General features: G+C 28.3%; 88 protein-coding genes, 6 tRNA genes, 2 rRNA genes, 1 other RNA gene and 1 riboswitch (2 of these 98 only partly in view). Of the genes, 25 read left to right on the top strand and 72 right to left on the bottom strand.

Annotated elements, in window-relative coordinates:
* The 6 genes from Q8852_RS01595 to secG form a co-directional block, all read right to left on the bottom strand.
* A protein-coding gene (locus tag Q8852_RS01595) for a P68 family surface lipoprotein (RefSeq protein ID WP_305938244.1) crosses the window boundary here: on the bottom strand, positions 1 to 471 show its beginning. It extends 2,178 nt beyond the left edge of the window; only the first 471 of its 2,649 coding nucleotides appear in the window; it begins with the start codon at positions 469 to 471; the stop codon falls past the left edge of the window.
* Between the two features lie 200 nt (positions 472 to 671).
* Complete coding sequence (locus tag Q8852_RS01590) at positions 672 to 956, bottom strand: antibiotic biosynthesis monooxygenase (RefSeq protein WP_305938243.1); 285 nt, start codon at positions 954 to 956, stop codon at positions 672 to 674.
* A 39-nt stretch (positions 957 to 995) separates the two neighbouring features.
* Complete coding sequence (metG, locus tag Q8852_RS01585) at positions 996 to 2,537, bottom strand: methionine--tRNA ligase (RefSeq protein WP_305938242.1); 1,542 nt, start codon at positions 2,535 to 2,537, stop codon at positions 996 to 998.
* Positions 2,538 to 2,546: 9 nt separating this feature from the next.
* Positions 2,547 to 3,332 (bottom strand): tRNA1(Val) (adenine(37)-N6)-methyltransferase, encoded by a 786-nt coding sequence (locus Q8852_RS01580; RefSeq protein WP_305938241.1) that lies wholly within the window; start codon positions 3,330 to 3,332, stop codon positions 2,547 to 2,549.
* Positions 3,304 to 5,508, bottom strand: coding sequence for a ribonuclease R (gene rnr / locus Q8852_RS01575; RefSeq protein WP_305938240.1), 2,205 nt, complete (start codon positions 5,506 to 5,508; stop codon positions 3,304 to 3,306). The genes Q8852_RS01580 and rnr overlap by 29 nt, the downstream gene beginning before the upstream one ends.
* A 1-nt stretch (position 5,509) precedes the next feature.
* On the bottom strand, positions 5,510 to 5,740 hold the full coding sequence (gene secG, locus Q8852_RS01570; protein ID WP_305938239.1) for a preprotein translocase subunit SecG: 231 nt from the start codon (positions 5,738 to 5,740) through the stop codon (positions 5,510 to 5,512).
* 102 nt (positions 5,741 to 5,842) lie between these two features.
* Between secG and Q8852_RS01565 the strand changes: the two genes are divergently transcribed.
* Both Q8852_RS01565 and Q8852_RS01560 read left to right on the top strand, forming a co-directional pair.
* The gene (locus Q8852_RS01565) at positions 5,843 to 8,224 is read left to right on the top strand and encodes a hypothetical protein (RefSeq protein WP_305938238.1); all 2,382 of its coding nucleotides are present in this window, start codon (positions 5,843 to 5,845) and stop codon (positions 8,222 to 8,224) included.
* An 8-nt stretch (positions 8,225 to 8,232) separates the two neighbouring features.
* Positions 8,233 to 9,891, top strand: a complete 1,659-nt coding sequence (locus Q8852_RS01560) for a hypothetical protein (RefSeq protein ID WP_305938237.1) — start codon at positions 8,233 to 8,235, stop codon at positions 9,889 to 9,891.
* A gap of 42 nt (positions 9,892 to 9,933) precedes the next feature.
* On the opposite strand, the gene Q8852_RS01555 is transcribed toward Q8852_RS01560, so the two are convergent.
* The 4 genes from Q8852_RS01555 to Q8852_RS01540 all read right to left on the bottom strand — a co-directional run bounded on the left by Q8852_RS01555 (position 9,934) and on the right by Q8852_RS01540 (position 14,647).
* Positions 9,934 to 11,022: a M20/M25/M40 family metallo-hydrolase gene (locus tag Q8852_RS01555; RefSeq protein WP_305938236.1), complete on the bottom strand. Its 1,089-nt coding sequence runs from the start codon at positions 11,020 to 11,022 to the stop codon at positions 9,934 to 9,936.
* 8 nt (positions 11,023 to 11,030) lie between these two features.
* Positions 11,031 to 11,528, bottom strand: coding sequence for a redoxin domain-containing protein (locus Q8852_RS01550; protein ID WP_305938235.1), 498 nt, complete (start codon positions 11,526 to 11,528; stop codon positions 11,031 to 11,033).
* A gap of 96 nt (positions 11,529 to 11,624) precedes the next feature.
* Positions 11,625 to 12,608 (bottom strand): hypothetical protein, encoded by a 984-nt coding sequence (locus Q8852_RS01545; protein ID WP_305938234.1) that lies wholly within the window; start codon positions 12,606 to 12,608, stop codon positions 11,625 to 11,627.
* Positions 12,608 to 14,647, bottom strand: coding sequence for a S8 family serine peptidase (locus Q8852_RS01540; RefSeq protein ID WP_305938233.1), 2,040 nt, complete (start codon positions 14,645 to 14,647; stop codon positions 12,608 to 12,610). The genes Q8852_RS01545 and Q8852_RS01540 overlap by 1 nt, the downstream gene beginning before the upstream one ends.
* Positions 14,648 to 14,845: 198 nt before the next feature.
* Between Q8852_RS01540 and Q8852_RS01535 the strand changes: the two genes are divergently transcribed.
* The 3 genes from Q8852_RS01535 to Q8852_RS01525 all read left to right on the top strand — a co-directional run bounded on the left by Q8852_RS01535 (position 14,846) and on the right by Q8852_RS01525 (position 16,492).
* Complete coding sequence (locus tag Q8852_RS01535) at positions 14,846 to 15,403, top strand: hypothetical protein (protein WP_305938232.1); 558 nt, start codon at positions 14,846 to 14,848, stop codon at positions 15,401 to 15,403.
* Positions 15,404 to 15,423: 20 nt separating this feature from the next.
* Complete coding sequence (locus tag Q8852_RS01530; RefSeq protein ID WP_305938231.1) at positions 15,424 to 15,687, top strand: transposase; 264 nt, start codon at positions 15,424 to 15,426, stop codon at positions 15,685 to 15,687.
* A gap of 250 nt (positions 15,688 to 15,937) precedes the next feature.
* Positions 15,938 to 16,492: an IS1634 family transposase gene (locus Q8852_RS01525; protein WP_305937945.1), complete on the top strand. Its 555-nt coding sequence runs from the start codon at positions 15,938 to 15,940 to the stop codon at positions 16,490 to 16,492.
* 34 nt (positions 16,493 to 16,526) lie between these two features.
* Here Q8852_RS01525 and Q8852_RS01520 read toward each other — a convergent pair whose 3' ends face one another.
* The 3 genes from Q8852_RS01520 to Q8852_RS01510 form a co-directional block, all read right to left on the bottom strand.
* Positions 16,527 to 17,171, bottom strand: coding sequence for a S8/S53 family peptidase (locus Q8852_RS01520; RefSeq protein WP_305938230.1), 645 nt, complete (start codon positions 17,169 to 17,171; stop codon positions 16,527 to 16,529).
* 144 nt (positions 17,172 to 17,315) lie between these two features.
* Positions 17,316 to 17,400, bottom strand: a tRNA-Leu gene (locus tag Q8852_RS01515).
* Between the two features lie 28 nt (positions 17,401 to 17,428).
* Positions 17,429 to 17,926, bottom strand: a complete 498-nt coding sequence (locus Q8852_RS01510) for a dUTP diphosphatase (protein ID WP_305938229.1) — start codon at positions 17,924 to 17,926, stop codon at positions 17,429 to 17,431.
* Between the two features lie 157 nt (positions 17,927 to 18,083).
* On the opposite strand from Q8852_RS01510, the gene Q8852_RS01505 reads away from it, so the two are divergent.
* A complete protein-coding gene (locus Q8852_RS01505; RefSeq protein WP_305938228.1) occupies positions 18,084 to 19,625 on the top strand; it encodes a hypothetical protein in 1,542 nt (513 codons plus the stop codon).
* 107 nt (positions 19,626 to 19,732) lie between these two features.
* On the opposite strand, the gene Q8852_RS01500 is transcribed toward Q8852_RS01505, so the two are convergent.
* From Q8852_RS01500 to Q8852_RS01455, 10 genes are all read right to left on the bottom strand, one after another.
* Positions 19,733 to 24,253 (bottom strand): DNA-directed RNA polymerase subunit beta', encoded by a 4,521-nt coding sequence (locus Q8852_RS01500; RefSeq protein WP_305938227.1) that lies wholly within the window; start codon positions 24,251 to 24,253, stop codon positions 19,733 to 19,735.
* Complete coding sequence (gene rpoB / locus Q8852_RS01495) at positions 24,246 to 27,881, bottom strand: DNA-directed RNA polymerase subunit beta (protein WP_305938226.1); 3,636 nt, start codon at positions 27,879 to 27,881, stop codon at positions 24,246 to 24,248. Before rpoB ends, Q8852_RS01500 begins: the two co-directional genes overlap by 8 nt.
* 264 nt (positions 27,882 to 28,145) lie before the next feature.
* Entirely contained in the window at positions 28,146 to 28,655 is a 510-nt protein-coding gene (locus Q8852_RS01490) for an IS30 family transposase (protein ID WP_305938393.1), read from the bottom strand.
* Positions 28,640 to 29,476 (bottom strand): hypothetical protein, encoded by an 837-nt coding sequence (locus tag Q8852_RS01485; RefSeq protein ID WP_305938225.1) that lies wholly within the window; start codon positions 29,474 to 29,476, stop codon positions 28,640 to 28,642. Before Q8852_RS01485 ends, Q8852_RS01490 begins: the two co-directional genes overlap by 16 nt.
* A gap of 199 nt (positions 29,477 to 29,675) precedes the next feature.
* A complete protein-coding gene (locus Q8852_RS01480; protein ID WP_305938224.1) occupies positions 29,676 to 31,370 on the bottom strand; it encodes an ABC transporter permease subunit in 1,695 nt (564 codons plus the stop codon).
* Positions 31,363 to 32,088: an ATP-binding cassette domain-containing protein gene (locus Q8852_RS01475; RefSeq protein ID WP_305938223.1), complete on the bottom strand. Its 726-nt coding sequence runs from the start codon at positions 32,086 to 32,088 to the stop codon at positions 31,363 to 31,365. Before Q8852_RS01475 ends, Q8852_RS01480 begins: the two co-directional genes overlap by 8 nt.
* The gene (cypl, locus tag Q8852_RS01470) at positions 32,088 to 33,254 is read right to left on the bottom strand and encodes an ABC transporter thiamine pyrophosphate-binding lipoprotein p37/Cypl (RefSeq protein ID WP_305938222.1); all 1,167 of its coding nucleotides are present in this window, start codon (positions 33,252 to 33,254) and stop codon (positions 32,088 to 32,090) included. Before cypl ends, Q8852_RS01475 begins: the two co-directional genes overlap by 1 nt.
* A gap of 26 nt (positions 33,255 to 33,280) precedes the next feature.
* Positions 33,281 to 33,375: riboswitch (TPP riboswitch) on the bottom strand.
* A gap of 13 nt (positions 33,376 to 33,388) precedes the next feature.
* Positions 33,389 to 35,848, bottom strand: coding sequence for an MAG1360 family OppF-related protein (locus tag Q8852_RS01465; RefSeq protein ID WP_305938221.1), 2,460 nt, complete (start codon positions 35,846 to 35,848; stop codon positions 33,389 to 33,391).
* Positions 35,849 to 35,856: 8 nt separating this feature from the next.
* Entirely contained in the window at positions 35,857 to 36,867 is a 1,011-nt protein-coding gene (locus Q8852_RS01460; RefSeq protein ID WP_305938220.1) for an ECF transporter S component, read from the bottom strand.
* A gap of 76 nt (positions 36,868 to 36,943) precedes the next feature.
* The gene (locus tag Q8852_RS01455) at positions 36,944 to 37,798 is read right to left on the bottom strand and encodes an HAD family hydrolase (protein ID WP_305938219.1); all 855 of its coding nucleotides are present in this window, start codon (positions 37,796 to 37,798) and stop codon (positions 36,944 to 36,946) included.
* A gap of 90 nt (positions 37,799 to 37,888) precedes the next feature.
* Between Q8852_RS01455 and Q8852_RS01450 the strand changes: the two genes are divergently transcribed.
* Genes Q8852_RS01450 through Q8852_RS01440 form a run of 3 tightly spaced genes read left to right on the top strand, consistent with a single transcriptional unit; the run spans position 37,889 to position 39,322 of the window.
* The gene (locus tag Q8852_RS01450; protein WP_305938218.1) at positions 37,889 to 38,362 is read left to right on the top strand and encodes a hypothetical protein; all 474 of its coding nucleotides are present in this window, start codon (positions 37,889 to 37,891) and stop codon (positions 38,360 to 38,362) included.
* On the top strand, positions 38,362 to 38,868 hold the full coding sequence (locus Q8852_RS01445) for a DUF4231 domain-containing protein (protein ID WP_305938217.1): 507 nt from the start codon (positions 38,362 to 38,364) through the stop codon (positions 38,866 to 38,868). The genes Q8852_RS01450 and Q8852_RS01445 overlap by 1 nt, the downstream gene beginning before the upstream one ends.
* Positions 38,861 to 39,322: a hypothetical protein gene (locus Q8852_RS01440; RefSeq protein ID WP_305938216.1), complete on the top strand. Its 462-nt coding sequence runs from the start codon at positions 38,861 to 38,863 to the stop codon at positions 39,320 to 39,322. Before Q8852_RS01445 ends, Q8852_RS01440 begins: the two co-directional genes overlap by 8 nt.
* Positions 39,323 to 39,384: 62 nt before the next feature.
* Here Q8852_RS01440 and rplA read toward each other — a convergent pair whose 3' ends face one another.
* From rplA to Q8852_RS01410, 6 genes are all read right to left on the bottom strand, one after another.
* Entirely contained in the window at positions 39,385 to 40,080 is a 696-nt protein-coding gene (gene rplA / locus Q8852_RS01435; protein ID WP_305938215.1) for a 50S ribosomal protein L1, read from the bottom strand.
* A gap of 2 nt (positions 40,081 to 40,082) precedes the next feature.
* Positions 40,083 to 40,673, bottom strand: a complete 591-nt coding sequence (gene rplK / locus Q8852_RS01430) for a 50S ribosomal protein L11 (RefSeq protein WP_305938214.1) — start codon at positions 40,671 to 40,673, stop codon at positions 40,083 to 40,085.
* Positions 40,674 to 40,864: 191 nt separating this feature from the next.
* Positions 40,865 to 41,617 (bottom strand): hypothetical protein, encoded by a 753-nt coding sequence (locus tag Q8852_RS01425; protein ID WP_305938213.1) that lies wholly within the window; start codon positions 41,615 to 41,617, stop codon positions 40,865 to 40,867.
* Positions 41,618 to 41,737: 120 nt separating this feature from the next.
* A 23S ribosomal RNA gene (locus Q8852_RS01420) occupies positions 41,738 to 44,621 on the bottom strand.
* Positions 44,622 to 44,883: 262 nt separating this feature from the next.
* Positions 44,884 to 46,391, bottom strand: a 16S ribosomal RNA gene (locus tag Q8852_RS01415).
* The 16S and 23S rRNA genes sit together here, the layout of an rRNA operon.
* A 466-nt stretch (positions 46,392 to 46,857) precedes the next feature.
* Entirely contained in the window at positions 46,858 to 47,268 is a 411-nt protein-coding gene (locus tag Q8852_RS01410) for a hypothetical protein (RefSeq protein ID WP_305938212.1), read from the bottom strand.
* A 228-nt stretch (positions 47,269 to 47,496) separates the two neighbouring features.
* Here Q8852_RS01410 and Q8852_RS01405 point away from each other — a divergent pair, with 228 nt between their 5' ends.
* The 4 genes from Q8852_RS01405 (at position 47,497) to Q8852_RS01390 (ending at position 51,773) form a co-directional block, all read left to right on the top strand.
* Positions 47,497 to 48,141, top strand: coding sequence for a hypothetical protein (locus Q8852_RS01405; protein ID WP_305938211.1), 645 nt, complete (start codon positions 47,497 to 47,499; stop codon positions 48,139 to 48,141).
* Positions 48,142 to 48,277: 136 nt separating this feature from the next.
* Entirely contained in the window at positions 48,278 to 49,603 is a 1,326-nt protein-coding gene (locus Q8852_RS01400; RefSeq protein WP_305938210.1) for an IS30 family transposase, read from the top strand.
* 175 nt (positions 49,604 to 49,778) lie between these two features.
* Positions 49,779 to 50,606 (top strand): MAGa7180 family putative nuclease, encoded by an 828-nt coding sequence (locus Q8852_RS01395; protein WP_305938209.1) that lies wholly within the window; start codon positions 49,779 to 49,781, stop codon positions 50,604 to 50,606.
* Between the two features lie 177 nt (positions 50,607 to 50,783).
* On the top strand, positions 50,784 to 51,773 hold the full coding sequence (locus Q8852_RS01390; RefSeq protein WP_305938208.1) for an IS30 family transposase: 990 nt from the start codon (positions 50,784 to 50,786) through the stop codon (positions 51,771 to 51,773).
* Positions 51,774 to 51,926: 153 nt separating this feature from the next.
* Here the strand turns inward: Q8852_RS01390 and Q8852_RS01385 are convergent, their stop codons facing one another.
* Genes Q8852_RS01385 through Q8852_RS01355 form a run of 7 tightly spaced genes read right to left on the bottom strand, consistent with a single transcriptional unit; the run spans position 51,927 to position 67,075 of the window.
* Positions 51,927 to 53,687 carry a hypothetical protein gene (locus tag Q8852_RS01385; RefSeq protein WP_305938207.1) on the bottom strand — a complete coding sequence of 587 codons (1,761 nt, stop codon included), beginning with the start codon at positions 53,685 to 53,687 and terminating at the stop codon, positions 51,927 to 51,929.
* Between the two features lie 43 nt (positions 53,688 to 53,730).
* A complete protein-coding gene (locus tag Q8852_RS01380; protein WP_305938206.1) occupies positions 53,731 to 55,059 on the bottom strand; it encodes an ABC transporter ATP-binding protein in 1,329 nt (442 codons plus the stop codon).
* Between the two features lies 1 nt (position 55,060).
* A complete protein-coding gene (locus Q8852_RS01375; RefSeq protein WP_369810266.1) occupies positions 55,061 to 56,326 on the bottom strand; it encodes an ABC transporter ATP-binding protein in 1,266 nt (421 codons plus the stop codon).
* Positions 56,327 to 56,333: 7 nt separating this feature from the next.
* On the bottom strand, positions 56,334 to 57,392 hold the full coding sequence (locus Q8852_RS01370) for an ABC transporter permease (RefSeq protein ID WP_369810265.1): 1,059 nt from the start codon (positions 57,390 to 57,392) through the stop codon (positions 56,334 to 56,336).
* A 1-nt stretch (position 57,393) separates the two neighbouring features.
* Positions 57,394 to 58,443, bottom strand: a complete 1,050-nt coding sequence (locus Q8852_RS01365; protein ID WP_369810264.1) for an ABC transporter permease — start codon at positions 58,441 to 58,443, stop codon at positions 57,394 to 57,396.
* On the bottom strand, positions 58,444 to 61,542 hold the full coding sequence (locus tag Q8852_RS01360) for an ABC transporter substrate-binding protein (protein WP_305938205.1): 3,099 nt from the start codon (positions 61,540 to 61,542) through the stop codon (positions 58,444 to 58,446).
* A gap of 13 nt (positions 61,543 to 61,555) precedes the next feature.
* Complete coding sequence (locus Q8852_RS01355) at positions 61,556 to 67,075, bottom strand: PDxFFG protein (RefSeq protein WP_305938204.1); 5,520 nt, start codon at positions 67,073 to 67,075, stop codon at positions 61,556 to 61,558.
* Positions 67,076 to 67,216: 141 nt separating this feature from the next.
* Here Q8852_RS01355 and Q8852_RS01350 point away from each other — a divergent pair, with 141 nt between their 5' ends.
* From Q8852_RS01350 to Q8852_RS01340, 3 genes are read left to right on the top strand one after another with little or no spacing between them, the layout of a single operon-like run.
* On the top strand, positions 67,217 to 68,566 hold the full coding sequence (locus Q8852_RS01350; protein ID WP_305938203.1) for a hypothetical protein: 1,350 nt from the start codon (positions 67,217 to 67,219) through the stop codon (positions 68,564 to 68,566).
* A 17-nt stretch (positions 68,567 to 68,583) separates the two neighbouring features.
* The gene (locus Q8852_RS01345; RefSeq protein WP_305938202.1) at positions 68,584 to 69,819 is read left to right on the top strand and encodes an IS256 family transposase; all 1,236 of its coding nucleotides are present in this window, start codon (positions 68,584 to 68,586) and stop codon (positions 69,817 to 69,819) included.
* A gap of 45 nt (positions 69,820 to 69,864) precedes the next feature.
* Positions 69,865 to 70,950 carry a hypothetical protein gene (locus Q8852_RS01340; RefSeq protein ID WP_305938201.1) on the top strand — a complete coding sequence of 362 codons (1,086 nt, stop codon included), beginning with the start codon at positions 69,865 to 69,867 and terminating at the stop codon, positions 70,948 to 70,950.
* 30 nt (positions 70,951 to 70,980) lie between these two features.
* On the opposite strand, the gene Q8852_RS01335 is transcribed toward Q8852_RS01340, so the two are convergent.
* The 4 genes from Q8852_RS01335 to Q8852_RS01320 form a co-directional block, all read right to left on the bottom strand.
* Complete coding sequence (locus tag Q8852_RS01335) at positions 70,981 to 74,061, bottom strand: hypothetical protein (protein ID WP_305938200.1); 3,081 nt, start codon at positions 74,059 to 74,061, stop codon at positions 70,981 to 70,983.
* Between the two features lie 116 nt (positions 74,062 to 74,177).
* Entirely contained in the window at positions 74,178 to 75,059 is an 882-nt protein-coding gene (tsf, locus tag Q8852_RS01330) for a translation elongation factor Ts (protein ID WP_305938199.1), read from the bottom strand.
* 23 nt (positions 75,060 to 75,082) lie between these two features.
* A complete protein-coding gene (gene rpsB / locus Q8852_RS01325; RefSeq protein ID WP_305938198.1) occupies positions 75,083 to 75,913 on the bottom strand; it encodes a 30S ribosomal protein S2 in 831 nt (276 codons plus the stop codon).
* A gap of 239 nt (positions 75,914 to 76,152) precedes the next feature.
* Complete coding sequence (locus Q8852_RS01320; RefSeq protein ID WP_305938197.1) at positions 76,153 to 77,220, bottom strand: hypothetical protein; 1,068 nt, start codon at positions 77,218 to 77,220, stop codon at positions 76,153 to 76,155.
* Positions 77,221 to 77,373: 153 nt separating this feature from the next.
* On the opposite strand from Q8852_RS01320, the gene Q8852_RS01315 reads away from it, so the two are divergent.
* Genes Q8852_RS01315 through Q8852_RS01295 form a run of 5 tightly spaced genes read left to right on the top strand, consistent with a single transcriptional unit; the run spans position 77,374 to position 88,394 of the window.
* The gene (locus Q8852_RS01315; RefSeq protein WP_305938196.1) at positions 77,374 to 79,743 is read left to right on the top strand and encodes a hypothetical protein; all 2,370 of its coding nucleotides are present in this window, start codon (positions 77,374 to 77,376) and stop codon (positions 79,741 to 79,743) included.
* Positions 79,736 to 82,417: a YobI family P-loop NTPase gene (locus tag Q8852_RS01310; RefSeq protein ID WP_305938195.1), complete on the top strand. Its 2,682-nt coding sequence runs from the start codon at positions 79,736 to 79,738 to the stop codon at positions 82,415 to 82,417. Before Q8852_RS01315 ends, Q8852_RS01310 begins: the two co-directional genes overlap by 8 nt.
* An 8-nt stretch (positions 82,418 to 82,425) precedes the next feature.
* Positions 82,426 to 84,630, top strand: a complete 2,205-nt coding sequence (locus tag Q8852_RS01305) for a hypothetical protein (protein ID WP_305938194.1) — start codon at positions 82,426 to 82,428, stop codon at positions 84,628 to 84,630.
* A complete protein-coding gene (locus Q8852_RS01300; RefSeq protein ID WP_305938193.1) occupies positions 84,623 to 86,329 on the top strand; it encodes an AAA family ATPase in 1,707 nt (568 codons plus the stop codon). Before Q8852_RS01305 ends, Q8852_RS01300 begins: the two co-directional genes overlap by 8 nt.
* Positions 86,316 to 88,394 (top strand): S16 family serine protease, encoded by a 2,079-nt coding sequence (locus tag Q8852_RS01295; RefSeq protein ID WP_305938192.1) that lies wholly within the window; start codon positions 86,316 to 86,318, stop codon positions 88,392 to 88,394. Before Q8852_RS01300 ends, Q8852_RS01295 begins: the two co-directional genes overlap by 14 nt.
* Before the next feature lie 73 nt (positions 88,395 to 88,467).
* Here the strand turns inward: Q8852_RS01295 and rplT are convergent, their stop codons facing one another.
* Genes rplT through infC form a run of 3 tightly spaced genes read right to left on the bottom strand, consistent with a single transcriptional unit; the run spans position 88,468 to position 89,628 of the window.
* Positions 88,468 to 88,821: a 50S ribosomal protein L20 gene (gene rplT / locus Q8852_RS01290; RefSeq protein ID WP_305938191.1), complete on the bottom strand. Its 354-nt coding sequence runs from the start codon at positions 88,819 to 88,821 to the stop codon at positions 88,468 to 88,470.
* Between the two features lie 59 nt (positions 88,822 to 88,880).
* Positions 88,881 to 89,060, bottom strand: coding sequence for a 50S ribosomal protein L35 (gene rpmI / locus Q8852_RS01285; protein WP_369810263.1), 180 nt, complete (start codon positions 89,058 to 89,060; stop codon positions 88,881 to 88,883).
* On the bottom strand, positions 89,050 to 89,628 hold the full coding sequence (gene infC, locus Q8852_RS01280) for a translation initiation factor IF-3 (protein WP_369810273.1): 579 nt from the start codon (positions 89,626 to 89,628) through the stop codon (positions 89,050 to 89,052). The genes rpmI and infC overlap by 11 nt, the downstream gene beginning before the upstream one ends.
* 355 nt (positions 89,629 to 89,983) lie before the next feature.
* On the opposite strand from infC, the gene whiA reads away from it, so the two are divergent.
* The gene (gene whiA / locus Q8852_RS01275) at positions 89,984 to 90,850 is read left to right on the top strand and encodes a DNA-binding protein WhiA (protein WP_305938190.1); all 867 of its coding nucleotides are present in this window, start codon (positions 89,984 to 89,986) and stop codon (positions 90,848 to 90,850) included.
* Positions 90,851 to 90,961: 111 nt separating this feature from the next.
* Here the strand turns inward: whiA and Q8852_RS01270 are convergent.
* The 8 genes from Q8852_RS01270 to rpmF all read right to left on the bottom strand — a co-directional run bounded on the left by Q8852_RS01270 (position 90,962) and on the right by rpmF (position 93,460).
* Positions 90,962 to 91,045 (bottom strand) — tRNA-Leu (locus Q8852_RS01270).
* A 38-nt stretch (positions 91,046 to 91,083) separates the two neighbouring features.
* Positions 91,084 to 91,159 (bottom strand) — tRNA-Thr (locus tag Q8852_RS01265).
* Between the two features lie 3 nt (positions 91,160 to 91,162).
* Positions 91,163 to 91,238 (bottom strand) — tRNA-Val (locus Q8852_RS01260).
* A gap of 4 nt (positions 91,239 to 91,242) precedes the next feature.
* Positions 91,243 to 91,318: transfer RNA gene (locus Q8852_RS01255), tRNA-Glu, on the bottom strand.
* Between the two features lie 4 nt (positions 91,319 to 91,322).
* Positions 91,323 to 91,397 (bottom strand) — tRNA-Asn (locus Q8852_RS01250).
* A 183-nt stretch (positions 91,398 to 91,580) separates the two neighbouring features.
* A complete protein-coding gene (gene ruvB, locus Q8852_RS01245) occupies positions 91,581 to 92,525 on the bottom strand; it encodes a Holliday junction branch migration DNA helicase RuvB (protein ID WP_305938189.1) in 945 nt (314 codons plus the stop codon).
* On the bottom strand, positions 92,509 to 93,117 hold the full coding sequence (gene ruvA, locus Q8852_RS01240; protein WP_305938188.1) for a Holliday junction branch migration protein RuvA: 609 nt from the start codon (positions 93,115 to 93,117) through the stop codon (positions 92,509 to 92,511). Before ruvA ends, ruvB begins: the two co-directional genes overlap by 17 nt.
* 142 nt (positions 93,118 to 93,259) lie before the next feature.
* Positions 93,260 to 93,460 (bottom strand): 50S ribosomal protein L32, encoded by a 201-nt coding sequence (gene rpmF, locus Q8852_RS01235; RefSeq protein WP_305938187.1) that lies wholly within the window; start codon positions 93,458 to 93,460, stop codon positions 93,260 to 93,262.
* Positions 93,461 to 93,598: 138 nt separating this feature from the next.
* Here rpmF and Q8852_RS01230 point away from each other — a divergent pair, with 138 nt between their 5' ends.
* The gene (locus tag Q8852_RS01230; RefSeq protein WP_305938186.1) at positions 93,599 to 94,522 is read left to right on the top strand and encodes a nucleotidyltransferase; all 924 of its coding nucleotides are present in this window, start codon (positions 93,599 to 93,601) and stop codon (positions 94,520 to 94,522) included.
* A 32-nt stretch (positions 94,523 to 94,554) separates the two neighbouring features.
* On the opposite strand, the gene Q8852_RS01225 is transcribed toward Q8852_RS01230, so the two are convergent.
* The 13 genes from Q8852_RS01225 to Q8852_RS01165 form a co-directional block, all read right to left on the bottom strand.
* Positions 94,555 to 95,811: a hypothetical protein gene (locus Q8852_RS01225; RefSeq protein WP_305938185.1), complete on the bottom strand. Its 1,257-nt coding sequence runs from the start codon at positions 95,809 to 95,811 to the stop codon at positions 94,555 to 94,557.
* Complete coding sequence (gene holA, locus Q8852_RS01220; RefSeq protein ID WP_305938184.1) at positions 95,771 to 96,679, bottom strand: DNA polymerase III subunit delta; 909 nt, start codon at positions 96,677 to 96,679, stop codon at positions 95,771 to 95,773. Before holA ends, Q8852_RS01225 begins: the two co-directional genes overlap by 41 nt.
* Complete coding sequence (locus tag Q8852_RS01215) at positions 96,670 to 97,842, bottom strand: ComEC/Rec2 family competence protein (RefSeq protein WP_305938183.1); 1,173 nt, start codon at positions 97,840 to 97,842, stop codon at positions 96,670 to 96,672. The genes holA and Q8852_RS01215 overlap by 10 nt, the downstream gene beginning before the upstream one ends.
* A gap of 131 nt (positions 97,843 to 97,973) precedes the next feature.
* Positions 97,974 to 98,480, bottom strand: a complete 507-nt coding sequence (locus Q8852_RS01210; RefSeq protein ID WP_305938182.1) for an MAG0490 family ComEA-like DNA-binding protein — start codon at positions 98,478 to 98,480, stop codon at positions 97,974 to 97,976.
* A gap of 334 nt (positions 98,481 to 98,814) precedes the next feature.
* Positions 98,815 to 99,900 (bottom strand): YhjD/YihY/BrkB family envelope integrity protein, encoded by a 1,086-nt coding sequence (locus Q8852_RS01205; protein WP_305938181.1) that lies wholly within the window; start codon positions 99,898 to 99,900, stop codon positions 98,815 to 98,817.
* The gene (gene gatB / locus Q8852_RS01200) at positions 99,884 to 101,305 is read right to left on the bottom strand and encodes an Asp-tRNA(Asn)/Glu-tRNA(Gln) amidotransferase subunit GatB (protein WP_305938180.1); all 1,422 of its coding nucleotides are present in this window, start codon (positions 101,303 to 101,305) and stop codon (positions 99,884 to 99,886) included. Before gatB ends, Q8852_RS01205 begins: the two co-directional genes overlap by 17 nt.
* Positions 101,305 to 102,627: an amidase family protein gene (locus Q8852_RS01195; protein WP_305938179.1), complete on the bottom strand. Its 1,323-nt coding sequence runs from the start codon at positions 102,625 to 102,627 to the stop codon at positions 101,305 to 101,307. The genes gatB and Q8852_RS01195 overlap by 1 nt, the downstream gene beginning before the upstream one ends.
* A complete protein-coding gene (locus Q8852_RS01190; RefSeq protein WP_305938178.1) occupies positions 102,627 to 102,929 on the bottom strand; it encodes an Asp-tRNA(Asn)/Glu-tRNA(Gln) amidotransferase subunit GatC in 303 nt (100 codons plus the stop codon). The genes Q8852_RS01195 and Q8852_RS01190 overlap by 1 nt, the downstream gene beginning before the upstream one ends.
* Before the next feature lie 7 nt (positions 102,930 to 102,936).
* Entirely contained in the window at positions 102,937 to 103,812 is an 876-nt protein-coding gene (locus Q8852_RS01185) for a pseudouridine synthase (protein ID WP_305938177.1), read from the bottom strand.
* Positions 103,813 to 103,821: 9 nt separating this feature from the next.
* On the bottom strand, positions 103,822 to 104,394 hold the full coding sequence (scpB, locus tag Q8852_RS01180; RefSeq protein WP_305938176.1) for an SMC-Scp complex subunit ScpB: 573 nt from the start codon (positions 104,392 to 104,394) through the stop codon (positions 103,822 to 103,824).
* Complete coding sequence (locus tag Q8852_RS01175; RefSeq protein ID WP_305938175.1) at positions 104,384 to 105,142, bottom strand: segregation/condensation protein A; 759 nt, start codon at positions 105,140 to 105,142, stop codon at positions 104,384 to 104,386. The genes scpB and Q8852_RS01175 overlap by 11 nt, the downstream gene beginning before the upstream one ends.
* Positions 105,132 to 105,899, bottom strand: a complete 768-nt coding sequence (locus Q8852_RS01170) for a lysophospholipid acyltransferase family protein (protein WP_305938174.1) — start codon at positions 105,897 to 105,899, stop codon at positions 105,132 to 105,134. Before Q8852_RS01170 ends, Q8852_RS01175 begins: the two co-directional genes overlap by 11 nt.
* A complete protein-coding gene (locus tag Q8852_RS01165) occupies positions 105,900 to 106,223 on the bottom strand; it encodes a 4'-phosphopantetheinyl transferase superfamily protein (RefSeq protein WP_305938173.1) in 324 nt (107 codons plus the stop codon).
* Between the two features lie 438 nt (positions 106,224 to 106,661).
* On the opposite strand from Q8852_RS01165, the gene rplJ reads away from it, so the two are divergent.
* Both rplJ and rplL read left to right on the top strand, forming a co-directional pair.
* On the top strand, positions 106,662 to 107,159 hold the full coding sequence (rplJ, locus tag Q8852_RS01160; RefSeq protein WP_305938172.1) for a 50S ribosomal protein L10: 498 nt from the start codon (positions 106,662 to 106,664) through the stop codon (positions 107,157 to 107,159).
* Between the two features lie 30 nt (positions 107,160 to 107,189).
* Positions 107,190 to 107,561 (top strand): 50S ribosomal protein L7/L12, encoded by a 372-nt coding sequence (gene rplL / locus Q8852_RS01155; RefSeq protein ID WP_305938171.1) that lies wholly within the window; start codon positions 107,190 to 107,192, stop codon positions 107,559 to 107,561.
* Positions 107,562 to 107,629: 68 nt separating this feature from the next.
* Here rplL and ffs read toward each other — a convergent pair.
* The 8 genes from ffs to Q8852_RS01115 all read right to left on the bottom strand — a co-directional run.
* An RNA gene (ffs, locus tag Q8852_RS01150) (signal recognition particle sRNA small type) lies at positions 107,630 to 107,714 on the bottom strand.
* Between the two features lie 594 nt (positions 107,715 to 108,308).
* Positions 108,309 to 108,968: an IS256 family transposase gene (locus Q8852_RS01145; RefSeq protein ID WP_305938170.1), complete on the bottom strand. Its 660-nt coding sequence runs from the start codon at positions 108,966 to 108,968 to the stop codon at positions 108,309 to 108,311.
* Positions 108,928 to 109,536 carry a transposase gene (locus Q8852_RS01140; RefSeq protein WP_305938169.1) on the bottom strand — a complete coding sequence of 203 codons (609 nt, stop codon included), beginning with the start codon at positions 109,534 to 109,536 and terminating at the stop codon, positions 108,928 to 108,930. Before Q8852_RS01140 ends, Q8852_RS01145 begins: the two co-directional genes overlap by 41 nt.
* A gap of 48 nt (positions 109,537 to 109,584) precedes the next feature.
* The gene (locus tag Q8852_RS01135) at positions 109,585 to 110,286 is read right to left on the bottom strand and encodes a pseudouridine synthase (RefSeq protein WP_305938168.1); all 702 of its coding nucleotides are present in this window, start codon (positions 110,284 to 110,286) and stop codon (positions 109,585 to 109,587) included.
* Positions 110,286 to 111,575 carry a glucose-6-phosphate isomerase gene (locus tag Q8852_RS01130; protein ID WP_305938167.1) on the bottom strand — a complete coding sequence of 430 codons (1,290 nt, stop codon included), beginning with the start codon at positions 111,573 to 111,575 and terminating at the stop codon, positions 110,286 to 110,288. Before Q8852_RS01130 ends, Q8852_RS01135 begins: the two co-directional genes overlap by 1 nt.
* Positions 111,576 to 111,652: 77 nt before the next feature.
* On the bottom strand, positions 111,653 to 113,455 hold the full coding sequence (gene dnaK / locus Q8852_RS01125) for a molecular chaperone DnaK (RefSeq protein ID WP_305938166.1): 1,803 nt from the start codon (positions 113,453 to 113,455) through the stop codon (positions 111,653 to 111,655).
* 123 nt (positions 113,456 to 113,578) lie between these two features.
* A complete protein-coding gene (gene grpE, locus Q8852_RS01120; RefSeq protein WP_305938165.1) occupies positions 113,579 to 114,406 on the bottom strand; it encodes a nucleotide exchange factor GrpE in 828 nt (275 codons plus the stop codon).
* A protein-coding gene (locus tag Q8852_RS01115) for a heat-inducible transcriptional repressor HrcA (protein ID WP_305938164.1) crosses the window boundary here: on the bottom strand, positions 114,399 to 115,343 show its 3' portion. Its footprint extends 93 nt past the window's final position; the window shows 945 of its 1,038 coding nt (coding positions 94-1,038); its start codon lies off the right edge, out of view; its stop codon occupies positions 114,399 to 114,401. Before Q8852_RS01115 ends, grpE begins: the two co-directional genes overlap by 8 nt.

Below are 115,343 nucleotides of genomic sequence, written 5' to 3'. Positions count from 1 at the left end.
GTTTTTTAATGTAACAGGTTTAGCATAAATAGAAATTTGATTTGATGGTGTAAATTTAATAGCATCTTTATCATCTGGATGCGCTTCCACATATTTCTTAAGCTCTTCTTTCATTATTTTAATTTGAGCATTATAAGTTTCAGCTAATGTAGCTAAAGCTTTACCTTGAGAACCGTTTTCTCCAAATGTATGAGCGATAACAATACTATCTCTAACTTTTTGTTTGAAACCATTTTGTGCAGGGTTTTTAGCAGAATTACCTGTTGAATTCATTGCACGTTGGTATTCTGTAGAAGTTCTTCCTAATAAAGTAACTTTACCCATGGTTTTATTAGTCATATATGGTGGTACTTCATCAACGATATCAATATCACCTTTTCCAGTCTTTTGACAGCTTGCTGTAAGAGCTATTGTTGAAATCCCGATTAAAGAACCAGCTCCTAATAAAATATTTTTAATTTTTAAATTCATATAAATAAAACTCCTTTGCAAAACTTTGTTTTGCGAATTTTCATATTAAAAAGAAACGCTAGAAAGCTTTTTCTTTGTTTTGTAGTTGTTCTACGTTTCTATAAATAATTATAATGTATTTTGCTTAACACAATACTATTCCATATCATTTCCACATTTTGTTCCACATTTGTGAAAAAATGAAAAAAACTTGCTTTTTGTTATTTAGCAAGTTCAATTTCATATACATTTTGTACTATTTTAGACATTTTTTTAATAGTATTGAATTCTCTTTGAAATTCTTCAAGCTTATGGAATGATTCATATGATTCTTTTGTAGATCATCTTTCTACAATTAGAACCTTATCTTCAGCTTCTAATCCATATTCAAATGAAAGATTTTCTTCTTTCATTCTTGTCTTTTTAGTTAAGATATATAAATAATCAATAAACCCTTTCATTTTTTCTGGGTTAATAATATATCTTGTTGCTTTTGCAAATATCATTTGTACTCCTAACGAGTATTTTAAGTAATAAAACACTAATTATTTTTTGATTCTTGAAAAAAGAATAAATTCTTTCCCTTGATTAATGTTATCAAATTTAGAGTAGTTTTCTAATAAATCAAATGAAAAACTTTCAAACCCTAATTGTTGTGCTACTTCATTAGTTTTATTTTTAAGCACAGGAGATAGGTAAGTTGAGACTGCATAAATTCCGTTTAAAAGTCTTACAAGTACTTGTTGCAATCTATCTAAATCTTCTTTTAAGGTTCAAGGTCTAGTTTCATCAATATATTTATTAAGTTCACTTGATAAATCAAGTGCTACTTTTAAAGCTTTATCAACTTCTAAATTATCAAAATATTTTTTATACTCTGGTAATGAGTGTTTAATTTTTGCTTCAATTGCTAAATCCTCAGGTAATTCACTAGATTGATATTTAAGTGGACCTTCGAATGAATTTGATTTCATTTTTAAAGTACGGGCAATTAAATTTCCATAGTTATTAACTAAATCTGAATTAATAACATCAATAAATCTTCCCTCATCTCAAATACCATCTTCACCAAGAATTATTTGTGAAGCTAAGTAATATTTAATCATTTCAGGATGATACTTTTCTAATAATTCATAAGGATCTACTACATTATTTTTAGATTTAGACATTTTTCCTGTTGGAGTAACTAATCATCCATGTGCTTGGATTCTACTTGGCTGTTTTAGATTTAATCCTTTAAGGAAAATTGGCCAATAAATCATATGGAAACGAGCTATTTCTTTTCCGATTAAATGAACTACTTCAGCATTATTTCAGTATTTTTCAAATAATTCACTTTGATTTTGTGTTGTAACATCATATCCAAGTGCGGTTATATAGTTACATAAAGCATCTAACCATACATATAAGGTATGTTTAGGATTTTCATAAATTTTAATCCCTCAATTAATATTGGTACGAGTAACCGATAAATCTTCTAGTCCTTTTAAAATAAAGTTATTTTTCATTTCATTAATAATTTTATTTGGAGCTAAAAATTCATTATTAGTATCAATATAATTTAATAATCAAGGTGAAAACTCATTCATCTTAAAGAAGTAAGACTCTTCTGCTACATTAATAAGTTTATGTCCACTAAGTGGGTGGAAGTATTCACCATCTTTTAATACCGCTTGAGTTGGGGTTAAAAATTCTTCATCTGAAACTGAATATAAACCTTCATATTTACCTAAATAAATGTATCCTTTATCTAAAAAATAAGAAAAAATCTTTTTAACACTTTGGATATGCTTTGGATTTGATGTACGTGAGAAGAAATCATAATCAATATCAAAATCTTTTCACATTTGTTGATATTTAGCTACCAATGCATCCACAAACTCTTGTGGTTGCATATTGTTTTCGGCAGCTTTTTGTTCAATTTTTAAACCATGTTCATCACTACCAGTTAGCATTTTAACATCATATCCATTTAGTCTTTTGTAATTAGCAATTACTCAAGCTAATGTTGTAGTGTATAAGTGACCAATATGTAAGTTTCCGCTTGCATAATAAATTGGTGTTGTGATATAAAAAGTCTTTTTCATGTTGTCTCCTTATATTTTTTTAGGTTTATATAATTCTTTAATTTCAGGTAAATAAGAATGATCTGTAGTATTTTCACTATTATGTAAATATAAATTAGGTAGAAAATGTACCCCTCAACCCGCTTGATATCTAGCTTCAATTAAGGCAAATTTAGGTTTATCGTTAATTCTAGGCAAAATAAATTGAATTCTTTTAGGTTCAAATTTATATTTACGTAAATATTCAAAAGTATCAACTAATCTTTCAACTGGTAAAACAAGGGTTAAAAATCCTTTTTGTTCTATTATTTTACTGCAGCCAAGAATTAATTGTTCTAAGTTTAAACGAACTTCATGTGTTGCAATTAATTTTTCTTGTGAAATATTTTTCTTAATTTTACTTTTATCATAGGGATAAAAAGGTGGGTTACAAAAAATTATTTGGTATTTTTGAGTTGTTTGTTTAATATGGTTTTTTCAAAAATCATTAAAATCCATATTAATAATTTTTATTTGCTCTTGCATGTTGTTTAATTCAATATTTTTTTGAGCAAGTAAGCAAGCTTTATTTTGTAATTCTACTGCATCAATTTTTAGTTTTTTGCTTCTTGAAGCAACAAAAATTGATAAAGCTCCATTATTAGCTCCAATTTCTAAAGCTCTGGTGGTTTTATGATTTAAATAAATAAAGTTACCAAGCAAAATAGTATCGACTGAATAATTAAACATGCTTTTATCTTGGTAAACATATAAATCAGAATCAAATCCTAGTGAATTTTTCACTAGATTACTTTTTTTGTTTTCTTTGCTTTGCATTAGCTCTTTCTGCTTCTTCTTTTTGTTTCTTATTAATGTAATCTTGGTAAAGTTCTGATAAAACGCAATCTACTTTTCCTTCAACTAAATCAACTCCAGTAACCACTACATCGATGTAATCACCTAAAGTAAAGGTTCTATTAGCCGAAACAAGTTTAGTTAAAGTATCATTAGCTTCATATTCACCATCAATTAAAGTTGATTTATGTACTAAACCACTAGCTTTAAATTCAAATTCAACGAAAAATCCAAAGTTTAGGATACTTAAAATTTGAACTTTGAAAGTTTTTCCAATTTGATTCTTTAAAAATTCAGCAAATTTTAAATCATTAACATTACGTTCAATTTGCACCGCTTTTTGTTCGCTCTTTGTGTTTAAATCACCATAAATAGGTAACATTTGAGTAAATGAATCTAATTCAGACATTTTTTTATTAAGTAAAAAGTTTCTAATAGTTCTATGAATTACTAAATCCGGATATCTACGAATTGGACTAGTAAAGTGACAATAGAATTTTGATGCTAGCCCAAAGTGTCCAATGTTTTCTGGTGAATAAATTGCTTTTTGCATAGTACGAAGGAACATTAACTTAACAAAGTCATCATCACGTTCTGCTTTTACTTTTGCAACAAAGTCAGCAAATATTTTTGGAGTAATACTGCTTGCTTTTAGACTACTTGCATTAATATTAATTGCTGCAAGTGAGTTCTTTAATGAAGCAAGTTTATCATCATCTGGTGCTTCGTGAATACGATATAGCACAGGAAGTTTGTGATCAAAAAGATATTTAGCAACTGTTTCATTTGCTCTAACCATGAAGTCTTCAATTAACACTTCACTAAATCCACGTTGATTTATTTCAATTGCTTTAACTCTACCTTCTGAGTCTAATTTAATTTTTGGTTCTTGAATTTCAAAATCAACATAACCTTCTTTGATTTTGTAATTATGTAAAATTAAACTTAATCCCTTTGCAGTTGTAAGCATATTTTTAAGTTGTTTAACCGCAAAAGGATCATCATCTTCATTTAATAAACCTGTTTTATAAAATTTATCAACATTTTTATAAGTTAATCTAAATTTAGATTCAATAATTCCTTGAAAGATTTCAACACTTACGTTGTTTCCATACTTATCAATAATCATTTCACAGCCCATAACAAATCTATCTTCATTTGGATTAAGTGAGCAAATTCCATTTGATAATTTTTCAGGTAGCATTGGGATAACACGATCAACAAGGTAAATACTTGTTCCACGTTTTAATGCTTCTTCATTAATTTGTGTTCCTTCTGTAACATAATAAGAAACATCAGCGATATAAACTCCTAAAAAGTAATTTCCATTTGGTAGTTTTTTAACTGTAATTGCATCGTCAAAATCTTTAGTATCGTCACCATCAATAGTAACAATCATTTCATTTCTTAAATCTTTACGATTACTTCAATCTTCTGCAACAATGCTATCAGGAATATTTTTAATTTCATCAAACATAATTTCAGGGAATCCACTTGGAGCTTTGATTTGTTCTAAGTATGATTTAACAAAAACCATTGGATCAGCTTCATTAGTAATAACTTTTGCTACTTGAATATCAATACAATTTCCTTCATAAGCTAAAATATCACAAGAAACTAAATCATTTAATTTAGTAGCAACTTTAGAAGAAATTAATTTTCACTTATTAGTTTTAAATCTATTATCAACTGGAACAAAGTATTTAACATCATTTTTTTCTTTAATAAAACCAATAACACTCTCGTTGTTTCTTGCAACTACTTGCGTTACTACACCATGAGTTAAATCGTTTGCATCAGCTTGTGCTGATTTATAAACATTTACTTTAACAGTATCTCCGTTAATAGCACCATTAAAATTAAATGATTTAACATAAACACTTTCTTTAGTATTGTTTACTTCATCAATATCATAATCAACAAATCCGAAGTTTCCTTTTTGTGAAACATTTAAAACACCTTCAATGGTTTTTTCTAAAATAGGTGCGTAATATTCATCTTTATTATTTTTAAAAATTAAATATTCGCCTTGTAATTGTGAAAGCACCTTTGTTAAGGATTTATTATCTTTAGGTAAAATTTTAAAATGTTTTGCAATTTCTAGGAAAGATTTTGGCTTTCCATTTTTAATAAAGTCATATATAAAGTTTTTCTGCATATTACATTAAGATTCTAATAATAATTGAAATAATTATCATCAATGCACCAAAAGTAATCATTGATCATTTAAGAACCTTTTTAACCCCTCTTTCTTTTGAATGTTTGAATAAATCTAAATCTCCTGATCCTACAAGTGCTCCTGAAAAACCGTTAGAATCAGGTGACATAAGAAATGAAATTATAATAGTAATAAATCCAATTACCATTAAAACCACTACCAATGATGTCATGTATCCTCCATTATTTAAATATTATTTAAATAATATCACATTTAGTTAAATTCTGCTGTGGAAATAAGATTTTTATCAAAATTAAAAAGGTATAATTTATTCATGAAAAAATTATATAAAAATATGTTTATAGCACTAGGTTCAATTAGTGCTTTAGCCCTACCACTTACAGCTATAAGTTGTAGTGAAAAATCAAAACAAACAAAAGAAAATCAAAATAACTTATACAAAAGTGTTGCAGCTTTACAAGATCTCGGTCTTAAATATGTTAAAAATATCGCAGATTACTATGAAAAAATAATCTTAAGTACAAAAAATGGAGTATTAAAAGAAACTGCTGATTTAACATATGCAGAATTAAGTGCCGGAAGTACTCAAAAATATGAAGATGACTTTTTCCGTTTTTATAACAATATTAAAGATATTAAAAGTTTAACACCTTATATTACTAATAAATACTATGCCGTAATGTCTAAAATTACTAAAGGAGATATAAGTAATCCTATTAATTATGTTCAAGCAATCAACAATAGCCCAAAAGATATTGTTGATTTATTTCAAAATTTAGGAAGTACTTATTTCAAAATATTAGAAACATATAAGAAAAGCAATTCTGATGAAGGAGAAAAATTACTTAATGAATTTGCAAAAATAAATAAAGTTTGGGAAAACGAGTTGAAAGTTTATTTATTCGCTGTTTTTTACTTGCAGAAAGAGATAAAAGTATTTGGAATGAATGATATGACTATTAATTTATTGCATTCTAAATATGTTAATGATAAAAACGAAGCAATTGCAAGAGATATTGTAAATAGCACTAATGAGTGAAATGATAAATATATTAATTTAATAAATTCATTCACATTTGAACAATTTAAGGACACTGAAAAGATATTTGACACCATTAAAGCCTATCTCAAAGCTATGTATGATGAATTTTATTCAAAAATATCTGATAAATTCTATTCAATTCAAGCATCCGTTTTACAAGCTAGACAAAGTTCAGATGAATTTATTAACGCAAAAAAACAATATCCAATTAAATATGTATTTTCAGATCCATCAAATCCTGAAAATAATAACAAAACAAATGTATTTACCACTATCCAAGAGTTAAAAGAAAAATACAAAGATAATAAAAAGGCTATTGATAGTATAAATGCTTTAAAAAAAGCTTATTTTGAAAATGGTGTTTCCTTAGAATCTCCAACATTAAAAAATGATTTTGCTGATACTGGAGAAAGCAAAATTATAAATTTAGCTTATAATACACCAAATGGTATTTCTGATACTTTTAGCACTTGAGGCAAGGTATATACAAGAAATTCTAAAACAAATCAATTTGATAAAAATAATGATGTTTCATCTACGTTAGTTGATACATTTAATAATTCAGATGCACAATATGTAATTCAAGTTGACCCATCAGATGATTTCTTAAATAAAATTCAAGTTATTTATCAAGTCAAAACTGATTTTCTCAAAGATTTCTATAACAATACAAAACATTTAGTTTTCAATTTAAATCCAACTCAAACTGTTAATTCAAGATTTATTGGTGAAAATATCTTATTCTTAAATTCATATCATAATGGTCTTATAGACAACTATATGGAAATTGGTCAATGAGATAAATTTATTTTCTTCCCACAACAAGCTGCTATTATTAACAGCCAACAAGCTATAAAAGGTTCAATCTTTATCGGACTTAATCAAGAAACTTATTCGAAATTATTCCCTACTCAAAATACAAGTAATTCAGCTGAATTGCTTAAACAAAAACAAAAACTAGAATCAGAATTAGTTCCATTAGCGGATTCATATTTTAATGTTGTGAAAAAATTCTTAATTCCGTTATATGATGCTAAGAATAATTCAAACCAAAGCAAAGAACAATATTATGAAGAACAATTAAGCAAGATTGTAACGGTAAAAGATAATAAAAACTACATTACTAGAAGTAAATTAGCGGATGCTTTAAATAACTACAAAATATTTATTGAGTCTTGTCCAACTTTAACTAATGAACAAAAACAACAAGAAATTACTAAAACTCAAGAGCAAATTGAAAAAACAAATAAAACTTTAAATGATCAAATAACTGCTGCTAACAGTGAAATTAGTAAACTGCAAGAGAAATTAAAAGTAGAAAAAGATCAAGCAAAAATTAAAGAATTACAAGATAAAATTAAAGCACAAGAAGATAATGTTACTAAAACTCAACAACAATTAAAAGATTTTGATACTTTAGCAAAAGAAGAAATCCAAAAAATCAATACTAAAGAAACAAAAGAAGAATGACTACAAAAATTAAATGATTTTAATATTGTTTTTAATTTAGATTCAAAAGATAAAATTTTAAAAACTATAAATGAAACTATCGATGCTTTAACTAAGCCAATAAATGAAATAAATAAACAGCTCGAGGATCTAAACAATAGTAGTAATACAGACAAGAAAAAAATAGTTATAATTTTAATGTAGGAGAAATTATGACAAAAATAAGAAAAACTATGTATATTTTAGCAACACCACTTAGTGTGCTACCAATTGCTGCTACAGTTCAATGTATGCCTGAGAATTCTTCAGGTGTTTCAAATTTGGATAAAATAAATCAAATGAAGGAAATTAGCGTATATGTAAAATCATTTGCAAATGAAGCTAAAACTTTTATTGATAATTATGCAAGTATGCAACATAACTTAATTCAAGAAATCTTAGAACAAAGCAAGGTACAACTTTCAATACAACAAGCAATTGCTGATTTTGAGAATCAACAACCAAATAAATTCAAAAAATACTTTGTTGCTTTTAGTAATGATGATTATTTAGAAAAGAATGTTTTTATTGATATTTATAATGAATTTTTACAAATACCAGTTAATGCACCTAAAGATTCTTATATCCAAGCACAAAGCATGGGAAAATTGCTCACCTGACTTGAAAGCGGAATGAATGCTATGCTTGTATGCTTAAACCAATATTTTGGTATTGAAAGTAATTATAGTTTTAACATTGAAAATGAATTCAAAACTACTAGGGCATTATATCAATCATATTATTTAATGTCTTTATATAATCATATGATACAAAACCTTAATTTAATTAAAAATGATAATTCAAATAAGAAAATTAGTGATTTTATTTCTGAATTGCAAGATAGAATTATTTCTTTACAAAGTAGTGTAAAAGTAGAACAAAATATTATTAATCTAGCTCAAAATCATACAAGTATGATTCAACAAGAATTCTTCAAAGCAAGATTTTACCTTAATACTTATCAAAGCAAATTTGGACATGAAGTTTTAAATTACATTGCTTTAAACTTAGATTCAAGCACCCATAAATCAAATGGAAACTTTGTTAATTCAACAACTTCATTAAACAATCAAACTAAAATTGCATTTCCTAACACAAACCCTTTAGAAATAGATTATTTATATTTAGATCCTAATACTATTAATAATCCAGAAGCACAGGACAAAAGATTAATAAAAGAAATAGATAAATTAAAACTACAAGGTTATGAACTTGTTTCTAAATCTTTATATGATGATTTTAAATATGATAAAAAATACTCATTCCAAAGTAATTTAACAAATAATGTAGCTTTTGACTTAGCTTTAATTAGTAAGCAAAATAATAAGTTTTCAACTACCAAAGCTCCAGAACAATTGCATTATGCTACTTTAGCTTCACAATCTAAAGAATTAAATAAAGCTAATTACCTAGTTAGAATGCAAGTAAATGCAGGACAATTAAAATCACTAGGAGTGGATTTGGTTAAAATAATTCCCAATCAAATCGCAAATGATTTTGGTGTATTATTTACTAATCCAAAGAAATTAGTAGCTGATTTAAAAGTGCAAAATGATCAAATTAATATTAATTTAGGTTATAACTATAGTTTAAATAACAAAAATTATGTAATACCAAGTGGTTGAGATACATTACTTTATCCTGATAAAAATCTTAATGTAGCATTTTATTTTCCAAAACAAGTTGCTTTAGGTATCTTTAATATTTATATTTCTATTAATCAAGAAACATACAATTACTTATCAAATCTAATTGATAAATATCAAAACCAAAACGAAAATCTCAGCCCTAAAGCTAAGGTATTTCCTAAGATTCAAATTAAATTAGTTTAATCAAAAACAACTATGTTATAGGCATAGTTGTTTATTTTGCAATTATTTATAAGCAATTTTTTCTTCATACATTTCAGCTGAAAATTCTTTAATGAATTCAGTCATTAAATCAACTGTTGCTTGAATATCAACAAGTGAACAGCATCCAATTGGTGAATGAAGATATCTTTGAGGTATAGAAATTGTCATTACAGATGAACCACCTTGAGCATATTGTAATGCAGCGGCATCAGTACCTCCACCTTCAGCAACATATTTATAAGCTGGAATATCTTTTCTTTTTGAAATATCCATTAAAACAGCAAGTAATTTTGGATCTGGAAGTGTACCACCATCTTTAACAAGAAGTGAAACTCCTTTTCCAAGCACAGGTGTACCAGGTTTACATCCTGTTGTATCATGTGCAGCTCCTGTATCTACAGCAAAAGCTACATCAGGATTAATAATTGAAACAGAAGTTTTTGCTCCACGTGTTCCAACTTCTTCTTGCACTGTACCAACAAGGTATACATCACAATCAAGTTCTAAATCAGCAATGTTATTTGCAATTGCTTCAAGCGCTGTAACACCAGCTCTATTATCCATTGCTTTTCCACCTACAATATTGTTAGCAAAGTAAATTGTTTCACCTGATAAGAAGATTTGATCTCCTATTTCAATTCCAGCTTCTTGCGTTTCTTTTTTAGATGCAAAACCTAAATCAACAAATAAGTCAGCTTCTTTTAAAGCAACAGTCATTTTATCTCTATCCATGATGTGGATTGAAGTGTGTCCAAATACCCCTTCAAATCTTTTTCCTGTAGCATTTGAAACTACTGTAGCTTTAGTTCCTATTACAACACTAGGTCATACTCCACCAATTGTAGTAACTAAAATGTTCCCATTTTCAGCAATTGATTTAACCATGTAACCAACTTCGTCCATATGTGCAGCTAACATAACTTTAGGTGCGTTAGCTTTTTTAGATGGTTTATGGAAGATAATTGAGCCAAAGTTATCTCTAGTAATTTCGAATTTATTTTTAATGTTAGCTCTTAATTCTGCAGCAACCGGTTCTTCAAAACGTGAAATTGCTTCAATTGACATATATTTAGCTAAACATTGAGCTAATTTTTCATATTTTTTATCCATGTTTTCTCCTATAATAATTCTTCTAATTTCTTTTCTAAAGTAGCAAAATCTGCCTGAGCACCAGTTTCAGAATTAATTTGAATGTACTTAACTCTATTGTCTTCATCAAAAATAAATAAAGCTCTTGCACATAGTTGTAAATCTTCAATTAAGACACCTAAATTTTCAGCTATTTCTCTAGTTAAATAATCTGAAAATAATTGTACTCTAGCAGTTTTATGTCCTTGTTTATAATTGTTTAAAGCAGTTGGTAAATCCATTGAAAATGTTACAAAATCTACATTAGTATATTTTTCAGACATTTCAGCTAATTTTAAAATTTGCATATCACATACAGAAGTATCAGCTGAAGGAAATGTACCAAGTACCATATATTTGTTTTCTCTGTGAGGTTTAATTTGTTCAAAATTACCTGCAGGTGCACCTTGAAGGATTATTTTATTACCTTCAATTGGAGCAGTTCCTACAAGAGAATATTGTTTAGTTCCGAATTTAACTGTTCTCATATTTACTCCTTTAATTTAATATGATAAAAGTATAGCACATTTGATTTATGCTGCATTAAATTAATAAAAATAAGGTAGTTAGCACTACCTTAGTATTTAGTATATGAATATAGAATTATAAAGTTCTTGGTTGTTATCTTTTAATTCATTGCATTTTGATTTAATTTCATAATAATCATTTGCATTCTTAGTACTACTAAAAATATAATCAAAATCATTAAGAGCATTAATTTCTACATATTTTAATACATCTTGTGGTAAAGAAGTATATTTTTTAAGCATATTCTTAGCTAATATTGAATTTAAATTTTTATAAACTGAATCAGTTTTCATTATTAAAGATGAAGGATTATATAAAGTTTCATCATATGTTGGAGTAGGTTGAGTACTTGTATCTTCATATAATGGAATATTTTGATTTTTGTATTTTAATAAGTGGCTTGATTTTTTGGTTGAAAAGACAAACATACATAAAAAGTCTCATAATTTATTATATTGTTCATTGTTAACTTTTATAAATTTAACTTTTTTAGATAACCCAGCAGTTAATTCTGAAATATGCATTTGGTCATTAAATTTACTACACATTAGTAAATAAAGTCATTCTGCATTTGTAATTTTTTCCTTCTTTATTGTCTCTTCAACACCTAAATATTGAGAAATATTTTTAAGTTTCAATTCTTTAATATTATTATCAATAATTTCCTCTAACTTATTAGGATTTAAAATAATTTCTGTAATTTTGCTTTTTTCATCAGCATCAAATAAATTAGGTTCAACCGAATCTATAAATTTTGATATATCATTGATGTTTAATTTTTCAATTTTCTTATTAGTTTGTGTTTCTATATAAGATTTTAAAAGCACTGAATAGTAATTATTATCGGACATAGTTTGCTTATTTTTAGCCTTTAGTGTTACTAATTTATGATATTTTTTATTAATAATTGCATTTTCTATCTTTAATTCAGAATTAACAGGATCTTTTTCTTGTTTTTGTCTAATGCAAGAATTTGCTACTAAAATTATTGGTACCGTTGTTAAAATACCTAGTGTGCTAAATATAAATTTATTTTTCATTAGTCTAAACCTCCTGCTAAAATTGTTAAATTTGTACTTGCTAAATAATCAATATAAATTTCCCTTACTTTGTTATAAATATCTTCTCTCTCTTTTTTGGTTCTATAATTAAATAATTTATCAACAGTTGACCGTATTTCAATTAATTGTGGTAATGTAACATAAATATTCACATCTCTTAAATCTTCATATTCATTAATATCATATTCTTCGTATGTTTCAACAACCACTTTTTCTATATATGCACTTTCGGAATCTGATTTATATTCTCTGCTCGTTTCCATTACTTCATCATAGAAGTAATCATATGTATGATAGAATGGGTAATGAAAATCTATATTAGCTACTGCTTTTAAATCAAATAAATTATTACGTTTATTTTCTAACTTTTTATTTGCTAAATAAGTTGTTAAAGCTAAAAATTCATCAGTGTCGTTAATATTATTTTTTAAATTTTCAACAAAATCTTCGAATGTTTTGTTTAAGTATGATAAAGTTATAACATTTGAGGAATTAGGTGATGTTATAAATCCAGCATCCTCTGCAATTACAGAGAGATCTAATGTATAGCTATCTTTAAAATATGAATCATTTATTAATAATGAATATAAGTCTGTTATATTATCATTTTTTATGAATTTCGAAATTTTTTCAAAATTAGGAATTCCAAACCCAACTTTTTTGTTTGAGTTATTTCTATTTTTTTCATTTGAACTCATTCCACTGTATTTCTCTCCAACAAAACTACCAGCTGCTAATAAAGATTTAAATTCAGGTAATGAAAATTTTCTATCAAATTTTGTTTGCAATAATGATAGCAGTCCCGTAATCATAGGAGCAGACATACTAGTTCCGGCAAAATCACGTGAATTTTTGACCTTAGAATTAAACTTAGAATTTTCATAATTATTAATAATATGTGAATAAATTTCTCCTCTTTTTAAATTATTTTCATATATATGTTTATCATCATTAGTATAGAAATCTCCATATGCACACACTAATGGTAATCCTTCTATTTCTTCACTATATTCGCTAAAATACGAAACTTCTCCATCATAAGTCATAGAACCAACATGAATAACATTTCCAACAGATTGTTTATCAATGAAATCACTTTTAACTTTGACAAGTTTATTAAATAAATTATCATCATTAATTATTCTTTGAATATCATTTTTATGTTCTTTTAAATAATTTGCAATATTACCATTATTAGCATTTATTTCGTATTCGAGCATATAATAATTTTCCTTTAATCATTTTCTTAATTCAAATAAGTCTTTTTTGCTATTACCTGATGAAACAACAAATGTTAAACCATATTTTGTAGCATATTTATTTAATATTCTGCTAAATTGAGTTGCTATAGCATCAATTGCATGAGGTTCATAATTTATTTTTTCTAATAATCGAAGAGCTCTATAAACTTGTATTGTTTCATAGTCTAGTAAATCATCATTTAATGTTTCATTATTTAAACCATCATATGTAAAGAGTTCTGTAATATATCCTAAACTTAAATTAATAATATTAACACCATTATCAATCATATATTGAATAGATTCTTCTAATGGATCAAAAACACCTTTCTTTTCTGTTTTATAGTTTAATGCAGCAAAATATATTTCTGCACTTGGGTTTATACCCATATCAGTTCCTACTATGGATGTAACAATTTGACTATGACTACCAATTCTAAAATAGTCTTTTTTCATTTTATTAAATGAAAAATTTTTATTCTTTGAAAGTAATAAAGTTTCATCAATATCATCTGTCTCGATAATACCTACTTTATTATGCTTATTTTCTATATAATTTTTATTTTCTGTTAAATTATCTGGTATATTGAGTTTTTTATAATATGCTTTAAACATATTAGTTACTCAATCATAACTGTCTTTGGAAATTGAAATATCAGAATTTTTGTTTAATTTTATATTTGAAGTATCATCAACTTTTAATGATACAATTGGAATTGAAATTATAGGTAAAAGACTACCTGCTAATAAAAATTTAATTAATTTATGTTTTTTCATTTTTGCTCCTTTGTTATTTAAAAAGAAGAGTTTATCACTCTTCTACTTTTCCTGAGTTTCGGAGTTTTAGTTCAAAAAATCTGTAAAAATTCAAATTAATTAAGATTCATATATCTACGATATATGGATTTTTAATTTACTTCTAAAAAAGTCCTTTTATTTACTTGTATTACTTGTATAAAATGGTATAATATAGACATGAAAAATAAGTTTATAGTTATCAAACACAAAAGAAAAGATCACACATATATTTCTATTGCAACATCAAATGGTTATGGAAAAGGATATGGTAACCAAGTTGGTATTGGTAGATTAGAAAAATTAGAAGAGCTATCATCAGATCCGATAAATGTAATAAAAAATGTTTGTGAAACATTATCAATTACTGATTCAAAAGAAAAAATCAAGCAAAGTATTATGTTTGCATTAAATTCTTCAAAAACAGAAGTTTACAATGTAAACTATGGGATAAATATCCTTTATGATTTGATTAATAAATTTGAAATATTTGATGCACTCCCAAAAACAAGACATAAAGAGCTTAATAAAATTCTAAAATACACAATTGCAAGCAGAATAATTGATGCAAATAGTTATATTTCAATACATAAAAATAAGTATAAATATGAAGATGCTCCAAACACTAGCAAAGATAGTTATTATGCCTTATTAAATCTTATCTATGATAATAAAGAAAACTTATTAAAAAGAATTAACAAAAAGTTATTAAAAATACATCAAGAAAAGTTGAACTAGTTTTCTATGATTCAACAACTATGTATTTTGAAAGTTTTTCACGTTTAGGTCTTAGACATAGTGGTTATTCAAAAGATGGAAAATTTAAAGAAGACCAAGTTGTTGTCGGTATGGCTACAGATGAAAATGGTATTCCCATTCATATCGAAACCTTTAAAGGAAATACTGCAAATTCTAAAACTTTCATTCCTTTTGTATTAGAAATGAGCAAAATTTATGAAATAAAAAATGTAACAATAATTGCTGATAAAGGTATGTCTACATCAAGTAACATAAGATTTTAGAACAAAAAGGGATAAATTACATAATTTCTTATCGTTTAAAATCGGGTGCAAAATCATTTAAAGATTTTGTTTTAGATGAAAGTAACTATGTAGGTAATGAAAACTTTAAACACAAAGAAGAAACAATTGTTTCTCTATACAATAAAAAACGTCCTAATGGAAAATTAAGACGTAGAATAGTTACATTTAGCAAAAAAGAGCTTTAAAAGATAAAGCTGATAGACAAAACTTAATTGATAATTTTAATAAATTGAAAAACAAAAATGGATTAGTTGAAACCGGTAAATTAACTGGTGGAAAGAAATACAAATTCTTCAAAAAAGTAGGTAAAGCTTTTTATGAATTAGACTATAAAAAGGTTCAAGAAGATAGTCAATTTGACGGTTATTATATTTATGAAACTTCGAGAATGGATTTAACGTCTGAAGAAATTGTTGAAATTTATGCAAAACAATGACAAATTGAAGAAAACTTCAGAACAATGAAATCATCATTACAAGTTAGACCTATGTATGTTTGAACAGATAAACATATTGAAGCACATATTTTATTATGTTTTATGTCTCTTGTTATCATGAAATTTTTACTTTACTCAGTTAACAAAACTCTAAAAGATACTGGTGTAATCGATAGATTTTCAAATGAAAGAGTTATAAAAGCAATTAAATCAGCTGAAAAAGTTGTAAAAGTTGTTGATGGTCAAATAAAAGAAGAAATTTATATACGAAATACTCAAAATTCAGATTATATTTCTGATTTCGAAACAATACAAACAATATTTTCAAAAATTGTACAAGTAATTTAGACATAAAAAATACGAATAGCCCTATTTTTAAGGACTATTCGTTTTTTAAACCTTTAAAACTCCGAAACTCAGGTATTGTTTCATAGTCTAGTAAATCATCATTTAATGTTTCATTATTTAAACCATCATATGTAAAGAGTTCTGTAATATATCCTAAACTTAAATTAATAATATTAACACCATTATCAATCATATATTGAATAAATTCTTCTAATGGATCAAAAACACCTTTCTTTTCTGTTTTATAGTTTAATGCAGGAAAATACATTTCTGCACTTGGGTTTATACCCATATCAGTTCCTACTATGGATGTAACAATTTGACTATGACTACCAATTCTAAAATAGTCTTTTTTCATTTTATTAAATGAAAAATTTTTATTCTTTGAAAGTAATAAAGTTTCATCAATATCATCTGTCTCGATAATACCTACTTTATTATGCTTATTTTCTATATAATTTTTATTTTCTGTTAAATTATCTGGTATATTGAGTTTTTTATAATATGCTTTAAACATATTAGTTACTCAATCATAACTGTCTTTGGAAATTGAAATATCAGAATTTTTGTTTAATTTTATATTTGAAGTATCATCAACTTTTAATGATACAATTGGAATTGAAATTATAGGTAAAAGACTACCTGCTAATAAAAATTTAATTAATTTATGTTTTTTCATTTTTGCTCCTTTGTTATTTAAAAAGAAGAGTTTATCACTCTTCTACTTTTATTATAAAACTTTTTTTATTTGTGTTATTAAATATTAATTTTGTGTGAAATTATTTCCTTAAGGCAAAATAAAAGATGCATAGCATGCATCATATGGTGCCTTAGACAGGACTTGAACCTGCACGGATTTTCTCCAGCGGATTTTGAGTCCGCAGCGTCTACCATTCCACCACTAAGGCATAAAGGTATAATTATTATACCTTTTTATTAATAGTTATTAGCTATTCTTTCGTAATTTTTACGGTTTTTAGCTTCATATGCTTGGAATAAATCATCATAATTATATCCTAGCATCACAAAGCTACCTAAAGCGATTTGAAAAGCTTTTAAGATGTTTTCTTTGCAAATATTTTTCATAATATCAGCAATAGCGATAAATAATTGTTGAAATTGGATGTTAATATCTTGACTTAAAATTAATGGCTCAATTTCTGGATCGATATCAAATTTATATGAAAAATTAACTAAAAAGTGGATTAAATCAGCAAACTCTTCAGTGACAGCTGATTTTTCAATATCTTTGTGAATTTTTCAATACTTAAAACTTTGAACTTCATTGATATATTCAGCAGCTTCAATAATTAAAGCTAAAGTTTTTTGAACTTTAATATCGTCTTTATTTAAGTTAGGATTAGCATCATGTGATTTTTTTGCAATTTGAAAATCTAATTCTTTTTGCATTTGGAATATTGTAGTTAAATTCATGTTTGAATTATATTACATTTTTTATAAAATGAAAAAAGCAAAGCCTAAGCTTTACTTTTCTGTGAAATATACTTGATTTTGTCACCTCGTCAAATATCGTTGATTTTGTCACCTTTGCTAGTAATTGTTTAAATTAGTTTTTAATAAAATTTAATACATGAAACTAAAAATTGATATTAAAACTAATAAACAACTAACTAATTTCGAAAGAAAACGTAAAACAAACTTTGAAATAATATCTTCAAACCTTGATAAACCTACTAAGACTCTTGCTATAATGACCGGTTTAAATGAAAGAAGTGTTATTAGATATAAAAAAGATATTTTGTCAGCTTTAAAAAATAAAAATCTTGAATTAGTAATATCTCATAAAAATAAATCGAATGGTAGACAGAAAGTCATAAGTGATCAAGAAATTTTGCAAATCTACAAAAATTATTTAAAAATCTCTGAAACGATAATAAATGTCGAAAAAACTACTAATCAAATTTCTGTTAAAGAATTCTGAGATTCATTCCTAGATGATTTGTATAAGAATAAAATTTCATATTGCAACTTGATTAAAAGATTTAATAGATTAGGATTAAAAACTATTCATACTACAAAAAGAGGAAGAAAAATACAACGAGATTACAAAAAAGCGTCTGACTCAGAAGTCACTTTATTATTGAAAAATGTTGAAAATAAAATAAAGCAAAACAAAATAGAAAGACAAGTCTTGAATCTGAATAAAAACTTATTATTTGGTGAGGTTATAGAAATAGATGCGCAGTGCGAACCTTACCTCATAAATCATGAACCAATTTATCTCTATCATGCAATTGATGCTGCAACAGGAATACTATTAGCTGTTTGATACGAAAAACAAGAAACAACATTAGGTTATCAAAGGCTTTTGGAAATAGTTTTCAAGAACTATGGATATCCAAAATTTATTTATACAGATAAAAGAAGAACATTTTGAGGATCTGAAAATACTCAAACTGCTTTTGAGAAAATTTTAAATTCAAAAGGAATTAGAGTAATATCTTCAAGTAATCCAAAACACAAACCTCATGTTGAAAGATCATTTAGAACAGCTTTAGATAAATATCCAATCTTTATTTATGAAAATCACTTATCCACTCTAAAAGATTTACAACTTAATGTGGATGGTTTTAAAAAATACTATAACAACAAACTAAAGAGACTTTTGAATAAGAAATCTGTTTTCAATAAAGAAGGAACTTTGAAAGAAAATTGAAGAGTTGATATTGAAATTGATAGAAAAATATTAAATGGAGTTGTTAGGTTTCAAGGTAAAAATTATGCAGCTTTTGATGAACTAGGCAAAAGAATAATTTTTTCGATTGGCTCAAATGTTGTGCTGGTTTATTCATCTGATGAGAATATTTATTTTAAGTACGGTAGCAAAAAATATTATGCAAAAGAACCGACAGGAAAATATTTAACTCCTACTGAAATATGAGCACTAGAAAAGGGATTAGATATATCAATACCAGCTGTAGAAAAAATAGCTAAGTTATACAGAAATAGCAATTCATTTTTTAATACAATCGACAAATACATAAATAAGATGTCTGCTTTATTATCAGAATTTTCTCATGATGATTTTGAAATAAAAAAGACAATGCGTGAACTCTTTCAGGAACTTAAAGCATTGTCTCAAAATGTAAAAAACGATATTTACGATGAATAAATATCGTTTTTATTTTATTACATTTTATGTTTTTATAAAGTGACAAAATCAAAGCTATTCTACAATAAAATGAAAAAAGCAAAGCCTAAGCTTTACTTTTCAAATTATTATTCATCTGAATTATCGTCAAATCCGAATTCATCATCACTAATTTGATTAATATCTTCATCGATAAAGTCAAATGTTTCTGGATTTTCTTCGTCTTCTGTTTCAAGTCCGCTACGTAAATCTAATGAATCATCTTCGAATGAAAGTGGAATTTCGATATCATCAAATGATGCATTGATTTCTGCTTGTTCTTCTTCACTTAATTCAACATTCATCATTTCAGGATCAATTTTACCTGTGAAGTAACTACGAGGATCTCTAATGTCGTATTTACCTTTTAATTCATAATTTGAATTTGTTCCAGCAGGGATTTTGTGTCCTAAAATAATGTTTTCTTTAAGTCCTTCTAAGTAATCAACTCTTTTTGCAATTGATGAGTTAACTAAGATTTTAGCTGTTTCTTGATATGAAGCAGCAGCAAGGAATGAATCACTAAGTAAAGGAGTTTGTTTAGCTCCACGGATTTTTACTTCTCCATAAGCAGGACGTTTTCCAGCAGCAAGAAGTTTTCCGTTTTCTCTTTGATATACAAATGTATCAACTAAGCTTCCTGTAAAGAAGTTTGAGTCTCCTGGATCTGTAATCATAATTTTTGAAAGCATTTGACGGATAATAATTTCGATATATTTATCTGAAATTGTAATACCTTGAAGACGGTAAAGTCTTTGAACTTCTTTAAGTAAGTAGTTTTGCACAGCTCTTGTGTCAGCAGCTTCAAGAAGTTGGTTAAGGATAATTGGTCCTTCAAAAATCTTTTGACCACTTACAACTTTATCACCGAGTTTTACGCGAAGTTTTTGTGAAACTTTTCCAGCATATTCAGTGATTTCTACAGTTCCATCAAGTTTTTTACTTGCAACTTCAACCACCATCATATCTGTACTGTCTTTTCCGTTTTTATCTTTAGCAGGTGCGATAGAAATTACTTCACCATTTACTGTTGAAATAACAGCAGGTTTTCCTCATGGGAAGTCGTAAGCATCGATAAGCTCGATAAGACGACCAAACCCACCAGTAATATCTTCTACCCCAGCAACCCCTCCGGTGTGGAATGTACGCATGGTAAGCTGTGTTCCAGGTTCCCCGATTGATTGGGCAGCAACAACTCCGACAGCTTCTCCGATATTTACAATTCTGTTTGTAGCAAGGTCTTTTCCATAACAGTGCTTACATACCCCATTTTTGGTGTGACATGAAAGTACTGAACGGATTTCAACTTGACTTTGGTTGTATTCGTTAACAATTTTATCTGCTAATTCAGGTGTAATTAAGGTATTTGCAGCAACAAGTTCGTTTCCGTTTTCATCATAAATAGCTTTGTTAGTAAATCTTCCTTCAATTCTTTCTTGAAGTGATTCAATAACTGTATCTGTTTTAGTATCTTTGATATCTTTAACAACGAATCCAAAGTCAGATCCACAATCATCTTCTCTAACAACAATTCCTTGAGCAACATCCACAAGTCTACGTGTTAAGTATCCAGATTTAGCTGTGTTAAGCGCTGTATCTGTAAGCCCTTTTCTGGCCCCGTGAGTTGATGAATAGAATTCATATGCTGTAAGTCCACTAAGGAATGAAGACTTAACAGGAATTTCAACTGTTGAACGAACCACACGGTCGTTTTCTGCATCGGCTTTAAGAACTTTGGTGTTGTTGTTCATAAGTCCACGCATACCAGCAAGCTGTGTAAAGTTAGATGAGTTCCCACGAGCTCCTGAGGTGAACATCATGAATAATGGGTTATCAATATCTGATTTTGTAACTTCTTTAAGGTCTTTTTCGATAGAATCCTTAACTTCTGATCATTTTTGAATTGTTAATGTATAACGTTCATCATCTGTAAGGTATCCTTCTTCAAAGAATTTCTTAAGTTGGTCTGTATATTCTTCCCCTTGTTTAATTTTTTCAGCAGTAGTATCAAGTGTTGTAATGTCATTCATTGAGATTGTTGTACCTGATATTGTTGAAAATCTAAATCCAAGGTTTTTAATATTATCAAGAATTGATGCAACGTAGTTTGTGTAATCAAATCATACTTTATCAAGAACTTTTGTATATTCGTTTAATGTTCAAACTGGACGTTCGTGTTTTTCTGCAGTAGGATTTTTCTTGCTTCATTCGTAGTTAATAGCTTCAAAGTGTTCTTTAATTGAGCTAGAAATAATTCTTGCATGTTCTGTTGAGATTAATTCACCATTGTAATCTCTAAGGTCAGCACATTCAAAGAATCTATCTTCGAAATTATCTTGTGTAGTTTCATTTATTACTGAAGCAATATCTTCAATCGTTACTACAGCAACGTATTTTTCATATACACGACGAATAATTTTAGCAATATCTTTTTTGCTTAATGCAAGATTTACCGGCATTTGAGCAATTTTAGCTCTGAAATCATCCCCATAGTTAAGTAAGTATTTATCTAAGTCTTTTGTAGAAGTATCAATTTTTTCACTTTCGCTTACTTTGATGCTTCCATCATCTTGCATAACTTCTTTTCTAGTTACGTATTTACCAAAGATAAATTCAAAATCAAATGGGAAAGCACGGTTAAGGATAAATTTACCAACTGTTGATACTAAGTAAGGTGCATTTGTATATTTAGAAACTGATTCTTTGTTAATTTCTGAAATAGGAAGCACAACTCTTGTGTGAAGTGTGATGTAACCGTTTTCGTAAGCTAACATCATATCATCAAATGTTGAGTAGTAATTTCCTTCACCTTTAACTCCAGCTTTTTCAATTGTAAGGTAGTAAAGACCAAGAATCATATCTTGAGATGGGTTAATAATAGGTTCTCCATCTTTAGGTCCAAGAATGTTTTTAGAAGCAAGCATAAGTTCTTTAGCTTCTCTAACAGCTTGATCTGAAATTGGAACGTGAACCGCCATTTGGTCCCCATCGAAGTCAGCGTTGAAAGCTGTAGTTACAAGTGGGTGAAGTTTAATGGCTTTACCACGGATTAAAACCGGTTGGAAAGCTTGAATTGAAAGACGGTGAAGTGTAGGAGCACGGTTAAGAAGTACTGGACGTCCTTCGATTGCTTTTTCTACATATGGTCAAATTACTGGGCTAAGAGTTTCAATCATTTTCTTAGCTGATTTAACACTAGTAATTGAAGGTTCACCTTTAATTAATTCTTTAATAATTCAAGGTTCAAATAATTTAGCAGCCATATCACGAGGAATACCTACTTCGTGCATTCTAAGTGATGGACCAACAACGATAACACTACGTCCTGAGTAGTCAACACGTTTTCCAAGTAAGTTTTGTCTGAAACGACCTTTTTTACCAGTTAAGGCATCTGAGATAGATTTTAAAGGATGAGAATCTTTTGATACAACTGGTGTAGGTTTTTTTCTAGCATTATCAATTAAAGCGTCAACCGCTTCTTGAATCATACGATATTCGTTTTGCTTAATAAGCATAGGAGCATCAGCTTCATTTCATTTTGCTAAACGGTTGTTTCTAATAATAATACGACGGTAAAGTTCGTTAACATCACTAGTTGAGTGTCTTCCACCATCAAGTTGAACTAATGGACGAAGGTCAGCAGGGATAACTGGAAGGTTGTAAATTAACATGCTTTTTGGATCTTGACCAGATTTAATAAATGAGTTAATAACAGTTAAACGTTTATATAACTTAGATCTGTCTTGTTCTTTTGTTGTAGAAAGACCATTTTCTAAATCCATTTCAGCATTAATTTTATCAATTTCTTCTTGTACAGCTGCTGCTTCTTGTTCTAAGTCAATGTGAGTAAGTAAGTATTCAATTGCTCTAGAACCTGTGTCGATTTTAGCATCTGAATATTCATGGATAATTTCGTTGTATTGGTAGAAATCAATCCCGAAATCTTTCCCGATTTTTGATTCAGCATATTCTCTAAGTTCTTCTAATGCTGTTTCAATATCTTCGTATTCATCTGTACCTTTTTCATAGTTACCAAGCATTTCAATTAATGCAGCTTCATAAATGTTTGCGGCTTCATTAATATCAATAATTGTGTTCTTTTTAAGACTTGAAAGGTTACCAGCTTCAAGTACGATGTGAGATTTATAGTAAATTAATTTTTCTAAATCTGATTTAGTTACTTGTTTTGTTGAGTCAGCAACTCTAAGTCCAAGTAATTTAGCAATAATTGAGTGATCGATTTTGAAGAATCAGAAGTGTACCACTGGGTTGTGTAATTTAATGTGTCCCATTCTGCTTCTACGTGTGATTTTAGGTAAAATAACAGGTCTATATTTTTCACAAGCAGGTGTTTTAGTACATACTGAATTTTCATCACTTTTCTTATATTTAGTATTACAAATAGGACATTTGTAATCTGTAACAGGTCCGAAAATTAATTCATCAAATAACCCGTCTTTTTCAGGTCTATATGATTTATAGTTAATTGTTTCAGGTCTTGTAACTTCACCATGTGATCACTCTAAAATATCTTTATCTGTTGCAAGAGAAAGAGTAATCTTATTAATTTGTTCAACTAATTCTTCTGTTTCTTTATCAAAATTATTCATAATCTTCTCCTCCGCTTACTTCGTTTGTGTCAACATATTGATATTGACTGTGATCTACATTTTCTTCTTCATCAATACTTCTAGTTGAAGTATCAAGTTTCATTCCAAGTCCTTTAAGTTCATAACTAAGAACGTTAAATGATTCAGGAACTCCTGGATTTGGTAATTCTTTACCAGAAACTAATGCTGAATATAAAGCATTACGTCCGATGATATCATCTGATTTATAGGTAAGAATTTCTTGAAGCACGTTTGTTGCTCCATAAGATTCGATAGCTCATGTTTCCATTTCCCCGAATCTTTGTCCCCCATTTTGAGATTTCCCTCCAAGTGGTTGTTGTGTAATAAGTGAGTAAGGCCCAACACTACGAGCATGCATTTTATCATCAACCATGTGGTTAAGTTTAAGCATGTACATAACACCAACTGAAATAGGTTTATCAAATTTTCTTCCAGTAATTGGGTCAATAAGAGTTTGTTTTCCACTCTTATCAAGTCCAGCTTCAACAAGTGCGGCTTCGATGTCAGATTTTTTAACCCCATCAAATGATGGTGTAACGAATTTAACACCTAATTTTCTAGCAGCCATACCAAGGTGAAGTTCAAGTACTTGACCAATGTTCATACGAGAAGGAACCCCTTGTGGGTTAAGCATAATATCAAGTGGTGTACCATCTTCTAAGTAAGGCATATCTTCTTCAGGTAAAACAATAGAGATAACCCCTTTGTTACCGTGACGACCAGCCATCTTGTCCCCAACTTTGATTTTACGTTTTTGTGCGATTGACACTTTAATAATTTTATCTACGCCTTCTTCAAGTGTATCTCCAGCTTCACGTGAAAGAACTTCAACATGAATTACTGTACCAGCATGTCCATTTTTAACTTTTAATGATGTATCTTTAGTTGTTTGTGGACGTTGTTGAAGAATAGCCATAAGAAGTTTTTCTTCTTGAGATGGGTTATCTTCTCCTTTTGGTGAAAGTCTACCTACTAAAATATCTCCAGGTAGCACTTCTGAACCAACTTTAACAATTCCTCTTTCATCTAAGTGTCTTAGAGCTTGTTTTGAAACGTTTGGAATATCGTTTGTTAAGATATCATCTCCAGCACGTGATGTTCTGAATTGAATTGTTTGTTCTTCGATGTGAATTGATGTATAAACATCATCTTTTACAAGTCTTTCATTGATGATAACAGCATCCTCAAAGTTATATCCGTTTCATGTAGTGAATCCTACAAGCACGTTTTTACCTAGAGCCATTTCTCCATCTTTAAATGAGCTACCATCAACAAGTAAGTCACCTTTTTCAACTTCTTGTCCAACTCTTACAATTGGTCTTTGTTGAATTAATGTTCCTTGGTTACTTCTTTCGAAGTTTCTTAAGCTATATCTATCTGTGTTACCTTTTTCGTTTTTGATCATAATTTTTGATCCATCAACAAATGTAACAACTCCAGGGTTTTTAGCTACTAAGTTATATGATGAATATTTAGCAATATCAGCTTCAATACCTGTTGCAACAAATGGTGCTTCAGCTTGAAGAAGTGGAACTGCTTGACGTTGCATGTTTGATCCCATAAGTGCACGGTTAGCATCGTCGTTTTCAAGGAATGGAATAGCAGCAGCAGCAACTGAAACGATTTGTTTTGATGAAACCTCAATAAAGTCGATATCTGCTGGTGTTCCTATAATATAGTTATAATCACGTCTGATTGTTAAATATGGATCAACTATTCTATTTGAATCATCAACTTTAACTGAAGATTGAGCAAATGAGAACCCAATTTCTTCAGCAGCTGTTAAGTAGTGAGTTGTTGAATAATCAACTACACCATTATTAACTTTGAAATAAGGAGTTTTTAAGAATCCTAATTCATTAACTTTTGCATATGTAGCATAGTTAAGGATAAGTCCGATGTTAGGTCCTTCAGGTGTTTCGATAGGACAAATTCTTCCGTAGTGAGTTGCATGAACGTCACGAACTTCGAATTGTGCTGTATCACGGTTAAGACCACCAGGCCCAAGTGATGTAACACGACGTTTATTTGAAACTTCAGCAAGTGGGTTAATTTGATCCATGAATTGTGAAAGTTTTGAAGAGTTAAAGAATTGCTTCATTTGGTTTGTGATAAGTTTGTTATTCGTAACATTCTTAGCCGTAACTTTATCAGCTTCTTTAGCCCCCATACGTTCACGTGTAGCTTTTTCAAGTTTTGTTAAAGCAACTTGTAATTGACCTTCAAGTAATTCACCAACTGAAACAATACGTTTGTTTGTTAATGAATCCGGATCATCATCTTGTCCAATTCCATCGATTAAATTGAAGTAGTAGTTAATTGCAGCAACAATATCTGAAATTAAAAGATGTGTTTCTGTTGATTTAGGATCGTTTCCGATTACTAAAACAGGTTCTTCAGGTTTTTCTTCCATTCATTTTCTTGTTGGATAAACTCTTAATTTAATGATGTTAATTCTTTTTGAAAGTGTTTTGTTTTGTTGAGTTAATCTATGGTAAACAATTTCTGGGTCAATTCCAGGAATTTTTTCACTTCTAATTAAACCTTCATCAAAAGCGTTTTGAATTTCTTTAGCTTTCTTGATGTCAATAAATGTTCCAGCTGGGAATAAAACAATTTTTTCCCCAGGTTCTGATGAACGAACAATAAAGTCATCTGCTAAATATGTATTTGTAATACGGTCAATAAGAGAAAGTTTCTTATTAAGCATGTAACGTCCTGTTGTTGATAAGTTGTAACGTTTTTTATCAAACAACATTCCAGGAATAAGTGAACGTTTAGCTTCTTCAGAAATACGATCTCCTTTTCTAAGACCTCTGAAAAGTTCTTCTTGACATGCATCAAGAATTTCTGCTTCAGTCATTTCTGTGTTTTGGATTAATTTATCTTTCTTAAGTGTTTCTTCTAATAACTCACTTGTTCCAAATAAATCTTGGATTGTTTTAACTGTAAAACCAAATGATCCTAAGAATGTAGCTAAGTTAACATTCTTGTTTTTATCAATTTTGATTTTAACTGTATCTAAAGTTGAAGATGTAACTTTGTGAGATACTTCAAGTCAAGAACCGATTCTAGGTAAAATTTCAAGTTTGTTGAATAAGTCATCTGATTGCTTATTACGAACACCAAGCCCAAAGTATGCACCTGGTGAACGAATTAACTGAGAAACGATAACTTTTTCAGAACCATTGATGATAAAACTTCCACCTGAAGTCATGTATGGAATTTCTCCAAGTAAAACTTCATCAATTTTAACTTCTCCAGTATTTGTAATTTCTCTTTTTAAGCTTACATAAACTTTAACGCTAAAGTTAATCCCTTTAGCTTTTGCTTTTTTGATTTCTTCGCTTTCGCTAGTAATCTTTTTAAATGGTAATTCAAGTCTAACTGAACCCTTAACGTAATCTAAACGTACTTCTTTGTTAGCAGCTTCAATTGGGTAAACTTCTAAAAGACATTCTTGAATTCTTTTGTTAATAAAAAGTTCGAAACTTTCTTTACTTGTTTCAAGAATATCAAACAAAGGTAAAGATTCTTTTGTTACAGAATAATCTCTTCTCTCTGTAATAGGACCAAATTTACGAATTTTATAATTTTTTTGCTCCATGTATTATTCTCATCCTTTCTGAAAATATAGACCTTGAAATATAAAAAATACATTTATAAAAATGTATATATACGTAAGGTAAATAAATTTTAACACAAAAAAATATTTTTTAATGCTGAAAATTTTCTTTTTTATTAATTAAAAAGTTGAACGTCCACCAAAGGGAAAAATTGAGTAGTTCCTCAATATTGCTGTAGAAATTTTACTAAATTTGCAAAAAGAGTATGCAAAAACACAGCCGGGGCTGGAAATGCGATATTTTTCTTAAATAAAACTATTGAAAAACTCTGAAGTTTTTAGTCTTATTTTTCTACCTGTTTTATCATCAATATACTCTCTATATTGGTCGTTTATTGCGATAAACATTTGAAAAATATATTCATCATTAACATATCTAGGAAACTTGCCTTTTGGTAAAAAGTTTCTGATTTTTTTATGAGCATTTTCTATGCTTCCTTTTTGTCATGAAGAATATGTATCGCACTTATAAATAACTGGTATTTGTTTAATTTCATTTAACTTTACATTTTCAGAACCATTATCAATGGTTAAAGATAATATTGTTAAATTATGATGGTTAATTAGTGTAATAAGCGCTTCTTTAACCAATTCAGCATCTCGCCGTGTTAAAATCCCAAATAACATTCTCGTTTTTCTTTCGAGCAATGTTAAAATACATCATTTAGCTCTTAAATTAAGTATTACAGTGTCCATTTCATAATGACCAAACTCTTCTCTGTTTCTTATAGATAGCGGAGCTAAATGTATAGAAATTCCAAAATTAATCTTTGTTGATTGAGTTCCTTTTGGCTTTTTCTTCTTATTTTGCTGTTTATCTCAATGAGCTTTAGATATTCCTCTTTTGATTTAATAATAAATATTGAAAAATCTATTTCATGTACATAATCACAATCCATAAAGTCATAAAAAGCCTGCGGTGTAGGGACAAAAGCATTTTTATCTTCCAATTGCTCTTTATAATAATCAAGAAATGTAGCAACAGATATAAGTGGTTCAAATTTCTTTTCATCAATAGAAATTTGTTGTCCTTTAGATAAAAGTTTTTTAACTCGTTTGTGTTGTTTACTTCAGTATTTTGAAAAGCGAACAATATCTTTTCATTTTAATAAGGTATTTTGCCTTAATTGTTCAACTGGATTTTTAATATTTTCTATTTTATATTTATATCACTCATGATGTGAAACTTTAAAAATAGTTGTTAATCTCTTTCCACAATTACTACAGAATTTATATGAGTCTTCTGCTTTAAGATCTAATGTGGCTAGTTTTAAATTTTGCTTCAAAATTTTATTTGATATATTCATCAATTTTGCAATTTCAGTAAGTGAATTTGCTGTTTCAAAATGTTTAAACATTATTGCGAGTTTTTCAATGTTAAAATTTGTGATTTTCTGTTCTCTGATGCTATTTATTTCTTTATGCATCTTGTTTATATTTTCATTATTTAATGAATCCATAATCACAAAATGGTGGTATGCTTCTCTTTGTGTTTTTAATGCAACAGTCTTGTAAACCTGCTCCTCAATTTTTATACAAAAAATACTTTTTTTATTATATTTATTCTCGATTAACATATAATAAGTGTGGTTCCTTTCTTTTTGAAGCAATATTATTATAACAAGGAACTACAAAAAGCTGTTAACCCACTGTTTAGGTGGATTAGCAGCTTTTTAATTTATAAAATTTTCTTTTTTAGTGTATAAAACTGCAAGCAATTTTTCGCAGAAAAAATGACTGATTTCACTATGAAATCAGCCGATATTTTATTAAGAATTAATTACTTTTAAGACTTGAAATAAGGCGTTTTTGGAACTTTTCGTATTTAGCAGTAACTGTTAAATGTTGAGAATTATTTTTGTTGGTGAATTTTTCTCAAATTTTGGATTTATATATTCAAAATGCAACTTCAAAAAGTATAAATGTGATATATGCAGGTAAAATAACTGGAAAAATCTTGTTATATTGCAATGTTCTTTGATATTCATTAATTAAAGAATAAATACTAATATTCGCAAATGTTCCATAACTAATTGAATTTCTTAAGCAATCTTCTGATTGGAAAATAAATACTGCTAAAAGTTGTTTATTAATATAAGGGATAATATATCAAGTATAGACTTTTAGTTTACTTCATCCTAGAGCATAAAAGCGTTCAATTTTAGTTGCTGATATTGTATTAATGCTTTCAGCTATTTGCTTTGTTAGTTTTCTGAAACAAGAAATAACCAGAGCAATAGTTATAGCAGCATATGAGTGCATTAAAGGGTTAAAAATTAAGAATCAAATAAAAGTAGGAATAACTTTAAAAATAATTAATCCGATTTTACTTAAAATAACATTGTAATTTTTATTAATTCTCTCCGCTAATACATAAGCATAAAGTAAAGCAAAAATATAACCAAAAACTAACGCTACATAACCTTGTTGTAGGATTAATCAGTAATCTAGCATTAAATCATTTCAATTTATATTAGTAAAATCAAATTTAAAAACTAAGCTAAAATAATCCTCTAAAGTTTTGCTGTAGACTGATTCACTTCTTAGGGATATTAATCCTCAAATCACAATAGCAATATAAACTAAAGTCATTAATCATAAAACATATTTTTTTCAATTATATTTAAGTGATTTAATATCTTTTATACTTGGATTCGAAATTGCTTTTGATACTAAAAGAACTTTATTTAAGGCAAATAAAATTAATTCCACTAGCAAAATAAATAAAGCAATAAAAAGTAAAGTAATCCCAAGCGAATCTTTATATACTCTTAAATTACCAAAAACTACTCCTAAACCAGATATTCCAACTAAACCTAAAATAGTTAATCATCTAATATTAGATTCATAAGACATAAAGAAATTTAAGAAAAATTTAATTCTGATATTTAGATAAATATTTTTATAAAATGATTTAATTTTGCCGCTTCCAAGACTTATATCTTGATAATATTTTTTAGTAGAGCAGGATTCTATTAAATCAGCAATATAACGATTCATTCATAATCAAGTAAACCAAAAATAAAGCACAAATGAAGCTAGCATTGCACTAAAAGCATCCTTAAATAGCAAAATAAACACTATCACAGGAAAAGCTCTTAAAAGAAGAATAATAGTTTTTATTAAATAAGAAAAAGTCTTATGTTTATGGATGTTGCTAGCTGAAAAATATCCAGTTATTATTGCTAATAAAAATCCAGAAAAAGTACCTAGTGTAACTCCTTTTAAAGTTATTAAGAAATAATTTCAGTTAACTAACCATAAATTTTCACTTAATGCGTTACTAGTTGAATTAAATGCAAAAATTGACTTGAAATTACTTCAAGATTTTCCCCATTGAGGGGATGCGACAAAATAAAAGAATTTTAAGTTGTATAAAGCATAAAATAAGAAAGAAACAGCTAGAAGAATACTGATATATTTTAGTATTCTTTTTTGCTTAATCTTACTATTAAATATTTGTTTATTCATCAAAGTAAATTAACAATTCCTCTTTATCAAATTGTTCTTTTGTAATTATCTTTTGAATTTTTCCGCTTTTTACAGCAATCAGCTTATCACAATATTGCATTGCTAAATCTATATCATGTATAGCTGTAATAATTATTTTGTCGTTTTTAAGTCTTAAAAGGTGATTGTAAACCTTTTGCGAATTGTTTAAGTCTAAATTACTGGTGATTTCGTCACAAATTAAAATCTCAGAATTTTTAAATACTCCTGAAATAAAGTTAAATCTTTGTTTTTGACCAGTTGAAAGTTGATTTAATGGAGTTAAAGCATATTTTTCAACTCCAAATTGATTAAATAAACTTCATAAGATATTAATTTGTTCTTTAGTGAGAATTTTTCAGTACTTATTTCAAATATTAGAATATGCATTAAAGTTATACAAAATGTTTTTGTAAGCATCAAGATCATTTAAACTAAGCGTTTCGGAATCAGTGAATGAAATGTTATTTTTATATTGTTTTAATTGTTTGTTTTTTAATTTTAAAATATTTTGACCATTATATAAAATTTCGCCTTTTAACACTATACTAAAGTCAAATATGGATTTTAGTATAGTGCTTTTTCCTTCACCACTTTTTCCAATAAGACCAATTATTTCGTTCTTATTAATTTCAAAATTTAAGTCACTTAGTACTTCTGCACCTTCATAACTTAATGCAACATTCTTAAATTTAAGCATTATTCTCCTAATGAATTTTTAATTGTGTTTAAAACTGTTTCAATGTTGCTTTTTCCAAAGTCACTGAAACCAACGTTTTTTCCTCATGATACTTCATTACCTGATAAAGTATTTTTTAAAGCATCATAAATTATTTTGTATTGATTATCTGTAATTCTTTTAGATAAAAGTCCAATATTAAAAGGAAGTGGATCAGTTAGAGTTAGAAAACTAATCGTTTCCCCTTGTCTTGTAGCTGGATTAGTAGCATAAGCAAACTTAATTTTATCTTTAAAATGAGTTCAGCTATAGCTACCTTCATTATCAAAAAAGATGTGAATATCTTTATTTTTTTCTTCTGAGGCTTTTGATAATTTGACATTTTCATGAATCTTATTTGGGTTTTTTATTTTTAAATCCTCTAATGATTCGAATTGTTTCTTTTCAGAATTAAAATGTTTTTTCATTAAAGCTTCAGGCAAGATGTATTTGCTTCCTGAATCAGGTTTTCCAATCCCTAATCCATAAGAAATAAATTTATTTAAATTTTTATCATTTCAAGCTTTAACAATTTCTGCTGTCGTACTTTTATCTGCAACAATAGCTATCAAACCTCTTTGATATGAGACATTATTGTCATTATAAAAAGCTTGATACAATGAACCATCTCACTGATTTCCTGGTTTAGGTTCATTTCATTTTTCTGATCAACGAATTTTATCAAATACAACTTGTTCATTTTTAGCAGCTTGTTGTAAGTTCTCACCATTGTTGGTGTAAAATGCATTTAAAATATCTCCATTAAACTGCTTGGTGTAGGTTTGGATGACATTTGAATTCACTTCGTTTTCAATTTCTTTTTCATTTCCAATAATAGAACCTACAGAAATAAATCCTAAATCACTTTCGCCTTTAGTTAAAGAATCCACTACCACATTGTATGAATCACTTCCAGCATCCACTAAAGTAATTTTAAACTTCATATCTAAATGACCATTATTTTTTAAATAATCATTCATTTGAGTTTCGAGTTTATTTTTATACTCATTTAAATTAGTTTCATTCATGCTTGTTGGCTTAATTAGTGAAAGCTTAATTTCACTGTTATTTGAACATGAAACCATTGTTGCAATAGGACTAAAACCTAATGCAGCAAGTAATAAAAGTTTTAATTTGTTTAACTTCATAAAAAAATCCTTCCTGGACAGAAAGGATAGTAAAAGAGAAGACTCGCTACGCTAGTATTAACTAGATCAGCTTATAAGAGTATTTCTCAACCTGTAAAAACAAGTACCTCTGTCCTTGGAAGTATTATATAAGATTAAAATAATTTATCAATATCTTCGGGCGAAATATTTTCAACATAAACTTTATTTTTTTCTGTTGCTATTTCTTTAGTAAATTGTTTATCTCCTGCATCATAAGGTTCAGGTACAAACTTAGTATTTTCTTGAGTTAAAATTACTTCATCACCCTCAAAAACAGATTGGAAGAAATCATTTATTAATGTATCTGAAAGTTTGGTATTATTGAATTCTTTTTGCTTTTGAGGAAGTTTATTAGTATTAATTAAAGTTCAAGTTTGATACTCATTTAAAGTACAATAAACAAAATGGGTTGGTTGGGTGTCTAAATAATAAATTGCTGGATAAATGAATAATTGCACATAATCTCGGTTTAATTGTTGATTTAATGAATTAATTTTACCTTTTAGTAGCATTTTTAAATCTGGATTAATTGGTTTTTTCAAGACTTCATTAACTTTTCCACCTTCAAGCAGTTGCATATCATTAAAGAAGTAAACATAATCGAATGAATTTTTAATAACTTCTAAATCTGAACTGATAAAAATTGTAGTAATATCATTTACCTCAATTAATTTAAATAAAACTCTCATAAATTCGCTTTTTTCAAACTCATTAATTTGTTTTAAGCTATCTTGAATAAATAAGATTTGAATTTTATCTAAACTAAATTTAGTTAGCTTAATTTTAGCTTTATCTACTACATCAAGGTCCTTAAAAGGTTTAATGTAATTAGGAATTGAAATTGAAGATGTTTCAAATGACTCAATAAAACGAATCATAGCAGCCGAATTAAGCAGTAAGCACTTATTAGCTTTTTGCTTATTAGAAGCATATGAAATCATTAATAAAATAAGATTAAACATTCAATTTGTTGAAATAAAATGTTTAAATTTTTCAATTTCTAAAATATAGCTAAAATATGCCTCATTTTTATTTGGGGTAGCTTTAAGAATTTTATCTAAACAAGCAGAAATATCTCTTTGAGTTTTTTTAACATTAGACTTAAGGCGATTAAGTTTAAACTCTTTAGATTTTAATAAAGAATTAAATAACTTTTCTTTAGAATATTTCGATCACTCTAATTCAGCTTGAGCATATTTAATTTTTTCTTCTAAATCATGCACATCTACGATATTTTTATAATCAGAAATATGATTGTACTTCTTGTTCTTAATAGCCTCAATTGCTTTTTTATTGTTTCTAATATTGCTGTTTCATTCTTCTGCAGTATTTTTTGAAATAGTTATGTATTCTTTAATATTAAATGAGAATTCTTGTGAGATAAAATCCTTAATTTTCTTAACTGTAGTGTTTTTATATTTGTTTCTAATTTCTGTAAAGTTATTATTAATAAAAATATTAATTTCAGAATCAATTTCATTTTTCAGATTATTTAATTGTTTCTCATTTAAATATTTTAATTTATCAAAATTAAAGATTCAAATATTTAATTCTTTTCTCTTAATTAAAATATCTTTAAGCAAATCAAAATATTCTTCATTAATATTTTTTAAGAAATGTTTTTTCTTTTCAAGTAAACTAATTTCCTTACGGATTAAATTAATTTCAGCAATCATTACTTTCTTTGAATACTTAACTGTAGCATTTTTCAGATTTTCGTAGAAATTAATTTCTGTTTTAAGATCTCTTATTTTTAAATCATTTTCTACTTTAATTAAAGAAACATTATTTATTTGGTTCATATAGGCAAGTCGAATCTTACCTTCATCTATGAAACTTTTTTGTTCATTAATATTGCTGGTTTGGATTTCAGATTCTAAAAAACGATATTGATTTTTTAATTCTTTGAATAATTCAAAATATTCTTTTATTACTGAAATCATGTAATTATTAGCTAAAAAGATAATATTATCTAATGTGTTTTGTTTATTTTGCACATCATTATTATTAATTTTAAGATAACTCTCTGTTGCTTGTTGAAATGTTTTTAAAAACTCATTATTCATGTCCAAAATATTAGATGAATGAAGTCTAAGAATATTGAAAATAATATTTTTCAGTGTGTAATCTAAATTTGAATAAATACGATTTAAATTAGTTAAATTAGCAGCATGTGTAATTGAATGCAAACAATCTTTTCATAGCTCGTACAAAGGGATATTAGTATCATCTTGATTAATAATTTCACTAATATCAAAGTAAGCAATTTTATTTAATAATTCTTTTTTCTTAGTAGTAAAGTTAGCAGCCTTATTAAAATCAAAATAACTTTTAGCATGTGGATTAAAATATGTTACTGCACTATTAGGATCATGTAAAACAAAACTTGCTATTTTTGAAAATACCAAGTTTCTATTATCATCCGGTACATAAAAAGCAGTTTTAACCCCATGGTATAGGTCTATACATGGTATTGAAATATTAGTTTCAGGTCAAAAAGTGTATTTGCTTTTTTTGTATCCTTTATTAACAAATATGTTTTCTATTCTTAGAATTTTATGTTCTTTAGACATTTCACCTCTTAGTATGATAAATGATCATTTTTATTAATTAATTTAGAAACAACCATATATGAGTAGTAAATAACAAAGACATTAAATCAAATCTTAATTGGACTAGTTAAAATATGTTGTGTAATTCAAACAAAGATATCTTGATCATTTCCGTTTCCTAATGAATAAAGATCAGCAAAAGATAAAATTGGAATGTTAATTAATTCTAAGAAAGCACAGAATACTATAATAGGCACAAACACTAAATATTTACTTGTTTTCATAAAGAATCTACCAACAAGCACAAAAACAACTAGTAAACTCATACCTGAAGTCATTAGCGCAAGTAAAACTCATCTGTTTTTAATAAATCCATTCGAAATAATATCATCGCTGACTTTAAAGCCTATGAATCAGGCTATTACGGAAATTGCAACTAATAAAAATAGCGTTCCTGAAATACAATAAATATTTTTAAGTTCACGATTTGAAGAGTCTTGGTCAATAAATTGACGTTTGTTATTTAAAGCAACAATTTTATTAGCAATTTGAATTGCTTTTTTTCTATTTCCGGAAGCAGATTCAAATTTATATTTATATGCTAATAAATTAATTTTAATTGATAAACGGTTTAAACGGTATTCTTTTGAGAAAGCAAACTTTAAAAAGTTCATATAATAAAGTCCAAAAAGCCCTGAAATTAAACCGTTAACAGCTGTAGCAACAGTATACATTGGATTATATCCAGCAGGTGGTACGAATAAAAGTGAAATTAAATCAGCTACAATTCCGACAAACACCCCAATAACTGGACCGAAAATAAATCCTGAGATTTTAACCGGTAATCCGATAAAAGAAAATTTATAAGAAGGGATATTAACAATAGGGATAATTTGTGCAGCAACAACTGTGAAAGCAACTGAAATAGCAATTAAAATAGCAACAAAGACCATTTTTTTAATAGTTCATTTAGGAAATAATCCTAAATCCGATAATTTAATTTTTATTTTTTTAACTGGTTCTAATGTCGCTTTTTTCATATTTAAATTTTATAATATTTAGCTTAAAATACAAAAATATTCCAAAGATTTCTCCTTGAAATATTTGAATTTAAAATTACTTTTTATTCTTTTTGCTTTGTTGCTGTGAAATAGCTCTTTTTAACTCAAAATCTGAACGATATAAGTAATCATCAATTGCTTCAGCTAACCCATCTTGCTCCACTGCGCTGGTATAATATTTAGCAGCTGCTTTAGTTAATTTATCAGCATTATCCATTGCATATGAATATCCTGCTGCTTTAAACATAGGGATATCATTTGCGCTATCCCCGATTACCATTACATCTTCTAATGGGGCTTGAAAGACATTTTCACAAAGTCATTTCATTCCTGAAGCTTTGGAAATACCAATATTAGTTATTTCGATATATTTGTTTGATACATTAATAATATCAAGTGGAATTTGAGCTTGCAGACAAGCTTTATGGAAGTTTTCTAAATTCTGTGCTAATCCATAAGCTTCAATTTTGTGTAAATCTTCATTAATTCTACCATCTCTAATTCAATCATTATATTCATTAAATGTTGTTAAGAATTCATTTGTTTCTGGAGTTGAATTATACATGTAATATTGATCATTTCCCATGTAATATAAAGTCACTTGATGTTTAAGTGCTAAATCTCAAATAATCTCAGCTTTAGCTCTATCAATAAGCTCTGTATGTAAAGCTTTCTTTTCAAGATTATCATAAATCATTGCTCCGTTTGAACAACAAAGATATCTTACATTTAACTCATCAGCTAATCTTTGAATTTTAGCCAATGGTGGATTTCCTGTATTAATTACAAAAGGTATATTTTTTTCAGCTAGTTCACGAACTTTTGCACGATTAACTTCTGAAAGTTGTTTATCTGGAAATGGGTAAATTGTCCCATCTACATCACTAAATATTGCTCATTTTTTGTTCATATCCATATTATAAAACAATCTAATTTTATGCATAATTTTTAATCTGATTTTTTTCTTTATAGTCCTTAAAAATAGATATAAAATTATTATATGAATCAAGTTATAGAAATATTAAAAAACAAATTAAAAAAAGACGAAAAGCGACTTAAAAGATACAAATTATTGGATGATATTTTTTCAGTATTAATAGCACTTTTAAACATTTCTGCTATTGTACTAGCTTCAATTGTTCTTTCTAAGTTAATTAAGATTGATAACAAGCCTAATACAACTGATAGAGTTAATTATGAATCTTATTTATTAGTCGCATTACTAGCTTCGTTCATTATTATTTCGTTCTTTTTAAACTTATTTATAGCTATTTATCGTTACAATACCCATAGCGATTTATATAAGAAAATATATAACACTATTTGTTATATTCAAATCAAGTATGATAACGGACAAATCTCACAGCAAGCTATGAACAACATTATTGATGCTTTATTTCAACAAGCAAGTACTCGTAAAAAAATTGTTATTGCTGAAGTACTTAAAAATGAATTAACTACAGGGAGCAGATAATGAAGAGAGCTAAAAAAATTACTGCTTTAAGTGCTTATCATAGACTTGTAAAAACAACAAAAGCAAAATTAGGTATTTATGGTACTGTTTATTATTTATTAAATTTAATTATTATTCTAGCAACCTTATTTAATGGTTTAATTGCTGTTTGATACCTTGCTGGTGCAAGTAAATTTTATCCAGAAGGTGTTAATAATCCATTTCACACTTGATTAAATAATAACTCTAATTTAAACTACGTTATTGCAACCACTATTATTAATGCTTTAATTACTTTTATTAGCGGGATTTTATCTTTCTTTGTTATAAATAAAAAATATGCATTTTATTTAGCGAAACTTAATTTAATTAAATTTGAAATGGAATTATATAAACTTAAAATTATTTTTTATGAAAATCTTGATCAAAAGCAAGCTGAATTCATTTTATATAAAAGAACTCTTGCAATACTTGAAATAGATCGTTTTAAATCTAGTGATTTATCAGGAGGTTATTTACATGGATAAAAATTATGAGCCTATTGTAATTAAACTAGAAAAACAAATTAATTTTAAACCTAAAAACAAAACCTTAGATAAACCATTTAATGAAGAAGAGCTAAATATCAAGATTACTAAATTGAAAAGAAAAACATTTTTTAAATATAACTTTTCTCGTTTCTTCTTTGTGATTTTAAATGTAATAGCTATTTTTATTGCAGCAAGTATTGTTATCTTGAACTTATATGCAATTAGATTTAATAAATACCCAGAAGACACTATGTTATTCTTTGTATTAATTGCTGTTTTATCCGTTGTAACCACTTTAATTGTAAGTATTCAAAGCTTTTTAGGTATCACTAATAAAAAAGCTAAATTGCATGATAATGTTGTTAATATTCAAGAAGTAATTTCAGATATTAGTACTAAAAATTCACTTACAGTTGAAGATTATGATAATATAGCTAAATTAATTGAATAATCACCTGCTGGTGATTTTTTTTGCAAAAAATGTACTCTTACGAGCACATTAAATAATAATTATTATTTTTCGATTTTAACTTTAACACTTGGTCCCATTGAAGCTGAAACTGTAAGGTTAACAATGTATGTACCTTTAACAGCAGCTGGTTTTAATTTCTTAATTAATGAAATAAGTGTTTGAGCATTTTCAACTAAAGCTTCAGTTGACATGCTTGCTTTTCCGATTAATGAGTGAACAATACCTGCTTTATCTGTACGGTAGTTTGCTTTACCTTTTTTAAGTTCTTCAACAGCTTTTTCTGGAGTAGGTGTAACTGTACCTGTTTTAGGGTTAGGCATTAATCCTTTAGGCCCAAGTTTTTTACCATATTTTCCAAGTAAAGGCATCATAGCTGGGTCAGCAACCATAACGTCAAAGTCAAAGTTATCTTCTTTAATTTTTTGTTCTAAAGCTTGTGCATCAACAACGATATCTGCACCTGCTTCTTTAGCTAATTTTTGTTTTTCAACATTGTTTGTAGCTACTAATACACGAACTGATTTACCTGTTCCGTTTGGTAATAATACTGCACCACGTAATTGTTGGTCAGCTTTACGAACATCAAGGTTTAAGTTAAATGCAAGATCAATTGAAGCATCAAATTTTGCATAAGAAGTTTTTTTAGCTAATTCAATAGCTTCTGTTAAATCGTAAGCAACATTTCTATCAAATGATTCACGTGCTGCTTTTAAGTTTTTTGAAACTCTTTTAGCCATAATTATTCTGCTCCTTCTTCTGCTTTTTCATCTGTAATAACATTAACTTCAATAGCTTGTCCTTTTGTGTTAACAAGGTTTTCAAGGTCACTGTTTAATGCTTCTTCTTTTTCGGCAGCTAATTTAGCTGCTTTAGCAGCAGCTTTAGCTTCTGCTTTTGCTTTAAAGATATCGTCGTATCCTTCAACTAAAACACCCATTTGTTTAGCTGTTCCAGCTACTGTAGCCATAGCAGCGTAAATGTCATCTGTGTTTAAGTCAGGCATTTTGTATTCTGCGATTTCTTTTAATTGATCTTTTGTAATTGTAGCAACGATTGTTGTTTTTGAGTTTGCAGCTCCTGATTGAATTTTTGCAGCTTGTTTAATTTTGAATGAAGCTGGAGCTGTAAATAATTTGAATTCAAATGATTTATCTTTGTATACTGTAATTTCTACTGGAACTGGTTCACCAGCTCTATCTCTAGTTGCATCATTGAATGCTTTTGTAAATTCCGGCATGTTAACACCAACACCAGCTAATGCTGGACCTGGTTTAGCTTGTCCGGCAGGGAATTGTAATTTTGCAATTCTTTGGATTTCTTTTTTTGCCATATTTATCCTTTCGATATTGTGGTTAACGACAGGCAACCTATCTTCCACGAGTTACATTTTATTTATAAAATGTAATAAAAAATTATTTGTGTGTAACACAAATAAATTTTACCATTAAATGGATTTTTATGAAAAAATACAGTACTTCTAAAAGTGCTATATTATAGCGCTAAAAGTTTATTTTTTCAAATTTAATTCTTATTTTCCTTTACTTTTTTAGATTTAGAATTAGGTCTTTTTGCTTTCTTCTTCGCATATTTCTTTTGAATTTTTCTAAATCGTTCGATAAATTCTTCTACAAAAATTTTATACATTTTATTTCGAATTTTCTTCTTCTCTTCTAAAATTGGAAGCTCAATTTTATATTGGAAGTTTTGACTAAACAACGTATAATTTTGCTCCTTGAGTTTTTTATACGCCTTTGCTCTCGCTCTTTGTATAGTTAAATCTCTTTTCTTAGCATCAGTGATAGCTTTTATTTCTGAAGCATTCATTTGGTATTTTAAGATTCCTAAATCTATTTCATTACCATTAAGTCGTACTTCAAATTCTTCTTGTTTATTGCATACCTTTCCAACAGCATTAGAAACATTGTTTTTTAAGCATGTTCAGAAGTAACTAAAGCATCCTTTCATATTATGCTCTTCTAACATAGCTAGCATATCACTTTCGTATTTAGGGTTTTGACCACTCATCAATTTAGCTAATTCTGCTAAAAGTAAATTTTTAATATCCTCCACTCTGATAGATGAGCATCTTTTAATGTTAAAAATTTTATAAGCAACATTTCTGATATTATCAGCATATTGCTCTTTAAATTTATTAAGTAAATAACTATCGCTGTTCCGAGACTTGCTTAGTCATTCTACGCTGCAATCCAAAATTTCTGCATAAAATTCTATGAGTTTTGTTCTTTTAAAGTTATTTGAAATTTTTTCACGCATAATTTAATGATAACATTTTTTATGACGAAATGTCAAAAATAAAAAAACGCTTTAGCGTTTTTTATGTTCTTTAAAAACTGAATAGTAATTAATAATTCATTAAAATGTCTGAATACATTAACTTTTAAACCTTTCAATTTATTAGTAATGGTCAGCTAAATGTATTACTACACTTACACTTCCATCCTATCAACCTCGTAGTCTACAAGGAATTTCAAGGGAATACTTATCTCTGAGGAGGCTTCCCACTTAGATGCTTTCAGCGGTTATCCCTTCCGTACTTAGCTACCCAGCTATGCTCCTGGCGGAACAACTGGAACACCAGCGGTACGTCCACTCCGGTCCTCTCGTACTAAGAGCAGCTCTCATCAATATTCCAACGCCCACATCAGATAGGGACCGAACTGTCTCACGACGTTCTGAACCCAGCTCGCGTACCGCTTTAATTGGCGAACAGCCAAACCCTTGGAACCGACTCCAGCTCCAGGATGCGATGAGCCGACATCGAGGTGCCAAACCTTGCCGTCGATGTGATCTCTTGGGCAAGATAAGCCTGTTATCCCCAGGGTAACTTTTATCCGTTGAGCGACTGCCGTTCCATGACGTACAGCCGGATCACTAAGTCCTGCTTTCGCACCTGCTCGACTTGTAGGTCTCGCAGTCAAGCACACTTCTACCTTTGCGCTCTGCATACGGTTTCTGACCGTATTGAGTGTACCTTTGAACGCCTCCGTTACCTTTTAGGAGGCAACCGCCCCAGTCAAACTACCCACCACGCACTGTCCCCTACCGGATAACGGTAGCAGGTTAGAAACTCAACATACCAAGGGTGGTATTTCAAGGTCGACTAATCTAGAACTAGCGTCCTAGCCTCATTGTCTCCCACCTATCCTACACATGTTAGGCCAAGTTTCAATACGAAGTTGTAGTAAAGCTCCATGGGGTCTTTTCGTCTTGATGCGGGTACCAGCGTTTTCACTGGACCATAATTTCACCGAGTCCAATGTTGAGACAGTTGAGAGATTATTGCGCCTTTCGTGCAGGTCAGTATTTAGCCGACAAGGAATTTCGCTACCTTAGGACCGTTATAGTTACGGCCGCCGTTCACCCGGGCTTCACTTCAATGCTTCGCATAAGCTAACAAATCCGCTTAACCTTCGGGCACTGGGCAGGCTTCACCCCCTATACTTCATCTTACGATTTAGCAGAGAGCTGTGTTTTTGATAAACAGTTGCCCCTCACAATTTACTGTGGCCGACAAAAGTCGGCACCCTTCTCGCGAACTTACGGGGTTAATTTGCAGAGTTCCTTAACATTGGTTTTCTCGCTCGCCTTAGAATACTCATCTTGGGAACGTGTGTCCGTTCTCGGTACAGGTACCTTTTGTGTTATAACGTTTAGAAGCTTTTCTAGGAAGTATGAAATCACACAATTTGCTACAAGTAGCTATGCATCACAACTCCCAGTTATAGAGACCGCATTTAACTAATCTCACCAGTTGTTGCTTACCCCCAAATCCAATAATGGGTAGTGCTATCCTTCTTCGTCACTCCATCACTTACGCAGGTAGTACAGGAATATTAACCTGTTGTCCATCGGATACGCTTTTCAGCCTCTCCTTAGGTCCTGACTAACCCTGGGTGGACGAACCTTCCCCAGGAAACCTTTCCCAATAGGCGTTGAGGATTCTCACCTCAAATCGTTACTCATACCGGCATTCTCACTTCTTAACGCTCCACCAGTCCTCACGGTCTGACTTCGCCGCATTAAGAACGCTCCTCTAACGTACTAAATGTACCCGTGGCTTCGGTATCGTGTTTTACTCCCGTTACATTATGGGCGCAAGATCTCTTGACTAGTGAGCTATTACGCACTCTTTAAAGGGTGGCTGCTTCTAAGCCAACCTCCTAGTTGTTTATGAAATCTCACAACCTTTCTGACTTAACACGATTTTGGGACCTTAGCCGACGATCTGGGTTGTTGCCCTCGCGAGCCGGGACGTTAGCACCCCGGTTCCGACTGCATGATAATACACAATGATATTCGGAGTTTGATTATAGTCAGTACCACTAGACGTGGCCATTCCATATTCAGTGCTCTACCATCAAAGCTTAACATCACACGCTAGCCCTAAAGCTATTTCGAGGAGAACCAGCTATCTCCAAGTTCGATTGGAATTTCTCCGCTATTCACAAGTCATCCGGGCACTTTTCAGCGTACTACGGTTCGGCCCTCCACTTGGGATTAACCAAGCTTCAGCCTGCTCATGAATAGATCACATGGTTTCGGGTATATATCAACATACTAGTCGCCCTATTAAGACTCGATTTCTCTACGGCTCCGCTTTTTTCCGCTTAACCTCGCATGTTAACATAACTCGCCGGTCCATACTGCAAGATGTACGCCATCACCCATTAACGGGCTCTGACTAATTGTAAGTAAGTGGTTTCAGATTCTATTTCACTCCCCTCCCGGGGTTCTTTTCACCTTTCCCTCACGGTACTAGTTCACTATCGGTGTCTGATTAGTATTTAGCCTTACCGGATGGTCCCGGCAGATTCAGACAGGGTTTCACGTGCCCCGCCCTACTCAGGATACTATCAAAAGTCCTTGCTATTTCGCATACGGGAGTATCACCCTCTATGCTTAGTTTTCCCAAACTATTCTGCTATAACAAAGATTTGTAACTTTATGTAGATAGTCCTACAACCCCAGTTTAAAAAACTGGTTTGGGCTCTTTCACGTTCACTCGCCGCTACTGATGAAATCATTTTTATTTTCTCTTCCTGTTGCTACTAAGATGTTTCAGTTCACAACGTGTCTCGCTAATGGAACTATTTTATTCATTCCAATGCAACTAGACATTACTCTAGTTAGGTTTCCCCATTCGGAAATCCCCGTTTCGTTGCTTATATCCAGCTCCACGAGGCTTATCGCAGGTAATCACGTCCTTCATCGACTTTCAGACCCAAGGCATCCACCACAAACTCTTACTTATTTAAAAGTTGTAACAATATTTTCCTATTGTTGTTGATGTATTCAAAGACATTTTAACGAATTATTATTTCTAATAATTTCTCGGTATCACAAAACAAATTGACTAATTTATTTTTTGATGTCGTTGTTATATTAATATCTTTACTATTCAGTTTTCAAAGAACATAGAGAGAAAATCCTCTCAAAACTAGATATATCCCATGACGAAATAATTTATAAAATAAGGTAATTAAGTAACAATAAAAATATTGTTTATGTGTACTCCGTAGAAAGGAGGTAATCCATCCCCACGTTCTCGTAGGGATACCTTGTTACGACTTCACCCCAGTCACCAGTCCTGCCTTAGGCAGTTGTCTCCGTAGTTGACTAAACCGACTTCGGGCATTACCAGCTCCCATGGTGTGACGGGCGGTGTGTACAAGACCCGAGAACGTATTCACCGTAGCGTAGCTGATCTACGATTACTAGCGATTTCCGACTTCATGTAGTCGAGTTGCAGACTACAATCCGAACTGAGAAACGGTTTTTGAGATTTGCTCCATGTCGCCATATTGCTTCTCTTTGTACCGTCCATTGTAGCACGTGTGTTGCCCCACTCGTAAGAGGCATGATGATTTGACGTCGTCCCCACCTTCCTCCCAGTTACCCGGGCAGTCTCCTTAGGATATTTAACTAAGGACAAGGGTTGCGCTCGTTGCAGGACTTAACCGAACATCTCACGACACGAGCTGACGACAACCATGCACCATCTGTCATTCTGTTAACCTCCACTATATCTCTATAGCTTCGCAGAAGATGTCAAGAGTGGGTAAGGTTCTACGCGTATCTTCAAATTAAACCACATGCTCCACCGCTTGTGCAAATCCCCGTCAATTCCTTTAAGTTTCACTCTTGCGAGCATACTACTCAGGCGGATGATTTAATGCGTTCAGCTGCGCCAATGGTTCCCATCAGCTAATCATCATCGTTTACGGCGTGGACTACCAGGGTATCTAATCCTGTTTGCTCCCCACGCTTTCGTCTCTCAGTGTCAATATGTGCCCAGTTAACTGCCTTCGCCAAGTTGATGTTCTTCCTTATATCTACGCATTTCACCGCTTCACAAGGAATTCCGTTAACCTCTACACAATTCTAGTTTATCAGTATCCAACGCGATTTGGGGTTGAGCCCCAAGTTTTGACGCCAGACTTAATAAACAACCTACAGACGCTTTACGCCCAATAATTCCGGATAACGCTTGCAACCTATGTATTACCGCGGCTGCTGGCACATAGTTAGCCGTTGCTTTCTGATTTAGTACTGTCAAGATAATAGCATTTCCTCTACTATTTTTCATCCTAAATAACAGCAGTTTACAACCCGAAGGCCTTCATCCTGCACGCTGTGTCGCTCCATCAGGCTTTCGCCCATTGTGGAAAATTCCCTACTGCTGCCTCCCGTAGGAGTCTGGGCCGTATCTCAGTCCCAGTGTGACGGATTAGTCTCTCAACCCCGTTAAACATCATAGTCTTGGTGAGCCATTACCTCACCAACTAACTAATGTTCTGCACCCCAATCTCCTAGTGGAGCTTGAGAGCTCCTTTTATATAAAGAAGATGCCTTCTTTATAAGTATCCGGTATTAGCGGTGATTTCTCACCGTTATCCCAATCTAAGAGGTACGTTAAGTACGTGTTACTCACCCATTCGCCGCTAAGTTCCGAAGAACTCCGCTCGACATGCATGTATTAGGCACACAGCCAGCGTTCATCCTGAGCCAGGATCAAACTCTCGAAAAAATTGACTGTCATGTACATTGTATATATCTAGTTTTCAAAGAACTTTATCACTTGCTTACTCAACAAGTGTTATTATTATAGAGTCTTGGTGAGCCATTACCTCACCAACTAACTAATGTTCCGCACCCCGATCTCCTAGTGGAGCTTGAGAGCTCCTTTTATATAAAGAAGATGCCTTCTTTATAAGTATCCGGTATTAGCGGTGATTTCTCACCGTTATCCCAATCTAAGAGGTACGTTAAGTACGTGTTACTCACCCATTCGCCGCTAAGTTCCGAAGAACTCCGCTCGACATGCATGTATTAGGCACACAGCCAGCGTTCATCCTGAGCCAGGATCAAACTCTCGAAAAAATTGACTGTCATGTACATTGTATATATCTAGTTTTCAAAGAACTTTATCACTTGCTTACTCAACAAGTGTTATTATTATAGCATCAAAATTAAAACATCAAACAAAATTTTTTTTATTTTTTATCTGATGGAGCAATTAATAAAGTAACTACTCCTTGAGCTTTATTTGCTGCTGTATTATCACTGTTATTTTCAGTGTTATTTTGTTGTTTTTCAATTAAAGTATACTTTACTTCATAACTATTATTAATAGCTTGAGTTGTAATAGAATTAATAATTACTTCAAATTTATTTGTGTCATATCCAACTAATTGAATTTGTGAAGTTTGTGGATTGCTTGCATCAAAATTATCTTTAGCTTTAGCTTGAATATTTTTGATAGCGTCTATTAAAAGTTTAATTACTTCAGGGTCAACTTTCGGTTTGTTATCTTCTGCTTTTTCTTTAGAACAAGCAGCGACCGCAAATGGAGTTGCTAATGCTAATGGAGCAGCAATTAGAAACAATTTATTTTTAAGTTTCATATCAATCCTTTCATTTTAAAAAGTATACATTAGAATAATACATTATTTTTTCTTATGTATATCTAAAAAGTTTTAAATTTTCACAAAAAATGGAATATGGAAATTTGATTTTCATATTTAGTAATTTTTTTACATTATTCAATAAATCTATAAAAAATTCCTTGTATAATAACAAAACACAAATACAAAAAATTAAATAAATAATCATTGAAAGAAAGAGGAACAGTTATGAAAAAAAATAGACACTTAGTAATACTTATTAATGGTAAAAGAAGAAGTGGAAAAGGGCTTTTAAGTACTGAATTATCTAATAAATTAAAAGAACAATATGATAATAATATTCACATTTTATCTTTTGCTCAACCAATTAAACAAATTACTCAACCTATTTTAGACGAAATTAAATGAGATGGAGTTGATAAAGAAATCGTTAGACCACTTTGAATCGCTATGGGTGAAGTTGGTAGAAAGATTGATTCAAATGTTTGATGTGCTAAAGTATTTGATAAAATCGAAGAAATTATGCAAAACTCATCTAAAGAAAACTTAAACAGTTTATTCATTATTGATGATTTAAGATTTCCAAATGAGTTAGACTACTTTAAAGGAAACAAAAATAAACTTGAACAATGCGTTAAAGAAGGCGATGAAGTTAAAATTCTTGCAATTAGAATTGAAAAATTCATGGATCCAACCAAATTTGTTGAGGGAGTTGACAACAACTCAACTGAAACAAGTTTTGATAAGCTAGTTAATATTTGTTTTGATGAAATTGTTCCTCAAAATACTTTAATTGATTTTGAATGATATCCAAAATTTGACAATGTCAAAGTTATCGCTGATGTTATTATTAGAAATCACATTAACAAATAGTCACTTGACTATTTTTTTATAAGCAAAATTAAAACATCGGTTTCCTACTAATTAGTAAGATTCCGATGTTTTTTCGTCTCCTTAATGTAAAATAAGTGTGTAAATTCAAAAATACTAAAGGAGGCACTATTATTATATGCTATCAAACGCAAAACATTACCAAAATAATTTAATTTGTTTGAAATTTAGAGCTAAATCTAGAAATTCAAAATACTCAACTGAATTTACAACTCGTTATAGTCATTACGTCTTAAGACCGTATTTAGATAAATCAAAACTTAAGATGTTAAATACTAAAATTCAAAATATCAAACAGTATTCACCTAGAGAATTTACAATAGAAAAAATGAAAGATTTGTTCAATAAATTAAAAGATGAATGAAGTCTTTTAGAGATTTCAAGACAAATGTCTTGTGATATTAAAACCATTAGGGAACAAATTGAAAAAGCATCTGAGGAGTATAAAGTCCAAACATCATTATTCTGCAAAATTTGCAAAAGACATGTTGGTGCTTTTTCGTACCTTTCAATAAACGAATGAACCAAATCAAAAATCTATACAAGAGAAAATACCTTGGATGGAAAAAGAATAACATCATTAGAAAAATGAAAACCATTACACAAATTTACGCAAGATTGAATTTCCAAACATAAAGAATATAGAAGTTTAACAACAGCCGAAAAGAAAAGACTAACAAGCGAACAACTTGTTTATTATAGAAAAACTTCGTTGCAAAAAATATTAGATAAGTTTGAGGATTATGTAAAAGAAAATAATCTACAAAATGTTTTTATTCCTACCGTACAGGGCTTTTATGAATATATCGACAGATATTATGTTGATTTTGAATATAAAATACTTACTTTAAAAAGAAAGTATGGAATCGCAAAAAGCAGACTAAAGAAACCTAAAAAAGCAAAAATTAAATCTAAATTAAAATTTGCAAAAAGTGTTCACGAGCGTTCAGAAAAAATAAATATAAGAGAAGAATTTGGACACTATGAAATAGATACTGTTCAGTTCAAAAAGACAAGTAAATATTGCTTAGTTACATTGCTAGAAAGAAAAACTAGAATGTTATTTGCGATGTATTCTAAAAGAGATGCAGTCTCCGTCAGATTAGCGCTTGAAAAGCTGATATGCAAATATAGCTTGAAAATTCTAACTTTAACAATGGACAATGGTTTAGAAAATTCTGAACTTCATAAAGTAAAATCCATAAAAGAATTTTATGTATGTGACCCTTATTCTTCATGACAAAAAGGAAGTTTAGAAAACGCACATAAAGAGATTAGAAAGATTATTCCAAAAGGTTATGAACCACAGTTTATTTGTGAAAATTTCATATTTGAATTAATTGATTCAATTAATAAAGATAAACGAAATTATTACTTTGAAAATAGTCAATATCCAGTTAGAATTTCACCATTTGAATTATTTAAAAATTACACAAAAATTTAAAAAATTGGCTCAAAAAATAAGCCGAAACGACCCTGTCGTGTATTTTAACATACCCATTTTTTAAAAACTTGATAAAATTTAAAAAGAATTTTCACATTTTATGAAATTACACATTAAGTAGAAAGCCAATCTTTTAATTAATCCTATTTTTTTATAAGAATGTTAAAATTATTATATGCCGAGAAAATTATTTAATAAAAAAGACTATAGTATTGATTATCAAAATCAAGTAGTGATTTTAAGTGATCATTTATATCAAGCTTTACATTCACAAAATCAATTTGAGAAATATAAAAAAATGGGTGGAAGTTCAATTCCAGACATTTTAATTAAAGATGCTTTTAAAAACGAATTTAACGCCTTTTGTCATATCACTAGATTAAAACTCCCAGTATTAACTCAAAAATATGTTCATGCTGGAGTAGTGCTTGAACCTAGAATTTTTGATTATTTAAGATCAAAAATGCCTGGAGTAGAAGTACAAAACTTTGAAGCTGCTAAATTTAATTACGATTATTTTGCTTCCGATCCAATTATTGGTGGGGTTCCTGATGGATTTTTACCAAATAAAAACATGATTTTGGAAATTAAAACTGCACAAGAAAAGAAAAAAGAAATTTGAGCAAAAGAAGGTGTGGATGTTTCTTATCGTAAACAAGCTCAACTTTATGCTTATTTAAAAGGTGCTGATTCTTATGCTATTGTAGCTTTATTTCTAAAACCTGAATTAGGTGATTATGAAACACCGGAAAATATTGATTTAGCAACTCGTTCATTACAAACTTATGCCTTTAAACTCAATAAGCAAGACGCATTAGATGATATTGAAAAAATCAAGAATTGATACAACTTTTATACTAACACAAAAATTTCACCAAAATTTGACCTTTCAGCGAATGCTGACCAATTAGAATATTTAGAATGCAGCACATTTGAGGAGTGAGAAGCATTACTAAATAAATGAAAAGCCCAAGGCAAGGCCGATCCTGATATCAAACCATAACAAAAAATGTGAGCTATTAACTCACATTTTTGCTCGATTGCAATATGCAGTGCAACACTTTTATTAGTTTATAATAAAAGTGGAGCACTTTTTTGCGCTCCACTGAAAACCCCTGAGAAAGGATTTCGCATACATTATACAAGAATTACAGCAAAAGTAAGATGTGTAATAGAAGCTTTGTTAAAAGAAAATTTTAGTATATCTGAAATTGCGAAAATTACTGGATTTTCAAAGAGCTCTATATCTAGAGAAATTACATACAATGCTGATTTATACGGGTATACGGCTGAATACGCACAATATAAACATGATATGAGAAATAAGTGAAAATATTATTTTAAGTTGCGCAATAAAATCGAAAAATATCCAAATTTTACAAATGTTTTTATAGATAAATTTAACAAACGTTCATTTGGAGTTAAACTGACACATACATATATTAAGTTTAATTATAATTTTGAATTTCCTTCATATAGAACTGTTTTTAATTGGATAAATTCAAACGCTTGAGAAATAACAAAAGAAGATAGGTTGAGACGTCATTATAAAAAAGGAGGAAAAAGAACTAAGAGTGCAGTTGAATTCTCAGTTGGTGCAAGATGAGTTAGACCATTTTGAACTAGACCTCAGAAAATAAATGATAGGTCAGAATTCGGTCATTGAGAAGTTGATTTTATCGTTGGAAAATCCGGAAAGGAAAACTATAACTTGTTAACTTTTACAGAAAGAAAAACAAGATACGGAATAATTAAAAAGATAAAGGGTAAAAATCCATGAAATGTTGCAGAGGTTTTATGAAATTTAATTAGAGAAAAACAATTAAATGTTAAAAGCATAACAGCTGATAATGGATTTGAGTTCTCAAAACTTTTTTATCTAGGATATAGGCTTCAAATTATTATTTATCGTGCAGACCCATATGCTTCATTTCAAAAAGGAGGAAACGAAAACTTTAATGGTTTAGTTAGAAGATTCTTTCCAAAAGGCACAAATTTTAATAATATTTCTGAAGAAGAAATATTGGCTGTACAAAATGAAATAAATAATATGCCTAGGGAAATTTTCGATTGACAATCAGCTGATGAACTATTCTATGACTGAAATTATTATAAGGATAAATGGACACCAATACCAGGTGATGAACGCTTTTTATCAGAAACAATTTAAAAAGAAAATCGAATACAGCAAAAAACAAATTTTTTAAAAATAAAAGTAAATTTTAGGGGTTTAAAAAATATCCGGAATTTTTCCAGATATTTTTTCTGTTGCAATGCACATTGCAATTAAGAAAAAATGTGAGCTATTAACTCACATTTTTTGTTAAACATTTCCGTTGTTCTTTAAATTTTCCTTCATATAGATATATTTATTGATGTTTTCAGCATAATTTGCTGGATTTGTTGTACTTGTGATAGTAACTTTTGGACCATTAATTAATGTGTAGTATTCTTCAATTGGTTCTTTTGATAATATTTGTCTATCAATTGTATAAATAATTCGACTTACATATAATTGCATTGATTGAATAACATTCATATGGAATGTGTGGATTTTTTCAGGTCCAGCAGGGTTGAACATTTTACTTACTATCATATTTCTTAAGTCTTTTAAACTTGTTTTATAAACAAAATATGGATCTTTTTTATCTATCTCTGGAGCTTCAGCAGATACATAAACATATTTAGACGGAGCTTTCATTAAATTAAGCACTGGTGTTTCAAAATGTAATGAAGCATTTTTAGGATCTTCAGAACGAATCCCTTCTCTTTCAGTACTTTTAAGTGGGTATGTATTTAATAACGACACAGTTTTTGTACTTACTGAAGGGATTACTTTAAGCTTGTCAATAATATATTGTTTAGATTCTTTAATTTGTGGATTTGATATTAAAGATAATTCTACATTTACAATAACTTGTGAAGTTTGCTTTGTTAATATTCCTTTAAAGTTTACAGCAGAATATTTAGGTGTAATTCCCAACACTTTAGCTAAGTATTTTTCAGAATTATATCCACTAAATTTAATATTTTCAACAGTTACTCTTGATGGATATAATTTAGCTTTTTCAGGTATTTCTACTTTTAAATCATTTAAATTAGTTTGTAAATCAGCATCATTTTTATCATTGATAATTTCTGATTCTGATTTTTTAGCAGCGAATCCTGGTAATTCTAAAACAAATTCACTGTGGATTTCAGTGCCTGTTTTAGTAATTTCAATTACTACTTCTAATGTAGTAGTATCTGCTTTTGCACGAAATTCCTTAATTTGAGTTGTGTATTTATTTTGAATTTCTGCATCAGAACTTGAAATAAGCTTAATTTCATCATGTGTTAAATCAGAAATTAATTTTGTTTCTTTATTTTCAACAGCAAGAGATAATGTTTTTGAATAATCATTAATTGCTTTAATTGCAATTGTTTTTTTGATATCTTCTATCTTACCGATATAAAAGTTAGAAATTTGTAATTCTGTTTCTTTTGACTTTAATTCAGGGTTATTAGCTTTGAAAATTGCAATTGAAACTTTTATAACTTCCTTATCAGCTACATTAGTTTTTACTGCTGGTTTAGTTATTTGGAAAGAAATCCCTTGTTCTAAACCTTTTACGATTAAATTCTTAGAATCTTGATTAATTAATTGTACAGCATCATCAATAGTTGTTGTATTTTGATTTTTTACTTCTCCTGATAATGAGTCGACTAATTTATTAAGGCTTTTAAAATTACTTAATTCTAATTCTTTTGTTTCTGAAATATCAGCAAATTTTTTAGACTTAAGTTCATACTTAATTATAACTTTGCCTTTTACATCATCTTTATCAAGTGAGATAAGTTTTACGTTAAATAAATCGTTTTGTTGAAGTTGTAAAGTTAAGTTTTTTTCTTTAAGACTTGAAGGATAAATTTCTGAGGTTTTTATTTCTGCAGCTAGTTGTGCATTTGCTGTTGCGTTTTTAATCGCTTCTTGTTGCTGCTTTTTTTCTGTACTATCTTTATCTTGACATGCGATTGCTATCAAAGGTAGTGTTGCAGCACTAGCACCAGCAAGTGAAATTAGTAATGTTTTTATTTTTTTCATGTTTTCCTTTCTTATTTCTCTAAAATTATATTTTATTTTTTAATTATTTATATATACCAGCTTTTCACTCTTCTAACTCTGGTTCTGTAGCTAGTATAAAGTGATTATCATTTATTTTAATTCATTCAGGTTGATTTTCATCATCATATCCATGAATTGCGGGGTTATAAGTATAACCGATTAAACTTCCTTTTTCACCTTCAATTGAAGGCACTGCTTCTAGAAGTGATTTTGTATAAGGGTGTAATGAATGATTCATTATTTCTTCAGTAGTTCCTATTTCTAGTAATCTACCTTTATTCATAACTGCGATACGGTCAGAAATATATTCAACCATACGTAAGTCATGGGCAATAAATAGAATTGTTAAGTTGTATTTTTCTTTTAATTCATTAAAAATGTTTACAACTTGAGCTTGAATAGAAACGTCAAGAGCTGAAATTGGTTCGTCAGCAATTAAAAGTGAAGGTCTTAGTACCACAGCACGTGAAATACCAATCCGTTGTTGTTGTCCTCCTGAGAATTCAAGTGGATAACGTTTTAAAACTGATTCATCAAGTCCAACACTCTTTAAAATATCACGAACAAGGATTCTTTTACATTCTTTTTCAGATAAATCAGCAAGAGAATCTCTATGTTTTTTAGCTTCTTTTAAGTAATCTGTTGCTTCTTGTAATGTAGGGTTTCTATCAATAATTTCTAAAAAGTCTACATATAAAGCTTGATATGCTACATTCTCATTTTCAGCAATATCAGCATCTAAATTTTGTTTGGTTGAAACATAGTATTCAGCATAAATATCAGGTGTAATTCATTTGCTAAATAATTCTTTTGCAACATCTTGATCAATGTTGAATAAATAAATTTCTCTAGCATTTTTAGTATTTGTTAAGCCTTCTGAAACAACTGCTTCAACATTTATATGCGGGTTAAGTGAGTTTGCAGGATCTTGGAAGATCATTTGGACTTTATTAACCATGAAGTTTTCAATCGCTTTATATTCTTTTAGTTTTTTACCAACTTTGAATCCACGATTCATTTTTTTAGGTAGTAATTTATCTAAAATATGAATTTGACCAAAACTATGTGGTGTTAGCCCAATAATAGCACGTCCAATTGTACTTTTTCCTGAACCAGATTCACCAACAAGTCCAAGAACTTCTCCACGGTAAATATTCATATTCATATCTACTACAGCACGGAAAGCTTTTGCACCAGCTCCATAAGTAATATCAACATTTCTTAATGATGCTAAAACTTCTTTATCTGCAGGGACTTTAAGCATTTCTTCAACGCCAGGTGTATCTATACGGATTAATTTTTCTTTTCAAAAAAGGAATTTTCTTTTTGTTTCAATATATGGTTTACTCATATTATTTAGACTGTTCTAAAAACTCCTTTCATAATTTTTGAATATGCATTGGTGGTGTATATTCTGGTGCACGGTCATCTAAAAGTGCTGATTTAACTCTATGTGTTTCTGAAACGTAATAGAATTTAGGTTCTTCTTGGAAGTCTATTCCTAGAGCGTAGTCATTTCTGACTGCGAAAGCATCTCCAACAATATTATTTAGATTTGAAGGAACTGAACCTCTAATTGTTGCGAGTCTATCACCTTTATTAACATCAGGCATACTTAAAATAAGTCCTCAAGTGTATGGGTGTTGTGGATAGTGAAGAATTTCTTTAGCCGTACCTTCTTCAATAATTTGACCAGCATACATAATAGAAATGAAATCACTAATTGATGCAACTACTCCAAGGTCGTGGGTAATAAAGACAATTGAAAGATTAAGTTTTTCTTGTAATTCTTTGATAATATCAAGCACAAGTGCCTGTACTGTAGGGTCTAAAGCTGTAGTAGGTTCATCCATAACTAAAATTTTAGGTTCTAAAGCAACAATTGCGGCAATAACAACCCGTTGAATCATACCCCCAGACATTTCGTGAGGATAAAGTTTCATAACCGCTTCAGGGTCAGCAATTTTAGTTAATTTTAAGAATTCAACAGCTCTTTCGTATGCTTCTTTTTTGTTTTTAACAACTTTATTGATCAGCATACCTTCCATAATTTGTGTTCCAACCTTCATAGTTGGATTAAGTGTTGACATTGGGTTTTGGAAGACAGCAGAAACTACTCTTCCACGGTAGTGAGATTTTTCTCAATCTTTAAAAGTAAATTTTTCAACATTATTATTGTAAAGTTTAACTTCACCTGAATCAATTACAGCATTATCTCCAGTAAGTCCATACAATAATGAAGTAATAACTGATTTACCTGAACCAGATTCACCAATAATTGCATGCACTTTACCTTCATAAATTTGAATTGATGGACCTCTAAGAACTTTATTTTTTTCGCCAGGTCTCGAAGGGTTAGTGAATGATAAATTCATATCAATAATTTCAGCAGCTATTTTTACTTTTTCACCATTAGGTAAGGTTTTATATTGAACATTCTTTTCAAATTCTTCTCAATCAAACATAAAGTTTCGTGATGAAAAGAATGAAAATTTATTTGAGAAATAAACAACAAGTTTTTTTCAAATTTTGTGCATTAATGAATTTTGTCTTTTGCGAGCTTGAGCAATTTCTTTTTGTCTCTTAGCAATATTTTTTTCATCTAAACTTTTTGACATATTGCTCCTATCTTTGTCTTCTTAATGAATCTTGCACTGAAGCTCCAATTAATTGCACACTTGTTGTTATTAAAATTAAGAATGTAGATGGAACGAAAACATATCTTACATAATCTGGGAAGACTTTTTGTCCATCTGAAATAATGTTTCCAAGTGTTGGAACATCTTCAATTGCAAGTCCAATGAAGGCAAGAGATGTTTCTGATAAAACAACACCAGGAATAGTAAATACTAATTGAGTAATTAAAATAGGTAAAATTACAGGTACATAATTTTTAAGTACTTTTCAAGTTGGAGTACCTAAAATTTTTGATGCTGACACTCATTCAAAGTATTTAGCACGTTTTACTTGGGCTCTAATTTGGTTAGCCATACCAGTTCATGAAGTTAATGAAAGTGAAAATACAATAACTCAGAAACTAGGCGAAATAATAATGGTCATTAAAATCAAGATAATAATTGTAGGCACAATTGAAATAACCTTAATAATAAATGTCATTATTTTATCAAACATTTCAAATTGACCCATCATAATTCCAATAGTTAACCCGATTACAACTTCAATTGCAGTTACCACAAAGGCTAAAGCAATCGAATAACGTAATCCTCATCATAACCTTGCTCAATAATCCCTTCCTTGATCATCTGTACCAAAGAAGTGATAAATATTAAAGTGGTCATAAGAGTTAAAAGTTAAGTTTTTATCTGTAATACTTGTTGCATTAGGGTTTTGAGTAGTAAATGGAATTATGATTGCAAGTAAAATTAACGTAACTAATGTAACAAGTCCAAATACACCAGCAAATGAACGTGAGAATCTATTAATGAATTCTTTAAAAGCTTTTGTTTCACTCCCCATGTGCATGTCTGATTCATAATCCATGATTTTTCCAACCAATTTTCAACTTTGGTAGTTAAATGGTTGAGTAATTGGGTTAGGAGCAGACATATCGCTCATATTTTTCTCATTTGTTTTTCCGATACTTTCTCTGTATCTAATGTTTGAAGCTCATTTATCTAGAAATTTTTTAAAGGATCTCTTAGGTTTTTGATTCTGGTTTTCCATTCTAAGCTCCTCTTCTTCTTATTCTAGGGTCAATTGCTTCATATAAGATATCACGGAATGCATATGAAAGCACCGTTAATAAAGCAAACATAACAATTAAGAATAAGATAACGTTGTAATCTTTAGTTTGGATCGCTTGAAGTAAAGTATCTCCAGATCCAGGGATTAAGAAAATTTGTTCGATAAAAATACTTCCGATAAATGAACCAAAAATAACAGCTGGGAAAAATGTTGCAATTGGGAATAAAGCAGGTTTTAATGCGTGTTTTCAAACAAATCTATTTTTTGAAACACCTTTTAAGTAAGCGAATTTAGCATGAACTGAGTTAAGCTCACGGTTTAATTCAGTTCTAATATATTTAATATAAACAATGATACTTCCAAGTGAAAGTGCTAATCCAGGTAAGATGTAAGTAATTACATTACCTTGATCAAATACATAAGGCATACCGATAGCTCTACCTAAAAACACTAGCACTAAGGCGAAAATGATTGAAGGCACTGAAGAGAAAATACTTACAATTACCGTAGAAATATTATCTACTCATCCACCAGGGTTTTTCCCGATTCAAATTCCAAGCGGAATTCCAATCCCTACAGTAAGCATAACTGAGAAAATACCAACAAGGAATGATTTGTAAAATCTATCTCAAATAAAGGTATTAATGTCTTGCCCAGGGAATAAGGAAAGCGAAATTCCAAAGTTTCCTGTAAATAGACCTTTTAAGTAATTGAAATATCTTTGGATTAAAGGAAGATCTAATCCATATTTCTTTTCAACAGCTTTACGAGCTCCTTCATCTAACCCTTGAGTTAAGGGGTTTTCACCTGGAACTGAGTTAATAAGGAAGAAAGTAATTGAGATAACTATAAAACCAATAATGAAGAATTCTAAAATAATTTTAAAAACTCTTCAGAACGTTTTAAGAAATGGGGAATCAATAGCAAGAAGTCTTTGTCTAAGTGTTAAATCGTCACTTCTTTTATTTTTGAAGATAACTTTATTATCACTTAAAGTATAAACTTTATTATCATATAATATCTTTTTCAACTATCCCTCCCTTGTTCTTGGTAAATTATCTCTTGGTGGTCTGGTCATATCATAAGCGTATTGAAGTGAGAATCTATATAATCCATCAACTCCACCAACTTTTGTTACTTCTCAGTTAGTATCAACTTCCATTAAAGGAATAACAATAGCAGCATCTCTAATAACTTTCTCAATTGCACCGATAAATTGGTAAACAACTGATTGTTCTCAGTTATCTGCTAATTCTTCATCACTAAAGTTTCCTGTAAAGAATGAAGAAATTCTTGAAGTATAAGCAAAGGCACTTTCTTCAAATTTTGGTAAGGCAAGCTCAATAAATTTATTTCAGAATTTTGGAGCTTTTCTTTGTTGTGCCTTATTATCCCCAGTATTAAATATATTTTCTTGATTAAATTCAAGTCTTTCTTGAGTATTGTTAGTTAAATCAGCTATTTGATCAATACTCATAAATGTAGGAAGGAATAAGACAAAAGCTGAATGTAATCTAGCTTGCATAATTCTTCTTCTAACATTTTTTCTTTCTTCGCTTAAAACATTATTTGATAATGATTTATCTAAAATTAAGTAATCAACTAAATATCTAACATATTGATTTGAATATAAGTTTTTAACATCACTTAATTTAACAAGTTCATCTTTAATAATGTTTTCATATTGTTCATTAAAACTTGTTATTGCTGAAGCACTATCTGAATTGTAAGCCTTTTGGAAAGTTTCATTCATTGTAGCATTTGCAGCAATAATTTGTGAAATATAATTTATATCTCTTTGTAGTAGACTCAAACGAGAAACATTAGCGTGTTGTAAGCTTAATTCTTCTAGCACTAAGTCAGCTACATAATTTGCATAAGTGTATGAACCAACTGGGTTTTCTTTAAATCCAATGGTTTTTTGGTTAATTGTATCAATTTCATCTGATTTAAAGAATGCTGAAACATAATCTTGAGCACCATTTCCACCAATTCTATCGTAGTTTTGGTAAATAATGTCGTATTCACCTTTTTCAATAAAACTTGCAAAAATGTTTTCTGGTAAGCTTTTAAGTTCAATGTTAACAAATCCATCAAAAGCTTTTAACATAGCTTCTTTAAGGTATGAACCAGCTTTCTTTTGTTCATCTTGTCCATTATTTAAAAATCTAAGTGAAACCGATTTTAATTCTGGATGTTTTTTTCTAAATCTATCCATATAGAATTGTGCAGTTGGAACATCATAAGCTAAATCAATCCGTTTAGTTTTTTCAAAATTAAACCCTTTAGCCATGTGAACTACATATTCATAGTTTTGTAACGGGAATTCTTTATCATTTTTAGCTTTAGATTTCGCACCTTCAAAGAACATTTCAAGGTTTTTACCATCAAATGTTTTGTATTGACCGTATGCTGTTCAAGTGTTAACTGGGAATGAGAAATCTCAACCAACGAATTTTAAAGCATCATCACGGTTAATTGCATAATAAATAGCATTTCTAAAGTCTTGATCTTGAAGTCAACTATTTGCATTGGTTTCTAAATCTAAGTTAAGACCAAATGCAATAGTTCCATACCCTTGGTTTTTGTTAAGGTATTCCTTGATTTTTGGATCAGCTCAATATGACACCATTTTTGAAGCAGGGATATAAGTTTGTGAAATATATCCATCTTCAAAGAATAAAGCATTAGTGTTCTTGTTAGTTGAAAACATAATTTTAATTTTGTTTGAAATTGTGTTTTCAGCATCAAAGTATTCTTTATTCTTTACTAAATTAATGTATCCATTAGGTCCAAGTAAAATTCCATTTCTTCCAGCAGGAATCTTAAATGGTCCTGAAGTAAGGAATTTATCTGGTTCTGAACCGTATTTATCGATTCCACCAGCAACAGTTTCAACATATCTACGGTTAATTGGGAATAAGTTATGCAAGATTGTAAATAATAAGTAACTTAAGTCAGGCGTATGGTTTTCATCAAATACTAAAGTAAATGAATTTTCATCTTTAGCAATTGATTGAATTTCACCTTTAAGCCCTTTATCTGTTAAAAATGTTTGATATGGATTTACATATGGGTTTTTAATAATTTGAATTGTGATGTCTTTTCCATCTTCATCTTTACCGATAATAAAATCTTGAACTTCATCATTTAAGTTGAATTTAGGATTTAAATGAATATATTGTGCAATAAATTCATTGTCATAATCCAAGAATAATTGTCCTGTGTAAAATCCAAGTTCTTTAGCAGCTTGCTTAATCGCTTGCACTTCAGCTTCATCACCGTTATTTTGTGATTGATATACTTGTTCTTTTGGATCTTGAATGTATCTGTTTAGTGCCTTACTATAAACATAACTTCTGCGTCCAAATGGATTTTTATAGGTTTTGTTGAATTTTGCTAAATATTCTTTTTGAGCATCGATAAATTTATCTGCAGCTCTAAGTCCATACTTTTTAATAGCGTCTAATTTTTGAGATCCTGTGTTTAAATCTAAAATGTATTCTAAATAATCACGGATATCTTGAGCATTAATATAATCCCCATTAGATCATTTATTTTTCTTTTTATTAACAAACCCAGTCATAGCCATGTAGTTATTTGAGTTTCTTGGGTTTCTGAAAGCATAAATTGTTGATTTAGTTTTTACACTATTTCCAGAACCTGAATCATCAGCAAGTCCCCCAACAACATTGAATTGGTCAATTGAGTAATATGCAGTTGTAATGTTGTTAGTTCCATTATCTTCTGCTAATACCTTTTTGTTTTTATCCATGTATTTGTCGAAGTTTGCAGATGTTTTATCCTCAGGCATAGACATCATTACAAAGTTGTAGCTACGTTTAGAAGCAAGACGACTTTTAAGTGCAGTACTTGGTCCAGCCTTTAAATATGAATCAACTAAGGATGGAACAATTTTGTCCATTGATTTATATTTAACATAGTTAAGGTTATTGATTGGCTCGGTTGCAAGTCCTAAATCATAATCAACTATCATCTTTTCTCTATGTTCTCGAGCTGCTCCGTTTTTTGTACTTGTACATGCTATAGTTGTCGCACTTAAGACTAAAGGAGCTGATGCAAGTAATGTGAGTTTAAAGATCTTTTTGGAACGATTTTTTGTTTTCATCATTCTCCTTTCATTAGTGTGAAATGTTGAATTGGAAGTCAACATTTATTATTGTTTTACCTGTTTTTACTTTTTCGCCTTGAGCATTTGTTTCTACTTCAGGCACTATCTTAATAGGTGATTGTTGTACTGCTTTTGCATTTTCCGCAAGTGCTTGTACATTTCCTAAATCAATATCTTGAATTGCTTTTTTGTTTTCATCAGCAAATTCCATGTAGTATCTGTGTTTTGGTTTTAATAATGCATCTCTATATTTAGCCATTAAGGCATAATCAGATAATCATGAAGTGTACCCGTAATCTTCAATGGTTTTCTTAGCAGATACATCTCCTTGTTTTTGCAATCAGAAGATATTATTAGTTTTTTCAGTATGGATACTTAAGAAAATTTCTTCTTTAGTATCTACGTCAGTGAATTTAAGGTATTTAGCTTGAGTAGCTAAATCATTTTTAATATATCCATACATTGCTAAAGCATCTAAATCTTTATTTCTGAATATTCCAGAAATATTACGTTTTGAAACACCATAGTTGTAAAGTTGTGAAATAAAGAATGCTTCAGGACGGTTTGTAATTCTGTTTCCTTCAAAATCTTTTAATCTGATATTTTGATCTACAATTGGATTTCCGTCTACATCATAAAGTTCCATACCAATGGTTTCTTTTTCAAATCTATCTTTAAAGAATCCATTACTATTTGAAATAAATTTTCCAAAGTAACTTGAATCTCTATATTCATAATCTTGGAAGAAACGTTTCGCAGAAATATCATCAAAGAATTTAGCTTTTGCATTTGAAATATAATTATGTCTTTCATCAGAAATTGAATTAATAGTTTGATTTAATGTTTCAATTGCGTTATGAATAGCATCATATTCCGGATCGTTAACTGATAATGAATCAAGTAACTTGCTTAATTCTTTTTTGTCTGTTTTAGTTTTTTGAATTCTTTTGTTAAACTCAATAATTCCAGCAACATGTTGTTGGTAGAATTCGTTATATCTATCAGCTTCAAGTGATTCTTTAATTCCTGTAGACATATTTGTATTATTATTCTTTAATTCATTAAGGTAATTAATCGCAGTACCATCAACAATATAATCAAGTCCAGTAATAGCTTCTGAAAGCCCTTTTAAGTAACTTGGAGTGTTTCCAAAATCATTCTTATTAGGTGAGTAAACTGTTTGAACATAATCTCTAGTTAATGTTTCAGCAATTGAGTAAATATAGTCAGTAAACTTATCATTTAGAAGTGGTTCAACTCTAGTATCGTTGTAGTTTTTAACATCATCTGAAGATTCTCCTGAAGAAAATCCACCAAATAAGATGTTATCAATAGTCATTTCAGTTTCCCCACCATTTTTAAAGAACATTACATTTCCAGCTAATGTTACAAAATCTTGCATACTAAAGTATTTAATGTATTGAGATAAATTATTATCTTGAATAAATTGTTCTAAGTATTTTTGCAATTTTTCAGCATCGAAATATAAGTTTTTATTTTCTTCAGGTGCCGATGTAAGATCTTGCACATAATATTTCTTGAATGTTTCACTAATCATGTCAATTCCGTAATCTTTTGAGAAGATTGCAGAATTTGCAACTAAATCTAATGCTGGTGAGAATTCTTTTACACTTAATACAAGGTTTGAGTGTCTGAAACGATACATTGCATAGTTAGCTACAGCTTGTTCTTGTGCATTTTCATCTGAAGCAGAATTAATTTGTTCTCTTAAGTTTGCTGTTGTTAATTCGGTATCTTTTTCTGCAAGTGATTTTATTTCAAATAAGTTAAATTTAGTTTTTACATATTCAACATCTCAGTTGTAATTTTTGATATTAGTATCATATTTAGCTTTTGAATAATCGATTGAAGCAAAGTTTATTAATTCATAGAAACTCTTGAATTTAGGAGCGGATAAATTATCTCTTGCATTTTCACGGTCAGTAACAATAACCATTTGTTGATGTAATTTGTTAACTGCTTTTAAAAGCTCTTTATCATTTGCTTTCATGAATCTAGAATATGGATTAAGTACTACTCCACGGATAGCTTCATCGAATTTTCCTAATGCATCTCTAGAAGAATTTCAAACTTGTTGTGAATTTACAATATTAGTATCTTTATCAACAAATGCAACAAAGCTATCGAATAATAAAGTATTTGTTGCACCATCAGCACTGTAAGGTTGCAATCCAATTAAAGTAATAAAGGCTTGTGTTGGATACATGCTTCATCTTGAATTTGTAGCAGGGAATCCATTATCTTCAGCAATAGAAGACATTCTGTTTGAAAGACCATCACGTATATTAATTCTATCTGCTAAGAATGAATTTTCGCGCATGTATGGGAAGAAGAATTTATTTAAATCGGAGTTTTCGCCTTCGAACCCATTTGGAACAAAAGTTAATACAGAACCTTTGTTTCCTTTAAGGAAAGCACTAAATTTAACATTATCTAATGCATTTTTCTTTTGGTCATATGCTCTTTCATAAATGTTAATATATGAATCTCTTAATGTTTGTAATTCACTTTGTAATCCGAATGGTAATGCAAAGAAATCATTTGATTTACGTTTTTTAACAGATGCATTTTCATTTACATTAACTTCAGCCGCATCAGATCTATGCTTAATAGATTCAACAAATGCATTTAAATCAGCTCCGCCAAATAATGTTTGCAATCATAGAGCAAAGTCTCCACCAATTCTACTTGAAGATTCGTTTCATCCTGAGTCAAACATTTGAGCTCTAACAGTAGCTGAAATTGATTGTCCAATTACGTCACTTTGAGTTCTAATGTAATTTAGTGATTCTGGATCTAATTCAACATTAAGCGGTACTTGAATAACTGGTGATCCATCTTTGTTAAACATATTAATTTTAGTAATTTTGTTTGGTTTTTTAGAATCTGTTTCAAATAACTTAAATGTAAAGTGATTATCATCTGCAAATGTAACAGCTTTTGTTAATGGATTTCCTGCTCCATCAGTCATTTGTTCAATAATGTTACGTGCTGTAATTGGAACAAGCTTATATTCTGTTTTTCCACTCGCTTCTTGTATTTTCTTGAATGCTTTTCCTATTCCACTAATTCTTGGGTTTAATGTTCCTGAATCAGCATCAAATGAGTTAGCAATGAATAAATCTCCTAAAGCCACACCTCTTTCTTTAGCGGCTTTTACCATTCCAGCAAAGTCTTGTAAGAAACGACGTTTTTTGTTTTTAAGAACTTGGTCGATTTCATCATGTGATTTTTCTGTTCCTCAAATATCTTCAAGTGCTTCAGTTTCAAAATGTGTTACTTTTCCATTTTCATCTAAAATACCAAATTTGAAACGAATAAATTTACCATTTTCAGTTGGTTGGTTATTTGCATTAACTCTAATAACTTCAATATTTGTTCTAGCCTCCAAGTAATTTACTAAAGCTTCATATGAGTAGTATGAAGATTCATTAGCTCCACCTCTAGTTGAAAGCCCTCCAACAATAATTGGGTTCTTATCGTTAATTCAAGCTTGACCTTGGTCAAGTGTATAGTGGTGACCATATTCGTGAGTTGCAACATATTTTAAGAAATCAGTTGGAACACCTTGAAAACCAGGAACTAAAGCACCTAAAATAAGTGGAAGCCCAATTCTATCCCCAGGTGTAAGTCCAACATATTCACCTTCAGTAAGTTTAAACTCGTAAACTCCCTTTTCATTTACTTCTCTTGTGATATGAGGTCCATTTAATTTTTTGGCTAAGTGTGGGTATTTAGCAAGAACTTTATCTAAAAGTCCGTTATAAGTTTCATTATATGCTTGATATTTTCTAGCTGCAAGGCCTTTTTCTTCAGAAGCAATATCTTCAGGTGTATAAAATACTGTAACAGGTGAAATCGCCCCACTGTAACCGATTGCTTCTTTAAATTGCGCAAATCCTTCAGGTTTGTAATTATTATTAGTATTTCCCGTAAATGACACAACTAACTTGTTTGATTTACCATTTACTAAAGAAACATTTAATGTGTGGAATTTATCAACTATGTTATTGGTAATTTTAAACTCAGTAACTTTATATTTTTTAACAAATTCTTTTTGTTCAGCATAGCTTAATTTTTTAAGTGATGGAATTGTATTGATTGCTTGAAGGAATGAAGCAAAATATTGTAATGGTTGTCCATTAAGTGGATCATAAACATAAATGGTTTCATTCTTGTATGAATCAATATCATAGAAATCTAAAAAGCTTCTAATTGAATTTTTAACTGCTTTAACAAAGTTTTGGTATGAAATTCAAGATCTACCTTGCATTAAATTAAAGTGCATTGTTGTTTTGTATTCATTTTTGATTTCTTGACGTTTTAATTCAATCTTTTTAAGTCCTTCTATATCTTTTCCTTTTTCACTACGTTTTAATACATCAAGTTCTTTTTCTATTTGTACATATTCTTTTTCAGGTACATCAAGATATTTAAAAGTTATCTTTAAAAGATCTTTTGATGGATTATTGCTCATTCCAGCATTTTCATCTTCAGCAAAAGCAGAAAGTATTTCAACTGGTCTTAAGTCACTAAATGAATATCTTTGAAGTTCATCTGGGTATTGAGTTTTTAATTGTTCAAATTCAGTTTCTGTTACATCGTATGGTAAATAAAGAGTTTGAGCTCTTTCAGGAACTGCTTTTGAAGAAGTTCCTAATTCAACATTAGTATTTTCATCAAGTAACACCATAAATTTTTGGTGATTTAGTTTACTTGGAACAATAATGCCTTTGAATGATTCATTTTCAGGAACATCTAAAGCATTTTTTGCAGCTGAAGCATAAGGGATATTTTTTAAGTATTCATCTAAAATATTTTTACTTACTTCTGAATTAAATGTTGAATAAGTTAAAGCATCAGAAGCATTTCCTCTACCACCTAATGCTGAATAAATTGGTAATGAACCAAAGAATGCATCAGGGAAGAATTTGATTTCACTTACTTCCTTGTGTAATGTTGAGTGTGAACCTAAGGTTATCGCATTACCATTTTGTTCAACTCCTGGAACAATTCTAAATGAGTTCAATGTTAGAAGGTCAGGTCCTCAAGCAACATTTTTAATAAATCAGTTAGAGAATTCAATAAATTGTTTTGGGTGTACTGCTAAAACATATTCATCATAAAAACTAAATGAACCATATTTAACTTCAAGTACAAAAGGTTCGTTATATCTTTTGTAGTATTCGTTAAAAAATTCATCAAAATCCATTTTGTCTTCTGGTGATTCTTTAAATGCAAATTCACTTCCATCTAATGAAACAACTGCTAATGAAGATTTCTTTTGAGCATCTAAAATTCTTAGTTCAGGTTTTAATTCACCTTTTTCATCATAAATTTTTGCATAACTATTATCAAAAAGTTGTTTATTAGCAGGTGAAAGTGGTCCTAATTTTTCATCAGAATTTTCAGCATACGCAATCATTGAACCGATTGCAATACCACTTCCAACAGCTAATGTTGCAAGTGAGAGTAGTATTTTTGATTTTAATGATCAGTTTTTTAACATAACATACATCCTTTTCTTGTTTTTTTGTTTTTTCTTATATTAATGAAATTAATATAAATATTTTACCATATTTTTCAAAAAGCCTTTTTGTCTTATTTTAGTTCACTTTTGCGTTTTTTGCATATATGTAGTGGAGGTAAAATGAAAAAACTTAATAAAAAATATTTAATTATTTCAGCAGGATTCTTAACTGCTTCTGTTATTTGTGCAGCTACTGTCACTGGTGTAGCTTTCAGCAAAAAACATAAAACTCAAACACCGAAACCAGTGGAAGAAATTGAGGTAAAACCTATTGCCGGTCCTTCAAATGGTATAAGCAAAATTAAACCTAAATACAGCAAAATTAGTCTATTTGAATACAATTCAAATCCATTTACTAATTTAGAATTTATTAACAAGGAATTAGAAAAACCAGAAAATAAATTTGCAACTATTGATTGAGAAGATGAAAACACTACTTTTATGTCTGACTTAAAAAGTATATCAAATAGATTCCTAATTAATCAAGAATTAATGGAAAAAGGTTTAAAAGAACTAGAAAAAGTAACTGAAATTGAACTTTTTTACTATAAAAACTTATTTATGGTCGAAGATTTATTTAACAAAATTTTTAAAGATAATATTGATAAATTAACCACAAACCCTTTAACTAATGAAGCATTATTAAAAATTAAGAACAATAAAAATGCGTCTAAAGATGAAATTAAAACATTGATGACATCTACTGGATATTTTATCGCTGACTTATCATATAAATTACAAGGCTATGTTGGTACATTAAAATTTGAAAAAATTGACCCAGAATTATTAAAAAAATATTTACCTGAGGAATTTAATTCAACAGAAGAATTCGAAAATAAATTCAATAATTTCAAAAACTCAATTAAAAGTTTCATATCTTGAATGAAAAATGTTATGTTAACTGATAACAATATCACGCAAATCATTAATGAATTAGAAGACAAACTTTTTGATTTAGAAAATCAAATTAATTTAATTCATAAAACTACTTTAGCAGCAGTAAATTATTTACGAGAAGGTACTGATGATTTTCGAATTAAAAATGCGAAAATATTAATCGAAAATAAAATCAGCACAACTAAAGCTGGAATTTATAATCAAGTAGTTACTATTTATAATGTTTTAATTAAAAAACTTAAAACAGATGTAGATACTTATAATAAATTAGCAGCTGAACAAAATCCAATAGTAGATAACTTTTTAAAACTTGTCAATATAAAATATAAATTATTTACTAATAATATTAGAGATTTTTATAATCAATTAAAAATCAACAATAACGATATTAAAAACTTAATCGATACTTTTTACACTATTTTTCAGTTAAATTCAGAACAAATCAATCAGCAAAAAGATGAATTTGCTAGAAGCAAGTTTGTAGCCAATATTAATAACTTTAGACATTTACTTAGAAATATTGCGAACTTTTTGGTAGTAGACCAAATGTTGTGTAATCACTCCAAATATTAAAAGGAGTGATTTTTGTTATGATTTTAGAGGAAAGAAACAAATTATTAAGAAATGAATTTTACAAATTAGGAGCTGATATGAGAGAATTATCATTTCTACTTAATGTTAATTACTTAGATGTTGCTAAGTTAATTGAAGAGAATCTAAAAGATGAAGTAGATGCTTATATTACTGAAATGAATAAATATGAATTAGTTGAAGGAAAAATTTATAGAAATGGATATTCTAAAAGAACCTTATACACATTGAATGGTAAACTACAAATAAATGTCCCAAGATTAAGAAATGCTTCAAATTTTTGTTCACAAATATTAGCTAAATATAAAAGATGTGAGGAAGAATTTGAATTTCTAATCGCACATTTATTGCAACAATTTTTATCATATGAACAAACCATAGATTTAGTTGAGAAATTATTAGGTTTTAGAATAGGACATTCTATAATTGCGAGAGTTTCAAAAACTATTAAAAACAAATACGACAACGCTTATAGTTTTGACATAAATAATGATATTTATGCATTATTTATTGATGCTTCATATCATAAAGTTTTTAAATGATATAACCCATTCACTGGTGAATATTTAAATTCTTTAGAAAATGTTGAGAATCCAAGGGATTTTGTCAAACAGAGCTCAAAAATAGCCTTATACACCGCTATAGCTATAGATAAAGAAGGTAAAAAACAAGTTTTATCAATAGAAACCTCAGGTGTAGAAAGTACAGAAAATTGAACAAAATTCTTATCAGAATTAAAAAAGAGAGGAATTAATGATCCTCAAGTTGTTGTTTGCGATGATTTTAGTGGAATTAATAATGTTATTAATTCAGTTTTTCCTTCATCTAAAATTCAAAAATGTGCATTTCATAAAATGACTAATGCGCTTATTACAATACCACAATCTAAAAGGTATGAAGTATCACAACTACTAAAACTAATATTTAAAGGTAAAAACAAAGATGAAGGTTATAAAAGATTTTTGGAATTTAAAAACAAATATAAAGATAAATACAGAAAAGCTGTTGCAATTATTGAAAACTCACTTGACGAGATATTCACATTTTATGATTTTCCAATAGGAATCAGGAGATATATTTACACAAACAATATTTGCGAAAATTTCCACTCAGCATTAAGAAAATATGTCAAAGAAAAAAGCTCGCATCATAGTCCTAACTCCATCAAAATGTTGGCTATTGTTGCAAGCTTCAAAATAACTCGAACTTGAACAAGGAAAAGAATAATTTTCTAAGTTAAGTTCAGTATTATTATATATAATTTATTCAATTATAGTCCGATGTGATTACACAAACTTTGGACTACTACCAACTTTTTGAGCAAAGATTTATTAGATAATGTTTCTTCAGGCAGAAAAGTATTTTCAAAATATATTGATGAGTGTTTACAAGAATTCAGTTCATTAAGACCACTAATGTATGAAGTAATTCTTAAGGAGTCTGATAGAGAAGAAGAAAATTGATCATATGAAGTTTTAAGAAGATATATTTCAAGAAAAAAATCATTAAGAAATGCTCTTGGTATATTAGATAAATCTAACAGCGATCCAGATTCTATGCAAATAGTTGCAAATAAACTTGCAAATGTAAACTCATATTTAAATGAATTAGAAAAAATCGCAACTGAACAGAAGAAAAATGATTACGGATCTCTAATGGGTCTAGCAGATATAATGCCTGCTAATTTCGGACAAGATTCTGAATATTACTCTCATGAAATACATGATGAAGAAGAAAGAATTAGTCCAATTATCGAAAAAATTGCACCTAATTTCAAAACATTCTTGAATTCATTTGCTGTAACACAATCTGAATTAGTTTCTAAATTACAATTAAGTCAAAATATCGCACATGAAGAAATTGAAAAAATCATTAGCGCCTACACCGTAGCATCAAAAATCACAAATAGCGAAATTGCAAATGATATGAAAAATCTTTATAATGACGCTTTAAATAAATCTAGCAATTTAAAAAACGCTATAAATGATATAAACAATAATTTCAAAGAAACATTTGTCAAAAAGTTCGAAAGTAAGCATGCAAATAATGTTGAAACCATAAAATCAATCGGAAAAGTTAACAATCAATTAAGAATAGATGCATTTATTAAAAAACCACTTTATGTTGGATTATTAGCTATGAACCCAACAGTATTAGCAGCTTATGTTTTATTCACAGTCACTGATCAAATAAGTTTTAATAATGTTATAAAAGAATTAATTCAAAATGTTAAATATACTACTAATTATTCAAATGTAAGATGATTTGTTAATGATTTCACAAAAGATTTCAACAATTCAGTAAAAGTTTTAGAACAATCTAGTGAATTATTTAATAATCTTTATTTATCTCATAAAATTAACTAAAAATAAGAGCAATAGCTCTTATTTTTAGCATTATTTGACTTTTTCATCTGAGATTAATTGCATTAAAGTTTTCAATGAATGTGCTTTAGCAAAGTTAAGAATTAAGTTACCAGGATTTAAGAATGCTTCAGGATCTTCTTGCGAATCATCACCACTTGAAAATGTATATACAGCTTTTGGTTTCAATTCAGGTTGAATCTCTAATTTTGGATTAGTAATAAATTCATAGTACTTATCCCTTGCTTTTGCAAGTTTTTCTTTAACTGAATCTATTGAATCTGAATTATTAATTTTAGCTTGCATATATTCTATATTTGCTTCATAGTAATTCTTTTCAATTTTTAATAATTCTTTATAAGTGTCGTTTGCATTAAATTCCGGTTTTTCTTCATGAGATGATATTAATGAAGAATTTGTATTAGTAATTCTTCTGAATAATGGATTCTTTTCACGTAATTGTTTTAATGCTAAAACAGTTACTTCATAGGCATATTTATCTGGATGTGTTTCTGAAATAGAATTGTCAAGATAGAATTTTGAATTAACTAAATCGCCTTGTCTAAGTAAAATTTGAACTTCATTTAGCGGAATAATAAATGCAGATTTTTTTATCTCTGAAGCTTTTCTTCTAAATTGGCTTATTTGATCTTGCTGATTCTCTATTTCGTTGTTTATAACTTCTAAAAGGGATTTAGATTCATAAATTTCATCATTTTCTGTTCCAGCTGGTCCAAAGATATCTAATTTAATAGCTTCATATTCAGCTTTAACTTTTTTATAAGCTTCTAAAATTTCAGCTGGAGTCTTTTCTTTGATTTCTTGTAATTCTTTCAATAAGTTTTCAGCTTTTAAAACACCTTTGTCAATTAATTCATTAAATTTATATTTACCATCAATCGCTTCTTCTGGGTATCCAAAGTAGAATTTACGGTCCTTTTCATATCCCTCAGCAATTACTTTTTGATCATTAATTGATTTAATGAATTTATCTAATAAATCAATATTTGTTTTGTTTTGTTCCATTGCATTTGCATCTGTTAAATCATTTACTTTGATATTCGCAAATTGCTCTGCTAGCTTTTCAATTGCTTGAGTTTTTGGAGTTAATTTTTCAATATATTTTTCATTTTCTTCTATTTTATTGTTGTATTTTTCAGCTAATGCATCAAGATTAAGATATTTAGTTATTTTTTCATCACTTTGATTAATTCCTAATCCCTTGAAGTATTCAAGTAGAAATACCGCACTATTTAATTCATCATTTAGTTTTTCATATTCTAATAATTTATCGAATAAATCTGCAATTGTTGGGTTTTTAACATTAAGGTTTCTGGCCGCATTGACTTTAGCTCTATTGAAGTATGTAAATAACATTCTGTATGTTTTACCAATAGTTTTATTATCTTTTCCGTCCTCTAGAATTTCATTTCATTTGTTTCTAATTTTTGAATTGAATAATAAATCAGTTTTTCTCTTAAGTTCAGTAATTCTTGTGTTGAGTTGTTGTGATTCTTTTTCAATATCTCGAATTTCGAAGTTAGATAGTTGATCTTTTAATGAATATAAATATCCAGCAATACCTTTTTTAGTAAATATATCTTGAATTAAATTGTATCTAACAATATCTACAAGTTGTTTTTTGTACTCATCATAGAATTTTTCATATTTAATTGAAGTTAAATATCCTGCATTCTTCTGAAAGAATACTTTGTAATCACCTTGAACTTTTTTAACAATAGCATCAAATTCTTTAAGAGCTTCCAGATCTATAATTTGGTTTAATAATGGGAAAGTTGAAACTTTAAAACCTACACCAAAGCTTGGGAAAAATTCATCTGGGGTTGAAGGGTTTTGGATATGTTTAGATCATGCTTTTTGATCAAGAAAAATGTAACGTGTAATTTGATCAGTAAGGTTTTTGCCTTCTGTTTTAGCCATTTTGTATGTGTCTAAAATCTTTTGCACTAAATCTTTTTGAGCAGCTTTAACTAATGTATAAATTTCAGTAGCTAATTCTTCTACAGATTTAGTTTCAAAATTTTCAATTTTCATTTCTTTAGCTTTTTCTTTTAAGGTTTCTTGGCCTAAAGTTTTATATTCAGCTATTGTTTTTGCTTTATAAGTTTCGTTAGTGTCCTGTGATTTTAAAGCTTCAAGTAATTTTTCTAAATCTTTAATTCTTCATTCAAACAACTCTTCAATAGCATCAGATTTTTTGAAAGGAATTTCAATATCAGTAACATTTTTACCATCAGGAATAATAAACCCTTGGATTAAGCTTGAAAAGTTCATAGCTTCACGTAAAACATTATATACACGGTTAGAGTTAGTATATGAGAGTTCAATATCATTTACTTCTTTAAGATGTGTTTCAATCATTGTAGCTTGATTATTAATTAAATCCTTATTAGATTCGTATCTATCCTTGTATTTAACACGAATTGTGTCGATAATGTAACGGTTTAAGCTTTGCACAAGTCTAATTGCTTCAATTGCAGATGGGGCTCTTTTAACATATTTAGATTTTATAAATTCTAAATTAGCTTTTTGGTATTCAAGTAAAGCGATTTGTTGTCTGAGTTTTTCTTTTACTTTTTCTAGTTGAGCTGAGCTTACTGACGAATCAATGTTATCATCGCCTTCACCAGGAATAATAGAATCAATGTCTTTAACAAGTAAATCATCAGGGTTTCCACCTAATTTACTTACTTCATCTTTTAAAATATCAACATTTTGTTTGAGAAGAGCAACTTCTTTCATTTTTTTATTAATTAAATCTTGTTTTCTATGATTATCTCCAGAAGATAAAGTTGATAATTTATCTGCTACAGCTGTAGCTAAATCTGAAAGAGTTTTAATATCTTGTTTTGTCAAATTATCTGCATCTTTACTTTTAATAACTTGTAATTGGCTATTAAAATTAGCATAATCATCGCTTGAGAGTCTTTGGATATCTCTAAGGTCTCTAGCAATTAAAGCAGCCTTAAAATCACGCTCAGAAGCTAATTTTGAGGTGCTTTCACTTTGTGTTTGACATGACACAGATAAAGCAATAGGAAGCGAGCTTGCTCCTAATGCAAGGGCTAAAATAACTTTATTAATTTTTTTCATATTTCATCCTTTTAGTTTTTATTTCATAATTATATTACATTGTGGTGTATTTCTGTGCAATTTAAACAAAAACGCATATTGCCTTAGCAATATGCGTCCAAATAGTTAAATTTTTATTATTTAGCTACCATTCCAGCTACTTCTTCAGCGAAGTTTGATTGAACTTTTTCAATTCCTTCACCTACTTCGTATCTAACAGCTGAGACTAATTCACAGTTGTGATTTGCTAAGTATTTAGCAACTGTTAGAGAATCTTCCATAACAAAAGCTTGTTTTTCTAAAACAAATTCTGATAATTGTTTGTTTAATCATCCTTCTGTTATAGCTTGTTGAATCTTTTCTGGTTTGTTGTCAAATCCGTTTGGCTTTTCAAAACCTTCTTTAATTGCTTCCATTCTGTCAGCAGGGATTTGATCCACAAGAATAAATTCAGGATTCATAGCTGATACATGCATTGCAACATTTCTTGCAGCTTCAACATTGTTTCCATTTACTGTAACAACTGCTGCAACTTGTTGGTTTGCGTGAACGTATATTCCTAAAACTTGGTTTTCTTGAGCTACAACTTTTGTGAAACGACGTAAAGAAATTTTTTCTCCAATAACAGCTGTAGCATTTACTAAAGCTTGTTCTACTGTTTCACCGTTTGCTAATTTAACATCAAGTCCTTCTTGGTGTGTGTTAGCGTTTGAGCTAAATAATGCTGTAGCAACATCATTTAATAATGAAATGAATTTATCGTTTTTAGCAACGAAATCTGTTTCTGAGTTAATTTCAACTAAAATAGCGTGTTTATCATCACCTAAAGCTGTAACAGCACCTTCTGCTGTGATACGTCCAGCTTTTTTAGCTGCTTTAACAATACCATTTTCTTTTAACCATGCAATAGCTGCTTCAATTTCGTAGTTTGTAGCTTCTAAAGCTTTTTTACAATCTACTAAAGCTGAGTTAGTTCTTGCTCTTAATTCTTTGATTAATTCCATTTTGTTATCCGCCATGATAACCTCCTAAATTTAAATAATTAGTTTTGTGATTCTGTTGTTTGTGCTTCGTTAGCATTTACTGGTTTGTTGAATGATGGTAAAACAACTTTATCATCTTCTTGGAAAGCGAATTTTACTTGTCCACCACGTGCTTTAACAATAGCATCAGCTAAGATTGTCATAATTAACATAATTGATTTAGCTGAATCATCGTTTGCTGGTATTCCGAAGTCAAGTAAATCAGGGTTTGCGTTTGTATCTAAAATACCAATAACTTTGATTTTCTTTCTTTTTGCTTCTTTAACAGCAATTTCGTCTTCGTTAGGGTCAGCAACGATCATAACTTGTGGTAAACGTTGCATTTCACGGATACCATCAAGGTTTTTGTGAAGTTTATCTAATTCTTTTTGGAATCCTAAAGCTTCTTTCTTTGTGTAACCTGCGAAGTTTTTAGCAGCTTTAGCTTCTAATTCTTTCATTTTAGCAACACGAGACATGATTGTTGAGTTATTTGTTAATGTTCCACCTAATCATCTTTCTGTGACATATAATGAACCTGTTCTTTCAGCAGCTTCTTTAACAGCTTCTCTAGCTTGTTTTTTTGTACCAACAAAAATAAATGATGCACCTTTAGCAGCTAATGTGTTTACTAATGAGTATGCGTATTCTAAGTATTTTTGTGTTTTTGTAATATCAATGATGTGTGATCCTTTGTTCTTTTTGTTTGGAACAATGAATTCTTTCATTTTAGGGTTTCAAGCATGTGTTTTGTGTCCGAAGTATGCTCCAGCTTCTAATAATTTTGATTTTGACACGATTGGTTGTTTTTCAGCTTTAACAGCTTTTTCTTTTTTGTTTTCTGTTGTCATAAAATTTTTCCTTTTTAGTTTGTTTTTGCAAAATAAATATTTCTAACGCCTAGCACTATGATTAGCACACCCAAGCGAATCCGTATTTATTGTTATAAATGTTAGTAAGAATTTGTGTTTTAAACTCTTGTGAAAATTATATTATAAAAAGCTAAAAGACTAAATCTTTTAGCAATTCTTTTAGCACTATATATAAGAGAAAAATATTTTTCTAATTTAAATAATTAAATTTTGAAATTTTAATAAATTGGGTGTTCTAAACCAAAAGGTAATTTTAATAAGAATTTATCACCTTCTTTTTTGATTTGCACTTTAGTATTAAAAGCAGAAACTGGTAATCCGTAAAAACCTGAAAAGATTGAATCATCTCAGTTATTTAAGTAAGTAAATTTCATTGTACTATTATCTAAAAGAACACATCCTTCAGTTTTAAACCCTTCTTGGTATTCTTTGTCAAATATTGTTCCATCTAATACTTTACGACAGTATTTTGCAAAACCTCTAATTTGAAACATTTCTTTAAACACCATACCATGACCAAAAGAAAACGGTAATTCTTCTTGGAAAGTTGGTTTGCTATCTAAATAACTCATTCATGTAGCTTCAGCTAAATCTTCAGCTAAATGCGGATCGATTGCATTTAAAGTCTTAGCATAATTCTTTGTTCCAATTGAATGAACTTGATATTCAAATTTTGAATGTCTATCTAGAGCATTAAGGATGTCTTCTGGATATTGATACTTAGAATTTATTTTATTAATTTGTGCCTGAGTTAAACCTTTAATTTCATATGTAATTGCAGTTTTAGCACTTGGTTTAAGGGCTAATTCTACTGCTCTTAAATCAGAAGTATATTGGTGTTTACCATAAAATTCATCTGCTAAATAGAAAAATTCAAAACCCCTTGAATCTCCTAGCTCAAAAACTGAATCAAAAAACTCTTTATTAAGAGCATCAAACATTTCATATAACTCAACGGCCTTGTCATTGTCATCATCAAAATTTGCCGCTTCATTTATTTCTTCAATTAATTCAATAGTATTAAGCATCAGTTCTTCTGGAATTTCTGTTTTGATTTTAGTTTTTAGATTAATGGTGTACATTTTTAAATCACTAAAATCTTTCTTTTTTGATTCAGAGCATAGAATTAAATGATCATTTAAATATAAAGCTCTAAATTTATTACCATAAAATCTATTTTCAACTTTAGCATCTGCTTCAGTTAAACCAGGCAATTTGCATGCCGGTCCTGGTACTAAATAATACATCATAGTTCTTAATTTGATGTATTTAGTGTTTTTACTCATATCTATCATATGTTTCTCCTTGTGTTTATAAGTGTATATATTTTAATATATAAATTATATTAAATATTGTAGATTTTGTAGTCCATTTCGTGATTTTCCCCTTTGAAAAAAAAAAAAAAAACGGATAATTTTAATAGGAAACAAGGAGAAAATATGGAAGAGAAATTAGCAAAATTATTAATAAATTTATTTTTAAAAGATAATTCAAATAACAATCAAAAATTCGAAGAATGAATTTCCGTTAAAAAAGAACAAAATTTATCAAATATAGATGAAAACAGAACAATATCGGAAAAAAAACCATGAGAAGACGTTGTCCTTTTCACCGTATTAAATTTTAAAAATAAGGAAAATCCCTTCATCAATACTACTCTGGATTTATATTCAAAGCTTGATGAGGATCAAAAGAAAGAATATTTAAATTTAACATTTGAAGAAATTTTTGCTGATGAATTAAAAAATAAAACTGAAATATCTTTAGAAAACTCGCAAGATTTCTGAAAGAATTTAAATAAAGAAAAGGTTAAAATTTATTTCAATCTTATATCACCTTTGTATATTAATTTATATGGAATTAAAGATTTTGCTCATCCTAAGGATTCACGTCCAGGCACAGATTGGATTTATTTACAGTATGACATTAACAAAATAACCGATGAAAATATCATAGATTTTATAATGTTTTTTTATCTAAATAAAAGTTTTAAGTTTTGACTAGTTGATCAAACATCTAGAGAAGATAATCATAGAAAGCAAAAGTGACAAAAAAATGAAAATTATTGAGATTTAGTAATAAATTTAGATTCAATGAATAACTATTTAGAAGATATACAATCAAAAAGTATTAATAAATTTGCAAAAGAAATATTTTTATACTATGTTGATTTAAATAATGAATTCTTAGAAAAGAAAATAACTTTAATTGATGAAAAGTATGAAACAACTCTTGTAAGCAGTGATAATGCACTATTTATTACTTTTGTAAGCAAAACATTAATACCATATCCAGAAGCGGTGTACGGGACAAGCGAAAATCCATTTTCATCATTCATAAAATATTGAAATATATATTTTAAAAGGGATACACAAAAAATATTTTCTATAGAATCTTTTACACCAGAACAAAATGATGAAGTATTTTCAAAATTAAAATTTCAAAAAGCAAATAGAAATCTTTTATTTTATATTTCACATAATAATTCAATAATAATTTCAAATACAAATGATACAAAGAAGCAAATAAGCATTGAATGCAAACATGAAGTTGAAGATGAGTCAGACAATTATATATTTCAATATCAAATTAATTATAACTTCAAAAATCATACATCACTAAACAACTGCGGTAGTACAACCATTAGCCATATTAAGCATAATATTGATATAGCATTTAGAACTGATGACTTTAATATAAAGTTTTATTTAGCAGATTTTGACGACAACCAAGAAAACGAACTATATATCTTGAATCTTGAACACACAGGATGCAAGAATATAACTTTGGATTCAGATAAATCATTGATGCTTGTTGAATATTCCGAAAATGCAAAGAGCTTAAAAAGACCTGAAAATATAAATAATAACTCTCCTATTTTATTATTTTCGAATAAACACCTTGAAGAGAATGATGAAGCATCACATTTCATTAATAATTGAAACTATAATGTGTATAGATCATTCTTATCATTACCGGAGTGAGCTCCGGAGGACTTTTGTTTAGAATTTTTTATCAACGAAAATAAAAATCCGATTTATTTAAGTTTTCTACTATTCCTAATAAAATCTATATCAAATACTAAGAATGGCGTAATTCAAAATTATGAAAACTTCCTTACAAAAATATTTATATTTAAGTCAATAATACAAGAGGTAATTCCAAGATTAAATAATTCATTTCAAAAGAAGTATTCAAGTGGAGAACAATTATTGGATTATTCATTAAATATTAATAATAATTTAATGAAATCACTAAAAATAACTGAATTATTTATTTTAATGTGTGAATTAACTCCCGATATGCTTTTCAAGAATAATGATAACGTTATAAAACTCAGCAAGGCCCTTTTTCTAAATGCTGGTCCTGTTTATTTCCATATAATAAATAATTTCTTCGAAGATAACAATCAATCGAAATATCCCTTTGAAATCAAATCAACATGAAACAATAATGACTTATTTGTGTATTCAGACGAATATGAATTTCCATTTTATAAAAAATATTCTCAATCTGGCTTGCCGGAAGATGCATTATTTGATAACGACCGCCCCTATAGCGATGAACAAACTTTATATGTTTGAATATATCTATGAATACAAAGCCAAATATTAAATGAAATTTACAAAAAACAGAAAGGTATTAAATTCTTTACCAAAATTTCACTCCATAAAGAACATAAATTAAAAGGATTTAATAAAACCATTAAAATAAATGATTTTTCAACTATAGAGATCTTGTATTCTGAAGAAAATAGCAAAATACTAGAAGAATTACTAGAAAGAAAATTAGGAGGCAATAATGATTAATAGTAAATTAAATTCTATAAATTATCAAATCCTTTTATCACCGCATAAAAAAAGAAAACAAAAAGTCTACAATATACAAAATATTGTTAAAGTTGCAAGCTCATTTATTCTATCATTTCCAATATTTTATGAATTTGATAAAAATAGAAAAGAAAATAATTTAAGTACAATTGACGACATTATGAAAAATCCAGACTTTAATAATGTGGCCTTTATTGCTGAATTTGGTCAAGGTAAATCCAGCTTTCTCAATACATATTTTATTAACAACAAAATTTTTGAAATCTACAAAAAACATTTAGATAATCCCGACACTATCGAGAAACTTAAGAAATTAAATTCGTCAGATAAAATTTTTAATACTGTTTTAGAAATAATCGAAACCGCAAATTTGGATAAAATATTATTTAAAAAAATAAGTATGAAAAAAGGTAAATTAGTTCAATTTAATTTCAGCGTAACTACATATGAAACACTAATATTGATTAATGAATTAACTAAATTAAGCGAAAATCAAAATATCTCGCCAGATGATTGCAACAAATATAAAAATTATCTCGAAAATTTAAAAGCACTCTGGGATGAAAAAAATAATAAAAAACTAAAAGAAAAAAATAACGAAATATCTCAAGAGCTAGAAAAAAATCCAGATTATGTTCCCATAGCAAATAGAATAAACTCTTCTTTGAAAGATATAAAAAATCTTATAAATTTAATTATAAATATAGCCGTAAATATTTTGAATATTATAAATTTAAGCAAAGAAGAACTCCCTGTTTTCGTTTCTGTACCAGAATTTAATATACAAAGTAGCAAAAATCAAGCTTTAGAAGAGGATGAAATTCAATCTATAATTTTACGTTCTATAGTGAATCAAACTAAAAATAAAAAATTCAAAAGATATGGTCTAGAAAACTTATTATTTGATAAAAATAGTAAATTTATATCTGTTTTTATAGCAATAGTTATTGTTCTTTTTATAGCATTATCAATTGCTTTAATAACATTAAAAATAATTGACTTCCCATTAGATATTTTTTCAAACAATAATGATAATATAATCATTAATGGTGTTGGAAAAATAGTAAAAAATAACGATATAAATGAAAACGCAAAAATAATTGTTAAATTTTTATTTTATTCCTTAATCACAACAGGTTCAATACTACTCCTGAGTTGTGTTCTACCTTTTACATACAAAGTTATTAGATTTAAAAAATACAAAAAGATCAAGAGTCTAACTCTAGAAAATATCACAATAGAAAAAGACGAATCTTTACTTAGTTTCAGTAAAAATAAAGAATTTTTATATTCAATATTCAAATCTCTTAATACTTCTTTAATAATTTTCGAAGACTTAGATAGGCTTCAGGATAGAAATATATTTAATTCTTTAAGAACTCTTAATAATGAACTAAATGAATACTTTTCAGCAAAAAGTTACCTAATAAAGGAAAAGAAAATTAAATTTATGTATGTTGTAAGTGAGAGTATTTTTGATTCATCATCAGAAAAAAACAAATTTTTTGATGAATTTATTGAATTCAAAAATATAGTAATCGCAAATTGTTTATTACCTAATAAGTTATTAGAAATTATTAAGTCAAAATACTCGTTAGAAGAAAATGAATCAAAACTTAAAAATAATAAACTGAAAAAACTAAATGATATGATATTCAGCGTTATTACAAGTAATATTTCTGATCAACGTACTTATTTAAGTTTTCTATCGAAAATTAATGAAATGAATAATTTAAACCGTACAGAATCTGACCATAGTGATGATGAAACAATTGGAAAACTATATTATGCTTCGAATAGTGAAGAATTAAAGGATATAGAAATTGAGTATTTAAGAAATATAACTAAATTATATTTAGATTTATTTAATAGTTTCGAGATAAAAGGTAAAAAGGAGCTTTTGACAAAAAAAGGGACTACCTATCAAATTTTGTTGCAAAACCGAGAATTTAAAAATGAAGTTAAAAATGATTTTGAATTTCTTATTTCCAGAAAATTTAAAAACAATATCACTTCCGAATCATTAACATCTGATAAAGATTTGGAGAACTTAATTCTCTTATTTAATCTTTGAATTGATGTAAGTAAATCAAGCCAAATTGCATCTATTATTTGAAATTGATCATCAAAATCAAAAGGAGGGCAAAAATCATTAATAAATAGCTTTCCTAGTGTTGCTAGAACAATTATAAGAATAGACAATAATGATAAATTAAAAAATTCCGTTGTTCCTTTTCGCCAATTTGAAAACTTTTACTTCAATATAAATGATGATAACAACCAATATTATTCACTTTATAATGCTAAATTAATTGATGATGCATTCTTTTGTTTGGCTTCTAATGAAAAAGTTAATTCAAATAATAACATATCGCTCGAATATAATCAAAGACTCTTCTTTTATCTTTTGGATAATGAGATCATTAATCTCGAAAATTTAACAAATAATAATATTGGAAGTATTTTAAATATTTCATCTATTTTGGATGTTGCTGATGAAAACGATACAGAAACAATGAAAGTAACATTAAGTAATTGTATGATAACCATCATAAACCTTATTATAAATAATTACTGACTTGACCTTGATTACTACATTTCTAACAATTCAGAATATATATCATTATTAAATGACTTTACCGCAGGCAATTAGGAGTTAAAATGAACAATAATAATTATTATTGAACAATTGATAAATTAGAAAAAATATTCGGAAGCATTAAAGAACGCAAAGATTATAATGTCAAAAACCAATCCAATAATTTTCAGGCTGATATAGATGATGATTTTGAATTCGATCCTATTGGTATAGATGGTGATATATATGAAGTTGAAATCATAAATAATGATAAAAGAAAAAATCAACTAAATACTAGGGAATTGGAATATACACTTTTAAGCAATAACGATAATATTAGTTCTAATGAATTACTTTTTGTATTTTTAACTTTAATTAATGAATCTCTTACTTTTGACGAAAATAATTTAACATTTAAAAATAAAATTAATGAGATTCTGTCAAGTTTGTATCTAAAAAACAATATAGGTAATGAAGATTTATACATTCCAGAAATTCATGCGGATAATTGTTTTAAAAAAATAAATCCAAACACGGTCAGCATCCGTGATGATGATGAAGATTGAAACTTTATCGCTTTACTAAAGAATCTTGATTTTGATCTACCTGATATTAGTCAATATATTAAAAATTTAAAAGAAAATAGATCGCTAGATTCACATAAACAACCTATGAAAGGAATGAAATGAAATGTTTATAATTTCTTTTTATCATTTCTTTCAATATTATTAACAGAATTCCAATACTATGATTTTTATATAAACATAAATTTAGAAAATAATACAAAAATGCTACTTAACGAAATTATTGATTGTTTAAATCAAAAGAAAAATTTAATACTTGTATATAAAAATAATTTCGATAAAAATATCTGACAAGGAATAATTAGTAATTACTTAAACAAAAATAATATATCCTCAGTTATTTTAAAAAATAGCTTATTTTTAGTTTATCAGGTAAGATCGCATACAGTTGGAGCATGAAAACAATTTAGCGCAGAATTTAAAAATTTATGTAGTATGTTTACTACTCAATTTCCTGTATGCTATTGATTCGATAATTTGGAGCCAATTATAAATTTTGGTATCACTAGGGAAGACGTTAATAGAATCAGTGAGACCACAACAACACTGCTAACTGAAAAAATGTTTCAAAAAGCATCTAATATTATTTGATTAAGAAAAGATATGTTTGAGTTCAAAAAATGAGAATATAACAAAATCGATTCAAATAATTACAAATACATTTACTTACCCGAAATTACAAGTGATAATATATTTAACTTTATTTCGCAGAAAACCAAACTTTCCAAATTAGATTCTAGAATTTTCTCTAAATTTTATCATGACTATTTATCAAAATATTCCATCCAAGATATTTTGGATGAATATAATATTTCTAATCAAAAATATCAAGAGTTTTTATTTCATAAAATCTCTGAAAGCTATAATTCCACAAATATATCTAATATCATTAATATATTGAAAGATTTGCAATTGGAAAAAGATGCATCATTTGAGTTAACCAAAATATTAAAACTTGTTAATGATACTGCTAAAATTCAAAAATCAAAACCTTATTCATTGTTTTGTTTAGGTGAAAAACTTAATTTTGAGATTTTAAATAAAAAAATGAATTTAGAAATTTTTCATGAATTAGATTTATCCAAAATTAGACCGCATATTTTATTTAGTTCAAACACAAGATTTGAGAATTCGCTTCTAAGTATAGTTAAAAACTATCCTAACAGTATTATTTGTATCAATAATATTCAGCATGCTTCCAAAGAAACTATTACAATGTTTTTAAATATTTTAGATGAAGGATATTTTGTTGATGATAAAAACGAAAAACATTATTGCTATTTAAACACATTTATTTTCACTGATTCAAATTCTGATAAAATCCTAGCTTATCAGTTAGAAAAAGATACAACAGTACGTAACTTTTTAAATTCATTTTATCCACATGAATTCATAGCTAGATTTACTAACATTATTTTTATAAACAAAAATATTACTCTAAATATAGCAAATGAATTTGCATCTGAATTTATTTATCAAATGTCTAAAATTACAGATATAAAAATTACTTTTAATATGGACACATTATCTAATAATATTGATAAATATATAGAAGAAGATGATAAGCTTTTAAATTTAAAATTCGAAATTATGAATTCTATTGCTAATACAATCCAAAATCATAACAATGGTAGCATAATTCTATTTTGTGAATTTCACTCAATAGCATTTAAATATGTTCTTGAAGGAGATGAAAATGATTAAAAATAAACTAGATCTTAGTATAAATAATGAATATTTACACACTGTTAAAAAAACAAAATCTAAGCATCATAACTCAAGCACATTTATAATTTTGAATAACAAACAATTAGATATCGGGTCATCTGCTTCATGATGTTTTGATTATAAATTTTATTACCCTAAATATGAAATTATTTGTCAAGATATTAAAACAATATTTTCAAAAAATAAAAATATTTTCATTAATACAGCTGATAGTAATGAAATTAAACACATTACATCAACATTAAATTTTGATGGAAGCTTTCAACAAATCAATATTGATATGACAAAAATACATAATATTGGTAAAAATAATAATTGAGGTGATTATGAATTTGCTGTTGCAAATATGTTTGCATATTTAAACAAAATCTCTCTAGTTAATAGCAATATCCTTTTAGTTCTTAGTAATTTCTTTAGTCTTTCATTCAGCAATTCAAATGATGGTTTCTTGAATACAACAAATGTTGAATTCTTAAAAATGTTATTAGATAACCCAAATATTCATATCTTAATTTACGGTAATGACAGTGAATTCAATTTATTTTGTGATAACTCTGATCTACCATTCTACTTCGATAGAATAAATGTTCAAAATTTAAAATCAGATCCCAAAAGTGAAATTACAGCTTTTATTAAATCTAACAGTCAGTTTTTATCACAACAAGCACCTGAAATTAATAAAATAATGTTTCAAAAATATCTAGAAAAATATTCAAATAATATTTATAAAGATTGTGATAATTTATTTGATTTTATTTCATCACTAAATCCAACAGAATTTGAGAGTAAATTAAAAGAGTATTTTAACATTATCCCTTATCATTTAGCATATGAAGAAATTTGTTCAAAATTATCTAAAAATATAAAATCTCAATCAGATGCAGTTGAAACAATTTCTAAATATTTATTTCTTAAGTTAAATAAATATGATAACAACTTAAATTCATTTTTATTCCTAGGAGATAGTGGTGTTGGTAAAACTGAACTCGCAAAGCAAATATCTAAAAACTTTTATAATAACAATATTTTCATAATAGATAGCACCAAAATTCAAACCTATGATGATTTTTGCAAATTTATAATTAGCGATGATCCAAGAGATACTAATTCATTATATATGCATTTAAAAAGTTTTCCTAATAGTCTAGTTTTATTCGATGAAATTGAAAAATCAAATTTCCTCTGCTCAAGTTCATTTCTTAGCGATTTATTTAAAACCAGTAGCATTACATCAACGTCAGGAAATGAATTATCAATCAAAAACTCAATAATAATTTTCACAAGTAACTTATTTAGTCAAGAACTTAAAATTAATAAGTTTAGTAAGTCTCAAATCATTGATTTAATGGGTTCAAAATTCAATTCAGATTTTGTTAAAAACCTAAATGAATTCATTTATTTCAATTCATTAAATCAAACAGATATGAAATTAATTCTAAAAAGTAAATTACATAATTTTATGAAGAAAAATAACATTATTATTCTAAATGAAGAAGAATATGTTAATTCCTTATTTACTGTAGGTGAGGATATTAAAACAATACGTTTTTACATATCCATAATGCAACTTCATTTTGATAAAATAACAAAAAATTTAGAAACAACTCATCAAAGAATTCAAGCATATTTCTCATTTGAGACTAAAGAATTGGAGATTAAAAATGAAAATAATTAAAACACAAAAATTCTTATTTAAAGGTGGAGATTTTGACTATACATTAATAAAACAACCTAATCCAAATGATGAATTTAGTTTTGAAATATACGATAACAACATTTTTCTTTATAGCTTAAAAGCTAAAGTAATATCTTATAGTTTGAATAATTATATTTATACAACTAAATTTCATGGATTAGATCGAATTACTATTGATAATAATCTTGATTTTTCAAACCTAATTAAGAAAATTAACAATTTATTAAAAGGTCTTAAATATAAATTCAAATTTCCTAAAAATCTTTTAGATAGTTCTGAATACATAAATATGATTGAAAGTATTAATAATGAATATAACTTATTTGATAAAAACTCTTATTATGTAAATTTAGTTAATAAAGATTTATATTCTCAATTGAAATATCTACAAGATAAATTAGACAAATATTTAAGTAAACAAAATTGCAATGAATTTAAAAACATTCCGGATAATATTTTGCAACGTTATAAAGAAACTAAAGTTCAAATCTTGATTCAAAAAGCTCTTAATAACCAAATGGATGATCGTTTAAAAGACATCAACATCCGTAATGAAATGTTAATTAATCTGCCTTGAAGAAAAATAACTAATGAGTTAATTGATTGTGATATTACAGCAAAAGATTTAGCTTCAACTTATAGTGCAATATACAATCATTTCAAAAATTATATTGGTACATTAAATATTGCTACTAAGCATCGTCAAAAGGATAATAAATTGTATAATTGTGCATCTATTGTTGTTGATACATATGCTTTTAGAGAAGCTGAAAGCAAAGCAATTGAAGCACCTTTATATATTCTTAATGGAGCTCCTGGTACAGGTAAAACTTATTTTGCTGAAAAATTAGCAAGAAAAATAGGACGTAAATTTGTCAAAATTTCTCTTGGAGGAGCTACACAAATAGGTTACTTCAGAGGTACTTCTAATACTCCAAGTATTATTATTCAAAAACTTCTAGAAGCAGGTGTTTCAAACCCTGTAATTTTACTAGATGAAATAGATAAAATTCACCCTAATATGTATGCTGAATTGCTTGATGTTTTAGATAAAAAACAAAATGATCATTTTCATGATAATTATTTAAATGTTGATTATGATTTATCTAAAATTATTTTTATAGGTACTAGTAATTATATCGGTAACTTGCCTAGCGAAATAATATCTCGTGTTAAATTGCTTCAAATACATCCATATACACTAGCCGAAAAGATTCAGATAGGAAAAGATATAGCTGATGAATTTCAAGCTCAATATGATATCACTAAGAGCAATTATATAGAGTTTGAAGATAATGCTTTAAAAACTATAATTACTAAAATAGCACTTGAAGATGGTGTTAGAAAATTAAAACAAGAAATTGAGTCATTAATATTTTATGCTATTGCTAATAAAATTACTTTAATTAGCAACGATATAATTCATAAATATTATTCAAAACAGCTCGAGGAATTAGAATACCATCAGAAACTTTATAAATCAAAAGAAAAATTACCTGGTATGGTAAATGGATTAGCGATATCCCCTATTCCATTATTCAATGGTATTCACAATATAACATGTATTCATTCTATTGTAAAAGCAGATACTCCACATGTTGAATTTCTTTCTGAAGTTTCAGACACAACTTTAAATTCTGCGAAAATAGCACTTAGATATGCTATTTCTAACAAAGATCGATTTGGTATTAATTCTGAAACAGATAATTTATTATTTACTTTATCATTTGATCAAATTTATATAAAAAATGATGGTGACTCTGCTGGAATAGCATTCACAACAGCAATTATTTCAGATTTATTAAATAAGGCAGTTCCTAGCAATTGAGCTATTACAGGATCAATTGATTTAAAAGGAAATGCTCAAGTAGTTGGTGGAATTAAAGAAAAAATCGAAGGCGCATTTAATGATCATATAACTAACTTTATTATTCCTTATGAAAATGAAAGAGATATTAAAAATATTGATCCAGAAATTCGCAAGCAAATTAAGATACATACAGTTAAAAACTATAATGAAGTATTTAAGCTATTATTTAAATAGTCACACCTCCTCCTTGGAGGTGATTTTATTGTGCAAAAGGAATAATAAAAAGCGGGTATTACCCACTTAATTATTATTTTGCATCTTTAGCAATTTGTACTAAAACTGAAAATGTTTTTGGTTCATTAATAGCTAATTCTGAAAGCATTTTACGGTTAATTGTAATGTTTGCTTTTTTAAGTCCATTAATGAATCTTGAATAACTCATTCCTTCTGCTCTAACAGCTGCGTTGATACGAGCGATTCATAATTTTCTAAAGTTTCTTTTAACTTGCTTACGGTCTCTAAAAGCATATGTTCATGATTTAACAACTGCTTGTTTAGCAACTTTATATCCGATTGACTTGTGACCGAAGTATCCCTTAGCTAATTTTAATCATTTTTTACGTCTTGCTCTTGTAACTGTTCCGCCTTTAACTCTCGCCATAATAATTCCTTTCTAAATACGTAATTATCTTTTTGAAAATCTAATACTTAGAAACAAGATTAGATTAATGCTTTAAATCTTTTTAAATCAGATTTAGACATTTGGGCAGATTTACGTGATTGACGTTTTTGTTTTGTTGTTTTGTTTTGTGCTAAGTGAGAACGGTAAGCTTGCTCTCTTAAGATTTTACCTGTTCCTGTAACTTTAATACGTTTCTTTAACGCACTTTTAGTTTTCATTTTCGGCATTTAATTCTCCTTCTTTAGCTTCTTGATTTTTTTCAAGATTCTGTTCTTTTAAATATTTTTGAATTTTTTGTTTATTAGGTTGGAGATTCATGTCAAGGAAACGATCGTTCACTAATTTAGGTTCTGAAGTTTTTTCAGCAATATCTTCTAATTGAGCATAGAATTTATCTAATGTTGAAAAACCTAAATCTTTTCTTCCTATTTCACGACCTCTTAGTTTTAAAGAAACCTTAATTCTATCTCCTTTTAAAAGAAACTCTCTAGCTTTTTTAGCTTTAGTTAATAAATCATTTTCTCCAATCATAGCAGTTAATCTAACTTCACGATTTTGGATGATTGTTTGTTTTTCTTTTAATTCTTTATTCTTCTTCTTACGATCATATTTAAATTTTCCGTAATCAAGAATACGACAGATTGGTTTAGGTTCAACACTAATTAAAACTAAGTCCATCTTATAGCTTTTAGCGATTTCTAATGCTTCAGTTGTATATTTAACACCAAGTTTTTCACCTTCTGGAGAAAGTAAGAATACTTGTTTGAATGGAATATCCTTGTTAATATAATGTTCTGATGCAGGTTTTTTTCCTTTTGTTTGAATAATAACTCCTTAAATAAATGTAAGTTTTTTTAAAAAGTGATAACACTTTATTCTACTAAAAAAGGTATCAGAATTATGATACGTTTAATTGTAGCTAAACCCAAGACTATGGTCATCAGGTGAGAATTTCTTCTACTTTTCTGCAATTAACTCTATTGCTTTTTAATTTTAACAAAAAAACCATTTTATCAAAATCATTATTTATCTAGTACATACATAACATCAGCAACTTATATACCTATAAAATAGACTTATATAACTTAATAGTAAAATAAGATAAATTTTATTTTTTAAAAATATAAATTATAATTGTTTTATGACTAATAAACACTCATCATTTAGTTCCGAAGTTAAGAAGGAAATAATAAATAATCTATCTAAAAATCATGAAATTATCTCTTTTATTAAAGGGTTACTATTTTGCTCTGCAAACATTGATAAAAATGGTAATTATCTACTTTATATAAAGAATGAATATTTATATGACAAAATAGTCAGAAAGCTTGATAAGTCTAAAATTAGCTATATTTCTGATCCAAAACACCCAACTAAGTTAGTGATTGTTTACAATGAATTAATCATTCCACAAATGGAATCTAAAGATGATTTATCGTACTTTTTTGGAGGAGTGTTCTGTGGAGGTGGAAGTATTTCAGGTAAAAATTCTACTTCTTATCATTTAGAAATTTCCTCACATAATAAACAGAATATAGAAGAAATAGCTTCAAAATTAAATGAATATGATTTTGGATTTAATATCTTAAATCGTAACAATAAATATGTTTTATATACCAAAAATAAAGATAAATTAATTGATTTTCTTGCTGCTATCGGGGCTAAAAAATCTTGATATAGCTTGCAAAACCTCATTATTAAAAGGGACTTTGAAAACGTTACAAATAGAATAAATAATATTGATTTAAGCAATTTAAATAAAATTGCTGAAAGTACCATTAAACATATAGAAAATATTAATTATATGTTTGAAAATAATTTAGATGAATTATTTGATGAGGATCAATTAGTTGCCTTTAGAATTAAAACCGAAAATAAATGGATTTCACTAGCAGAATTGTCTTATATTTTGGGAAATGATTATAATATCTTTATTTCTAAAAGTGGTTTAAATCATTGATTCAGAAAATTAAATACTGTAGTTGAAAAACATAAAAATAATCAATAATCTCACTAGCATCTATGAAAAAAGATGCTTTTTTAGCATCCTAAATAGAGAAAAATATAATCTTAATTAAAAAATTGCGAAAAAAAAGTTGGTTAATCCCAACATATTAAATGGTGCGCAAGAAGGGACTCGAACCCTTATGCCTGAGGCACTAGAGCCTAAATCTAGCGTGTATGCCAATTTCACCACTCGCGCTTAGTATGTTATCCATTTAATCCATCTTAAATAAACATTGGTGCCGTTTATAGGACTCGAACCTACGACCTACTGATTACAAGTCAGTTGCTCTACCAACTGAGCTAAAACGGCAAATGGTGGAGAATAAGGGACTCGAACCCATGACATTCGCCTTGTAAGGGCGACGCTCTCCCAACTGAGCTAATTCTCCAAAATGGTAGTCTGTACGGGGATCGAACCCGTGTATGCATGGATGAAAACCATGTGTGTTAACCGCTTCACCAACAGACCATAATGGCGCCGATTATTGGGATTGAACCAACGACCAACTGGTTAACAGCCAGCTGCTCTACCGCTGAGCTAAATCGGCAATTTATGTTTGCTTGTTTGCTTATATATTATATACTAAAATTAATTTTATATTAAGAAAAAATTTAATTTTTTTATCAGCTATCACATAAGCAAAGTTATTATAGCATAAAAGTTTGAATCCTAATATAAATATCAAATTTTTCATACAAAAATATAGCCACATCTAGTAGCTATATTGATATTAAGTTAAATTTTGTCTAATTAGGTAATCTATACCTTCAGATGTTATCCTACGTCCTTTTGAATTTTTTTCAATTAATTTTAAATATAGCAAAGTTGGTTCGATTTCATTAACAATATTTTCTTTAGTGTGTAGCAATAAACCTGTTATTGTATCTAGTGAAACATATTTTTCTTCGAAGCCTTCTTTTAATATTTCTAAGTATTCAATATGATCTCGTGTTAGTCCGAATTCATATAAGTCTAAATATTTAAAAGTTTTCTTTACTATTCTTTTATTAATAACTCCTTTGTTTTGTGCAATTGCAAAGTCATTAATTCTTTCAAGTAAATGGTTTGCAATTCTGGGTGTAGAACGAGAATACATTGCGATTAAATTTAAAATATCATCAGAGACAGATATGTTTAATTTTTCTTTACTTATAGTTAATATTTTAAAAATATCTTCAACAGTATAGCTAACAATTCTACCTAAAAAACCAAATCTATCTTTTAATGGTTGAGAAATTTCGTTTAACTTAGTTGTAGCAGCTATTAAAGTAAACGGCTTGATTTTCATTCTCAGTGGTCGAGAATTTCCGTCAGCTCCCACAATTAAATCAAAAACAAAATCTTCCATTGCTCCATACAAAAACTCTACAACATTCTTATTAATACTGTGCACTTCATCAATAAAGACTACATCACCTTGATTAATAACTGATAAAACACTAATTAAATCAGATTTCTTTTCGATGTTTGCACCTTGTATATAATGAATACGTGAGTTATTTTCTTTAGCAATTAAACTAGCTAAAGTAGTTTTACCCATCCCTGGAGCTCCATATAATAAAATATGATCTAATACTTTATTCTGAATTTTAGAACTACGTATCATTGCTTGTAAAGTTTTTACTAATTTGGTTTGTCCTATAAATTCAGCAAATTTATTAGGCCTGAGTTCCATCAGCTATTTCTTCCTCACCATCTGTATTAGCAATTAATCTAATACTTTCTTCAATCATATTGTCTATAGAGTCAGAGGGTTTAACTTTTCTAAGCGCTAAATCAATTTGAGCTTTTTTGAATCCTAGTTCAAATAATGTTTTAGATAATTCATCTCGCATTTTGCTTTTTTCAGCACGTTTATTATCTGCATTTGAACAAATTTTTGCTCATTTATCTGATAATTGTACGCAAATGATATTAGCAAGTTTCTCACTAATAAATTGAATGCTTGATAAATCTTTGACATTGTACTCAGCAATTAATCTAGCAACATATTCCCATCCTTTCTCTAATAATATCATTGCTATTTTTGGTCCAACTTTTTCAACAGCTATTAAATCAATAAATAGCAATCTTTCTTTAAAGTCTTTGAATCCATATGTACATGCTAAATATTCTGTGCGATGTTCATATAGATACATTTTTACTTTTTGTCCTACTTCAAATCTGGCTTCATCAGCTACAGTCATTAAATAACCTTCACCTTTAGATTCTAAAATTAAATTGTTTTTGTTTTTATAAACAACTTCACCTATAATATATAATTTCATTTTTCCTTTCATCTATCTCTATTAGATATATGGTTTTTTTTATAAGTGAACTAAAAATAAACAAAAAAGCACTTTTTAGTGCTTTAATTATTATTTGAATTTTATATACATCTTTATAAATAGATAAATAAATAACTATTTATTAGTTATTTCTATCATTTAATGCAACATAACCTTCAACTTTTTTGCCTTTGTAAAATCCACAGAACTTACATACAACGTGTTGTTCGATTTTTTGGCTGCAGTTTTTGCATGATACAAGGTTAGGTGTATCTAAAGCTGAATGAGTATTTCTTTTGTGTTTACGTTGTTTAGACGTTTTACGTTTTGGAACAATAGCCATTATGACCCTCCTCTGAAGTTATAGTTAATTAATAAGCTTATTTATTATAATATAAAATATATTATTTTCAAATATTTAATTTGCTTATTTAATTTTCAAAATATTTAACATTTATTATTTGTTAATTATAATTTATTTATGAAAAAAAATAAGAAAAATAGAGTAGGTATTATTGCTGAATATAATCCATTCCATAATGGTCACATTTATCAAATTAATTGAATTAAACAAAATATACCTAATGCTTATATTATAGTAGCAATGTCAAATAAATATACTCAAAGAGGTGAAATAACTTGTGCATCCTTTAAACAAAGAAAAGCAATTGCTTTAAAATATGGTGTAGATAAAGTTTTTAAAATGGATGATAAATATGTAATTCAAGCAGCTCATGTTTTTGCTCAAGCTGGTGTTGAATTATTAAATAAACATAAAATTAAATATTTAGTATTTGGTTCAGAAACTAATAATGTTGAACTTTTTGTTCAAATTGCAAATATTATTAAAAATAATCCTAAACAATATAGTGAGTTAATTAAGAAATATATGAAAAAAGGAGCAAATAGTTTTCCGAAAGCTTCTAACCTTGCAATTCAAGATTTATCAAATCAAAATATTCAATTACCAAATGATATTTTAGGATTAGAATATGTTAAACATATAATTTTTAATGATTATGATATTACACCAATTTCAATTCAAAGAACCATAGGTTTCCATAGTGAAGAAGTAATAAATAATTTTGCAAGCGCTACTAAAATCCGTGAGTTACTCCTTCAAGGTAAAGATTTTTCTGCCTTTACTCCAATGCAACTCAAACTTAATCCTAAAAATAATATACAAAATACTTATAAAAAATTTGTTAAAAAGGTAACTAAATTATCTCCCGAAGCATTAAGAAAATACAAATTAATTGATGAAGGAATTGAAAATTTATTTAAAAAACAAGTTGCCTTAAATAACGATTATGATTCTTTTATTGAAGCATGTATTTCAAAAAGATATACTCGTAATCGTATTAAACGTTGTTACATTAATATACTATTAGGAAATAAAAAATAAAATCTAGAGCTTTGCCCTAGATCTGAATTACTCTATTTAATCTTCTTTCATCTTATTCCGTATGAACGAATTTCTGAAGCAAATTTAGTTTGAAACATTCTTAATAAATATTTAAAATGATGATATTTTAGAATAAATGAATATTGCGCTTCATTATTTAATGATTTTTTATAAGTCATATTAGGTGTGTAAATAGTTTGGATCTTAATTTTCCCACCACCATTTTTGTATTTTAAAATATCATAACGCTTATATAAAGTTGAAATGAAATATTTATTAATATTCTTTTGCAGAATTAAATAATCAAACATTTGCATCTTTCATTCACTCGGATGCTTTTCGAATGCAAAATAATAGCAATAAAACTTTTCTGAAATAGCTAAGTTTTCTAAAATAATTTTTACTTGAGTATCTTTGTATCCTAGCGAACCAGTTTTGGATGCTAAGAATTTGTTGGTATCAAAAATCACGTAGATACCTTGGTTTTGAACTTTCTCAAGTTTTTTAATAATTTTGCTAAATTTATCAACAATTTCCAAGTTAGTAAATACTTCATAATTTTTAAGTCTTGTTCCGATATATTTAGCATCCTTATAAGTTTTTTCATAAATGAAAAACTTAATATTTCCATTACTGCTAGATAATAAGTTAAAAGTATTATCTAGTTTTTCTATATCCTTTTTAGTGATTTCATTTTGTTTATTTCTACAAAATTCTGATAATTCATTAATGAAAACACCATTAATAACTGTATGTTTTTTAATTTCATTAATAATTTTATCAATAGATTGTTTTAAAGTGTTTGCATTATCACTTTTGATATCAATTACTTGAGTATGCAAATAGTTATTTTCTTCACCTTTTAAACCATCTTTATTTTCAACATCCACTTGTTGAGTTAAATCATCACTGGTGTAGACATTTTTTAATGCTATTAAGTTAGAAAATGACAAAATTGAAGAAAAATTTAAAGTTAAATAAATTTCAACATTTAATCTATTTGCATAATTTAAAAATTGTTTGAAATTAGTCATTCTTTTTTTGTATTTTTCCTCATTTTCTGAGTCAACTAACATAATTTCATAATTATATAATTCATACAAATCAGGTATCACTATTGCTGTAGGATAATTTAAATCCTTAATCTTTTTTAAATATTTTAAGATATCCTCAAAATACTTATGAGTTACAGCAGCATTTTCATTTAAAATAGCTTCTTTATCTAAAAAAATAAAGTTATCGGTAGTATTATCCGAAGTTTTTAGCCAAGAATGATTCAAAAATTTCATATTCTACTCCAAATGTTTTGTTATCTATATCTAAGATACCTAATTCTAAAATTATTTTTTCAACTTGCTGTGGTGTGAAGTTTTTACTAATTTTCTCAATTACAAATAATCTTTTATCGGAAATATTTAATTTTTGAGCTAATTGTAATCTTGAAGTAAAAGCTTTCTGATAAATGTAGTATTTATGCACTAATATTAGATTAGATGAAATTGCATAAAATAACTGATTAATATTAACTTCTTGTTCTTTTAACATTAAATATTTTTGGTAAATTGACAATATTTCATTGCTTGAAATTGCATTTGAGAAAACAAAAGCATTATCAGATGGATACAAGCTAATAAAACTTTCAAGTAAAGCAGGTGTAATGTTTTCTCCAAGCAAGCTAAGTTTAATGATTTCATTTTCAATAATATTTAAGTTATTTGGAAGCTTAGATAATAAAAGCAATAAATCATTATATTTAATACTTACACCATAAGAGTTAAAGCATTTTTGCACTCAAGTTATTGTTTCTTTTTCACTTAAAGGCTTGAAATCATAAGAATGAGCAAGATAAAGAGTTTTTGGTAATGAGTAAGATTTGATTTTTTCGCCTTGGAATCATAAAACAATAACATCATTGCATTGATTTAAAGCATTTATTAAGCTTTCCTGTAGTTTTACTTTTTTATTAAACAATTTAGGATTTTTTAACAAAATTAACTTTTGTTGTCTAAAAAGTCCACCTTCATTTAATAAAGAAATCAAAATATCGCTTTTGTCTAAATCTTCAATTTCAATTATGTTTGTTGGATTAAATTTAGACTTAATTTCGTTGATTTTTTGTTTAGTTAAATATTCATTTGTATCAGTTATTAATATCATGTTTTAATTATACATTTCTTATTTAATAAACTCAGTTTTAAAATAAAGAAATAATCAAAAACCAGAAATGAATATCAATATCATTTTCCATTTATATTAATTAATAAAATGAAATTTCTAAACAAGTTTAAAAAGTCAATTGTTAGGTTACTAATCGGGACAACAATAAATCAAAATGGAAAAAATAGAAAAAATGTAATCAGCAATATTTGAAAAATCGGAGTTAATATTGTAGTGAGTAGCAAGCTTAATAAATTTAATTTTTGATTAAACACAATTACTATACAGCTAGCTAGAATTCAGGAATAAAAATATATTTTTAAGTATCCTAAAAACTTTTGCAATTTACTAGTGTTATTTCACTTTTGTTTTTGAACATTGTAAAGCAACAAACCGAATGTGAGAACATATGAAATTCAATAACCTATTGAGAGCACACTTAAGGGATTAAATAATAAATACAAAAGCGAAATAGCTAGTAAATTCTTATAAGGATTGTAGCGATTTGAAAAAAATTTCTGACAAATCTCTTTGATTAAAATAAACAAATATATCTTATAAACTGAAACAGAATCTTTAACAAACCAAAAGTAAATAGAGATAGCAATAATTAAAATGAGTCATTTTTGTTTAAATCTTCTAAAAATCATGTTTATAAATAAATATATCGTTCCAAAGTGCAATCCACTTACTACAATTAGGTGAATTATTCCTAATTGACTTAGTTGTTGAATAACAACATTTTTACTTTCAACACTATGCCCAAATACTAAAGGAATAATTAATGTTTGATATCCTTGCTGTTGATTTAAATAATAATTAAAGAATTTTTCTCTAATATTAATTCACGAATCGAGCATTTGGAGCTGCGAAATTTTGACTGTATAGAATAAATTGTTACTTTGAAAATATTCATTCATTTTTGCAATCTTAAATAATTGCCCTTGAATTCTAATTTGTGAATACAAAGCTATATTTTCAGGTAGATTGCTACGATAAATGCTGATTTTTTGCCCTAAAGCATTTTGCAATCACACATAATTTTCCTTAATGTTGCGAACACTAAATACTTGATTAATTTCTTTGCCTTCATATCAATATTCAAAATAAAATCAATTATGCAAAGAAACTGTAAATAGTATCAGTAAAAAGATTCCTAGCATTAGAAAAATATATTTTGTATTAATTATTAAAGTGTATATACATAAGCATAAAACAACAATTAACAAATAATATCAATTTGTGTAAATTGCGATGAAAAATAATGATGCAATGAGGAATAAATTAAATAATGCTATTCTAGAATCAAGAAACTTTTTAAGATTTCAATTGTTTTTGAACCAATTCCTTTTATCTTTAAAATATCATCTCAAGTTGGTATTCCTTGGTTTTTTTCTTTATATTCATATAGGTATCTAGCATATTTTTTATCTATTCCAAAAACTTCGAAATCTTTAGCACTCCTTATATCACTTCATAATAATTTTTGGTCTTTTCTTGGAATAAATATGGTTTGTTCTTCAGTTGCATAATCATCTAGTTTTAGTGAATCTAAATCAGATCCACTTTTTACTTGTGCTAAATAAAGTAATTCTCTGTATGTTAAAGGTTTAGTTGATTCTATATTTTTATGCAAGACATTTCCGCTTAATTTATATTTATAAATTTTGTCTTCTTCACCTCCTTTCTTGCTCTTTTGCAAGCTGTGTTGCGCTTGAATTTGCTGAATTAAAACATACCCAGCTATACCGCTTGCGAGCAAAACTAAAATCAAATATAAAATCAATTTTTTCTTTCTCATACACTACATATATTAATTTTTTGCAAAGTGAACTAAAAATAAACAAAAAAGGCAATAAGAAAAGCCACACGTGCGTGTGACTCATATATTATTTATAATGTATAAAATAAAATACTGGATGTGTAAGAATTTATAAAATATATTAAGATATATAAGAAATAAAAAACAAGTTGTAAAATAAAAAATAAATATGTATATAAATGATTTGCTTAAAATGCGACTTTTTAAGCTATAACTTAGTACAAAATAATAAATAGTTTACTATTTAAGCAGTATAACAGGACATTCTCATGTCCCGCATATATAATACACTATTTTTTAAAAAATTAAACACTTAAATAAATAAAATTTGACGTTTGTTAATTGTTCGAGTACTAATGTAATTTTTATAGTAGGCATTATTAAATGTAATACCTAAGAAAACAAAATATACAAATCAGTTGATAAAGAACGCAATAGTGAAGAAGAACCCTACAGTACCACCGAATTTATCATAGTTAAAATATTTATTTAATGAGTTGAATAATAATACTAAAAGTATAGTTGGGGTAGCTGATAAAAGTGCACCTTTATAAACACTTTTAATACTTAATTTAAAGGATGGAATTAATTTAAATAAAGTAATTAAAAGTACAATGAAAAATGTTGTGGTATAAATGAAATAAACAAATTCATTGAGTCATATTTTATTATTTTGGTGTCTGAGTAAGATTGCTTTTTCAGTCATGATGTCAGCTGTTGCAAAAATTCAGAAAATAATCGAAACCACAAACACTAAAAAGAATCCTTTAATTTTATTTCCTCAATAAGTTCCCATCTTATAATGTTCATAAATATAGTTGGATGAAGAAACTAATTTTCCATATCCAGTACTTGAAATATATAAAGATGATAAGAATAAAATCAAGTTAGGAAGTATAGTTTTTAAAGTAAATCCTTCAGAGGAATTTGAGCCAATATTAAGCAAATATTCTTGAGAACCAGGGATAAAACGCCCTAAAATAAGCTCTAAAAAGTGTTTCTGGAATTCTTTTCCAACAAAATCATTAAATGCTGGAATATAGCTAACAAACATATTTAAAATGTAAACAATATAAATTACAGGAACAAATGAAATTAAAAGATAAAAGGCACTCGATAATCAAATAAAGTTATATTCCTTACTGGTAAAGTTCTTGTAAACATTATCAATAACCTTAATTCTTTTACGACTTTCATTCTCATTTCTAGCCCTTAAAAGTAATTTAGCAAATAATGTAATTAAAATATTTTTAATTAAGAATTCATATAAAGTTAAAAATATTGTAAAGCGGTCAGGTCAAATTAAATTTTGATGATAAGCTTTTTTAATTGCATTGTTTTTATTTTTATATTTCACTAATTTTGCATAGTGATTAATATTTTTATTTCTTCAAGTCATTTAGCACCTCAAGAGTAATTGTATTTGATAAAATCGGGCTAACTTGACCTCCTGTTTTTTTCATTAAAGCACCTAAAATGAATTTAACAACTCTTTCAGGTCTTGAATCATATTCATTTAAGATTTCTGGATTAGCTTGCATAATTTCATCTATTAATGAACGAATTAATTTTGGATCACTAATTTGTTTTAAATTATGACTTTCTAATAATAAATTAATATCACCTTCGTAATTCGGAAGTAAAGCGATTAATTTCTTAAGTGATTTACCTGAAATTACTTCAGCATCTAAAAGTTCTAAGGCTTGATTTAAGTGCTCAGGGTTAATATTTAATTCAGTTGGATGTACATTTTGCGCATTAGCTAAAGAAACAACTTCCGCAAAGAAAACTTTAGATAATTTATCTTTATCTTTGTAAGCAATTGAATCAAAATATTTTGCAAGTTCATAATCATCTATTAAACTTTGAATATAGATGTTTTGAATACCATTTTCTTGGTAACGTTTTAGTTTTTCATTTGGTAATTCATTTAATTTAACACTATCAATAAATTCCTTTGAAAGCTTAATGATAGGGATATTTGGATCAGCGAAATATTTATAATCTGTAGTTCCTGTTTTAGTACGCATTACTACAGTTTGGTTTGTGTTATCATCAAAACGTTTGGTTTGTTGTAAGATAACTTCATCTTTAAGAATCTTTTCTCTTTGTAATTTAATTTCATATTCAATAGCTTTTTTAATGTTTGAAGTTGAGTTCATGTTTTTGATTTCAACTTTTGTACCAAAACCATTATATCCACGAGGTCTAAGTGAAATATTAATATCAGCTCTTAATGAACCTTGCTCAAGTTTACCTTCAGAAATTTCTAAAGCAATAACGGTTTTCTTAATCATATCTACATAATTAGCTGCTTCTTCAGCAGTTCTAATTACTGGATAAGTAACAACCTCAATAAGCGGAATTCCAGCACGGTTGTAATCTAATTTTGTACCATTTTCATCATGGTGTTGTCTTGCAGTATCCTCTTCAAGGTGAATACGTTCGATTGCAATCTTTTTAGGTCCTTGTGATGTTTGAATTTCAACAAATCCATCTTTTCCAATTGGACGATAAAATTGTGTAATTTGGTAACCTTTTGGTAAATCTGGATAGAAATAATTTTTTCTATCAAAATGTAATTCATCATCAATTTGCATTTGTAAAGCTTTAGCTAAGGCAACTCCGTATTTAACAGCTTGCTTATTAACTTGTGGTAAAGTACCTGGATAAGCTAAATCGATTTGGTTAGCTTTAGTGTTAGGTGCTGCATTAAAATCTATTCCAGCAGGTGAGAACATTTTGGTTTTAGTTTTTAATTCAACGTGGATTTCAATCCCAATTATTGTTTCAAAATTATCCATTATTCTCTCCCTTTTAATTCTTCAATATATTCAGCAAATCCTAATAATTTTTCATCTTGATAAATACCTGCTTCAAGTGCAAAATTATAAGGCATATTTTCATAATTTCCTAATGGTATAGTGATAGAAGGGTTTCCAACTAAGTTCGCACCTGTAAGAATAAAGTTCATAACACCATATGAAGAAGTATCTTCATTTATTTTAGGTGCAATTCCACCAAATGCTGGGAAAATTACACAATCATATTGTTTATGTAATTCTGTGTAATAATTTTTAATTAATCTACGAGCTTTTTGTGCTTTGATAAAGATATCTGTTTGGTTTTCTGTGTATAAGAAATAACTTCCTAAAGCAAGTCTTTCTTGCACCATTTTTCCGAATTTTTCAGAACGAGTATCATGCATAATTTCTTCTCAATTATCTGCTTCAACTCTGCTTCCGAATCCAATACCAGTTAAATTAGCTAAATTTGAACTAGCTTCAGAGAAACTAATTACACGATAAACAATATTAATAGCATTTAAAATTTCAAGGTTAGGTTTAATTTTAACAACTTCAATACTATCTTGTTTCATTTTATCTAATAACCCTTGCATAGAGTCTTTAACATATGGTTGAATCAAGCTTTCAAAATCTAAATAAGCTACTTTATTTGGTTTAGTTTTTACTACATTATCAATTACTACCGGAACTGAAGTCATATCTTTTGCATCAACACCATACAATGTTTGAGCTGAAATGATAGCATCATTAACATTATGAGTAAAGAATGCTACTGTATCAAGTGAAGAAGCATAAGCAAACATACCATATCTACTAATAGCTCCATATGAAGGTTTGAACCCTACAAGTCCATTATATGAGGCCGGAAGTCTAACACTATCTCCAGTATCACTTCCTAAAGCAAAACCAATATTTGCATTCATTGTTGCAGCAGAACCTGAAGAAGAACCTCCAGCTAGTCTGCTAGAATCTTTAGGGTTAGTTACAAGTCCATAAGCACTGTATGTCCCAGTTCCTCCTAAAGCTAATTCGTCATTGTTAACTTTAGCAATAACCCTTGCATTAGCATCTAAAAGTTTTTGCACTACAGTTGCATTATATGAAGGTTGAAAGCTATCTAAAATTAAACTTGATGCTCTAGTCGGAGCATTATTAGTTGCAAATACATCTTTTAATGTAATAACAACATTATCAAAAGTTTTGTTTTTAGCAACATAATCATTTGAAAATGGATATAAATATGCTACAGCATTATTGTGATCATTTTTTAATTCGTCATAAGCAGATGAATAATTACCTAATACTTTAAATTGTCTCATTATTTAACCACCTTTGTAAGAGTTACGAAATCACCATCTGAAGTTGGAGCGTTTTTTAATATATCATCCTTTGAAATAGAATAAGAATCATCTTCAACATCTTCTCTTAATAAGTCTATGTGCAAGTCTTCATTGATTCTTTCCATAGGCTGTAAGTTATCTAAATCTAAAGAATTTAACCCTTCTAATTGTAATTGGATATCTTCTCAAGAAGTCATAATTTTATCAAGTACATCTTCATCAGGTCTTAACATTAATGATTGCACAATTTCAATTAATTTATCTTTTGAAACTTTTTTCATAATTCTCCTATCTTTTAAAATTTGGTAATGAGATGATTTCTAGGTTATTTAGATATTTTAATTCACCTTTAAGGTCTTGGAATTTAAGACTAAATGAATGTAGCATTAATCTTTTAGCACTAGCTCCATGGTATTTTTTATCACCTTCAATTGGGTAACCTAAATATTTAAGTGTTAATCTAATTTGGTGTTTTCTTCCAGTTACTAATTGAGCTATTTTTCTACCATTTTCCATATAGAACAGTGTGATAGCTTCTTTTGAACCAGGTAATTGTTTTGGAGAAGCTTTCATACGTTTATTTTTTTCATCTTTGACAGTGAAAATTTTTACCATCATAGGATGTTTGCTTGAATAATTATCTAAATTAATATTGCTAAAAAATGTATATTTTTTAATCATGCATTCTGTTTGTGCATTTAAAGTTGATAATGTTGCATAGTTTTTTGCATATAACATTATTCCACTGGTGTCTTTATCAAGTCTTCCAATGTGTGATGGTTTAAAACTATCTACCATTTTAAAGTTTAAATATGCTAAAACTTGATTATCTAAACAATTTTCCTCACCGTGAACATCTAATCCAATTGGCTTTTCTACTATTAAAATATTTTCATCTTCATAAAGTATTTTAATAGTTCCAGCACTTTTAGCTACTTGTGTAGGTTCAAAAGTTGCGGTGTCTTCTAAAATACCATAAATTACAATCAAATCATTTTCTTGTACTAAATATGATTTTTCTACTTTTCTTTCACCATTTACTTTAATATCTTTTTTTCTAAAAAGTTTTTCTATTCTACTTAATGGTAATGATGAACAATATTTTGTTATTACTTTGAACAAAGTTCTATTTTCATCATTTTTGGTTGCTTTAATTTCTAACATATCTTCCTTTTATTCTTCACGTTGAGATGCAAAAAGGTCAAAATCTGTATTTTCGTTTTCTACACCTTCAACGTAGTTAAATTCGTTTAATTTTGGTAAATCTCTCATACTTGTTAATTTAAAGTGGTCATAGAATTTGTTTGTTACACCATAAAGTACAGGATTACCTGGTGTTGGTGAAATCCCTACTTCTTCAATAACACCTTTAACTAATAAAGTATTTACCACTTGATCTGAAGCCACACCTCTGATTTGTGCAATTTGACTACGTGTAATAGGTTGTTTATAAGCAATAATTCCAGCAACTTCAATTGCAGCGTTTGATAATCTTTGTTTTTTAACAATAGAAACCATTTTTGAAATGTATTCTTTAAATGTTTCTCTAGTTGCTAATTTATAAACATCATTAAAGTTAACTACTTTAAGTCCACGTTCTTGGTCGTTAAAATCTTTATGGAAGTCAGCCATAACTTTTTTAGCTTCAGCTAATGTAGCTAGTGAAAAAATGTCTTTAACTTGTTCTAAAGTTAAACCATCATCGCCTTGAATGTATAATAATGCTTCTAATATTTTATTTTTCATCGTAAAGTTCTCCTCTTTTAATTCTAATATCACCGAATTCTTCATCTTGTTCAATGATTAAAATTTGTTGTTTTGCTAAAACTAATACTGCAAGTAATGTAACAACAAAGTGTTTAATACTTGGTTGTGAGAAAACCATTTCAAATGTTAAAACTTCATGTTCTTTTAAAAGTTTTTTAATAAATGGAAATTGATCAGATGGTGAAAGGTTGAATGTTTCAAGTTTAGTACTTCTTAAATGTTGTGCATAAACTCTTTCAAACATCTTTCTTAAAACTGCGATTAATTTAATTGGGTTTGAGTGTCCATCTAATCTTGTATCGTTTGTATCAACAATAAAATCATCCACATTTGAAGGAGCTTTAATAAAGATATCTTCTCTATCGCTTTCAAATGTTTTAAGTGCTTCTTTAATTTCTTTAAATTGTTGATATTCAACAAGTTGTTGAATCAATTTTTTCTTTTCTTCAACAACTTCTTCAGGTTCTTCAGCATCTGGTTCTTGTAACACTAAGCTAGCTTTAATTTTAAGTAATGTTGCAGCCATAACTAAATAATCACCAGCAATATCAATTTCAGTTTCTTTAAGTTGATTAATTATTTGTAAATATTGATCAGCAAGTTCAACAAGGTTAATATCAAAAATATCAATCTTTTTGTCTTTAATTAAACTTAATAATAAATCAAGTGGTCCATCAAAGTCTTGTAATTTAAAAGTATAATCACTGTAATATGAATTAGTTTTCATTTGATTCTACTCCTGTTTTAACAATGTTTTGCACATATTGAGCTACCTTGCTTGATTCTTGTGTGATAAATGTATTAGGTTTAATTGGTGTTAAGAATTCAACTGTTACAGTTAATCTACCTTTACGTTTTGCATTATCAGCTTCAAGTGAATTTTTGATTACAACCGGTTGAATTGTTAAGTATTCTTTTTGTGCGATCTTGAAAGGAGCTGACTTGAACTCACCAATTACTTGATCTTTAACTCTAGTTCCTTCAGGGAAAATAACACCATAAGTTTTATTGAATTTAACATATTCAGCAAATTTATTTAACTCAAGAAAACTTTGTTTTACACTATTTCTATCAACGAAGAATGTGTTTAATAGATGCATAGCTGAATTAATAAATTTTTGATCTTTTAATTCTTGCTTAGCAACAAATGTTGGAATTAATTCTTTTGCATTATATTCATAGCTTTGTTTTTCCATTGCTATTAACATAATAAGTGGATCAAAAAGTGATTTATGGTTAGCAACCACAAGTACTCCACCATTTGAAGGTAAATTATCAAATCCTTTAATTTCTAAATCAACATTGTACATTTTTAAAATCTTCTTGCTGAGTTTTAAAATGTATTTATATCTTTCTACTGCTGAAATACCATCTGGATTTTTCTTAAACTTTCTATGTTTAATTTTTAAATTTAAAAATCTAAATAATCAGACAGGAGAAAATAAAACTTTTTTAAAAGTAATGTTCATAGCTCTTTTTTTCATTTAGACAGTTCCTTTCTTTTGCACAAAGGCAATTACATAATCGTCTGCATAACTAATTGATGCAACAAAATCTTTAAAATATCATAATTTGCTTTGTGAGTCTTGTTGTAAATTAATCTTCCTAAAATCAATTAATGAATTATCAGCCTTGAAAAGCGCTTCTTTAATTGCTCAAGATCGAGCTAGAAACCTAGCTTTTTGATAAGCATCATCAATTTGATTTAACTTTTCTAATTCATTTTGAGATAAAACTCTATTGCAAAATGTAGTAGTTTTATTCAGAAAACGAGAAATATTTGTTATATCAACTCCAAAGTTATTCATATTTATGAATTATATTAAATTTATTAATTATTTTTAATAATTAAGGCAAGAATATGTGCGCAAGATTTCTACTATTTTTTAGTCTTAAAATTCCTATTTTTGCAGTACTTTTTTAGTATAAAATTAACAGGATTTTTTAACTAAAATCCAACTAAAAAATTAATGTTTTCTACATATTGAACTTATGAATTTAAAAAAGCATTTTTATTTAATTCTCAACTATATTAATGAAAATAAATATACTAAATTAGCTTAATTTTATTCTCTAAGCCTTATTTTAAGCATTAAAAAATCAAAAGCACAACTTATTAAAAATATTATTTATATTATAATTTATAAGCAATACATGAAGACAGTAACAGCGCAAGCTTAATATGTTACCTAATGTATCTTAAAATTGTTCAATTGTATTGCGAAATTTTGAAAGGGGGCACAAGTATGTCAGAATCAAAATTAAAAGCAGCTAAAAAAGAAGTTGTTTCAGAAATCGTTGAAAAAATTCAAAACTCACAAGCTGTTGCATTTGCAGAATACCGTGGTTTAACAGTTTCTGAATTAGAAGAATTCAGAAAAGAAGCTAAAAAACTTGGTGTTGACATCAAAGTTTACAAAAACCGTTTATTTAAACTTGCTGCAGATCAAACAGGTATTGGTGAATTAGCTGATTACTTAGTTGGACCAAACATCTTTGCTTTTTCAAACAATGATGATATGTCTGCTGCTAAATTACTTACAAAATTTGCTAAATTACACAAATTAATGGTAATTAAAGCTGGAACATTTGAAGGTAAAGTAATCGATGCTAACGGTGTTAAAGAAGTCGCTACACTTCCTACATATGAAGAAGCACTTGGAATTCTTGCACGTTCAATGGTTGCACCATTACAACAAATCTCATTATCACTTAAATTAGTAAGTGAAGGTAAATCAGAATAATAATTACATAATTAGAAAGGAAATATTATTATGGCTAAATTAACAAAAGAAGTATTTATTGAATCATTAAAAGAAATGTCAATTAAAGAAGTTATGGAACTTGTAGAAGCAATGAAAGAAGAATTTGGAATCGACCCTACAGCTGCTGTTGCAGTTGCTGCAGCTCCTGCTGAAGGTGGAAACGAAGAAAAATCAAGCGTTAAAGTTGTTTTAAAAGCTGACAATGGTAAAAAAGTTGCTATTATTAAAGTAGTTAAAGACTTATTAGGATTACCATTAATGGACGCTAAGAAAATTGTTGATACATTACCTGCTGTTATTAAAGAAAACATCAAACCAGAAGAAGCTGAACAAATCAAAGCAGCTCTTGTTGAAGCTGGTGCTGAAGTTACAGTTGAATAATTTCTTACACAATAATAATCAATAATAAAAAGCACAAATTGTGCTTTTTCTTTATCAATTTTTGCAAAATAAAACCACTAGACACAACACTTCCTCATGTGGCTGCTACATTTCTGTCCTGACCAGGTTAGTGGGTTATTGTTCTAATGGCGATATTATTATAGCATAAATTTGCAAAAAATTTCATTTAACCTTATATTTTAGGATTTTTGCGCTCTTGAAACTTTGCGACAGAAGAGTATAATAATATTAATCGTGGCTGAATAAACCAAATCCGAGGTTAAGGCACTACTTTCTAGAGGGCTTTCCACCCTTCAGAGCGAAATGTATTTGCAAATAGAAGTAGGTTTAAAATGAGTAAATCCTGTATGAGGCTTAAGGTGCTTCGCAAACTCGTTAGTAGGCAATTAATGGAATTAAACCTGTGGTGGGGTTAATTGCGATACCAACTACTAATATTCTGTTGAATCTAGGTGACTAGAGTATAAGAGTTATGTGCGAAGGCAGGGGAGAAAAACAGAAGTTTGGTGGTGCGATTTGATTAATCAGGACGAATCCCCTTACAGAAATGTAGAAAAAACTAAGGAGTAATTAACCTTAGTCTTGACTGAATAAAGCTTTGTACACTCATGATGGTGTAGTTGATTACTACATCCGATTTTTTTTATTCACTTTTTACGATTATAGACCGAATTGTGTGTCTGAAGCTCGTTTTTTCCAAACGAATTACATAAATTATAATACAATTTAATTGCGTGTTTTAATAAATACGCTTGTAGCTCAATTTTTGGTGATTCTGAAGCTGGCTAAAATAACAAACACTTCAAGCGTTCTCACACTTGCGTGGGAACGTTTTTCTTTTATATATCTTTTGAGAGCTGAGTTGAATCCTTCGCTTATGTTATTGGTTCAGATATGAATCCTTAATTCTTTAGGTAATTCTAAAAACCTTAAAATATCATCTAATGAATTTTCAATAATTCTAATAGCTTTAGGAAATCTTGAATTATATTTTTGTTTTAATTTTGAAAAGTTTAAATCTGCTTCTTCTCTTGTGTTTGAAATAACAACAGCTTTAAAGTCTGCGCAAAATTCTTTTCTTTGTTTTTGAGGAACAGTTTTAACTGCATTACGAAGTTTATGAATTGCACATTTTTGCAATTTACTTGTTGGAAATAATTCGTTTAATATTTCGTTTCCAGAGAATTCATCTGAAACAATTACATCCGGATCAGATAATCCTCTATCTATTAAGTTTTGAAGAAAGTCTTCTCAATTTTTCTTGCTTTCTTGTCCTTTTACTTCTAATAGTAAAAGCTCTTTGTAATTATCTTCTGTGATGCCGATTGCTGTGTATACTGCTACCTTATAGCTCTTTTGACAAAGCATCTTTATTTTCAATATCATCAAAGCTTTCAACAATTTCACCTGTGCTTGGGTTATATCATTTCATTGCATCATGATATGAAGCATCAATAAATAATGCTTTATATTTCTTGGTGATTTGGAATTTAAAAGCATTCTTAACTTTTTCATTTATTTTCTTTTTAATTCTAGTTATTAAAGAATGACCGATTTTAATACCAGTTCAAAATTCTACAGTCTCGATTACAGATTCATATGAAATAAACATTGATAAAAGAACAGCAATCATTGATTTAAATGATTCCTCGCATTTTTTATATTTCTCTAAGACCTTTGGTCAGAATTGACCATTTCTAACTTTAGGTACTTTTATGTTTAATTTACCATTCATTGTGTATTTTGTAACAGTTCTTGTACCGTTTCTTTTTATTTTGCTATCAGGTAAAGAAATCTTTGTTTCTTGAATATATAAGTCAGCCTCTTGTGATAAATGATTGTTTATCATCTCTTCAAGAGTAGTATTATCTAATCCTAAAATTTGATGTATGTTTCTCATTTGTCTACCTTCTTCTGTTAAATCTTTAAAAATAAAACTATTTGATTTAATCATAACAAAAAACTCCTTCCATTTTTGGAACGAGTCTTCTAGACACCTAATTTAGTCTGTAATCCTTTTTACATCACTTGGTTTTATATAGGTAAATTCACCAGCATTTAGTTTTAAATTATTTAATTGTAAATTACCAAAAGCGCTACGGTGAAGGTTTAAAACATTATATCCATAGGTAGAAAACATTCGTTTTACTTGATGGTATTTTCCTTCAGTAATTTCTAAAATTGCTTTATTATTTGAAATTAATTCAAGTTTAGAAGGCTTAACTATTTCATCATTGTCAATTTTAAAACCTTGTGCAAAGATATCAATAAGTTCATTTTTAAGTTCTTTATCAAGAGTTACTTCATAAACTTTTGTTATATGTTTTTTAGGAGCTAATAAATTATGTGTAAATTCACCATCATTTGTAATCAATAATAATCCAGTAGTATCTTTATCAAGTCTCCCGACAGTATGGATATTCTTTATTTTACTTATTTCTGGTGGTAAAAGTTCAAAAACTGTTTGATTTATTTTGTCTGTATTTGCACAAACATAACCAGATGGTTTATTTAAAGCAAGGTAAACAAATTCATCTCCATGATTTCATTCTTCACCCTTATATTTAATAATATCATTTTCAGAAATGTTGATGTTATGATTAATAATCACATCATTCACAGTAATTTGCTTACTTTTTAATAACTTTGAAGCCTGTGAGCGTGTGATAAACAACTTTTCAGCTATAAATTTATCTAATCTCATTATTTAATTATAAGGTTATATAAATTACGTTTATAAACCTCTACTCCTGGTTGTGTAAATGGATCTATTTCTTCTAAAAATCCTAGTGTTATTATAATTCCTTGCAATGTCAAAACTAATGCAGCAAGAGTTTTTTCGGAAAAATCATTATATTGTAAAACAATATCAAAAACACTTAAATCAATTTGGTTATTGTTTTCTTCTAATAAATCATCCTCGATATTAATTTCATGTCTTTTTCCAAGGAAATTTAAAACATCATAATGTTGTAAATCAATATCAATATTTACTTTAACATTATCTTTAACTTGATTAATTAAAAATTTAACTGTAAAATCATCTTTTGTATCAAATGAAGTATCATAAATTTCATTGTAACTGGTATAACCTTTTTGATTACGATTAATTGTGGTATTAGTTAAATCTTTGATATATTCAGAAAAACTTAATAAGATTTCATCATTAACAATAAACTCCAAAATATTTTTATTCATGTATTTATTTAGATAACATAAATATGCTGCATTAAGTAAAATTTGATTATTTTCAACTTCTTGTGTAATTAGATTTTGATACATATCAAGATAACTAGATAAAATTTCACTTATATTTACACCGCTTATATACAGTGGAAAAAGTGTAGTAGCTTCAAAAATTGATGAAAATCTAGCAGGTAGTTCAGAAGTCATTTGAAATAAAGTATATTTTTGTAAATCAACCATTTTTGTTAGAGTATTTTCATGTGAATCTGTTGTGATATAAATTAAATCCACCGCTGTGATTGGGTCTAATCCAGCTTTTTTTATATTATCTAAAAGTTTCTTTCTAAATTCTCTAAATGAAATAGCACTTTCTAATGAAATTCCAGACTTGGAAATATAATTAATCGCAAATAATTCATCACCGCAGTTTTGTAGTTGCATAACTAATTCTTCAGGTGAAATGTTGCCTTGAGTAAAAATTAGCTCAATTTCAGGCTTATTTGTATTGTTTGAATTATAAAAAGCTTGATAAAGTGCTTTGGTCAGTAAATAAGATTCACCATCAGCAATAACAATTAATTTAGTTATATTTTTACTATCTAATTTTTGTTTCGCAGCTATAAATTGATTTTTATTATTTTCTCAATATTGCATAACATGTTGTTGTAAATCAAATTCATATTCAGGATTCTTATTTTTTAATATGTCTAGCACATAGGGTAATTTGTCTAAAATATGATGAAATCTCTTATCTTTTTTCAAACTTTGTAGATTTGAATTTATGATGTTAATAGGTGATTTATTCATTCAAAACTCCTTTGTTTTAATTTTAACAAGTTTATAAAAAAATAATGGTTATTTCTAACCATTATTTTAAAGTTTTTTTATTCTTCAACTACTTCAGCAACATCTTCATCTGAATCAGGTTTTGTTGATTGAGCATTTGCATTTGCGTTTTGTTGTGCAGCAGCATTTGCAAAGTTTTTGATTACTTCTTCAACTTGGTCTAATTTTGCTTTTAAAGCTTCGATATCTTTTTTAGCAATTAATTCTTCTAATTCTTTAACAAGTTTTTCAGATTCTTCTTTTGCTTTAGGATCTAATTTATCTCCTTGGTCAGCGTTAGATTTTTTAATTTGGTCAATTAATGATTCTGCTCTAACAATAGTTTCAGCTTCTTCTTTACGTTTTTTATCAGCTTCTTTGTTTAGTTCAGCTTCTTTAACCATTTTTTCAATTTCTTCTTCTGAAAGTTTTGTTGAATTTTGAATTGTAATTGATTGTTCTTTATTTGTTTTTACATCTTTAGCTGTAACAGTTACAATACCGTTAACATCGATTGAGAAGCTAACTTCGATTTGCGGAACACCTCTAGGAGCTGGTTCAATTCCTGTTAAATTGAATTGTCCAAGTTGTTTGTTATCGTTAGCCATTTCTCTTTCACCTTGTACAACTCTAATTGTAACTTCAGTTTGGTTGTCTGCAGCTGTTGAGAATACTTGTGATTTTGTAACTGGGATTGTTGTGTTTCTTGGGATTAAAGGTGTCGCAATACCTCCAAGAGTTTCAATTCCAAGTGTTAATGGTGTAACATCAAGAAGTAAGATATCATTAATATCTCCTGCTAAAACAGCACCTTGAATTGCAGCACCAATTGAAACAACTTCATCTGGGTTAATTGATCTGTTTGGTTCTTTTCCTAATGTTAAACGTACCATTTCTTGAACAGCAGGCATTCTTGTTGATCCACCAACAAGTAATACTTCATCAAGATCTTTAGCTGTAATTCCAGCTTCTTTTAAAGCGTCTTCAATAGGTTTTCTTGTTCTATCAAGTAAGTGTGAAGTCATTGATTCAAATTCACTACGTTTTAATTCTAATTCTACGTTTAATGGTCCATTAGCTGTAACAGCAAGGAATGGAAGGTTAATTGTAGCTGTTGATTGGTTTGATAAATCAATTTTAGCTTTTTCAGCAGATTCTTTTAATCTAGCCATAGCCATTTTGTCGTTTTTAACATCGTAATCGTATTGTTCTTTAATTTTCTTAATCATTCATTCAACGATTTCGTGGTCTCAATCATCTCCACCTAAGTGGTTATCTCCACTTGTTGAAAGAACTTCAAATGTTCCATTTTCAAGTTCAAGTACTGAAACGTCAAATGTTCCACCACCAAGGTCGTATACAAGAACTTTCATTGATTTGTGAGTTTTTTCAAGTCCGAATGCTAATGCAGCAGCAGTAGGTTCGTTAATAATTCTTAATACATCTAATCCAGCAATTTTACCAGCAATTTTTGTAGCTTCACGTTGAGCATTGTCGAAGTAAGCAGGAACTGTAATAACTGCTTTAGTTACTTTTTGTCCTAATTTAGCTTCAGCATAGTCCTTCATGTAAGATAAAATCATTGCTGAAATTTCTTCTGGTTTATAATCTTTTCCATTTACATGAACAGTTTTATCTGTTCCCATTAATCTTTTGATTGAAACAACTGTATTTGGGTTTGTTTCAACTTGTCTTTTAGCAGCATCCCCAACAATAATTTCATTTCCTTTGAAAGCAACTACTGATGGAGTTGTTCTTTTACCATTTGGGTTTTCAAGAACAACTGCTTGTTTGTTTTCCATAACAGATACAACTGAGTTTGTTGTACCTAAGTCAATTCCTAATACTATTTCTTTAGCCATATTTAGCCTCCTAAAATTTAAACTATTTAATAAAGTTAGGTTGGTTATTTAGTTTGATAACCTCCTGAACTGATAATATTATAACACACTTTTAGCAAATGCAACAATTATTTGCTAAATTTTCTATTTATCATTTTTTACTACGATAACACCAGCTGGTTTTACCAATCTAGCATCAATTTTTAGTCCTAATCTAACTACTTTAACTATTGTATTATTAGTCTTGCTTTCATCTTGAATAAAATCAAATACTTCAGAAGTTTCTGGATCAAATTCGCTTCCTACTTCAGGTTCTACTATATAAGCCCCATGTTCTTCAAGTAAGGTAGCAAATTGTTTAGTAACAATACTAAATCCATAGCAGTAATTACGCACAACTTCGCTATCTGAATTTACACCAGCATTAGTTGCCGCCATAAAGTTATTATATGGTTGCATAAAGTCCTCAAAAAATCCTTGTAAAGCGTATTTCTTAATTTCTTTTTTCTCATGCGCTAATTTTTCATGCATTTTGTGATGTTCAGCTTCGAGAGAAGTTTTAGCTTTAGCTTGGATTTCTTCAAGTTTGTTTTTATAAACATATTCTTGAGTAATTAATTTATGCTCTTTATCTGCTAATTTTGCTTTTAATTCGGCAATTTCTTTTTCTAATTCTGTAATTTTATATTCATTTTTGTCTTCACCAGCTGCTAGAGTTAAATTTTTAATTTCAACTTTAGCTTTATTTCCTGCTAATGCAGCAATTGGATAATTTTTAGCAAATGTGAATTTAACTTCCATATCTTCTTTAACTTTACGTCCAATTAAATATTCATCAAAGTTTGGTAAATATTCTTCTTTTCCTAAAGTTATTTCAGCATGCTTGCTGTATTCTGGAATAATTTGTTCCTCTATATATAAGGTAAAATCACCACTGATTTTATTTCCAATATGTAATTTTGTATTATTCATTTTCCTTCTCCTTATTTTTATTTAAATATTTATCTAATATTTGGATTGCTGAACGCATCATGTCATAATCAGATGTAGTTGCACCAACTACTGAAATCTCAGTAATTTTGCTTCCTGATTCAATTTTTTTCGACATATATGTTCCTGTCCCATCAATCATAATTTTGATTTTTTCATTTTCTTCAAGTTCAGTTTCAATACTTTCTCACACTGAATGATTTTCAATTAAATCAATCATTTTAGTTAAGCTTTCACGGTCAATTTTAGGACTTAGAATGATATTATTTTTTCCATAAATATTATTTCTATTTTTAGTTCTAAACCCAATATTATGGAAGACTTCTTCAACAAATGAATTAATTAATTCTTGATATTTTTTCACGGATTGAGCCAAAACATCTCTTAATAATTCAATTCTTTGTGGAATTTCACTTAACGGAGAATTAATCAATCTTTCTTTAAAAATCTTGATTGCAATTCTAACATCATTCATTCTAAAGTCTTTATTTTCAACATCTAAAATTTTTGAAAATACCTCTCCAGTAGAAATAACCATTACAATAGTAGCTTTAGTTTCAGATAATGAAACTAGTTCAATGCTTTTTAGTTGCATATCACTAATATCGCTTTGAGTAGTTACCATTGTAAGTCCAGTCATATCAGAAATAATTTGAGCTGCTTGATCTACTGTTTCATCTATTTGAACATTTTTGTTTGCTAAAATAGATTCAAGTTTGTCTTCAAATTTAGTTGTGACTTGTTGCGAAAGAAACTTAGCATAATAATTTAACCCTTCTAAAGTAGGGATTCTTCCGCTAGTGTGAGCTTCTTTTTTAAGATAACCTAATTCTTCTAAATCATTCATTATGTATCTCATTTTTGCACTTGAAAAATTAATTTCTGGGTGTAATGGAGCATATTTTGATAATAAATATGA

The organism is Mycoplasma seminis (assembly GCF_030718845.1).
GTDB lineage: Bacteria > Bacillota_I > Bacilli_A > Mycoplasmatales > Metamycoplasmataceae > Mycoplasmopsis > Mycoplasmopsis seminis.
The sequence above is the reverse complement of the archived record's forward strand: the minus strand, read 5'-3'. Positions and strand labels throughout refer to the sequence as shown.